This is a genomic window from Azotobacter vinelandii CA, from assembly GCF_000380335.1.
Lineage (GTDB): Bacteria > Pseudomonadota > Gammaproteobacteria > Pseudomonadales > Pseudomonadaceae > Azotobacter > Azotobacter vinelandii.
The window spans coordinates 2,367,795-2,480,380 of record NC_021149.1 but is presented as its reverse complement, the minus strand read 5'-3'; the positions used below and the strand labels follow the sequence as shown (position 1 = coordinate 2,480,380).

The 112,586-nt window shown below is 64.3% G+C and carries 107 protein-coding genes, 1 tRNA gene and 4 pseudogenes (2 of these 112 cut by a window edge); 44 read left to right on the top strand and 68 right to left on the bottom strand.

The genetic code is table 11. The features are described 5' to 3' along the window. The 3 genes in view from AVCA_RS11315 to AVCA_RS11305 are tightly spaced (each overlapping or abutting the next) and all read left to right on the top strand, a layout consistent with a single transcriptional unit that may run on beyond the window. A protein-coding gene (locus AVCA_RS11315) for an endonuclease/exonuclease/phosphatase family protein (protein ID WP_012701060.1) crosses the window boundary here: on the top strand, window positions 1-203 show its 3' end. Its footprint begins 628 nt before the window's first position; 203 of the gene's 831 nt are visible here — the last part of the coding sequence; its start codon lies beyond the left edge, outside the window; the stop codon is at window positions 201-203. After that, entirely contained in the window at window positions 200-1,441 is a 1,242-nt protein-coding gene (gene clsB, locus AVCA_RS11310) for a cardiolipin synthase ClsB (RefSeq protein ID WP_072432682.1), read from the top strand. Before AVCA_RS11315 ends, clsB begins: the two co-directional genes overlap by 4 nt. After that, on the top strand, window positions 1,438-2,388 hold the full coding sequence (locus AVCA_RS11305; protein ID WP_012701058.1) for a lysylphosphatidylglycerol synthase domain-containing protein: 951 nt from the start codon (window positions 1,438-1,440) through the stop codon (window positions 2,386-2,388). The genes clsB and AVCA_RS11305 overlap by 4 nt, the downstream gene beginning before the upstream one ends. Window positions 2,389-2,696: 308 nt before the next feature. Here AVCA_RS11305 and AVCA_RS11300 read toward each other — a convergent pair whose 3' ends face one another. Beyond that, window positions 2,697-3,551 (bottom strand): GNAT family N-acetyltransferase, encoded by an 855-nt coding sequence (locus AVCA_RS11300; RefSeq protein WP_012701056.1) that lies wholly within the window; start codon window positions 3,549-3,551, stop codon window positions 2,697-2,699. A gap of 564 nt (window positions 3,552-4,115) precedes the next feature. On the opposite strand from AVCA_RS11300, the gene acuI reads away from it, so the two are divergent. Next, entirely contained in the window at window positions 4,116-5,102 is a 987-nt protein-coding gene (gene acuI, locus AVCA_RS11295) for an acrylyl-CoA reductase (NADPH) (RefSeq protein ID WP_012701054.1), read from the top strand. Between the two features lie 17 nt (window positions 5,103-5,119). Here acuI and AVCA_RS11290 read toward each other — a convergent pair whose 3' ends face one another. Beyond that, the gene (locus tag AVCA_RS11290; RefSeq protein WP_012701053.1) at window positions 5,120-6,079 is read right to left on the bottom strand and encodes a LysR family transcriptional regulator; all 960 of its coding nucleotides are present in this window, start codon (window positions 6,077-6,079) and stop codon (window positions 5,120-5,122) included. 140 nt (window positions 6,080-6,219) lie between these two features. Here AVCA_RS11290 and nfsB point away from each other — a divergent pair, with 140 nt between their 5' ends. Next, window positions 6,220-6,873, top strand: coding sequence for an oxygen-insensitive NAD(P)H nitroreductase (nfsB, locus tag AVCA_RS11285; protein ID WP_012701052.1), 654 nt, complete (start codon window positions 6,220-6,222; stop codon window positions 6,871-6,873). Window positions 6,874-7,118: 245 nt separating this feature from the next. On the opposite strand, the gene ltrA (AVCA_RS11280) is transcribed toward nfsB, so the two are convergent. Both ltrA (AVCA_RS11280) and AVCA_RS11275 read right to left on the bottom strand, forming a co-directional pair. Next, a complete protein-coding gene (ltrA, locus tag AVCA_RS11280; RefSeq protein ID WP_175555988.1) occupies window positions 7,119-8,384 on the bottom strand; it encodes a group II intron reverse transcriptase/maturase in 1,266 nt (421 codons plus the stop codon). Between the two features lie 625 nt (window positions 8,385-9,009). Continuing rightward, on the bottom strand, window positions 9,010-9,963 hold the full coding sequence (locus AVCA_RS11275; protein WP_012701050.1) for a LysR family transcriptional regulator: 954 nt from the start codon (window positions 9,961-9,963) through the stop codon (window positions 9,010-9,012). Window positions 9,964-10,146: 183 nt separating this feature from the next. On the opposite strand from AVCA_RS11275, the gene AVCA_RS11270 reads away from it, so the two are divergent. After that, window positions 10,147-10,413, top strand: coding sequence for a hypothetical protein (locus tag AVCA_RS11270; RefSeq protein ID WP_236616380.1), 267 nt, complete (start codon window positions 10,147-10,149; stop codon window positions 10,411-10,413). Between the two features lie 189 nt (window positions 10,414-10,602). Here AVCA_RS11270 and AVCA_RS11265 read toward each other — a convergent pair whose 3' ends face one another. From AVCA_RS11265 to AVCA_RS26395, 6 genes are all read right to left on the bottom strand, one after another. Further along, on the bottom strand, window positions 10,603-11,631 hold the full coding sequence (locus AVCA_RS11265; protein ID WP_373878256.1) for an IS5 family transposase: 1,029 nt from the start codon (window positions 11,629-11,631) through the stop codon (window positions 10,603-10,605). 197 nt (window positions 11,632-11,828) lie between these two features. Then, the gene (locus AVCA_RS11260) at window positions 11,829-12,974 is read right to left on the bottom strand and encodes an MFS transporter (protein WP_236616379.1); all 1,146 of its coding nucleotides are present in this window, start codon (window positions 12,972-12,974) and stop codon (window positions 11,829-11,831) included. 67 nt (window positions 12,975-13,041) lie between these two features. Then, on the bottom strand, window positions 13,042-13,647 hold the full coding sequence (cysC, locus tag AVCA_RS24850) for an adenylyl-sulfate kinase (RefSeq protein WP_012701046.1): 606 nt from the start codon (window positions 13,645-13,647) through the stop codon (window positions 13,042-13,044). Then, entirely contained in the window at window positions 13,647-14,327 is a 681-nt protein-coding gene (locus AVCA_RS24005; protein WP_072432933.1) for a class I SAM-dependent methyltransferase family protein, read from the bottom strand. Before AVCA_RS24005 ends, cysC begins: the two co-directional genes overlap by 1 nt. Window positions 14,328-14,356: 29 nt before the next feature. Then, entirely contained in the window at window positions 14,357-15,205 is an 849-nt protein-coding gene (gene kdsA, locus AVCA_RS11250) for a 3-deoxy-8-phosphooctulonate synthase (RefSeq protein ID WP_012701044.1), read from the bottom strand. Beyond that, a complete protein-coding gene (locus tag AVCA_RS26395; protein ID WP_175556054.1) occupies window positions 15,195-15,506 on the bottom strand; it encodes a hypothetical protein in 312 nt (103 codons plus the stop codon). The genes kdsA and AVCA_RS26395 overlap by 11 nt, the downstream gene beginning before the upstream one ends. Before the next feature lie 68 nt (window positions 15,507-15,574). Between AVCA_RS26395 and AVCA_RS11245 the strand changes: the two genes are divergently transcribed. After that, window positions 15,575-16,603, top strand: a complete 1,029-nt coding sequence (locus AVCA_RS11245) for an IS5 family transposase (protein WP_407919052.1) — start codon at window positions 15,575-15,577, stop codon at window positions 16,601-16,603. Between the two features lie 87 nt (window positions 16,604-16,690). On the opposite strand, the gene AVCA_RS24840 is transcribed toward AVCA_RS11245, so the two are convergent. The 7 genes and pseudogenes from AVCA_RS24840 to AVCA_RS11220 form a co-directional block, all read right to left on the bottom strand. Next, window positions 16,691-17,128 carry a hypothetical protein gene (locus AVCA_RS24840; protein ID WP_236616378.1) on the bottom strand — a complete coding sequence of 146 codons (438 nt, stop codon included), beginning with the start codon at window positions 17,126-17,128 and terminating at the stop codon, window positions 16,691-16,693. Beyond that, entirely contained in the window at window positions 17,121-18,092 is a 972-nt protein-coding gene (locus AVCA_RS24835; protein ID WP_231876413.1) for a phosphoenolpyruvate carboxykinase (ATP), read from the bottom strand. Before AVCA_RS24835 ends, AVCA_RS24840 begins: the two co-directional genes overlap by 8 nt. Beyond that, window positions 18,070-18,984 (bottom strand): Rossmann-fold NAD(P)-binding domain-containing protein, encoded by a 915-nt coding sequence (locus AVCA_RS24830; RefSeq protein ID WP_236616377.1) that lies wholly within the window; start codon window positions 18,982-18,984, stop codon window positions 18,070-18,072. Before AVCA_RS24830 ends, AVCA_RS24835 begins: the two co-directional genes overlap by 23 nt. A 46-nt stretch (window positions 18,985-19,030) precedes the next feature. Continuing rightward, on the bottom strand, window positions 19,031-20,134 hold the full coding sequence (locus AVCA_RS11240; RefSeq protein WP_231876411.1) for a nucleotidyltransferase family protein: 1,104 nt from the start codon (window positions 20,132-20,134) through the stop codon (window positions 19,031-19,033). Between the two features lie 535 nt (window positions 20,135-20,669). Further along, window positions 20,670-21,126, bottom strand: a pseudogene (locus AVCA_RS24825) (transposase); the annotation flags it as partial. Window positions 21,127-21,198: 72 nt separating this feature from the next. Further along, complete coding sequence (gene ltrA, locus AVCA_RS11225; protein ID WP_012701037.1) at window positions 21,199-22,716, bottom strand: group II intron reverse transcriptase/maturase; 1,518 nt, start codon at window positions 22,714-22,716, stop codon at window positions 21,199-21,201. A gap of 603 nt (window positions 22,717-23,319) precedes the next feature. After that, window positions 23,320-23,841: pseudogene (locus AVCA_RS11220) on the bottom strand (IS5 family transposase); the annotation flags it as partial. A 436-nt stretch (window positions 23,842-24,277) separates the two neighbouring features. Here AVCA_RS11220 and AVCA_RS26015 point away from each other — a divergent pair. Both AVCA_RS26015 and AVCA_RS11205 read left to right on the top strand, forming a co-directional pair. Then, window positions 24,278-25,409: pseudogene (locus tag AVCA_RS26015) on the top strand (IS630 family transposase). A 385-nt stretch (window positions 25,410-25,794) separates the two neighbouring features. Further along, window positions 25,795-26,688 (top strand): tetratricopeptide repeat protein, encoded by an 894-nt coding sequence (locus AVCA_RS11205; protein WP_012701035.1) that lies wholly within the window; start codon window positions 25,795-25,797, stop codon window positions 26,686-26,688. A gap of 246 nt (window positions 26,689-26,934) precedes the next feature. Here the strand turns inward: AVCA_RS11205 and AVCA_RS11200 are convergent, their stop codons facing one another. The 4 genes from AVCA_RS11200 to AVCA_RS11185 all read right to left on the bottom strand — a co-directional run bounded on the left by AVCA_RS11200 (window position 26,935) and on the right by AVCA_RS11185 (window position 33,051). Further along, a complete protein-coding gene (locus AVCA_RS11200; RefSeq protein ID WP_012701034.1) occupies window positions 26,935-28,833 on the bottom strand; it encodes a potassium transporter Kup in 1,899 nt (632 codons plus the stop codon). Between the two features lie 58 nt (window positions 28,834-28,891). Continuing rightward, window positions 28,892-29,590 carry a response regulator gene (locus AVCA_RS11195; RefSeq protein WP_012701033.1) on the bottom strand — a complete coding sequence of 233 codons (699 nt, stop codon included), beginning with the start codon at window positions 29,588-29,590 and terminating at the stop codon, window positions 28,892-28,894. Then, complete coding sequence (locus AVCA_RS11190) at window positions 29,587-32,211, bottom strand: ATP-binding protein (RefSeq protein WP_012701032.1); 2,625 nt, start codon at window positions 32,209-32,211, stop codon at window positions 29,587-29,589. Before AVCA_RS11190 ends, AVCA_RS11195 begins: the two co-directional genes overlap by 4 nt. Before the next feature lie 201 nt (window positions 32,212-32,412). After that, complete coding sequence (locus AVCA_RS11185) at window positions 32,413-33,051, bottom strand: cation transporter (protein ID WP_012701031.1); 639 nt, start codon at window positions 33,049-33,051, stop codon at window positions 32,413-32,415. 373 nt (window positions 33,052-33,424) lie between these two features. Between AVCA_RS11185 and AVCA_RS11180 the strand changes: the two genes are divergently transcribed. After that, window positions 33,425-34,120 carry a P-loop NTPase family protein gene (locus AVCA_RS11180; protein WP_012701030.1) on the top strand — a complete coding sequence of 232 codons (696 nt, stop codon included), beginning with the start codon at window positions 33,425-33,427 and terminating at the stop codon, window positions 34,118-34,120. Window positions 34,121-34,124: 4 nt separating this feature from the next. Here AVCA_RS11180 and AVCA_RS26595 read toward each other — a convergent pair whose 3' ends face one another. The 3 genes from AVCA_RS26595 to AVCA_RS11170 are packed head-to-tail and all read right to left on the bottom strand — an operon-like array spanning window position 34,125 to window position 37,791. Next, the gene (locus AVCA_RS26595; protein ID WP_050764382.1) at window positions 34,125-34,532 is read right to left on the bottom strand and encodes a hypothetical protein; all 408 of its coding nucleotides are present in this window, start codon (window positions 34,530-34,532) and stop codon (window positions 34,125-34,127) included. After that, a complete protein-coding gene (locus AVCA_RS11175) occupies window positions 34,529-35,761 on the bottom strand; it encodes a DEAD/DEAH box helicase family protein (protein ID WP_050764381.1) in 1,233 nt (410 codons plus the stop codon). Before AVCA_RS11175 ends, AVCA_RS26595 begins: the two co-directional genes overlap by 4 nt. After that, window positions 35,758-37,791, bottom strand: coding sequence for a DNA methyltransferase (locus tag AVCA_RS11170; protein ID WP_012701029.1), 2,034 nt, complete (start codon window positions 37,789-37,791; stop codon window positions 35,758-35,760). The genes AVCA_RS11175 and AVCA_RS11170 overlap by 4 nt, the downstream gene beginning before the upstream one ends. A gap of 94 nt (window positions 37,792-37,885) precedes the next feature. On the opposite strand from AVCA_RS11170, the gene AVCA_RS11165 reads away from it, so the two are divergent. The 5 genes from AVCA_RS11165 to AVCA_RS11145 all read left to right on the top strand — a co-directional run bounded on the left by AVCA_RS11165 (window position 37,886) and on the right by AVCA_RS11145 (window position 44,043). Next, window positions 37,886-38,302, top strand: coding sequence for a hypothetical protein (locus AVCA_RS11165; RefSeq protein ID WP_012701028.1), 417 nt, complete (start codon window positions 37,886-37,888; stop codon window positions 38,300-38,302). 517 nt (window positions 38,303-38,819) lie between these two features. After that, window positions 38,820-40,451 carry an ABC transporter substrate-binding protein gene (locus tag AVCA_RS11160; protein WP_236616376.1) on the top strand — a complete coding sequence of 544 codons (1,632 nt, stop codon included), beginning with the start codon at window positions 38,820-38,822 and terminating at the stop codon, window positions 40,449-40,451. An 11-nt stretch (window positions 40,452-40,462) separates the two neighbouring features. Continuing rightward, window positions 40,463-41,479, top strand: a complete 1,017-nt coding sequence (locus tag AVCA_RS11155; RefSeq protein WP_012701025.1) for an ABC transporter permease — start codon at window positions 40,463-40,465, stop codon at window positions 41,477-41,479. Continuing rightward, window positions 41,479-42,351, top strand: coding sequence for an ABC transporter permease (locus AVCA_RS11150; protein ID WP_012701024.1), 873 nt, complete (start codon window positions 41,479-41,481; stop codon window positions 42,349-42,351). The genes AVCA_RS11155 and AVCA_RS11150 overlap by 1 nt, the downstream gene beginning before the upstream one ends. Before the next feature lie 3 nt (window positions 42,352-42,354). Continuing rightward, the gene (locus AVCA_RS11145; protein ID WP_012701023.1) at window positions 42,355-44,043 is read left to right on the top strand and encodes a dipeptide ABC transporter ATP-binding protein; all 1,689 of its coding nucleotides are present in this window, start codon (window positions 42,355-42,357) and stop codon (window positions 44,041-44,043) included. A 322-nt stretch (window positions 44,044-44,365) separates the two neighbouring features. On the opposite strand, the gene AVCA_RS11140 is transcribed toward AVCA_RS11145, so the two are convergent. From AVCA_RS11140 to fliE, 16 genes are all read right to left on the bottom strand, one after another. Continuing rightward, the gene (locus tag AVCA_RS11140; protein WP_012701021.1) at window positions 44,366-45,229 is read right to left on the bottom strand and encodes a CheR family methyltransferase; all 864 of its coding nucleotides are present in this window, start codon (window positions 45,227-45,229) and stop codon (window positions 44,366-44,368) included. Then, window positions 45,226-46,929, bottom strand: a complete 1,704-nt coding sequence (locus AVCA_RS11135; protein ID WP_012701020.1) for a methyl-accepting chemotaxis protein — start codon at window positions 46,927-46,929, stop codon at window positions 45,226-45,228. The genes AVCA_RS11140 and AVCA_RS11135 overlap by 4 nt, the downstream gene beginning before the upstream one ends. Window positions 46,930-47,161: 232 nt before the next feature. After that, the gene (locus tag AVCA_RS11130; protein WP_236616375.1) at window positions 47,162-48,928 is read right to left on the bottom strand and encodes a methyl-accepting chemotaxis protein; all 1,767 of its coding nucleotides are present in this window, start codon (window positions 48,926-48,928) and stop codon (window positions 47,162-47,164) included. A gap of 51 nt (window positions 48,929-48,979) precedes the next feature. Continuing rightward, window positions 48,980-50,614 carry a methyl-accepting chemotaxis protein gene (locus AVCA_RS11125; RefSeq protein WP_012701018.1) on the bottom strand — a complete coding sequence of 545 codons (1,635 nt, stop codon included), beginning with the start codon at window positions 50,612-50,614 and terminating at the stop codon, window positions 48,980-48,982. A 332-nt stretch (window positions 50,615-50,946) separates the two neighbouring features. Continuing rightward, window positions 50,947-51,447 carry a chemotaxis protein CheW gene (locus AVCA_RS11120; protein ID WP_012701017.1) on the bottom strand — a complete coding sequence of 167 codons (501 nt, stop codon included), beginning with the start codon at window positions 51,445-51,447 and terminating at the stop codon, window positions 50,947-50,949. Next, window positions 51,444-53,537: a chemotaxis protein CheA gene (gene cheA / locus AVCA_RS11115; protein WP_012701016.1), complete on the bottom strand. Its 2,094-nt coding sequence runs from the start codon at window positions 53,535-53,537 to the stop codon at window positions 51,444-51,446. Before cheA ends, AVCA_RS11120 begins: the two co-directional genes overlap by 4 nt. A 28-nt stretch (window positions 53,538-53,565) precedes the next feature. Then, on the bottom strand, window positions 53,566-54,486 hold the full coding sequence (gene motB / locus AVCA_RS11110; RefSeq protein WP_012701015.1) for a flagellar motor protein MotB: 921 nt from the start codon (window positions 54,484-54,486) through the stop codon (window positions 53,566-53,568). Beyond that, window positions 54,483-55,358, bottom strand: coding sequence for a flagellar motor stator protein MotA (gene motA / locus AVCA_RS11105; protein WP_012701014.1), 876 nt, complete (start codon window positions 55,356-55,358; stop codon window positions 54,483-54,485). Before motA ends, motB begins: the two co-directional genes overlap by 4 nt. A 147-nt stretch (window positions 55,359-55,505) precedes the next feature. Then, window positions 55,506-56,087, bottom strand: coding sequence for a flagellar transcriptional regulator FlhC (gene flhC, locus AVCA_RS11100; RefSeq protein ID WP_012701013.1), 582 nt, complete (start codon window positions 56,085-56,087; stop codon window positions 55,506-55,508). Then, entirely contained in the window at window positions 56,084-56,419 is a 336-nt protein-coding gene (flhD, locus tag AVCA_RS11095; protein WP_012701012.1) for a flagellar transcriptional regulator FlhD, read from the bottom strand. Before flhD ends, flhC begins: the two co-directional genes overlap by 4 nt. Before the next feature lie 228 nt (window positions 56,420-56,647). Then, entirely contained in the window at window positions 56,648-56,932 is a 285-nt protein-coding gene (locus tag AVCA_RS11090; RefSeq protein WP_012701011.1) for an EscU/YscU/HrcU family type III secretion system export apparatus switch protein, read from the bottom strand. Further along, window positions 56,925-58,025, bottom strand: coding sequence for a hypothetical protein (locus AVCA_RS11085; protein WP_012701010.1), 1,101 nt, complete (start codon window positions 58,023-58,025; stop codon window positions 56,925-56,927). Before AVCA_RS11085 ends, AVCA_RS11090 begins: the two co-directional genes overlap by 8 nt. Next, a complete protein-coding gene (gene fliT, locus AVCA_RS11080) occupies window positions 58,022-58,405 on the bottom strand; it encodes a flagellar protein FliT (RefSeq protein WP_012701009.1) in 384 nt (127 codons plus the stop codon). The genes AVCA_RS11085 and fliT overlap by 4 nt, the downstream gene beginning before the upstream one ends. A 2-nt stretch (window positions 58,406-58,407) precedes the next feature. Next, window positions 58,408-58,806 (bottom strand): flagellar export chaperone FliS, encoded by a 399-nt coding sequence (gene fliS, locus AVCA_RS11075; RefSeq protein WP_231876321.1) that lies wholly within the window; start codon window positions 58,804-58,806, stop codon window positions 58,408-58,410. A gap of 28 nt (window positions 58,807-58,834) precedes the next feature. Continuing rightward, complete coding sequence (gene fliD / locus AVCA_RS11070; protein WP_012701007.1) at window positions 58,835-60,172, bottom strand: flagellar filament capping protein FliD; 1,338 nt, start codon at window positions 60,170-60,172, stop codon at window positions 58,835-58,837. A 129-nt stretch (window positions 60,173-60,301) separates the two neighbouring features. Further along, the gene (gene fliE, locus AVCA_RS11065) at window positions 60,302-60,628 is read right to left on the bottom strand and encodes a flagellar hook-basal body complex protein FliE (protein WP_012701006.1); all 327 of its coding nucleotides are present in this window, start codon (window positions 60,626-60,628) and stop codon (window positions 60,302-60,304) included. A 262-nt stretch (window positions 60,629-60,890) separates the two neighbouring features. Here fliE and fliF point away from each other — a divergent pair, with 262 nt between their 5' ends. The 13 genes and pseudogenes from fliF to fliR all read left to right on the top strand — a co-directional run bounded on the left by fliF (window position 60,891) and on the right by fliR (window position 72,065). Continuing rightward, entirely contained in the window at window positions 60,891-62,621 is a 1,731-nt protein-coding gene (gene fliF / locus AVCA_RS11060; protein ID WP_012701005.1) for a flagellar basal-body MS-ring/collar protein FliF, read from the top strand. Further along, window positions 62,618-63,613: pseudogene (gene fliG / locus AVCA_RS11055) on the top strand (flagellar motor switch protein FliG). Before fliF ends, fliG begins: the two are co-directional and overlap by 4 nt. Beyond that, window positions 63,606-64,343, top strand: coding sequence for a flagellar assembly protein FliH (gene fliH / locus AVCA_RS11050; protein ID WP_012701003.1), 738 nt, complete (start codon window positions 63,606-63,608; stop codon window positions 64,341-64,343). The pseudogene fliG and the gene fliH overlap by 8 nt, the downstream one beginning before the upstream one ends. After that, window positions 64,340-65,719, top strand: a complete 1,380-nt coding sequence (fliI, locus tag AVCA_RS11045; RefSeq protein WP_012701002.1) for a flagellar protein export ATPase FliI — start codon at window positions 64,340-64,342, stop codon at window positions 65,717-65,719. Before fliH ends, fliI begins: the two co-directional genes overlap by 4 nt. Window positions 65,720-65,748: 29 nt before the next feature. After that, window positions 65,749-66,219: a flagellar export protein FliJ gene (gene fliJ / locus AVCA_RS11040; protein ID WP_012701001.1), complete on the top strand. Its 471-nt coding sequence runs from the start codon at window positions 65,749-65,751 to the stop codon at window positions 66,217-66,219. 9 nt (window positions 66,220-66,228) lie between these two features. After that, entirely contained in the window at window positions 66,229-67,614 is a 1,386-nt protein-coding gene (locus AVCA_RS11035) for a flagellar hook-length control protein FliK (protein ID WP_012701000.1), read from the top strand. Window positions 67,615-67,803: 189 nt separating this feature from the next. Then, a complete protein-coding gene (gene fliL, locus AVCA_RS11030; RefSeq protein ID WP_012700999.1) occupies window positions 67,804-68,292 on the top strand; it encodes a flagellar basal body-associated protein FliL in 489 nt (162 codons plus the stop codon). 6 nt (window positions 68,293-68,298) lie between these two features. Next, window positions 68,299-69,351 carry a flagellar motor switch protein FliM gene (gene fliM / locus AVCA_RS11025; RefSeq protein WP_012700998.1) on the top strand — a complete coding sequence of 351 codons (1,053 nt, stop codon included), beginning with the start codon at window positions 68,299-68,301 and terminating at the stop codon, window positions 69,349-69,351. Further along, the gene (gene fliN, locus AVCA_RS11020) at window positions 69,344-69,811 is read left to right on the top strand and encodes a flagellar motor switch protein FliN (RefSeq protein WP_012700997.1); all 468 of its coding nucleotides are present in this window, start codon (window positions 69,344-69,346) and stop codon (window positions 69,809-69,811) included. The genes fliM and fliN overlap by 8 nt, the downstream gene beginning before the upstream one ends. After that, window positions 69,808-70,230 carry a flagellar biosynthetic protein FliO gene (fliO, locus tag AVCA_RS11015; RefSeq protein ID WP_012700996.1) on the top strand — a complete coding sequence of 141 codons (423 nt, stop codon included), beginning with the start codon at window positions 69,808-69,810 and terminating at the stop codon, window positions 70,228-70,230. Before fliN ends, fliO begins: the two co-directional genes overlap by 4 nt. Beyond that, complete coding sequence (gene fliP, locus AVCA_RS11010; protein WP_012700995.1) at window positions 70,227-70,985, top strand: flagellar type III secretion system pore protein FliP; 759 nt, start codon at window positions 70,227-70,229, stop codon at window positions 70,983-70,985. The genes fliO and fliP overlap by 4 nt, the downstream gene beginning before the upstream one ends. Before the next feature lie 13 nt (window positions 70,986-70,998). Further along, the gene (gene fliQ, locus AVCA_RS11005) at window positions 70,999-71,268 is read left to right on the top strand and encodes a flagellar biosynthesis protein FliQ (protein WP_012700994.1); all 270 of its coding nucleotides are present in this window, start codon (window positions 70,999-71,001) and stop codon (window positions 71,266-71,268) included. 2 nt (window positions 71,269-71,270) lie between these two features. Beyond that, the gene (fliR, locus tag AVCA_RS11000; RefSeq protein WP_012700993.1) at window positions 71,271-72,065 is read left to right on the top strand and encodes a flagellar biosynthetic protein FliR; all 795 of its coding nucleotides are present in this window, start codon (window positions 71,271-71,273) and stop codon (window positions 72,063-72,065) included. A 175-nt stretch (window positions 72,066-72,240) separates the two neighbouring features. Here the strand turns inward: fliR and flgL are convergent, their stop codons facing one another. The 11 genes from flgL to flgB form a co-directional block, all read right to left on the bottom strand. Beyond that, complete coding sequence (gene flgL, locus AVCA_RS10995; protein ID WP_012700992.1) at window positions 72,241-73,446, bottom strand: flagellar hook-associated protein FlgL; 1,206 nt, start codon at window positions 73,444-73,446, stop codon at window positions 72,241-72,243. Between the two features lie 19 nt (window positions 73,447-73,465). Next, a complete protein-coding gene (flgK, locus tag AVCA_RS10990; protein ID WP_012700991.1) occupies window positions 73,466-75,091 on the bottom strand; it encodes a flagellar hook-associated protein FlgK in 1,626 nt (541 codons plus the stop codon). Between the two features lie 92 nt (window positions 75,092-75,183). Further along, window positions 75,184-76,161, bottom strand: coding sequence for a flagellar assembly peptidoglycan hydrolase FlgJ (gene flgJ, locus AVCA_RS10985; RefSeq protein ID WP_012700990.1), 978 nt, complete (start codon window positions 76,159-76,161; stop codon window positions 75,184-75,186). After that, window positions 76,161-77,306 (bottom strand): flagellar basal body P-ring protein FlgI, encoded by a 1,146-nt coding sequence (locus tag AVCA_RS10980; RefSeq protein WP_175555965.1) that lies wholly within the window; start codon window positions 77,304-77,306, stop codon window positions 76,161-76,163. The genes flgJ and AVCA_RS10980 overlap by 1 nt, the downstream gene beginning before the upstream one ends. An 11-nt stretch (window positions 77,307-77,317) precedes the next feature. Next, complete coding sequence (locus tag AVCA_RS10975; RefSeq protein ID WP_231876322.1) at window positions 77,318-77,998, bottom strand: flagellar basal body L-ring protein FlgH; 681 nt, start codon at window positions 77,996-77,998, stop codon at window positions 77,318-77,320. Between the two features lie 26 nt (window positions 77,999-78,024). Further along, on the bottom strand, window positions 78,025-78,807 hold the full coding sequence (gene flgG, locus AVCA_RS10970; RefSeq protein ID WP_012700987.1) for a flagellar basal-body rod protein FlgG: 783 nt from the start codon (window positions 78,805-78,807) through the stop codon (window positions 78,025-78,027). 49 nt (window positions 78,808-78,856) lie between these two features. Then, a complete protein-coding gene (locus tag AVCA_RS10965; RefSeq protein WP_012700986.1) occupies window positions 78,857-79,612 on the bottom strand; it encodes a flagellar basal body rod protein FlgF in 756 nt (251 codons plus the stop codon). Window positions 79,613-79,625: 13 nt separating this feature from the next. Then, window positions 79,626-80,777, bottom strand: coding sequence for a flagellar hook protein FlgE (gene flgE, locus AVCA_RS10960; protein ID WP_012700985.1), 1,152 nt, complete (start codon window positions 80,775-80,777; stop codon window positions 79,626-79,628). Window positions 80,778-80,859: 82 nt separating this feature from the next. Beyond that, window positions 80,860-81,528, bottom strand: a complete 669-nt coding sequence (gene flgD, locus AVCA_RS10955) for a flagellar hook assembly protein FlgD (RefSeq protein WP_012700984.1) — start codon at window positions 81,526-81,528, stop codon at window positions 80,860-80,862. A gap of 8 nt (window positions 81,529-81,536) precedes the next feature. Beyond that, on the bottom strand, window positions 81,537-81,944 hold the full coding sequence (gene flgC / locus AVCA_RS10950; RefSeq protein ID WP_012700983.1) for a flagellar basal body rod protein FlgC: 408 nt from the start codon (window positions 81,942-81,944) through the stop codon (window positions 81,537-81,539). 11 nt (window positions 81,945-81,955) lie between these two features. Next, window positions 81,956-82,366: a flagellar basal body rod protein FlgB gene (gene flgB / locus AVCA_RS10945; RefSeq protein ID WP_012700982.1), complete on the bottom strand. Its 411-nt coding sequence runs from the start codon at window positions 82,364-82,366 to the stop codon at window positions 81,956-81,958. Between the two features lie 159 nt (window positions 82,367-82,525). Between flgB and flgA the strand changes: the two genes are divergently transcribed. The 3 genes from flgA (at window position 82,526) to AVCA_RS10930 (ending at window position 84,083) form a co-directional block, all read left to right on the top strand. Continuing rightward, window positions 82,526-83,221: a flagellar basal body P-ring formation chaperone FlgA gene (gene flgA / locus AVCA_RS10940; protein ID WP_012700981.1), complete on the top strand. Its 696-nt coding sequence runs from the start codon at window positions 82,526-82,528 to the stop codon at window positions 83,219-83,221. 100 nt (window positions 83,222-83,321) lie between these two features. After that, the gene (gene flgM, locus AVCA_RS10935) at window positions 83,322-83,609 is read left to right on the top strand and encodes a flagellar biosynthesis anti-sigma factor FlgM (RefSeq protein ID WP_012700980.1); all 288 of its coding nucleotides are present in this window, start codon (window positions 83,322-83,324) and stop codon (window positions 83,607-83,609) included. Window positions 83,610-83,633: 24 nt separating this feature from the next. Next, window positions 83,634-84,083, top strand: a complete 450-nt coding sequence (locus AVCA_RS10930; RefSeq protein WP_012700979.1) for a flagella synthesis protein FlgN — start codon at window positions 83,634-83,636, stop codon at window positions 84,081-84,083. A 327-nt stretch (window positions 84,084-84,410) separates the two neighbouring features. On the opposite strand, the gene AVCA_RS10925 is transcribed toward AVCA_RS10930, so the two are convergent. Next, window positions 84,411-85,133, bottom strand: a complete 723-nt coding sequence (locus tag AVCA_RS10925; RefSeq protein ID WP_012700978.1) for a polysaccharide lyase family 7 protein — start codon at window positions 85,131-85,133, stop codon at window positions 84,411-84,413. 770 nt (window positions 85,134-85,903) lie between these two features. Between AVCA_RS10925 and AVCA_RS25760 the strand changes: the two genes are divergently transcribed. Then, a protein-coding gene (locus tag AVCA_RS25760; protein WP_144061657.1) for an IS5 family transposase occupies window positions 85,904-86,661 on the top strand; the annotation gives its coding sequence in 2 pieces (ribosomal slippage) (window positions 85,904-86,219 and window positions 86,219-86,661; 759 coding nt in all). Window positions 86,662-86,689: 28 nt separating this feature from the next. Here the strand turns inward: AVCA_RS25760 and AVCA_RS10910 are convergent. The 4 genes from AVCA_RS10910 to AVCA_RS10890 all read right to left on the bottom strand — a co-directional run bounded on the left by AVCA_RS10910 (window position 86,690) and on the right by AVCA_RS10890 (window position 90,525). Next, window positions 86,690-87,636, bottom strand: a protein-coding gene (locus AVCA_RS10910) for an IS630 family transposase (protein WP_085930839.1) whose coding sequence is annotated in 2 segments (ribosomal slippage) — window positions 86,690-87,291 and window positions 87,291-87,636 — 948 coding nt in all. Because the reading frame shifts where the segments join, the coding sequence is not laid out codon by codon here. 90 nt (window positions 87,637-87,726) lie between these two features. Further along, window positions 87,727-87,924 carry a hypothetical protein gene (locus AVCA_RS10900; RefSeq protein ID WP_012700977.1) on the bottom strand — a complete coding sequence of 66 codons (198 nt, stop codon included), beginning with the start codon at window positions 87,922-87,924 and terminating at the stop codon, window positions 87,727-87,729. A 940-nt stretch (window positions 87,925-88,864) separates the two neighbouring features. Next, window positions 88,865-88,954, bottom strand: a tRNA-Ser gene (locus tag AVCA_RS10895). A 680-nt stretch (window positions 88,955-89,634) separates the two neighbouring features. Continuing rightward, the gene (locus AVCA_RS10890) at window positions 89,635-90,525 is read right to left on the bottom strand and encodes an AEC family transporter (RefSeq protein WP_012700973.1); all 891 of its coding nucleotides are present in this window, start codon (window positions 90,523-90,525) and stop codon (window positions 89,635-89,637) included. Between the two features lie 415 nt (window positions 90,526-90,940). Here AVCA_RS10890 and AVCA_RS10885 point away from each other — a divergent pair, with 415 nt between their 5' ends. Further along, window positions 90,941-91,306 carry a hypothetical protein gene (locus tag AVCA_RS10885; RefSeq protein WP_012700972.1) on the top strand — a complete coding sequence of 122 codons (366 nt, stop codon included), beginning with the start codon at window positions 90,941-90,943 and terminating at the stop codon, window positions 91,304-91,306. 65 nt (window positions 91,307-91,371) lie between these two features. Next, window positions 91,372-92,577 (top strand): cell division protein ZapE, encoded by a 1,206-nt coding sequence (zapE, locus tag AVCA_RS10880; RefSeq protein ID WP_012700971.1) that lies wholly within the window; start codon window positions 91,372-91,374, stop codon window positions 92,575-92,577. Window positions 92,578-92,580: 3 nt separating this feature from the next. On the opposite strand, the gene AVCA_RS10875 is transcribed toward zapE, so the two are convergent. Further along, window positions 92,581-94,239, bottom strand: a complete 1,659-nt coding sequence (locus AVCA_RS10875; protein WP_012700970.1) for a VRR-NUC domain-containing protein — start codon at window positions 94,237-94,239, stop codon at window positions 92,581-92,583. A gap of 135 nt (window positions 94,240-94,374) precedes the next feature. Between AVCA_RS10875 and AVCA_RS10870 the strand changes: the two genes are divergently transcribed. After that, window positions 94,375-95,181 carry a c-type cytochrome gene (locus tag AVCA_RS10870; protein ID WP_012700969.1) on the top strand — a complete coding sequence of 269 codons (807 nt, stop codon included), beginning with the start codon at window positions 94,375-94,377 and terminating at the stop codon, window positions 95,179-95,181. A gap of 42 nt (window positions 95,182-95,223) precedes the next feature. On the opposite strand, the gene AVCA_RS10865 is transcribed toward AVCA_RS10870, so the two are convergent. The 8 genes from AVCA_RS10865 to aroC all read right to left on the bottom strand — a co-directional run bounded on the left by AVCA_RS10865 (window position 95,224) and on the right by aroC (window position 101,344). Then, window positions 95,224-95,568 carry a ribonuclease E inhibitor RraB gene (locus AVCA_RS10865; protein ID WP_012700968.1) on the bottom strand — a complete coding sequence of 115 codons (345 nt, stop codon included), beginning with the start codon at window positions 95,566-95,568 and terminating at the stop codon, window positions 95,224-95,226. Window positions 95,569-95,755: 187 nt separating this feature from the next. After that, window positions 95,756-96,616, bottom strand: a complete 861-nt coding sequence (gene speE / locus AVCA_RS10860; RefSeq protein WP_012700967.1) for a polyamine aminopropyltransferase — start codon at window positions 96,614-96,616, stop codon at window positions 95,756-95,758. Between the two features lie 211 nt (window positions 96,617-96,827). Next, window positions 96,828-97,028, bottom strand: coding sequence for a PLDc N-terminal domain-containing protein (locus AVCA_RS10855; protein WP_012700966.1), 201 nt, complete (start codon window positions 97,026-97,028; stop codon window positions 96,828-96,830). 67 nt (window positions 97,029-97,095) lie between these two features. Next, entirely contained in the window at window positions 97,096-97,779 is a 684-nt protein-coding gene (gene mtnC / locus AVCA_RS10850) for an acireductone synthase (protein ID WP_012700965.1), read from the bottom strand. Between the two features lie 2 nt (window positions 97,780-97,781). Then, the gene (locus AVCA_RS10845; RefSeq protein WP_012700964.1) at window positions 97,782-98,327 is read right to left on the bottom strand and encodes a 1,2-dihydroxy-3-keto-5-methylthiopentene dioxygenase; all 546 of its coding nucleotides are present in this window, start codon (window positions 98,325-98,327) and stop codon (window positions 97,782-97,784) included. 60 nt (window positions 98,328-98,387) lie between these two features. Continuing rightward, window positions 98,388-99,008 carry a methylthioribulose 1-phosphate dehydratase gene (locus AVCA_RS10840; protein WP_012700963.1) on the bottom strand — a complete coding sequence of 207 codons (621 nt, stop codon included), beginning with the start codon at window positions 99,006-99,008 and terminating at the stop codon, window positions 98,388-98,390. Continuing rightward, a complete protein-coding gene (locus AVCA_RS10835; RefSeq protein ID WP_072432541.1) occupies window positions 99,005-100,156 on the bottom strand; it encodes an MFS transporter in 1,152 nt (383 codons plus the stop codon). The genes AVCA_RS10840 and AVCA_RS10835 overlap by 4 nt, the downstream gene beginning before the upstream one ends. Window positions 100,157-100,252: 96 nt before the next feature. Then, window positions 100,253-101,344: a chorismate synthase gene (gene aroC, locus AVCA_RS10830; RefSeq protein ID WP_041807175.1), complete on the bottom strand. Its 1,092-nt coding sequence runs from the start codon at window positions 101,342-101,344 to the stop codon at window positions 100,253-100,255. Window positions 101,345-101,456: 112 nt separating this feature from the next. On the opposite strand from aroC, the gene AVCA_RS10825 reads away from it, so the two are divergent. Then, window positions 101,457-102,410, top strand: a complete 954-nt coding sequence (locus AVCA_RS10825) for an alpha/beta hydrolase (protein WP_012700960.1) — start codon at window positions 101,457-101,459, stop codon at window positions 102,408-102,410. A gap of 29 nt (window positions 102,411-102,439) precedes the next feature. Here the strand turns inward: AVCA_RS10825 and prmB are convergent, their stop codons facing one another. Continuing rightward, a complete protein-coding gene (prmB, locus tag AVCA_RS10820; protein WP_012700959.1) occupies window positions 102,440-103,360 on the bottom strand; it encodes a 50S ribosomal protein L3 N(5)-glutamine methyltransferase in 921 nt (306 codons plus the stop codon). Between the two features lie 332 nt (window positions 103,361-103,692). Between prmB and AVCA_RS10815 the strand changes: the two genes are divergently transcribed. The 5 genes from AVCA_RS10815 to phaR all read left to right on the top strand — a co-directional run bounded on the left by AVCA_RS10815 (window position 103,693) and on the right by phaR (window position 106,656). Then, on the top strand, window positions 103,693-104,286 hold the full coding sequence (locus tag AVCA_RS10815) for a cysteine hydrolase family protein (protein WP_012700958.1): 594 nt from the start codon (window positions 103,693-103,695) through the stop codon (window positions 104,284-104,286). 107 nt (window positions 104,287-104,393) lie between these two features. Beyond that, complete coding sequence (locus AVCA_RS24810; protein ID WP_072432542.1) at window positions 104,394-104,720, top strand: hypothetical protein; 327 nt, start codon at window positions 104,394-104,396, stop codon at window positions 104,718-104,720. A gap of 52 nt (window positions 104,721-104,772) precedes the next feature. Next, complete coding sequence (locus AVCA_RS10805; RefSeq protein WP_012700956.1) at window positions 104,773-105,333, top strand: Smr/MutS family protein; 561 nt, start codon at window positions 104,773-104,775, stop codon at window positions 105,331-105,333. A 91-nt stretch (window positions 105,334-105,424) separates the two neighbouring features. Beyond that, window positions 105,425-105,970, top strand: coding sequence for a GTP cyclohydrolase I FolE (folE, locus tag AVCA_RS10800; RefSeq protein ID WP_012700955.1), 546 nt, complete (start codon window positions 105,425-105,427; stop codon window positions 105,968-105,970). 161 nt (window positions 105,971-106,131) lie between these two features. Next, window positions 106,132-106,656: a polyhydroxyalkanoate synthesis repressor PhaR gene (gene phaR, locus AVCA_RS10795; RefSeq protein ID WP_012700954.1), complete on the top strand. Its 525-nt coding sequence runs from the start codon at window positions 106,132-106,134 to the stop codon at window positions 106,654-106,656. A gap of 60 nt (window positions 106,657-106,716) precedes the next feature. Here the strand turns inward: phaR and AVCA_RS10790 are convergent, their stop codons facing one another. Then, window positions 106,717-107,277, bottom strand: a complete 561-nt coding sequence (locus AVCA_RS10790) for a phasin family protein (RefSeq protein ID WP_012700953.1) — start codon at window positions 107,275-107,277, stop codon at window positions 106,717-106,719. Between the two features lie 358 nt (window positions 107,278-107,635). Beyond that, window positions 107,636-108,745 carry an AraC family transcriptional regulator gene (locus AVCA_RS10785; protein ID WP_231876181.1) on the bottom strand — a complete coding sequence of 370 codons (1,110 nt, stop codon included), beginning with the start codon at window positions 108,743-108,745 and terminating at the stop codon, window positions 107,636-107,638. Between the two features lie 449 nt (window positions 108,746-109,194). Between AVCA_RS10785 and phbB the strand changes: the two genes are divergently transcribed. From phbB to phaC, 3 genes are all read left to right on the top strand, one after another. After that, window positions 109,195-109,938 carry an acetoacetyl-CoA reductase gene (phbB, locus tag AVCA_RS10780; RefSeq protein WP_012700951.1) on the top strand — a complete coding sequence of 248 codons (744 nt, stop codon included), beginning with the start codon at window positions 109,195-109,197 and terminating at the stop codon, window positions 109,936-109,938. A gap of 62 nt (window positions 109,939-110,000) precedes the next feature. After that, window positions 110,001-111,179, top strand: coding sequence for an acetyl-CoA C-acetyltransferase (locus AVCA_RS10775; protein WP_012700950.1), 1,179 nt, complete (start codon window positions 110,001-110,003; stop codon window positions 111,177-111,179). Window positions 111,180-111,424: 245 nt separating this feature from the next. Further along, window positions 111,425-112,586, top strand: the 5' portion of a protein-coding gene (phaC, locus tag AVCA_RS10770; RefSeq protein ID WP_012700949.1) for a class I poly(R)-hydroxyalkanoic acid synthase. It continues 542 nt past the right edge of the window; only the first 1,162 of its 1,704 coding nucleotides appear in the window; its start codon is at window positions 111,425-111,427; its stop codon lies beyond the right edge, outside the window.

Here is a 112,586-nt window from a genome sequence, read left to right as displayed (position 1 = left end):
GCCTGCGCGACTGTGGCCTGATCGAGGTCTTCGAGCACAGCCACGGCCGCTGCGCGCGCAGCTTCCCGGCGCGCCTGCCGCTGTTGCGCCTGGACCGCATCTACGTGCGCAATCTCGATCCGCTGCACGCCAGGGTGCTGTCCCATACCCCCTGGCCCCACCTCTCCGACCACCTGCCCCTGGCGGCCGAGGTGCGCCTGTGAACTTTTCCTGGCGCGACGGCAACCGTCTGTGGCTGCTGGAAAACGGCGAGGAGTTCTTTCCGCGGGTGTTCGAGGCCATCCGCCGGGCCCGCCGGGAGATCCTCATCGAGACCTTCATTCTCTTCGAGGACAAGGTCGGCAACGAACTGCACCGGGAGCTGATCGCCGCGGCGCGGCGCGGCGTACATGTCGAAATCACCGTGGACGGCTACGGCTCGGCGGACCTGACGCCCGGCTTCATCGCGGCCATGACCGAAGTGGGCATCTGCCTGCGCATGTTCGATCCACGGGCGAAGCTGTTCGGCATGCGCACCAACCTGTTCCGCCGCCTGCACCGCAAGATCGTGGTGGTCGACGGCGCCCGCGCCTTCCTCGGCGGCATCAACTTCTCCGCCGACCACCTGGGCGATTTCGGGCCGACCGCCAAGCAGGACTACTCGGTCGAGGTGATCGGCCCGGTGACCCGCGACATCCAGCGCTTCGCCCTCGCCAGCATCGCCGCCACCGAACCGTCGCGACTCTGGTGGCGCCGCCGCCATCGGGTCCTGGGCAACGGCCGGCAGCCGACGCAGCCGTCGGCCGAGGGCAGCGCCCGGGTGCTGTTCGTCACCCGCGACAACCGCAGCCACACCAACGACATCGAGGAGCAGTACCTGGAAGCCATCCGCCGGGCGCGTCGCCGGCTGGTGATCGCCAACGCCTATTTCTTCCCAGGCTATCGCCTGCTGCGGGAAATCCGCCGCGCCGCGCGGCGCGGCGTCGAGGTGGAGCTGATCCTGCAGGGCCAGCCGGACATGCCGATCGCCAAATTCGGTGCGCGCCTGTTCTACGAATACCTGCTCAAGGACGGCGTGCTCATCCACGAATACTGCGACCGCCCGCTGCACGGCAAGGTCGCCCTGGCCGACGACGAATGGGCCACGGTCGGCTCGAGCAACCTCGACCCGTTGAGCCTGTCGCTCAACCTGGAGGCCAACCTGATCGTCCGCGACCGGGCCTTCAACCGGGAGCTGAGCGACCGCCTGGAGCGGCTGCGGCGCCACCATTGCCGGCTCATGACCAAGGAGCGGATCGCCCGCGACACCTGGTGGCGCATGCCGCTGGCCTTTCTCGCCTACCATGCCCTCAGCCACTTCCCGGCCTGGGTCGGCTGGCTGCCGGCGCACAGCCCGCGGGTGGAAATCCTGCAATACCCCCGGCCGGACGGCGGCGACAACCTGCACCGGCCCAGCCCATGAAAGCCGGCCTCGGCGCATGGACGCGCGAGCACTGGCCGCCGATCCGCCGTCTCCTCGTCTGGGCCTTCTTCATCCTGATGGCCGGACTGCTGTTCGGCCTGGCGCGCAACATCGAATGGCGCAACGTGTTCGCCACGCTGGCCGACTACCGGCCGGGCACCCTGCTGTCGGCCCTGGCCATCGCCGCCGCCAGCCACCTGCTCTATGCCTGCTTCGATCTGCTCGGGCGGCGCTATGCCCATCACCATCTGCCGACCGGCCAGGTACTGGCGGTGACCTTCGTCTGCTACGCCTTCAACCTCAACCTCGGCGCCTGGATCGGCGGCCTGGCCCTGCGTTACCGCCTCTACTCGCGCCTCGGCCTGTCCGCCGTGCAGATAACCCAGGTCTACAGCCTGAGCCTGACGACCAACTGGATCGCCTACCTGCTGCTCGCCGGCCTGGTCTTCGCCGCCGGCGCCGTGCGCCCTCCCGCGCACTGGGCGCTCGACCATGGCAACCTGCGGCTCCTCGGCGTCCTGCTGCTGGCGCTGGCCGGCCTCTACCTGACGCTCTGCGCCTTCTCCCGCCGCCGCGTGCTGAGCCTGCGCGGACACGCGCTCGGCCTGCCGAGCCTGCGCCTGGCGCTCTGGCAGCTCGTCCTGGGCGCCGGCAACTGGCTGCTGATGGCGCTGGTCATCCATGTCCTGCTGCAGCAGCAGGTCGGTTACGGCACCGTGCTCGGCACCCTGCTGATCGCCAGCATCGCCAGCGTGCTCACGCATATCCCCGCCGGGCTCGGCGTATTGGAAACGGTGTTCGTCGCCCTGCTCCACCAGCAGGCGGAACGCGACAGCGTGCTCGCCGCGCTGCTCGGCTACCGGGCGATCTACTACCTGCTGCCCCTGCTGGTCGCCAGCCTGGTCTACCTGGGACTCGAGGCGCGGGCGAAACGGGCACGGACATAGCCCCTCCGCCCGTCCACGTTCGCGCCATCGCGATTGGTCCAGCGACCGCATCCGGACGCCATCCTGGCCGGATCGATCCGCGGGAAGCCGCCCGGCGCCGTCGCGGCCAGCCGATCAGGGCGATGCCGGCGGCGATCGCCAGTACGCCGCACAGCAGCGCCAGGATGAGAGGTTCGCCGAACGGACCGACGGATATCGGCAGCCCCACCAACGGTTCGCCGAGCATGGCCGTCGACAGGCCATGCCGCCGCCCGTCATGCGCCGAGATCGGCCAGCCCGGCTGGATATAGCCGAATGCGGCACGACACTCAGCCCAGCTCGAAGGTCGTCACCCCGTACAGACGGTCCAGCGACAGCGCCGGATCGGCTCCCGTATACATCCGCGCCGTCTCGAAGACGATGCGCATGCCGTGCCGCTCGGCCAGCCCGAGCGCCGCCCGGTTGACCTCCGGCACGTCCAGATAGAACGGCTCCGCCTCCGCGAGGCCCTCGCGCAGCCCCGCCAGGAGCGTTTGCGCCAGCGCCGGCGTATCGGCGAACAGGGGGCCGATCTTGTGGCCGGCGAGGCACTTGCGGCGAACGCCGTAGCCGGCGAGCCGCCCTTCCCGCAGGACGCCCAGTGCCCTGGCGTCGGGCTGGGCGATCCAGCGTTCGAGAAAGCGGCTCCGCGGCGCCGGGAAGAAGGCCCGGTCATAGGCCTCGACCCGGTCGAAGGGCAAGGTAGTCAGTCCGACGCATTCGCCGGAGTCCGCGGAGGCGCCGCCGGGGCCCCAGCCCTCGTAGCGCACGTTGCGGTAGGCCAGCCGGAAACCGAGCCCGCGGTAGTGCTCCTGCTGGCCCACCACGCCATCGAGCCCGATATTGCATCCGGCGAGACGCGCGGTCGCGGCGCCGAGGATACGCGAACCGTAACCCCGGCCCCGGTATTCCGGCCTGACGATGTAAAGGCCGATGAAACCGAAGGAATCGTCATAGCGGACCGCCGAAACCGTGGCGACCGGCTCGTCGTTCAAGAGCCCGATCAGGAAGCCGTCCGGGTCGGCCGCATGAAAGCACTCCGCATCGTGAATGCCCGGATTCCAGCCCTCGTTGGCCGCCCAGTCGATCGCCAGATCGACTTCGCGGCGACTCATGGTGGCGATTTCATAGGTTTCCTGTTGCATGCCTTCCTCCCGAGCCGCCCGCGACCGGCGCGGGCGACTGCGACAGGGAAAGCGTAGTACAGGGACAACCGCCCCCACCGAAGAGCGTCCCGCGCGTTTTCGCGGCACGGGCCGGTTTCCCTCCCCCAGACAGCAGACTCCGTCCTCTCGACGAATCCGGCCCCGAGCGGCCCGGCTTCCCGTCCCCGCCGCCGCTCCCAGGGGCCGCACACCGGCCCGGAGCCGCCGTTCCTGATGACTTGGTGTTTCATGCACGGTCTTTCCTGGATGAAGCCTTATCCCCCTCTCGATTTCCGATTTCAGTAGAAAAGGGAAAGGCCTCCAAGTTGGCCGGATGCGATTCGCCGGTCCGACCGGCGCCTTCATCGTCATCCTCGCCGGTACGCCTCCAGGCCGCGCCAAGCGGCCCGATTTGCCATTCGAGACGATCGGTCTATAATCTGCTGCCGTAGCGCTCGCAGCGATCCCAAGGAACGACTGCGGGAAAGGGCCAGGCCCGCTCACGCAGGTCCTGGCATATTTTTCGACCAGAAATAGACGACCGGTCTAAAAAGGAGACGGGGCATGTTCGAAGCGATCCTGATCGAGAAGGACGACGCGGCGGGTTACCGCGCGCGCAGCGCCACCCTGGACGAGGCGCAACTGCCCGAGGGCGATGTGACCGTGCGGGTGGACTACAGCACGCTCAACTACAAGGATGCGCTGGCCATCACCGGCAAGGGCCCGGTGGTGCGCAAGTTTCCGATGGTGCCGGGGATCGACCTGGCGGGTACGGTGGAAGCCAGCGCCAATCCGGACTTCGAGGTCGGCGATGCGGTCCTGCTCAACGGCTGGGGCGTCGGCGAGAACCACTGGGGCGGGCTGGCGCAGAAGGCGCGCCTGGACGGCCGCTGGCTGATCCCCCTGCCCCGTGGCTTCACGGCCCGCCAGGCGATGGCCGTCGGCACCGCCGGCTACACCGCGATGTTGTCGGTGCTGGCCCTGGAGCGCCACAGCGTGACGCCCGAGCAGGGCGAGATCCTGGTCACCGGCGCCAACGGCGGGGTCGGCGGCGTCGCCATCGCCCTGCTCGCCCGCCTCGGCTATCGGGTGGTGGCCTCCACCGGCCGCCCGGAACAGGCCGACTACCTGAAGAAGCTCGGCGCCGGCGAGATCATCGACCGCGCCAGCCTCTCCGAGCCCGGCCGGCCGCTGGCCAAGGAGCGCTGGGCCGGGGTGATCGACTCGGTGGGCAGCCATACCCTGGCCAATGCCTGCGCCGCGACCCGTTACGGCGGCACCGTCGCCGCCTGCGGCCTGGCCCAGGGCATGGACTTCCCGGCCACGGTGGCGCCCTTCATCCTGCGCGGCGTCACCCTGGCCGGTATCGACAGCGTGATGCGCCCCCGCGCGGACCGCATCGTCGCCTGGGAACGCCTGGCCCGCGACCTCGACCTGTCGCTGCTGGACGAGATCACCACCGGGATCGGCCTGGGCGAAGCCATCCCCGCGGCCGGCGAACTGCTCGCCGGGAAAGTGCGCGGGCGGGTCGTGGTCGATGTGAATCGCTGAGTCCGAGCGGTGTAGTTTCAGCCCTCTCCCCAGCCCTCTCCCCCGTGGGGAGAGGGAGCCAAGGCTCGCCGCCGCATGCGCTCGCCCAATGCCGCGAAACGGCTTTTGAGCAGGGCGTACAGTTGCTGGACCGCCGGCGAGAACTGCTTGCGATGCGGACAGACCAGATGCAGCGGCGCCGCTTCGCCCGGACAGTCCCCGAGCAACAGCTCCAGGCGCCCGGCGGCCACGTCCTCGCCCACGTCCAGCCAGGACTTGTAGGCGATGCCGTGCCCGGCGATGGCCCAGCGCCGCACCACATCGGCATCGTCGCTCAGCAGCCCGCCGCGAACGGCGATCACCCGCCGGCGCCCCCCCTCTTCGAATCCCCACTTGTCATGGGCCCGCCCGCCCAGCAGGTAGACCAGGCAGACGTGCCCGGCCAGTTCGTCGAGCGTCCGTGGCCGGCCGCAGCGCTGCAGATAATCCGGCGCGGCCACCAGCACCCGGCGGTTGTCCGGCGCCAGCGGCAGGGCGATGAAGCTGGCGTCCTCCATGGGGCCATAGCGGATCGCCACGTCGATCGGATCGCGGAAGATGTCGGCGACCTGATCGGACAGCAGCAGGCGCAGGGTCAGGCGCGGGTGCTCGCGGCAGAACGCCGAGAGCCAGGGCAGCAGCAGGTTGCGCCCCAGGTCGGAAGGCGCGCTGACCTGCAGCAGGCCCTGCAACCCGGCCCGCTCCCGGTGCAGGCGCTCGTGGCCTTCGCGCAGGGTCTCCAGCACCCGTTCGGCATAGGGCAGGTACTGCTCGCCCTCGGCGGTCAGCCGCAGGCTGCGCGTCGAACGGGCGAACAGGCGGATGTCCAGGTCCCGCTCCAGGCGCTTGATCGCCGCGCTGACCTGCCCGGGCAGCAGGTCGACCTCCCGGGCCACGGCGGAAAAGCTGCCGAGGGCGGCGGAACGGACGAACAGGGCGAGGTCCTCCAGACGGATCATTTTCACTCCCGGTGTGAAGGTGTTGGCTGATTTTGCTGCTTTTCACTGAAAGCCGCACGGCCGAACATCCACCCAGCCGCCCGCCGCCCCGGAGCGCGGGTGGAAACAGCCTCGGGAAATCATCGACAGGAGAACAAACCTTGAGCATCGCCAATGCCGCCAGGACCCGCTACACCACCAAGGCCTACGACCCCAGCCGCAAGGTGCCCGCCAACATCATGGAAGAGTTGCAGACCCTGCTGCGCTACAGCCCGTCCTCGGTGAATTCGCAACCCTGGCACCATGTCATCGCCGCCAGCGACGAGGGCAAGGCCCGCATCGCCAAGGCGACCCAGGACGGCTACGCCTACAACGAGGCGAAGATCCTCAACGCCTCGCACGTCGTGGTGCTCTGCGCCCGCACCGACCTGGACGCGGCCCACCTCAAGGCCGTGCTCAACCAGGAAGACCTCGACGGCCGCTACGCCAACCCGGAAGGCAAGGCCGGCCAGGGCAACGTGCGCAGCTCCTACGTCAATTTGCACCGCTACGACCGCAAGGACCTGCAGCACTGGATGGAGAAGCAGGTCTACCTGGCCCTCGGCACCCTGCTGCTCGGCGCCGCCGCCTCGGGCGTGGACGCCACACCCATCGAGGGCTTCGACTTCCACAGGCTCGACGAAGAACTGGGCCTGCGCGAGCGCGGCTTCACCAGCGTGGTGATCGTCAGCCTGGGCTATCGCAGCGAAGACGACTTCAACGCCAAGCTGCCGAAGTCGCGCCTGCCGACCGAAGACATCTTCACCTTCCTTTGATCGGCATAGGGGGCAGCCGTCACTCGCTGTAGCCAGCTCGTGGGAGAACTTTCACCTCCAAGATCGCGCCCATGCTGGGCGCGCACATCCTCCCCGTCCTAAAGGACGGGGAGGATGTCAACGCACGATTCCGAGCGATATGGTTGTCCACAGCTAGGTTCCTATAGGTCGCGGTAGGAATGGCAGTTACCTGCCACCCCCCGCACAGATCCGTACGTGCGGAACTACCGCATACGGCTCCTGCCTCAGGTACGTGACGCGAAGCGCTCCTCAGGGTAAGGATGTGCAGTTCTGGGTCTTGGTATATAGAGGTCTGCAAGGCGTCCATAGCGCGACCACTGGAGCCGGTTACGCTGGCTGCGCCGTTTGAGGGCTTGCCGCCAAAGACGGCAAACCGCCACCCGAAAACCGTCAAGACGGATCAGGTTTCCCGGCACGGCGTGGTAGTTGAAATATCCTCCAACCACACTGCCGAGCCATTGACCTACGACTCGGATCGGCTCATGTCGCCGGCGATTCAGTGCTATCCGGATGGCTTGCAGTGTCGCACGCATCCGCTTCTTGACCGTCAGCCGCAGGATTTGAAATCCCCCGCTTCTGTTGGTACTACAGCAATGAGTGAAGCCCAGGAAATCAAACGTCTCCGGTTTGCCCAGCCCTTGCCGCCTGCGATTCTGTACAGCAAAGCGACCGAACTCGATCAGCCGTGTTTTCGAGGCATTAAGAGATAGACCGAACCTGGCCATGCGTTCCTGCAACTGCACCAGGAAACGCTGCGCCTGCCATTGCGTCCTGAAACCCACCACGCTGTCGTCCGCGTAGCGCACAACAATCATCTCGCCACGGGCATGCCGTTGGCGCCACTGCCTTGCCCACAGATCCAGCACGTAGTGAAGATAGATATTCGCCAGCAACGGCGATATCACTGCGCCTTGGGGAGTCCCCTTGGTCGCAGCCAACCTACGGCCATCCTCCATTACTCCCGCCTGAAGCCATTTGCAGATGAGTCCGAGCATGCGTCGGTCTGCAATTCGGTGCCCCAGAAACATCAGCATCCATTCATGGTCGATCTCGTCAAAGAACGACGTGATGTCCGCGTCCAGTATCCAGTTCACCTTCTGGCTCTTGAGCGCGACCGTCAACGCATCCAGCGCATCGTGCTGGCTTCGTCCCGGCCGAAACCCATACGAGAACCCCTGGAAATCCTCCTCATAGATCGCATTCAGAACGGTGACGACTGCCTGCTGTACGATCTTGTCCTCCAAAGAGGCAATACCCAGTGGCCGCTGCCTGCCATCAGCTTTGGGGATATATACCCGCCGTGACGGCGTTGCCCGATAGGCTCCTCTGTGGAGCCGTGCGTGCAACTTGCCCACCCTCTGGTGGAGGTCTTCTTCGTATTCTCGCCACGACATACCGTCCACTCCCACCGCCGCGTCGCGGCGAAGTGCGTAGAAGCTCTGCGCCAACAGTTGCGGTGTGATGTGGTGCAACAATGCCGTGAACTGCATACCCTTGTCCCTACGGGCTGCTTCACGTACACCTTCAAGTCCCATCGACACGCAACTGCTCCGGCTCAGCGTCCGGGGCGTGGGGTTCTTGTCGGTGTTCCCCTTGGCTACGCCCCTTTCCTCCACCCTCTCCGCAGGGCTAGCCCCTTTGTTCGACGGTTTCTCAGGTACTACGGACGTATCCGACTTCTCAGCGACGTAGACAGCAGGGTTACAGCTTTTGGCCTTGCCTGCTCCGCCCAGTGCATGCGCACCGGGCATCACTGAGATCTCCCAGTTTCTGTGCGAAGGACTTCCCGACGTGCGCAGGGTCTCCGACCGCGCAGGACCAGGGCATGACTGGCGTATAACGCCATGCCCCGTATTGCCTTCTGCTTCGCTTAACAGCATCGGCGTCCCGGATTTCTGATTACGCGGCTCAATGGCTGGCCCATCGGTTTCCCCTGTCAACGCTTCACCCTGCACCTCACGGTGCAACGTGCATGACTCGGGGGCTGGTTGATTCGCCATTTCTTACCAGTATCGAACTTTCATCGACTATCCTCCGCCAGCTTTAACTGGCGCACTAAGCGTTCAAGACACTCGGTCCTTTGGCCCCAGGTGACAAGCGAGCGAGCCTCGTGCATCAACAGCATCCGCAGGTCGACGGCAGGCCGGACAACCGTTCCGTAAGAGCGCGGTCGGTGTATTCGATGCGGGCGATCATCGCCTGGGCCAGCGGCGAGAGCGTGCGCCCGTTGCGGCTGACGATTCCGTAGCGGGTGTGCAGCTCCTCCAGATGCTCGGGCAGATCCCGCGGGGTCAGGAGCCTGAGGTTGCCGCGCAGGATGTAGGGCTCCAGGTTGAGCGCACTGCCGATGCCGATGGCGTCCGAATGCAGCACCACGTTGAGCAGCGCGTAGGAGTGCTCGCACTCCACGGCGGGCTGGAAGTCACGTCGACCGCTGTAATCCACCAATACCTTGCGAATGTTCGGCGGACGGAAGGTGGTGGCCAGCGGGAAGGCGAACAGCTCCCGGCAGGTCGGCGCCCCGGTTTGCGCCAGTGGGTGATCCTCCCGGCAGCAGAACGTCCAGCGCTGCGGTTGCAGGCGTACCACCCGGTAGTCGGGGTCGGCCTCGAAGCGGCGGGTGTCGGCGACGAAGAATTCAATTTCGCCGGCGATCAGGCGCGCATTCAACTCCTGCCAATTATCGACCTGGAAATTCACCTGTGCCCTGGGATAGTCGGCGATGAAGCCGGCCACTGCCTGGGGCACCAGTTGCGCCGCCGGCGCAGGCCCGCAGCCGAAGCGCAACGCACCGCTCTCGGCGCCGTTCAGGCGGCCGATCTCGTTGTCCAGTTCCTGTGCCTGGCGAAGCAGACGCCGGGCATGCTCCAGCAGCACCAGACCCTGCTGGGTCGGCGGCAGATCCTTGCTACCCCGGTCGACCAGTTGGAAGCCGGCGCTGTGTTCCAGGGACTGGATGCTGCGGCTGAAGGCGGACTGGGACAGGTTCACCGCCGCAGCGGCGGCGACGAAGCTGCGGTGCTCGGCGAGAGCCACGAAGTGGCGGAGCTGGCGAAGGTCGATATGCATTTTCTACATGGAAACTTTCGATCAAATGCAATTGCTGCAAGGGGGGACGTTTTTTATAAAGGCACGCACTTATTTCCGGAAAATATAAATTTTCGATATTTATATATTAATAAGTAATAAGTGTGCCGTTTCGATACATTTCCGCCATCGGAAATGCTCGCTGGATCTTTCAAGGAGCATTTCATGGTTTTGCAACCTCGCAGGAGACCCCGCGCCTTCGCCAGGCCGAACCAGCTGTATGCCGTGCTGCTGTTGAGCGGTACCAGCCGCACCCTGCTGATCTACTCAGCGGCGATCGAGCATCTGACGCCACAGCGGCTGACCCGGCCGGTGCTCAGCGAAGTGAAGTACGGCACCCAGGAAGTGCTCAGCGAATTCCGCGTGGTCAGCGACCAGCCAGGCAACGTCGGTTACCGGGTGTTGGCAATCGATTTGGAGCTGGCATTCTAAGCCTACCCGGCTCGCCCCATTCATCGACGAGCCGGCCTTCTTGTTTCCCCTATAGGGCACCTCTAAAAACGCACCTCCAGGTTGAGCCAGAGACCGGCGGTAAGTGCAGCACTTGGCATCGGAGCACAGGGATAAGTTCTCGCAAGGCATTCAGCATCGCCAGCCGCGGTACGCGACCGGCGCTCCAGCTCAAGCCATTTCCAGCAGGCTCGACATCCGCTTAAGGTTGTAGACCGCCGATTTGACCACCAAGCTAAACTCGGCACGAGCCAAGCCAATACTCCGGACCACCTTGCCGCCCATCTGTGTCAGGCTGGCAAAAACATGCTCGACCCGGGCGCGGGGGCTGGCCAGGCGTTTGTTCCTTGCCTTGCTCCGTTCGTGGATGGGCTTGCCCGCCTGGCCCTTGCGCTGGATATGTGGCCGCCAGCCGATCAACTTGAGCCAGCGCTCACGCGGCTTGTCGTGATACCCGCGATCCGCCCAGAAGTCCCGACTGCTGTTGCCCCGGTCGAGCACATCCACCAGATGCAGGGTGTCGGCCTCGCTGGCATCGCTCACCCTCACACAGCGGATCAGCTTGTGCCGGCGATCCACGCTGACCGACAGCTTGTAGCCGAAGTACGACTTGCCGTGCTTCTTCGTCCAGCGTGCCTCGACATCCTTTTGCCGGCGCTTGGCGGGCGACCACTCGACGGGTATCGCCCGTTCTTTCACCACGGCCTGCTCATCGGCGGTGTTGTGCTGGGTCGGTGCGCGAACGATGCTGGCATCGATGATCTGCCCTTCGCGGGCCTGGAATCCTTGCGCCTGCAACTGGAGTTGCACCTCGGCAAAGATCTGATGCTCGACATTGGCCTTCACCAGGCGTTCGCGAAAGCACCAGATCGTGTTGCGGTCCGGGACCCGGCCGGTGTGCTTCACTCCGGCAAAGCGCTGGAAGCTCATGCGGTCGAGCAGTTGGAACTCCATTTGCTCATCGGACAGGTTGAACAACTGCTGAAGCACCAGCAGGCGCGTCATCAGCTCTGTCGGATAAGGCGGCCGACCGCCCTTGGCGCGGCTGGGGCGAGGAACCCTGCGGTCGATTTCGGCTGCCAGGGCGACAAAGTCCACATGCTTGTCCAGTAGAGCCAGTGGGTCGCCCAGGCTATCCAGCTTGGCTTCTCGCTCCTGGTCGGCAAACAGACTGAACATCGGCAAGCTCCGGGGGATCAACAAACCGTTGAGTTTACCTTCGGGACGCGAGGGTTTTTAGAGGTGCCCTATAGACGATGATTGAGGAAGGGCTGGTTGCAACATTTACAGTACCCCTGAGTTCGGATCGGATATCACATAATTACCGGCCGTATTTGGCTGAGGGCTATCTGCTGAAAAACGTCTTGCTGTCGGCCCGATACCGATCGGACACTCATTCACAACGCATTCAAACGATCGAGGTTTTTATAAAAGTAAAAGCTCGGCAACAACGCCAATGTGACAATAATGCAGATTATCGAAAGCGAATGAGGCAGAAAAGACAACTGTGCCGTCAAAAACGCAGCAGCAGCCCCCACAGCCTGGTACCCGACACTCATCGTAGCATTCAATACCCCACGATCAGCATTGCCACAACGAGCATTAGCCCCCGAGAGGATATGCGCAGATAACAACTGACGACAGGCATTGTAAACAAACCATACTCCAGAGGCTGCCCATAAGCCCAGAGCAGAAGCAGGCAGGCTCAAGACAGCGATACCATTGATCCCAAGCAAAGCGTAGAAGGCCCCCACTCGCCTGCCCGTCAGCCTCGCCAAACACCACGCCCCCAACACTGCCCCTATTCCGCCGAAAAGCAGCACGGTGGAAGATTGCCCTCCATCCAATAATCGCTGAAAGTATGATGGCATCCAAAAAATCAACGAAAAATAGGCAAAGCCCTGGAGCCAATATAACAGGGCATAACTTCGTAGCACCGCATCCTCTCGGTAAAGCCTTATAGCACCTTGCCTTACATCCGCGCCCCTCAATCGATTGGGTGCATACCGGCGATAGTAAGAAAAATAGCTGATCACTCCCAAGCAAAAGCAAGCAATGGCAAACGTCAGAAACACGTAATGCCATCTAGACGAAGTAGAGAACCATGCCCCTACCGGAAGAGTAATCAATCCCGCCAATGATGCGGCAGTGCTGACGAGCGCAATGACTCGCATACGAACCTTGTCGGCATAGACGTCGGCAATCACCGCATAGAGGCTCGCACCTACAAGTGGCATACAGATGCCGGTCAGCCCTCGTGACACAATAGCAACGGTGTCGTTCTCTGCAAAAAACATAAGCAGATAACACGCTGCGACCGTACAGAGCCCCATCAGTAAACTCAAGGGTCGGCCGACTCGATCGATAAACCGGCCTACGAACATGTTACTAATGAACGCCATCAACGGAAACGCAGCCAACAACAGGCCTATTGAGTCGACATCCAAAACAAACTCTTCCCGTACGCCCTGAAGCAACACCGGCATGATCAATATATTACTGACCACTAGGAACTGGGTCCAAAACAATACAAACCCGATCATCAAACGTCTGCCCTCTGGCACTCTCGAATGCACATGATCGCGCCGTCCATTGCTATCGCGCTTTAGTTCAACGTGCGGTGATCAACCCGGCCAACCGATCTAGACAGTCAGGGATCGGTGTACGAGAGGTATCCAGGTAAACGTCAGGATGATCAGGCTCTTCATAGGGGGAATCAACACCGGTAAAACCGCTTAACTCACCTATACGCACTTTTTTATAGAGCCCCTTGGGATCCCGACGTTCGCAGACGTAAAGCGGAGCGCTGACATAAATCTCATGAAAGCGATCTGCACCAATAATGCTTCTGGCGAGCTCTCGATCACGCCGGTACGGAGAAATAAAGGCTGCCATGACTACCAGTCCGGCATCATTCATCAGCCGTGCGACTTCCGCAACCCGCCGAATATTTTCAGTTCTGCTATGGTTATCGAAGCCCAAGTCCCGACACAGGCCGTGGCGGATATTGTCGCCATCGAGGACACAGCAATGAATACGGTTAGCGATCAGCAGGCTTTCCAAATTAAAGGCCAGCGTGCTCTTGCCAGCAGCACTCAGACCGGTAAACCACAATGTAAGAGGACGCTGCGCCGATAGTGTAGCCCGCATTTCAGGCGTTACCGCCGTACTATGCCAAGTGAGATTATGTTCAGAAGACACCATCATACCTACCATTAGTGCACATCCCAGAATGCAGAAAACTCAAACATCTGCCCCGTGGATGGCAAGCGTTCCTGTTCCCCCTCGTAAATGAGACTCCCCACGGCAAAAGTACCTTCCGGGGTACGTTTGAAAGCCGCTTCTCGAAAACCGGTATCCTTAAAACAGCACCTTATCCTCTGGGCAGCCGCCTCTCCGTCATCGAACTCATTGAGGCTTCTGGTCCACACAACTCGGGCACCGGGACTACAAAATCCCTTCAGCGAAAATATCAGCCGCTCCACGTGATTGGCCCTTACATTCCCGAATACCCCGCATACCATGACAAGCTCGGCTTTGGGCAAGTCCTGATAACTGGAAAACAACGTGGCGTCAGCACAACGAAACTGCACGAAATCGCTGAACCCATGCTCAGCGAATGCCTCTCGGCCCTGCTCAACCAAAATCGGATCAAGTTCGATTAATGTGGCATCCACGGCTTTATTTGTATTCCCTGACAGTAATACTTTCAGTAAATCACGACCGTCACCTGAGCAGAGGCTCAGTACATGAACACGAGGTGACTCTATCGCATTAATCGCGTCTGTGACCTGCTGACTGACCTCTTCAAGTCGAGCCCGCAACGGTAAAGAATTCCGGTAGTTCTCATGCCAACTTTGCCAACCCACAGCATATTCCTTTTTGTTGATGCTCATAAGATTGATCAGTCCAGATCAGACCTGGATCAGATATAGGTAGATTGCTCCTTGACCATCTGATGGAGATCCTTCAACTCTCGAAGCAATTGCTTGACGAGCGCCAAAGGAATCATGTTGGGTCCATCGCTCAGCGCCAAGGCAGGATCTGGGTGGGTTTCCAGAAAGATCCCATCCACGCCTAAGGCCACTGCTGCTTTGGCAAGCCTTGGGGCATACCTAGCGTCACCTCCAGAGCTATCGCCCAAGGCGCCAGGACGTTGAACTGAGTGTGTCGCATCGAATACTAATGGCTGCCCCATCTGCATCAACTGCTGCATCCCACGAAAATCGTTGATCAGGTAATTGTAGCCAAATGAACTTCCGCGCTCGCACACCAGCAAGTCGCTATTGCCAAAGGACAGAACTTTGTCGACGACGCTGATCATTTCCGTCGGACTCAAGAACTGGCCCTTCTTGATGTTTATTGGTTTGCCGACCGCGGCGACCTTTTTCAAGAACTCTGTCTGTCTCACGAGAAAGGCAGGGGTCTGCAATACATCGATGACATCGGCGATTTCATCGAGATTGGTGTATTCGTGTACGTCACTCAGGACCTTCAATCCAAACTGGGTTTTGACCTTTTGCAGAATATACAGTGACTGATCCAGAGGAAGCCCGGTAAAGCTGCTTTTAGACGTTCGATTTGCCTTCATGAAACTTGCCTTGAATACGATGTCGATCCCACAGGCTTGGTGAATATCGGCAAGTGCTTCGGCGATCTGCAGCGTGATCGATTCATTTTCGACAACACAGGGGCCGGCAAAAATAAAGAGTTCATCCTTATGATTACCGTTACGGCGCTCAGGAAAAATCTTATACAACACTTCAAAACTCATGATGGCTCCCGTTTGGGTTGTTCAGGCTATGCTTAGCTGCACTATAGCATTGCAGTGCCACGGCTATCCGGGAGATGTCCACAGTCGCTGTATCTCTCGAAACATACGCGGCGTTGTAGTCTTTGCCTTTCAATGCTTTGTCTAACAAACCATGAACCTCATAACGGGGTGGATCCCTAGGCTTCACATAATCGCGATAGCGCTGGGCAACATCTATCCCCCCGAGCCGGATCCTGATCTCGTCAAGCGTACGGGTGAAGTGCTGTTCCTGCCCCAGAATCAAAGTTTCAACATCGAGCACCGTGGCATATTTTTGCTGAAGGGCACCTCTAAAAACCAGCCCGGCCGCTGGGTAAGATCATCCGCCTGTTGATCACCCGGAGCCTACTGATGTTCAGTCTTTTTGCCGACCAGGAGCGTGAAGCCAAGCTGGACAGCTTGGGCGACCCACTGGCCCTACTGAACAAGCATGTGGACTTTGCATCCTTGGCCGCCGAGATCGACCACTGGGCTCCCAGGCCCAGTAGGGCCAAGGGCGGCCGGCCGCCTTATCCAACGGAGCAGATGACGCGACTGCTGGTACTCCAGCAACTGTTCAACCTGTCCGACGAGCAGATGGAGTTTCAACTGCTCGACCGTATGAGTTTCCAGCGTTTTGCCGGGTTGAAAAACTCCGGCCGAGTGCCGGACCGCAACACGATTTGGGTCTTTCGCGAGCGCCTGGTACAGGCCAACGTCGAGCATCGGATCTTTGCCGAGGTGCAGCGTCAGTTGCAGGCACACGGCTTCCGGGCTCGCGAAGGGCAGATCATCGATGCCAGCATCGTTCGCGCGCCCATCCAGCACAACACGGCCGATGAGCAGGCCGTGGTGAAGGAGCAGGCTGTGCCGGTCGAATGGTCGCCCGCCAAGCGCCGGCAAAAGGATGTCGAGGCGCGCTGGACGAAGAAGCACGGCAAGTCGTACTTCGGCTACAAGCTGTCGGTCAGCGTGGATCGCCGGCACAAGCTGATCCGCTGCGTGAAGGTGAGCGATGCCAGCGAGGCCGACACCCTGCATCTGGTGGATGTGCTCGACCGGGGCAACAGCAGCCGGGACTTCTGGGCGGATCGCGGGTATCACGACAGACCCCGGGAGCGCTGGCTCCAACTGATCGGCTGGAGGCCATCTATCCAGCGCAAGGGCCAGGCCGGCAAGCCGATCGGTGAACGGGACAAGGCACGAAACAAACGCATAGCCAGTCCCCGAGCCCGGGTCGAACATGTCTTTGCCAGCCTGGCCCAGATGGGCGGCAAGATGGTCCGAAGCATTGGCTTGGTCCGGGCGGAGTTCGGTTTGGTGGTCAAATCGGCGGTCTACAACCTCAAGCGGATGTCGAGACTACTGGAAATGGCCTGAGTCAGGTCGCTGGTTGCATACCGCGACCGGCAGCAGGAACTTCTGCGAGACATCAACCCGGTCAACGGATGCCAAGCGCTGGGTTCGTCACTGCTCGACCCAGCTCAGGTGGGTGTTTTTAGAGGTGCCCTGAAGTCGTAGAGTATTCAGATAGGCTTGGTTGAACACTCGATCATTGACCGGACGATCGGAATAAAAAGCCTTTTCCCATGATGCCAGACATTCTGTGGGCGAACGTAGCACAAGTACGAGCAAAATTTTTTCAGCCTGGAAAATATCGACTGCCTTTTGAACCGGATCGTAACCAGCCTCTTCCAGACTATATGGTCCAAATGCCTCTTTGATAACAATGCGATTCCCTACATAATGCTCAAATTTCATCTCGCTAGAGGTGCCGCTCAGCTCACACCGGATTTGATGTTTTAACGGCTGGAAAACACCAATGAAGTCACTATGCGATAAGGCGTTGAAAACAAAAGTAGTCCCGCTTCTACAGGGACCAGCGATCAGTACAAGGTCATACACTATCCACCACCTCCTTGATTTTGCCCAGTAACTCATCTCGCTCTTGGAACTGCCATTGAAGGCGTCTCGTAGGAAGTTGATCCAGTAAGGCATCACGGTCAAAATCCAGCGATTTCGAATAACCTAGCCACTTCGGGCGTTGCGGATCAACCGGTGTCAATAGCTGCCCTTCGATCACTTCCCGTGCATTATTTTCGTTTCCCACCTTACCTAGGCAGTCGGGTAACACGATGAGTTTAGGGGGTACCGGTCGTGTCTCTATTCGTAGAGGCTCACAAAGCTCCAATACCCTTAGCTTTTTTTTCTTTCCACCGGATGGCTGAACAAGTCGTAACTCCTCAAACCATCCCAGAACATGGAACTTTCCGGAAATCGGTATGATCGGAAGACGGTCGTTAGTAATGAATTTTGCACCATTAGCCTTCAGGGACTCCAACAAGCAAGTAGTCTTCCCCTGCCCCTTCTCCCCAACATAACAAATAGCTCGACCATCCAACGAAAACGCTGAGGCATGCAGTACAGCACCACCGGCATTTTCTATTTTGGTGATGAGCAATTGTTTGATCACCCGCTGAATATCCTTGACCAAGGCATTTTTGGTCACATAAATAATTTCAACCTCTGTACCGGAAATACTAAATAGCGTTCCGTTTAGAGGATTGAAGATGTCCCGCCTTGTCGGCGAGTAATGTTTTTCCACGCCGAAACGAAAGTCCGAGACGGCATCGTCCAACAAAAAAGTCATGGGGGTCCAATCAGATCCAACCAGATCAAAATCGCCCTGACGCAACAAGATTGTGTAATGAGGTTGCCCCGTCGGTGCTTTCACTTGCAGAAATGGCATCAGATATTCACGAAGAATACTATTGAACAATTCGGCATCTCGCTCGTTTATGCAATATATTCTGAGGTCGACCAAGCCATAATAACTCAAACTAATCTCACGACAATCTGTACTTTTCAAAATACTCCTCCTTGGCCTTTAAAAATAACTCAAGCGATTGAGGCGTACAGTAAAGCTTGTCATTACAAATAGGTACGCCGACAAAGACACTCTCACCGGAGGTGAGGGTTACTCTGACTTCCCCATGAATCTTTCTTTCACGCGCCCCACCAATATAGTTAAGCGCCTGAATAATTGCGCGCCCACAGGAGTAGCTTGAATAATTTGCGACCGAATGGTAACGCTGCATTTTCCACCATTTGAAATACTCATCTTGACGCAGATTTTTTCTGAGCAGATCAAATAGCCGGTCACTCACATATCTGTCTTGCGTTTCACGATGTGACTTATAAATTTCAGCATTAGAGAAACCGTCAAATACGCACATCTCTTGAGCATCGTAGAAAACCTGCTCCTGTATATTATGTGCACCCAAAATATAATCGACATCTGGGTTTTGATAGGACAGTCGATTGTAGTCATTCTGTACGCCGACACCAATGGTAAATGCATCGATAGTGGATTCAATATACCACCCTAACTGGGTGCATGGATTGGTGACCAGAATAATGTTCTTTCCACTCATCAGTTGAAGGTAGTGACCAATAATTTTTTTATTACTGGTAAACAGGTCGTTTTTGCTACCTTGTGCGGCTGTTTTGGTACCGGCAATGAAGAGAATAGTGTCGCTATTAATAATTGAGGCCTGATCGAAGGATACCCGCCATTTCTGGACTAAGTGATCTTGAAAGCTACATTCCAGCCGGCAAGCTTGCTCATGGCTTTCAACATAGAACACCACCCCCCATCCTTCACAGGCTCCCAACAATGACATTAACGACTGCCCGACATGCCCAGTACCACCGATCACGCAAAGAGTACTGGTACTTTTTCTCGGCGTGCTAATCCGCATTTCAACCTCATCCTTATTGTTGAGTACACATTTCTTGAACCATCAATTACAGGATACCCTTGATAACGCTCAGCCACTCCAATAGCGTTGGTTTACTCGATGCCCCATGGATTATCAGGTTTTTTTGGCATCGACTGAATACCTCAGCAGGTATGGCTGATCCCGCGATAGCAACCAACTCGATCAGACATTGAGAGATCGGTACAACGAGATAATATCTGTCGGCCATTACCCATAAATAATCCCAGTCAATGCCTCCAGCGACCAATACCCTCAGAGCATCCACAAAGGGATAAACACTTGGGGCATCGAAAACATCCGAGACCGTACACACTCGGCAAAACAATGAGCAAAGATAGAGCTCCGGACAAAGCCCCGAGCAAACCTCATCGGCAATCTTTGTGACTCGTGTTCGATGCCAAACATCTCTCTCATCGATTCCCGGCATTACGGAAAATTCTAGATCGATGTAGGCAATCACCATCGGCTGCCCTGACTGATAAATCATCGTGTACTCAGAAAGTATCTCTTGATAAGGCTGTAACACCTCAGCTTTGCCAACCTTCACATAGGGTCGAACAGACTGTTCATTCCAGGCCACACCCATCGCATCGCTCAACACCCATGGCAGCATATGTAGGGATTGGCCATCAACCGATAATTGCCCCTTGCTGACCTGCGCCTGAACAAACCCCATGCCTTCGAACACTGAAGCAGCACAAGACAGTTGATTGCGTCTGATGATCAGATCGACATCGGAGATAAAACGATGAGCCGAAGCACTCTGATAGTTGTAAATGAAATCTATGCCTTTGTAAGGCATGACATCAATACGACTCTCATTGAGTGCTGTGAATACAGGCTCCAGCATGGATCGCCTGATCGCAGTCACTTCCACCAGAGCATTATAAAGCTCTACGAGCTTAAAGAGCTGACACTCTTGGACAAAAGGAAAGAGGCTGTCAGCGAATGACATCATTTTCGTCTTGTGCATGAACTGCACGACTGTATTTTGATTTTTATTCAACCATGTCTTGTCGATTGCTCGAACAAGATTATCAGCATAAACTACCGATTCACCTTCATCGATTGACATCATGCCGGCCGACAGTGCCAACATCAGCAGATTTATTCGCGTATCGACAATCACACGCGCCTCACACATGGAAATGTAAAGCTTGCTGGAGCCTTGAATCGATCGGGGAGTAGCACTATAAAAAATGCGAGAGTCACTATTAGCCGCACAGCATCTCTCCATGTTAGTTCCGGAATACCACCTCCCACCGCACGCATATTTACTTGTGAAAGCATACACTTCAGATCCTTCTGAATCGTTAAATTATTGTTATTTAAGTTTTCACAAAAAAGAATGAAGATCCAATGCATTTAACAAATACCTTAATGCATTAAACGCATATGATCCGCATCAAGTTACAGGCCATTCTCATTTGAAGTAATTTGAGTAGCTTGATATTCTCGAAATTTTTTTGAAATAGGATGAGGCTCTACTGGTGCGCGATGATAAATGGGAGCGCTCAAGGAAAGTCTGAATTAGCCCCGACATTTCCTGCCCGAGCGCTAGACTGCTCAAAAAAACGGCAGCTCCGCGGCAATTCAGGCCGATATTTCTTTGCAAATCCATGTCTTGCCCTTGACGAGGCGCTTTGCCGGGATGATTCCCCGCATTACGGACGCACCTCTCCTGCCACCAGCAGATGTTTTCGCGCCATCCACAGGTTCGACAGGGCGAACAGCGTCACCAGTTGCGCCGTGTTCTTCGCCAGGCCGCGGAAGCGGACCTTGACGTAGCCGAACTGCCGCTTGATCACCCGTGAACGGATGCTCGACCTTCGCCCGCATCTGCGCCTTGGCTTTCTCGATCCGGCGTTTGACGCGATACAGGACACTGCGCTTGCCATGCCTCTGGTAGGTGCTGCGGCGAGCCGCGATCTGCCAGACGACTTTCCGTCCGGCATGCTCCGGACGTTTCTCGACACCGACATAGGCCGCATCGAGACTGACCAGGTTTTCCTCGCCATGCAGCACCTTGTCGACCTGGGTGACATCCGCCACGTTGGCCGCCGTGCCCACCACGTGATGCACCAGGCCCGACTCGGCATCGACGCCGATATGCGCCTTCAGTCGGGTAAGGCAGGAGTGTTACCACTCCTGCCTCCCCTGAGAACCGTACATGAGAGTCACCCCTCATACGGCTCAAGCCTTCCAGCAGCCGGGTGACCGGGCTACCTGACGCTGTGCTCTCCTGCGCTCCAGGTAAAGCGTCCATGCAGGGTCGAACGGGTTCGCCGCGCTGCATATCCTGACGTGCCGTATGATCGGAACACTGGCTGCAGCGAACAGCCAGACGGGCTGGCTCATGCCATGCTTTCTTTCCTTGCAAGCAAACACCCAGTGTCGTCGCCCCACCACGCGGAAGTATCGTTGCTTTACCCAGTGAGCACTTTTCATGGCATGCCGGCGCACAGCCCAGCGCCATAGGATTCGCCAAATCTGGTGGTCGATCCATGCGAAGCGGGCGGCAGCAACGACATGGCGATGATACATGGCCCACCCCCGGATGATCGGGTTCAGGGTCAGGGTCAGGATCAGGATCAGGTTCGCCTGTGTGGCTGCCTTGTTCCCGTTTACGACTTCCCGGACTTTCTCCAGGAGCACTTTCACACTCTTGCGAGCTGGAGTGATCAGCAGCTTGCCGGCGTACTTGCGTACGTTCTGGCCAAGAAAGTCGAAGCCTTCGGAGATATGCGTTATGTGAGTCTTCTTTGCCGAGAGCTCCAGGCCCCGCTCTTTCAGGAACGCCTCGATCGCCGGTCGTACCTGATGTTCCAGGAGAGATTTCGAAGCCCCCGTGACGATGAAGTCATCGGCATACCTTACGGCATGGACCTTGAAGGGCCTTCGCCGGCGTTCTGTCGAAGCCACGCTGGTGAGAGCGGCCTGCTCCAGTCCATCCAGGGTCCAGTTCGCGAGTATCGGGGAGATGATTCCCCCTTGCGGGGTTCCCGCCTCCGTTGCGAACAAGGTTCCCTGCTCGACATACCCTGCCTGCAGCCATTTACGCAGAATGGTCTTGTCCATGGGGACATTGGTGAGCAGCCAATCATGACTGATATTGTCAAAGCAGCCACGGATGTCTCCTTCAAGTATCCACTCTGCCGAGCTACGCTTTGCCAGCACGGTGAAGCCGTGTGCGATGGCATCGGCCGTTGAACGTTCTGGCCGGAAACCATACGAGTTGGGATCGGCACGCGTCTCTGCCACCGGCTCGAGCGCCAGTTTCCACAGCGCTTGCATGGCCCTGTCCCGCATCGTTGGAATCCCCAGTGGGCGTTCCTTGCCGTCGCTCTTGGGTATGTAGAGGCGCCTCAGCGGCTGTGGTCGATAACCACGCTGCTTCAGCGCCGATGCTCCCTTCGATTTGGCGACCGGAGTCGACCAGATCTTGCCGTCGATTCCCGGTGTTTTCTTCCCTCGATTTTCCGTCACTCGTTTCACGGCGAGCATCTTGCCGCTGTACGAGCGAGTCAGCAGCCTCTGCAAGGCTTGCACCTTGCCCCACCTGCCTTCTCGTGTTGCCTTGGCAATACGCACCTGGAGTCGTTTCACGTCCGATTCGATCCGGCACCAGGATTGGGGCCAGTTCGATTTGGCATGCGAAGGTGCACCAGAACGTGGCGTCGCTGCTTGCGCATGGCGAGCTGGTTCTGTCATCTGCTTTCCTCCGTCCAACGATTGGCAAGGTTATTTCGCCATGGAAGACCTTGTGGAAGTCTGCTCGCTTTCGCGCCAGGCCATGTCTTAGCCCGTATCCACCCCGTTACAGGGCGGCCTTCGCTTTCTCCACATTCCTTTACCCGCAGCACCCTCAGCGTTCCTCGCGGTCCGCCTGCCGTGTCCGGCGATGCTACGGGCTTACCCTGTTCCGCATGGATTTCCGAATGGGTCGGACCCCTCGATTTCGCCGGCGGCACTTCGTCCACGAGGGGCTATCGGTAAGAGCCCCTGCCTGACCGCATACCTTTTGGTTCAAGCCTGTCAGCATCTTTGGCTTGGCTGTCATGACGACGTTTATAGGAGGTTCACGTGTGTTGGTCGTACCCATTCATCCCTAGCGCCTCTCCGCCTTGATGCTGGCAGATTCGGCCTTGCCTCACGGCTCGACCTACCGACGACGTCGGTGGCTACATTGTCCCTAGAGCTTCAGACCAAGCTGTTGCCGGCTTCGCCTGTCCGGGTAGGGAACGGTTGGTGGAACAATCGGTTTCGTCGGACGCGGCCGCGAAACAGAAACCCATGCGACTTTCAGGTCGCACCGCCGAAGTAGTACTGGTTGCCCTTCTTCGTCGAGTGCATTTGCGGGTCGCGCTTGCCGTCCTTGTTCTTCGTCGAGCTCGGCGCATGGATCAGGGTGGCGTCGACAATGGTGCCCTGGCGCAGCGACAGTCCGCGCTCGCCCAGATAGCCGTTGATCACCTCCAGTATTCCCCCGGCCAGTTCGTGCTTCTCCAGTAGGCGACGGAAGTTGAGGAGGGTCGTTTCGTCCGGGATGCGCTCCAGGCTCAGGCCGGCGAACTGGCGCAGGAGAGTGGTTTCGTACAGCGCTTCCTCCATCGCCGGATCGCTGTAGCCGAACCAGTTCTGCATCAGGTGCACGCGCAGCATGGCTGCCAGCGGGTAGGCGGGCCGACCGCCTTCGCCCTTGGGATAGTAGGGCTCGATCAGGGCGATCAGCCCCTGCCACGGCACCACCTGGTCCATCTCGAGCAGGAAGCGCTCGCGGCGGGTCTGCTTGCGCTTGCCGGCATACTCGGCATCGGCGAAGGACAGTTGCTTCATCGGGAAACTCGGACAAGGGAGCGGGTGTATTTCACCAGAATCGGGAAGTCTTTTTCAGGATTTCCTCAAGGATCTGCTACCGGGCAAAGACTGCGCCCGAGGTGTCACAGCCCATGATAACCGCCTGTTTGTTAAGTTGATCGGCATAGGGGGCAGCCGTCAGGCTGTGCCCCTGCCACACCACCCGGCATGCGGGTCCGCACCGGGCGATTCGAGAAGTTAAGGTTATGTGAGTCGGGGTATAATACCGAGCTTGTTTCACTCCACACTTCCTCCCCACGCTCGCTCACCCTCACGCAGTTGTGCTTCACTTCGCTCGCTGTGGTCAGCTCGCGAGAGGACTTTCACCTCCAAGATCGCGCCCATGCTGGGCGCACACATCCTTCCCGCCCTAGTGTTATGACACAGCTAAATCTGCGTCATGCATAATGTCGGCATGGAACATTACAGAATCATCCTCAGTCCTCAAGAAAGAGCGCGGTTGCAAGAGCTGACAAGCAAAGGCAGGACCGCGGCAAGCCAAGTCATCAACGCCCTGATCCTGCTGGCCTGCGACCGCTCGCAAGACCAGGGGCCGCGCAAGACCAGTGCACAGATCGCCCAGATGCTGGGCGTGAGCCAACGCAAGATCGACAACCTCAAGCGGCGTTGCGTGCAGGAAGGTCTGGAGTCGGTGCTGGTGAGAAAGAAACCCCGGCGCGAATACGCCCGCAAGATCGACGGCGAACTCGAGGCACGCCTGATCGCCCTGAGCTGCGGACCTGCTCCCGAAGGTCATGCGCGCTGGACGCTCAAACTGCTGGCCGAGCGTGCGGTGGAGTTGGAATATGTAGACTCGCTGTCGTCGGAGACGGTGCGACGTGCCCTAAAAAAAACGAACTCAAGCCGTGGCGCAAGGTTGGCTGGGTGATCCCGCCGAAGGCCAGCGGGGAATTCGTGGCGGCCATGGAGCAGGTGCTGGATGTCTACAGTCGACCCTATGACGAAGGCCATCCGGTGGTCTGCATGGACGAAACGCCGCGGCAACTGATCCGCCAGGTGCGCGAGCCCCTCGAGGCGGTACCGGGGCATCCCGGGCGCGATACGAGTACGAGCGCGCTGGCACCTGCAACGTCTTCGTAGCCTGTGAGCCGCTGGCCGGGCGGCGCATCGCCAAGGTCACCGAGTACAAGAAAAGGCAGGACTGGGCGCTGTTCCTGCAGGACATCGCCCAAGCCTGGTCCGGGGCCGAGCGCATCACGCTGGTGATGGACAACCTCAACACCCACAGTGCCGCCTCGTTGTACGAGACCTTTATGCCCGAGCAGGCCAAGGCCCTGAGAGATCGCTTCGAGTTCGTCTACACCCCCAAGCATGGCAGTTGGCTGAACATGGCCGAAATCGAGATCAACGTACTCGCCGGCCAGTGCCTGGACAGGCGCATCGACTCCCTCGAGCGGATGCGCAAGGAGGTCGCCGCATGGCAGCAATGCCGCAACCAGCTCGATGCCAAGATCAACTGGCAGTTCACCACCCAGGATGCGAGGGTCAAGCTACGCAGCCTATATCCGCAGATTGAAGTGTGTTGAGATACTAGAAGTACGGGGCTTTCCGCGCATTTCGGTAAGCTCCTCCCCTGGCCGTCGCGACCGCACTCGCCGGGCGCGACGGCCGGCATCCGAGCGGAAACCGGGGCTGGCGCCACCCCATTCCGGGACTAAACACCTAGAGCCGCTCCGGTTTCGTCTATGCTCGAAGGAGCGGAAAGATCGGGCAAGGAAGCCGATGCCTTTCCCCAATGGAACCTTCCGGCCATGGCCATCCCCCGGCGCGCCACGCCGCCACATCCCGGGCCGGACAGCAAGGAAACGCCGCGCGCGGTCAGGGCAACCCCTCATCCGGGGCGCTTGACGGCGGGAAACCGAGCGACTCAAATCGCGAACCATTCTTAATTGGGGCAACAAGGAGCTGTTCATGAAAGCCCGCTCTCCAACCATTCTTCTCCTCGCCGGCATGGCGGCCGCCAATCCCTCCCCGGCGGCCGACGGCAGCCTGGAGTCGCTGGCCGATATCGCCCGGCGCCAGGGCTTTGGCAGGGCCTGCCCGCAGATCGGGCCCCGCCTGGAGGCGCTCGAAGAACCCGGGGACGCCACCGGCAAGGACTGGCGCGCCTATGTGACACTCAAGGCCGGTTGCCTGCTGGAGGCACGCCGCGACGCCGAAGCCATCGCCTTTCTCGAAGCCAGGCTGGCGCGAGGCGGGCGCGCGCCCCAGTTGCTGGAAATCCTCGGCACCGGCCAGTTCCGCAGCGGCCTGGACGCACAAGCCATCGCCAGCTTCGAGGAGGCCCTGGCCAAGGGCCTGCCCGAGCGGACCAGACCGAACGTCTACAGCAAGCTGGCGACCGCCTACCTGAAACAGGCCTCCGCGAACGGCCAGCCGGCCGATCCGGCGGCCCTGGCCCAGGCCGAGCGCTACGCCAGGCTGGCCCTGGACAGCACCCGGGAGCCGGCGCCCGCGGTCTATAGCCAGCTCGCCCTGGTGAAGAGCGCCCAGCAGAAGCATGACGAGGCGATCGAGCTGCTGGAGGAAGCGCTGGAGAAGAACGCCACCTACGAAGGCTGGCCCTCTCCCGGCGTGCGCAAGGTGATGGACGCGCAGTTCCTCATGAGCCTGGGTCAGGTTCATTACCGGAAAGGGGAAAAGGAGCGCGGCCGGCTCCTGATGGACGCCGCGGTGGAAACGGCCCCCAGCGAATCCCAGAAGAACGTGCTGGACAGCATCCGCGACAGCACCCTCGATCCGCGTCCCGCCGAGCAGTTGCAGAAGGCCATGCCACCGTTCGTTCCGCTCGACAAGGGCGTCTGAGACGTTCCCCTCCCTGCCAGGCGCTCCGCCCGAGCGGACGCGGCCTGCCTGAAGCTTGCCGATCAGCGGGCTTTCGGTTCCCTCTTCCCCTTTGCGGAGAGGGGGCGATCCGTGCATACCGTCCGCCCCAAAAGGCGGGCGAGAATTCGGCGAAATCCGGGGATCGCCAATGAATTCGCGCCCCCTCGAATCGCCATCGACCTCGCTCCTCCGGACAAGCCCTTGAAAGGGCCGGGTGAAAACGCTCTAAATCTCCACCTGCGTCCCCAGCTCGATCACCCGGTTCGCCGGCAGTTGGAAGTAGCGCATGCTGCTGTTGGCGTTCTTCTGCATGAACACGAACAGGGCCTCGCGCCAGTAGACCATGCCGATGCCCCGGGTCGGGATGAGGGTTTCCCGGCTGAGGAAGTAGGTGGTGCGCATGGGGCTGAAGTCGAGGTTTTCCAGATGGCTCAGGCGCAGGGCGTCGGGAATGTCCGGCTCCTCCATGAAGCCGAAGTGCAGTGCCACGCGGTAGAAGCCCTCACCGTAGCTGTAGACCTGGAAGCGCTTTTCTTCCGGCACGCGCGGCGTGTCCTCGGAAACCACCGTGAGCAGCACCACCCGCTCGTGCAGCACCTGGTTGTGCAGCAGGTTGTGCAGCAACGCATGGGGCACCACGTCGGCTCGGGCGGCGAGGAACACCGCGGTGCCCTGTACCCGATGGGGCGGCTGCAGGCGCACGCTGTCGATGAAGGCCGGCAACGGCAAGGCACTTTCCCCCAGGCGTTCGATCAGGGTTTCCTTGCCGCGTTTCCAGGTGGTCATCAGGATGAACAGGCCGATCCCGGCGATCACCGGGAAGGCCCCGCCCTGGAAGATCTTCGGCACGTTGGCGGCGAAGAACAGGCTGTCGACCAGCAGGAAGCCCAGCAACAGCGGGACCGCCAGCCAGCGCGGCATCTTCCACAAAAGCAGCATCACCGCCGCCACCAGCAGGGTGGTGATCAGCATGGTGCCGGTCACCGCCACGCCGTAGGCCGAGGCCAGCGCCCCGGACGAGCCGAAGCCGAGCACCAGCAGCACCACGCCGACCATCAGCGCCCAGTTGACCACGCCGATGTAGACCTGCCCCTCCTCCGCGCTGGAAGTGTGCTGGACCTGCATGCGCGGCACGTAGCCGAGCTGGATCGCCTGGCGGGTCAGGGAAAAAGCGCCGGAAATCACTGCCTGGGAGGCGATGATGGTGGCCAAGGTGGCGAGCGCGATCATCGGCAGCAGGGCCCAGCCGGGCGCCAGCAGATAGAAGGGGTTGCGCGCCGCCTCCGGGTCCGCCAGCAGCAGCGCGCCCTGGCCGAAATAGTTGAGCACCAGTCCCGGCAGCACCAGCAGGAACCAGGCACGGGCGATGGGCCGGCGGCCGAAGTGGCCCATGTCGGCATACAGCGCCTCGGCGCCGGTCAGCGCCAGCACCACCGCGCCGAGGATGGCCACGCCGAGCCCCGGATGGACGATGAAGAAGTTCGCCGCCCACCAGGGATTGAGCGCCAGCAACACTTCGGGCCGCTGCAGGATGCCGTACAGGCCGAGCAGGCCGAGCACGACGAACCAGGCGACCATCACCGGGCCGAAAAGGGTGCCGATGCGCGCCGTGCCGTGCCGCTGGATCAGGAACAGGGCGATCAGCACCGCGAGCGCCAGGGGAATCACCCACTGCTCCAGCCCCGCGAAGGCGAGCTCCAGGCCCTCGACCGCCGACAGCACGGAGATCGCCGGCGTGATCACGCTGTCGCCATAGAACAGCGCGACGCCGAACAGACCGAGCAGCACCAGCGCCCGGCTCAGGCGCGGGTGAGCGGCGGTGGCGCCGCGGGCCAGGGCGGTCAGCGCCATCGCGCCGCCCTCGCCGTCGTTGTCGGCGCGCAGGATGAACGACACGTACTTGAGCGACACCACCCAGATCAGCGACCAGAAAATCAGCGACAGAACGCCGAGCACCCCGTCGTGGTCGGCCCGCACCCCGTAATGACCGGCGAACACTTCCTTCAGGGTATACAACGGGCTGGTACCGATATCGCCGTAGACCACACCGGTGGCGGCGACCAGCAGGCCCAGCGCGGATGAGGCCTGGGGCCGGTGGTTCGACTGCAGCGCGAGTTCGCTCATGAATGCACTCCTGGACAATGACTGCCTGCCCGGCCCGGACAGGAAAACAGGCGGCGGCTCACGGGGCCTGCTCGCGCAGGCGGTAACCGATGCCCGCCTCGGTGACGATGAAACGGGGATCGGCGGGATCGTCGCCGAGCTTCTGGCGCAGGTGACCGACCACCACCCGCAGGTAATGGCTGTCCTCGACATGGGTCGGCCCCCAGATATCCCTGAGCAACTGCTGCTGGGTGACGATGCGCCCCGGATGGCGGGCGAGCATGGCCAGCACGTCGTACTCCTTGCGCGTCAGGGCGATTTCCCGGCCGTCGAGGTCGACCCGCCGGTTGTCCAGATCCACCGCCAGCGGGCCGCAGTTCAGCGTGCCCGGCCCCTGTCCGGGCGAAGCCGGCCGGCGCAGCAGCACGCGCACCCGGGCGAGCAGCTCACGGATGCTGAAGGGCTTGGTCACGTAGTCGTTGGCGCCGCCGTCCAGCGCCAGTACCTTCTCGCCGTCGCCGGCACGTACCGAAAGCACCAGCACCGGCACCTGGGAGTCGCGCCGCAGTTCGGCGAGCAGTTCCTTGCCGTCCATGTCCGGCAGCCCCAGATCGAGCACCAGCAGATCGGGCCGCGCCTCGGCCGCCAGCGTCAGCCCCTCGCGACCGCAGCCGGCCTCCAGTACCCGGTAACCGTGGGCGACGAGGCTGATGCGCAGGAACTTGCGGATCTGCGCCTCGTCGTCGATCACCAGGATGCTTTGCTGCACGCCGCTCATGGCAGGACCGGCGCCTCGTCGTCGCGCTCGCTCTCGCCCGGCGGCTGCGGCTGCAACGGCAGGTGCAGGGTCAGGGTGGCGCCCTGCCCGTCCAGCCCCTCGCCCACCGTCACCCGCCCGCCGTGGGCGCCGAGAATGCCCTGGCAGATCGCCAGGCCCAGGCCGGTGCCGGGGCCGCCGCGGTCGCCACGGGCCGCGGTGTAGAACATGTCGAAGATCTTTTCCCGTTCCGCCGGCGGGATGCCGGGTCCCTGGTCGCTCACCGACAGGCGCAGTTCGCCGCCGTCGCTGTCGACCGCCACCCGCAGCCGGCCACCGGGCGGCGAGAAGCGCGCGGCGTTTTCCAGGACGTTGACCAGCGCCTGTTCGATCAGCGCCGCGTGCACATGCAGCAGCGGCAGTTCCCCGGCGATGCGCGTCTCCAGACGGAAGGACGCCAGCACCGGGCGCAGGCGCTGCAGGGAGCTGGCGACGATGTCCGCCGGCGCCACCCAGTCGCGCTCCAGCTTGAGACCGCCGTGGCCGAGGCGGGTCATGTCCAGCAGGTTCTGGATGTAGCGGTCGAGCCGCTCGGCCTCGTCGCGGGTACTTTCCAGCAGTTCGCGGCGGTCGGCGGCGGCGATCTGCCCGTCCAGGGTCAGCAGGCTGTCGATGGCGCCGTGCATGACGGTGAGCGGCGTGCGCAGGTCGTGGGACACCGAAGCCAGCAGGGCGCTGCGCAACTGCTCGGTCTCCCCGCGCAGCCGGGCGGCCTGCAGTTCCTCGGCCAGTTGCGCGCGCGCCAGGGCCTGGGCCAGCGGCTGACAGAGGGCGACCAGCCGGTGGCGGCGGGACGCCGGCAGCGGCCGGCCGTCCCGCGGGGCGATGCCGAGCAGGGCCAGGGGGCCGCGCTCGCCGGACAGCGGCCACCACCACCAGCGGCCGTCGGGCAGGGTGTCGGTACCGAGGCCGGCCGGCAGTTCGTGCTGCCAGACCCATTCGGCGGCGGCCCGCTCGCTTTTGCCGAGATCGCCGGCGACGCCCGCCTCGACCCGCAGAGCACCGGCGCCATCGGGGCCGAGCAGGCGGACGTCGAGATCGCGCCAGGCGGCGAACTGCTCCACGGCGGCGGCCAGCACCGCGCGCCGGTCGGTGGCGGCGCTCAGCTTGCGGGTCAGATCGAGCAATGCCGCGGTTTCCGCCTGGGTCTCGCGCAGCGCCTGCATCTGCCGGCGCTGGCGGGTCGCCAGGTTGCCGGTCAGCGCGGCCATGAGCAGGAAGAACAACAGGCCCAGTACATCCACCCGATGCGCCACGATCAGCGAAAAGGTCGGTGCGATGAACAGCAGGTCGTAGGCGAAGAAGGACAGCAGCGCGCAGCACAGCGCGGGGCCGAAGCCGCTGCGCACGGCGACCAGCAGGACAGCGGCGAGAAACACCAGGGAAATGTTCTGTAGCGCCAGCATCCGCGAGAAGCCCCAGGCCACGGCGCTGGCCAGCAGCGTGGCGAGCAGCGCCAGAGCATAGTCGAGCGGACCGGCGACGAAGCCGCGCACGGCGAAAGACGGCACGGAAACCGCCTCTTCGGCGGCCAGCACGCCGATCTCCAGGCCACGCGCCCGGCGTAGCAGGCGCTCGACCACGCCCCTGCCGAACCAGCGGCGGCGGTGGCCACCGACCAGCAACACGCTGGCGCGGCGCTCGCGGGCGTGGCGTAGCAGGGTATCGGCGACCTCATCGCCGAGCAGGCCGACCACTTCGCCGCCCAGGCGCTCGGCCAGCCGCTGGGCCGCCTGCAGCAGGCGGCGGGACTCCTCGCCGCGCGCGCGGCCGTCGTCCACGTGGACCAGCGTCCAGGGCAACTGGCGTCGGCGCGCCACCTGGCTGGCATGGCGCACCAACTGTTCGGACTGCTCGTCGCCGTCCACCGCCACCAGTAGGCGACCGAGCACGGCCGGCGCCTCGCGCCCGGAAGGCCGGTAGCGGCGCTGCACCTCGCTGTCGGCGCGCCCGGCCACCACCTGCAGGGCCAGGGCGCGCAGCGCGGCCAGGGTGGTCGGCGCGAAGTCGCGCAGCTCGCCCGGCAGGCAGTCGATCAGCAGCACCTCGTGAGCCTCCTCCAGCAGCCAGTCGGGCAACGTTTCCGTCACCGGCTGGCCGGTCAGGGCTTCGACCCGGTTCTTCAGGCTTTCCAGGTGCGACACGTCGAGGGTGGCGTGGACATCGATACCGGCGGCCAGCAGTTCCTGCACATCCTGCCAGCGCTGGGCATGGCGGCTGCCGGGCGGATTGGCGCGCGCCAGGCGGTCGACCAGCAGCAGGGCCGGCGGACGGGCCAGCAGCGCATCGAGGTCCAGTTCGCCGGCCGCCTCCCGGCCGCCCGGCAGCGCGGCGAGCCGCATCCGCAGCTCGCCGCGGGCGGCATCGTCGGCGCAGTCGAGGCTGCCGACCCGCAGATCGACGCCCTGGCGCAGCAGCTCCGTGGCGGCCTGGAGCATGGCCAGGGTCTTGCCCACCCCGGGCGCCGCGCCGAGATAGATCCTCAGCCGGCCGCGCCTGAGCCGGCCGCCCCCTTCGCCGTGGCTGGATTGCGCGGCCGTCCGCTCGGGAACATCGCGGGCTTCGTTCATGGCATGGGTCATATGCAGGCAAGGGTAGATCGGATTGGCCGCCAGTATTGCCAGTCCGCCGGGGCGCTGCCGTAAAGAAGCCGTAAAAACCGGCGTGACCGTTTTCCCCGGCGCCCGTCAGCCTGGCCGAGCCGCGCCGGCGGAGCGCCCGTTGCCGGCTTTCCGCCAGCGTCCCGGATCGCTTGGGGCATGCTCATGCACGACAGGGGCGCTTCAGAGGATCTGCGTCGGCACCTGGACGACCGCCGGCGTCAGTTCCTGGCGCGCCTGGCGTACCACGGCGACGCCCGCGCTGAGCGCCAAGGCGCCCATCAGCAATGCCACCAGTAGGTCCGGCCAGCCCGAGCCGGTGCCGAACACGCCAGCGGCGGCGAACATCACCGCCAGGTTGCCGATGGCGTCGTTGCGGCTGCACAGCCAGACCGAACGCATGTTGGCGTCGCCGTCGCGAAAGGCGTAAAGCATCAGCGCCACGCCGGCGTTGGCGAGCAACGCCAAGACGGCGACCACGCCCATGGTCAGCGGCTCGGGCGGAATGCCGGCGAAGGCCTCCCAGCCGGCCTTGGCCACCACGAAGACACCGAATGCCGCCATGCTGAGCCCCTTGACCAGCGCCGCCCGCGCCCGCCAGGTCAAGCCCATGGCCAGCACGGCCAGGGAAATACCGTAGTTGGCCGCATCGCCGGCGAAATCCACGGCATCCGCCAGCAGCGACACCGAGCCGGCCTTGATTCCGGCACCGATCTCCAGGGCGAACATCGCCACGTTGATGAACAGGGCCAGCCACAGGGCCCGGCGAAAACGCGGGTCGGCCGAGGGCGTGGACGAGCAGGAAGTGCAGCAACCGGGCATGGGTTTCTTCTCCGAATGAATGTTCCCGGGATTGCACACCCTGTAGCGGCTTCAGGGTCAAGGGGCTGCCATCCCGGCCGGCGGCGACGGCATCCCGCGCGAACGATACGCCGCCGTCGCGAAGACAGGTGCCAGCAGCCCTCGCCCTTTTCAAGGTCTTGCCGGGAAAACGGGATCGCCGGGAGCGAACCCGTTCGCGATGCTTCTGCCTGGCGCCGCTCCGATCGCGGCTAAATCCGCTCCGTTCCGGCGAACAGCCGAGCCCCTGGAAAGGCCGGGCCCGAACACCGGAACCGGAGCGTTATCCATTGGTCATGAAAAGGCGTCAGACTCTGCAGACATTTTCTCGGTGCGACCGATTCAGGAGGAATACATGGCGACCATTCATCTGGTGGGCGGCGAAAAGGGTGGCGTGGGCAAATCGGTGGTGGCCCGATTGTTGGCCCAGTACATGATCGACCGCGACCTGCCGTTCATCGGCTTCGATACCGACCGTTCCCACGGCGCCCTGCTGCGCTACTACGGCGACTACGCCTCCCCCACCGTCATCGACAGCTACCAGAGCCTGGACGCCATTCTCGAAACCGCCAGCGCGCAGCCGGAACGGCGCATCCTCGTCGACCTCGCCGCGCAGACCCACCAGCCGCTCAGCCAGTGGATGGAGGAGTCGGGCGTGCTGGAACTGGCCGCCGAGTTGGGCATCGCCATCCGCTACTGGAACGTCATGGACTCGGGCCAGGACTCGGTGGATCTGCTCGAGCGGCTGCTCGACCAGTTCGGCGCCCGCCTCGACTACGTGCTGGTGCGCAACCAGGTGCGCGACGGCGAATTCGTGGCCCTGGACAACTCCGAGGCGCAGCAGCGCGCACAGGACCTGAACGCCACCGTCGTCGGCCTGAAGCGCCTGCATCCGCCGCTGATGAACAAGATCGACCGCAACGGCTACAGCTTCTGGGCGGCGCGGAACCGCACCGATGCCGGTTCCGATACCCTGAACCTGCTGGAACGGCAGCGGCTGAAGGTCTGGCTGGAGCACGCCTACCGGGAGATCGACGCGGCGCAGGTCTGAACCCTCAGAACAGACGACTCTGCCGCTCGACGGCGGCAACGGGCCGGCTCCTGCCGAAGCGCAACAGCTCCGCCAGGCTGGCCCCCTTGCCGCGCCAGTCGTGGAACAGGCTTTCGCCCAGCAGCACGTAATGCCAGGACAGCGCCTGGCGCTGTTCGGGCGGCAAGACATTGATCCGCTCGCACCAGGTCTGCGCGGCCTTCAGCTTGCTGCCCGAGTCGATGCTCATCACCTCGTCCCCGGCCAGCCCCTCGTCCATCAAAAACCGCACCACCTGCGGCGATACGCCGGTGTCCTCGCAGACCACCAGCATCTTCGGATACCGCGTCGGATCGATGGCGGCGAAATCGGCTTCCAGCCTGCGCAGTTTCTGCAGGCCGGCGCGCAACATCACCCGCTGGCCTTCGCTCAAGGACCGGATTGCCGTCGACGTCGCGCTCGGCCTTGAACTCCAGCGGCAACGCGCCGATCTCCTTGCGCCGGTCGAGTACCAGCGATTTCACCAGTCCCGCAGCCATGGCCGTCTTCAGGTCGAAGTCGGCGATGATGTGCGGGAAGTACAGCTTCTTCCTGTTCCTGCCGTTGCCCACGTCGTTGTAAGGCGTGGCCGAGAAGTCCACCTGCGCGAAGCGCCGCCCCTTGCCCTCGGCGATCAGCATCAGGCTTTTCTGCCACTCCACCTCGGTGACTTCGCCCTCGCGCCTGACCGCATGGATATGATGCGCTTCGTCGTTGAACACCAGCAGATCGGGCAGACCGGCCAGATAGTCCAGCACGCTGCCGCGTGCGTGGCGACGGTCGAGCGCGTCCAGGCCGTTGCCGGCGGCCCTGCCCGGTTGCAACGGCAGCAGGGCGGCGATCACCTCCCGGGGATCGGCCGGACCGCCCGGCGGCGTCGCCGAGCAGATGCCAGTTGCACAGGGCGATCAGCCCATTGCCGGCGACCTTCAGGCCGATCTCGTCCCGGGTGCAGGTGTTGCCACGCACGAAACCGAACACCCGCTCGCGGTGTGCCTCGGGAATGAACAGTTCGGCATAACGTGCCACGTCGGAGCTGGCGAAATCGCGCCGGCCATCGATCTCCTTGCCGAGGAAGGCGTCCAGCAGGCGTTCGTAGACAATCAGTCCCGGCGCGACGATCAGGAAGTTGCGGGTGAAGCGCGGATCGTCCACCCCGGCCTCCAGTGCCGCCGTCCTGTTCAGCAACTGCCAGACCAGCAACGCCTGCAGCACCCAGGTCTTGCCGGTACCGGTGGCCATCTTCAGGCAGTACTTGGGATGGGTGTGCTTGGCCTGGCCGACCTCGGCCAGACGCTTGCCGGCCAGCAGCGCATCCGGCGCGACCCGCTGGTACAGCTCCTGCAGCGTGGCGCTGCCCAGCACTTCGTGGGCGACGATGGCATTGAGGATCGCCTGGCGCTGTCCCGCATGGAAATCCGGCCCGCCCCGTGCCGTGCCGTGCCGTGCCGTGCGCGTATCCGCGCCGAACCACCAGGCGAGCAGCTCGGCGGTGGTCGGCGTGACCAGCGCGAAGATCTCCGCCATGCCCTCTTCCAGACCGATGCACAGCGCATCGGTACGGGCGCTCAGGGCGTCGGCCAGTCGCAGTCGCTCGCGGCTGTCGTTGTCGAATCCGCTCATCGCCCGCCCTCCACGCCGACCTCGACGCTCACCTCGGCCTCGAAGCCGAACACGTCCACCGCGCGCACGCAGACCCGCCGCGGGCCGGGCCTGGCCGGTACGCTGAACACCGCCTCGGTCGTCACCCGCAGCGGATCGCCGTCGCCGTCCAGGTTGCCGCGATAGTCCTGCCAGACCGAGCGGAACACTTCGCCGTCGTAGTCCGGGTCCACCGCCCAGTACTCGATCAGCGCCAGCGGTTCCCTGTTCATCACCGCCTGCAGCCTGGCGCGGTTGGCATCGTCGAGATTGATCGCCTCGGGCGACAGCAACACATAGTTGGCCAGCGCGACGCGCAGGGTTTCCGCCTGCGCATCGGCGCCGCGCAGGCGCTGCACCGGCCCGATCTTCAGATATTGCAGGCTGGAAAAGCGCACATGGCCGCGTAGCCGTTCCAGGCTGCCTTTCTTTTTCAGACGATCGAGCAGATCGGGCGGAACCACCAGGACCTCCAGAGCCGGATCGTTCAGCCCGTCGATGCTTTCGCCGATATTCGGCTCGAAGTTCCAGCCCAGCACCACCACCCGGTCCCAGCCGCCCAGGAGGCTGTCGCGCTGCGCCAGCGCCTTTTTCAGGGTGGCGGCCCCCGTCAGCTTGTTCGGCGAGTCGGCATATACCAGCGTGCGCACGCCGCCGGCGACGACGCTGCCCAGATTGCGCGCCGGATTGTCCTCCTCCGGCAAGGGCCGTGCGCCGAACAGCGACAACAGGATCTGCGCCAGATCGCCGATGCGGAAACTGCGCCCCAGGGTGTTCTTCGCCGACTCCAGCTGATAGTCGCCGATGGCCTGATAGAGGAACGGCCGGGCGTTCCGGTCGATCAGCCGCTTGCGCATGATCATGCAGGCCGGCTTGCCCAGGTCGCTGGTGATCCAGCGGCGGCCGAGCCGTTCCGCGACGGCGGCGGTGGTGCCCGAACCGCCGAAGAAATCGGCGACCAGGCCGTTTTCGGGACAGGCCGAGTTGATCACCCGCTCGAGGAGGGCCTCGGGTTTCTGCGTGTCGTAGCCGGTCTCCTCGTTTTTCCGCTTGATGTAGTGATGGGCATAAAGCTGCTTGACGTCCGTCCACACCGTGGAAAGCGGAACGCCCTTGCTCTCGTCCAGATACTGGCGTTCGAAGCAACCTTTCTCCCGCTCCCTGGTCCGATACCTCCTGCCATGCCCATCGACCTCGGTGAAGCGGTCTTCGATGTATTTTTCCGAATAGGGCAGGTACTCCTTGCGATGGAAATGCTCCCCATAGTTTTTCGCGTACCACAGCAGGTATTCGTGCGCCTTCACCATCTTGTTCCCGGCGGCCCTGCCGCCGCTCGGGGTTCCGTAGGACCACACGATTTCGGTGTTGAAATTGGCTTTGCCGAAAATCTCGTCGGCCACGGCTTTCACGTAGTGGCTCACCTGCATGCCGATGTGGATGCAGATCGAGCCGCTCTTGCTCAGCAGTTCGCGCATCAGGATCAGCCTGGGGACGAGCATTTCCAGGTAGGAGGCGGTGCCGTCGCTCCAGGTGTCGCAGTAGGCGAACTGTTCCAGCACCGTCGGCCGCTGTTCCAGTTCCACGCCGGGCAAGCTGACCCTGGTGCGGTAGTCGGCCCTGGAGTCGAACGGCGGGTCGATATAGATCAGGTCGATCCCGCCGCGCAGAGCGGGCATGCCGCTCGGCGGGTCGCCGGCCAGCAGCGCGGCCATGGCCAGCAGGTTGTCGCCGTAGATCAGGCGGTTGCGCCAGGGCGTCCGATCCGGCGCGGCGGCATCGCCGAACGACGGCCGCACCTCGCCGAACAGACCGCCCTGCACCGAGGCCAGGGCGTCCTGGCGCAGATCGGCGCGAATCCAGTCGGCCTCCCTGGCATCCTTCGACGGCAGCACCCATTCGCGGCTCTGCAGGCCGACGCGGTGGCGGCTTTCGAGGCTTTCCAGGATTCTTTCGGCGACCTGTCGCCCGCGGGCGACGATTTCGGGGAGCTGTTCGAGCAGGGATCTGGACATGGCAGTTCGGTTCAATCGGTTTGAACCAACAATTCAACACAACCGAAAACCACTGTTCAACCGAGAATTGAACTGAAGCTTCAAATTCAGGCGTATGAACGAAAAAGCCCTGTTCGCTGAACGCCTGAAAACCGCCATGCTCGCCGCGGGTTACGAGCCCCGCCCCTCCGTGCTGGAGCGCGAGTTCAACCTGCGCTATCTGGGCCGTCCCCTCACCTTCCAGGCCGTGCGCCGCTGGCTGCGCGGCGACTCGCTGCCGGAACAGGACAAGTTGCAGGTATTGGCCGACTGGCTGGGCGTCGAGCCGCAGGTGCTGCGTTTCGGCGAGCAGGCGGTGCAGAAAATCCAGGAAAATCGCGGCCGCTGGGAAACCGCCCTCAAGGGCGAGGAACGCGAGGTACTGCAGGCCTATCTGAGCCTGCCCGTCGAACAGCGCAAGGTCGTGCGCGAAGTCATCCTCACCTTCGCCAAGGCCTGCAGCAAGCCGCCCGGCGAGGAAACCCCCGGCTGAAAAGCCGGCGAGCACGGGTCGATCCGCTCCCAGCGAACGCGGGCCGGCCGCCGCCGACAGCCGAAAGCCCTCCGCCGCGCCAGCCCGCCCATGCGGCGCTGCAGCGGCCGAATCCACCGCCCATGAACGGAACCGCCCACCCGGCACGCGCCACCTGAAACCCGGCAAATGCGCACAGGGCGAACCTCTGCCTGCCGGTAGCCTGTGGAGCCCCACAAGTTTATTCAATAAATGCATATAATTATTATTTTAGATGCTTTGACGGAATAAAAACCTGCATTTAAAACTAGCGGCGCCTGTACCGCGAAGACGCCGGAACGGGCTTGCGCAACGGCGGACAGCCATGCGCGGGTGGCCGAACGCATCGCGCGATACGCGACGGGCCGGGTATCTCCCTATTCATTTTTCCGATTATCCCGACCCGGAAAAGCGCCCATCCGCTTCGCCGGGCGGCCATCCCCGCCCGGAGCAGGCCGAGGAGCCTGGATTTCCCGGTGGGCGAGCGCTAAGGAGCAACATGAGCATTTTGCGTAAGCTGGTCGCCGGTGGCGCGGCGACCCTGGCCTTGCTGGGAACCGCCGCGGTGCAGGCCGGTGCGGCCAAGGACGAGAAAGACAGCCTGATCTACCTGCACTCGATCGAGCCGAAGACCTTCTACCAATGGTGGACGCAGGCGGAATACCCGCGCCGCCAGCTTCTCGACGGCCTGATTTTCCTCGACGGGGAAGGCAAGCTGCACCCCTGGCTGGCCAAGAGCTGGAAACAGGACGGCACGGTATGGACCTTCGACCTGCGCGACGACGTGGTGTTTTCCGACGGCTCGAAATTCAACGCCGAGACCGTGGTGAAGAACGTCGAGTTCTGGCTCAAGGTTTCCACCTCGGTGCCGGACTCCTTCTTCAAGGAAGCCAAAGCCGTCGACGAATACAAGGTGGAAATCCACACCACCATTGCGCAGCCCTGGCTGGCCAACCTCTTGTCGAGCGGCGGCTTCGCCATCAACTCCAGCCCCTCGCTGGCCCGCGATCTCAAGGAAATCGGCGAAAACCCGATAGGCAGCGGCCCCTTCGTGCTCAAGGAATGGAAGCGCGGCGAAGAGATCGTCCTGGTTCGCAACGAAAACTACCGCTGGGGCCCGGAAACGACGCATGGCGGCCCGGCCCATCTGAAGACCATCCACTGGAAGTTCGTGCCGGACGCCAATGCGCGCTGGCTGGCGCTGGAAAAGGGCGAGGCCGACCTGATCTACGACCCGCCTTCGGTCAAGTGGAAGGAAGCGACCGGTAAATACCCGACTTCGACCCGATACGCGCCGGGCCGGGGTCAGACGCTCTCGCTCAATACCGAGTTCGGCCCCTTCGCGGACAAGCGCGTGCGCCAGGCCTTCGCCTACGCCAGCAACCGCAAGAAAATCGTCGAGACCCTGTTCCGTGGCTCGGCCCTCTACGAAGGCAACGGCGCCTATTCGCGAACCACGCCCGATTACGTCGACCTGGACGATGCTTATCCCTACGACCCGGACAAGGCCGTCGGGCTGCTGGAGGAAGCGGGCTACACCCGGGTCAACGGCGACGGCTTCCGCGTCGGGAAGGACGGCAAGGTGCTGGAGGTCCTGTTCCCCGTGTACCCGACCATCGTCAGCCCGGAAGGCTATACCTCGCTGCAGGCGTTGCAGGCTGAAGCGAAGAAGGTCGGCTTCAAGATCGACCTGATCGCCCTGACCCCCACCGACCTGGCCGCCGGCCGCTATACCAAGCCGGACGAATACCACGTCTACCTGGGCTACTGGACCATGTATGCGCCGACGGTGCTTTCCGTCAATTATCGCCCCGATGACGGTTCGGCTTCGGGGACCATCTTCGGCCGGCAGAACCTCAACCAGATCCAGACCACGGGGGGCTCGCCCAACCCGCACAACCGCGTGCGTTCGAAGGACTGGAAACTGCAGGAAGCCATCGTCGAGGCGCACCGCGAGCCGGACCCGCAGGCACGCCACGCGAAACTGGCCGCCATCCAGCAGCACATCAGCGACGAGGCGCTGGCGCTGGGTTTCTACACCTCCACCTATAACCTGGTGGGCCAGAAATACCTGAGCGGCCTGATCCACAACATCCATGGCCCGATTTTCTACGCGTTGAAGAAAGACTAGGAGTGGATGAGATGAGCGCACGCCAGGCGACGATATCGGATGTTGAAACCTCGGGGAAAAGGCAGGCGCTGCTCGGCGCCGGCCATGTCCTGCTCGGCAAGCTGGGACAGGCCTTGCTCACCCTGTGGGCGACGGTGACGCTGCTGTTCGTGGCGCAGGCCGTGCTGCCCGGCGACCGGGCGACCATTTACCTGAACGTACTCGAGGGTTACAGCGTCACCCGCACGCCCGAAGAACTGGCGCCGATCAACAGGGAATTCGGCTTCGACCGGCCCCTGCTGGTGCAGTACGCCGATTATGTTGGCGGGGTGCTGCAGGGCGATCTGGGCACCGCCCTGCAGAGCCGGCGCCCGGTGACCGATCTGATCCTGGAGCAGATCGGCGCCACGGCCCTGCTGGCGGTGTCGGCGATCGTCCTGGCCTGGCTGATCGCCCTGGCCTGGACGCTGGCGACCGCCGGCCGGCATCCGGCGCTCTCGCGGATCGGCGCGACCGTCGAGGCGCTGGCGGCGGGCATGCCGCACTATTGGCTGGGCCTGCTGCTGTTGCTGGCCTTCGCGGTGCATCTGGACTGGTTTCCGGTGGTCGGCGGGGATTCCTGGCGCGGCCTGTGGCTGCCGGCCCTGACCCTGGCGATTCCCCTGGCCGGCTTCCTCGGGCAGGCCATCCGCGGCGAATACGAGCACGCCCTAGGCCAGCCGCACGTGCTGTCGTCCAGGGCGCGCGGAACCGACGAGTGGCGGGTACGGGTGGTGCATGCCCTGCGCCCCGCCCTGATTCCCGGTATCACCCTGACCGGCTGGGCGCTGGGCGCCCTGGTGTCCGGCGCGGTCATCGTCGAGAACGTGTTTTCCCGTCCCGGCATAGGCGCCCTGCTGGTATCGGCGGTGGAACTCAAGGAGTTCGAACTGATCTCCGGCATCATCCTGATCGTGAGCCTGGTCTACGTGCTGATCACTTTCCTGACCGACTGGCTGTATACGCTGGTGGACCCGCGCGTCAGTTTCGAGCGCAAGGGGGAAGCCTGATGCCGGCGCTGAAACTGTCGCTGCCGGCCGGACTGGCGCAAGGCCGGCTGGGCCAGACGTGGGCGAGCCTGTCCCGCGTGCCGCCGCTGGTCTGGCTGTCGGCGCTGCTGATCGCCTTCACCCTCTGGGCATCGATCGCGCCCGCCACGCTGGTGGCGTACGACCCGCTGGAGACCGATCTCGCCAATGTGCTGATGCCCTTCACGACGGAGCACTGGCTGGGCACCGACGAAATCGGCCGGGATCTGTACTCGCGCCTGGTGCATGGCGCGCGCGAGTCGTTCCTGATCGGCCTGCTGGCGATGCTCGTCGCCATCGTCCTGGCCCTGCCGCTGGGCTTTCTGGGCGCGCTGGCGCCCAGGCCGGTCCGCCACGGGGTGGACCGCCTCATCGAAATCCTGCTGGGCTTTCCCACCCTGCTGGTCGCCCTGCTGTTCGTCACCCTTCTCGGCCAGGACCCGCTGAACGTGGCCATTGCGGTGGGCATCGGCTCGGCACCGGGCTATGCGCGCCTGATACGCGGACAGACGCTCCTGGTGCGCAACAGCGCCTACGTCGAAGCCGCCGTGGCGCTGGGGCATACGCGGGCCGCCATCCTGTTCAGGCACATCGTTCCCAATGCCATCCGCCCGCTGGTGCCGATCACCGGGCTGGGCGTGGGCAAGGCGATCGTCTGGTCGTCCAGCCTGTCCTTCCTGGGCCTCGGGGTGAAACCGCCCTCCTCGGAATGGGGCGCGCTGCTCGCCGCCGGCAAGGGGCAACTGCTGGAGGCCCCCTGGCTGCTGGTGGTGCCGGGCACGGCGGTGGTGCTGGTGGCCCTGAGTTTCTCGACGCTGTTCCATTACCTGCAGGCCAGGTCGGAAGGAGCATGACGGATGACGCATGAACGACATTCGGCCGGCGAAACGCTGTTCCAGGTGAAGAACCTGAACGTGGGCTTCCGGACGCCGCATGGCTACAAACGGGTCGTCCGCGATTTCGAGCTGACGCTGCGTCGCGGCGAAACCCTGGCCATCGTCGGCGAGTCCGGCTCGGGCAAGACGGTGGCGACCCGCGCCCTGATCGGGCTGGCCGGAGATAACGCGGTCGTCGCGGCGGACGTCTTGCGCTACAAGGACACCGATCTGCGCCAGGCCGGCCGGCAGACCCTGAAAAAACTGCGCGGCGCGCAGGTGGGCTACGTGCTGCAAGACGCCCTGGTGTCGCTCGATCCCCTGCAGCCCATCCGCAACGAGATCGCCGAACCGCTCGACGCGCATGCCCGGCTGTCGAAAGCGGAAATCCGCGAGCGGACCATCCAACTGCTGACCGAAGTGGGGGTGCCGCAGCCCGAGATCCGCAAGGACCAGTATCCGGGCGAGCTGTCCGGCGGTTTGCGCCAGCGCGCCCTGATCGCGACGGCGCTGGCGCTGCATCCGCCGGTCATCATCGCCGACGAGCCCACCACGGCGCTCGACGTGGTGGTGCAGGCCCAGGTGCTGGGCGTGCTGGCGCAACTGATCGCGCGCGGCACCAGCCTGATCCTGATCAGCCACGACCTGGCGGTGGTGGCCAGGCTGGCCGACCGCATCCTGGTCATGAAGTCCGGGATAATCGTCGAAAGCGGCACGCGGGACGAGGTGCTCGGCAACCCGCAGCATGCCTACACCAAGGCGCTGATCCAGGCGGTGCCCAGCGGCGATACGCGGGGCCGCCGGCTGAGCCCCGCCGCTCCGGCGCGGATCGGGCGCCCCCGGCGGCACGGCGAGGCGGCCGAAAACGACAGCGCCACGCCGATCCTGGAGGCGAAGCACCTGAGCAAGTCCTTCCATGGGCCGGACGGGCGCCTGCGCGAGGCGGTCGCCGACGTCTCCTTCGAACTGTTCAAGGGCGAGGTGCTGGGAATCGTCGGCGCGTCGGGCTCCGGCAAGAGCACGCTGGCCAGGCTGCTGCTGGCCTTGACCGACTACGACGCGGGTGCGGTGCTCTACCGTGGCCTGGAGTGGCCCAGAGCGGACGACAGAACCAAGCGCCGGGTGCGCGGGAAGATTTCCGTCGTCTATCAGGACCCCTACAGCTCCTTCGATCCGCGCTGGAACGTCGGGCGGATACTGGAGGACGCCCTGCGCCTGCATGCCGAAGACGGCCATGCGCCGCAACGAGCCGACCTGCTGGAGTTGCTGGAAGCCGTGGGCCTGAACGAAAGCCACCTGCGTGCCCGCCCCCGCCATCTTTCCGGCGGCCAGCGCCAGCGGGTGGCGATCGCCCGGGCCCTGGCCGTGCACCCGGAAATCCTCATCCTGGACGAAGCGGTATCCGCGCTGGACGTCAGCATACAGGCGCAGATCCTCGACCTGCTGGAAGACCTGAAGGCGCGGTATTCCCTGAGCATCCTGTTCATCTCCCACGACCTGGGCGTCATCCACCACATCGCCGACCGCGTGCTGGTGATGAAAGACGGCGCCGTGGTGGAAGAAGGAGATGCGGACGCCGTGTTCCATGCCCCCCGGCATCGCTACACGCAGGAACTGGTGGCCGCCCTGCCGCATTTCGACAACTCGCGCGGCGCGGGACGGCATCCCTGAAACGGGCCCCCATGGGCACCGCCAGTTGTCGCCCCCGGCAGGCGCCAGGGTCCCTCCTTCCGAGGGCGCCGGCCGCTGCCCGGAAAGGAGCGCGGAGCGGCTCGGCCCCAACGCCGCTGCCCGCGCGACGACGGACTCGCGGAACATCCCCGCTTTCGGCGCAACCGGGCCAGCGACGAAATCCCCGGAAACGGCGACGCCCCGGCAACGTTTCGAGCATGCGCCGCCCGACACGCTCCGGCGGATGGACTTTTCCTGCGATCACCCGGCCCCTCTCCCGTGCCCGGCAGAAAGAGATCGACATCGCTTCCGAGAAACGCCGTCAACGTCCAGGCTTGTGGGCGAGGGTGTAGACCGTCTGCCCGCGCAACTTGAAGTCGTCGCAGAGGTAGGTGAAGTTTTCCGAGTGCCCGGTGAACAGCAGACCGTCTTCCTTCAGGTAGGGGACGAAGCGCTTGAGGATGCGCGCCTGACTCGTCTTGTCGAAGTAGATCATGATGTTCCGGCAGAAGATCGCATCGAAGGGGCCGCCGAGGTCCCAGTGCGGCGCGTGCAGGTTGATCTGCCGGAAGTCGATCATGTTCACCAGTTCCGGGCGCACCCGGGCCAGTCCTTCCCGCCCGCCGCTGCCCCGCAGGAAAAAGCGCTTGACGCGCTGCTCGTCGAGCTCCAGGACCTGCTTGAGTGGATAGACGCCGGTGCGCGCCTTGGCCAGCGCGTCGGTGTCGATGTCGCTGGCGACGATCCGCGCCTGGCTGGCCTGCTGCGGCCCGAGCGCCTCGACCAGGGTCATCGCGATCGAATACGGCTCCTCGCCGGTGGAAGCCGCGGCGCACCAGACCCTCACCGGTTCGCGGCGGCCGGCCACATGCTCGGCGAGCAGCGGGAAATGGTGCGGCTCGCGGAAGAAGGCCGTGAGGTTGGTGGTCAGCGCATTGGTGAAGGCCTCCCACTCCCGCGCCGCGGGCTGCCGGGCCAGACGCTCCAGGTACTCCGAGAAATGGCTGATGCCGTGCAGGCGCAGGCGCTTGGCCAGGCGACCGTAGACCATTTCGCGCTTGTTGGCGGCCAGGACGATCCCGGCACGCTGATAGATCAACTGGCAGATGCGTTCGAAGTCCGCATCGGTCAGCACCAGATCGCGCCCCAAAGGATCGTTCGGGGATGCTGATGCGGGGATGTTCAAGATGTCTCCCTCTTCCGGCCCGCAGCCAACCTTCGCTTGCCAGGCCGCTCTTCGCCCTCGCCGGACCCGGCCGGCAAGCGCGGATCGAACGCCGCCCCGGAAGCCGAACCCGAGCCGGTCACACGGAACACGGAAATCGCACGCTGCACCTGCACCGCCTGGGTCTCCAGATGGGCGGCCTGCTGCGCCACCGACTCAACCAGGCGGGCATTGTGCCGGGTCACCTCGTCCATCCGCGCCACGGCCTGGCCAGCCTGGGCGATGCCGCCGTTCTGCTCGGCGGAGGCCGTGGCGATCGACCCGATGATGTCGTTGACCCGGGCGACCGCCGTCACGACCTCTCCGCTGGTCCGTTCGGCCTGTCGTACCAGGCGCTCGCCCTGCACGATCTGCTGCGAGGAGTCGTCGATCAGGGTACGGATCTGCCGGGCGGCCTCCGCCGAACGGCTGGCCAGGTTGCGTACCTCGCCGGCCACCACCGCGAAACCGCGGCCCTGCTCGCCGGCGCGCGCCGCCTCCACCGAGGCGTTCAGCGCGAGGATGTTGGTCTGGAAGGCGATCGAGTCGATCACGTCGATGATCTCGGTCATCCTGTGCGAGGTGGCGGTGATGGTGCCCATGGTATCCACCACCTGCCCCATCACCTGGCCGCTTTCGCGCACCGCCCCGGCCGCGTCCTCGACCAGTCGGCTGGCTTGGCGGGCGTTGGCGGCGTTCTGCTCCACGGTGACGGTGAGTTGCTCCATGCCGGCCGCGGTTTCCTGCAGGGAAGCCGCCTGTTGCTCGGTGCGCAGATGCAGGTCCAGGTTGTCCCTGGCGATCGTCTGCGCGGACTGGGTGAAGGTATCGACGCTGCCGCTCACATCCGCCGAGATGCTGACCAGGCTCTTGCGCATGGTCTCCAGCATCTGCGTCATCTGGCCCATTTCGCCATTGCCGTAGTCGGCTATGCGCACCATGAGGTTACCGGCCGCCAGTTGGGCGATGAAGCCGATGGCGGCCTGCAGCGGCCGGTCCAGCGTGCGGACGGTCATCCGCGCCAGCAGGACCAGCCACAGCATCCCCGCGGCGACCAGCCCCAACTGGAACCGCAACAGCGTCTCCGCCAGGGCCATGTCCCCGCTCTGCAGACCGAAATAGCCGAGCATGCCGCTGGCCAGCAGCAGCATTCCGCCGGTCGAGACGATCAGTTCCAGTTGCATGGACAGGGAGCCCAGTTGCAGACGTTCGAGCAGACCGCGCCAGCCGCGCCGCACCAGCTTTCCGCGCAGCAGGCCGAGGTGCCTGCCGCGCCCCTCGCGGATGCTCCGGTAGGCCTGCTCGGCGATCTCCACTTCCCTGCGCGAGGCCCTGGTGCGCACCGAGGTGTAACCGACCAGCCGATCGCCTTCGTAATAGGGAGTGACATTGGCCCGGACCCAGTAGTGATCGCCGTTCTTGCGGCGGTTCTTGACGATGCCGTTCCAGCCCAGCCCCTTGCCGATCGTTTCCCACAGGTTGGCGAAGGCGATGGCCGGCATGTCCGGATGCCGGACCAGGTTGTGCGGAGCCCCCATCAGTTCTTCATGGCGAAACCCGCTGACCTTGACGAATGCCGGATTGGCATAGGTGATTCGTCCCTGCAGGTCCGTCCGCGAAATCAGGAAATCGTCTTCCTGCAGTTCGTACTCGCGTCCACTGACGCCGCCGTTGTTGCGCATGAATTCTTCCCGGTGTCGTGAGGCTTTCAATTACCCGTTGTGGCGAACCGTCCATGAACCTGCGGGAACCGGGGGACACCGAACCCCTGCCGACGATCGATGCGCCCGGCAGGGCATCGCTCGCCAGCGAGCAGGCGCCCACGGGGCAGACGCGGCCCGTGGAAGCGAGCTTGCCCGCGATACCTCCGTCCTCCGCCGCCCGTCGCGGACGAATCCGCTCCCGCAGGTCGCATCAGAAGGTCTGCCAGTCGTCGTCGGCCTCGGAAGAGGTCCGCTCCTGTCGCACGGTAGCCGGCAGCTCCTTCTGAGCCACTTCACGCTCGGCATGCTTGAATTGACGCTGCGCCCAGGAGCCGTCCTTCTGCCGCGACGCGGAGAAACCCGGCGCCGTGTCGATGCGAAAGCCATCCACGACTTCGCGCAGGCGGTGGGCCTCGCCGACCAACTCGTCCGCCGCCTGATTGGTCTCCTTGACCAGATTGGCGTTCTGCTGGGTCACGGCATCCATTTCCAGCACCGCCTTGTCGACCAGGGAGATGCCGTTGCTCTGCTCGCGGGACGCGGCGGAAATCTCGTCCATGATGTCGGCCACCTTCTGCACCGACTCGACGATCTCCTGCATGGCGCCGCCGGCCTGTTCGACCAGCTTGCTGCCGGCATCCACCTGGTCGACCGAGGCGGTGATCAGGTCGCGGATCTCCTTCGAGGCCTGCGCGCTGCGGCTGGCCAGATTGCGCACCTCGCCGGCCACCACCGCGAAGCCGCGGCCCTGCTCGCCGGCGCGCGCCGCCTCCACCGAGGCGTTCAGCGCGAGGATGTTGGTCTGGAAGGCGATCGAATCGATCAGCTTGATGATTTCCGCCACCTTGTGCGAGCTGTCGCTGATCCCGCCCATGGTGCTGACCACCTCGGCGACCAGGGTGCCGCCGCGCCTGGCCACCTCGGCGGCGCTGTCGGCCAGGGCATTGGCCTGGTGGGCGTTGTCGGCGTTCTGGCTGACCGTGGAGGTCAGTTGCTCCATGCTGGAGGCGGTGTTCTCCAGCGAGGCGGACTGCTGCACCGTGCAGGTCGAGAGGCTGCGGCTGCCTTCGGCGATCGCCTGGGCCCCCTCGTGGATCAGGCGACTGCTGCGGCGCACGGTGCTCACGGTCTGCGCCAGGCGCTGCTGGATGTCGGCCAGGGCCGCGAACAGCTTGCCGATCTCGTTGGTGCTGTGCACCTCGACATGGCTGGCCAGATCGCCGGCGGCGATCTGCTCGCAGTGCTCCACCACTCGCTGCAGCGGACGCAGCACATTGGCCGTGACGCCCCAGAGCACGATGGCGACGGTCAGCACGGAGACGAACAGGGCCGCATAGATGGCCCACTCGATCGCCGCCTCGATCCAGGCGCCCTCGCCCTGGGTCATCCGCTCGCCGCCGGCCAGCGCCTGCCCCAGCTTCTCCAGCTCGGCCAGGAAGGCCGCGCCGTACATCCCGGCCGCCTTGCCATGTTCGGCGGCGACTGCCGGGTTGCGCCGGACCAGCTCCTGCAACTGCGGGCGCAGGCCATTGTCGAGCAGGCCGGCGAAGCGCTCCTGCAAAGCCTTCAGTCGCGCCTCGTGGCCGGCGGCGTGCGGCGGGGCGACGAAGGCCGCGAAAGCCGCCTGCAGCCTGTTCAGGCGCTCGTCCAACAGGGCCTTGTCCACCTGATGGGCCGGCGGAGCCTGGGTGTCGCCGAGCTGCGCCTGCTCGCGCTGCAGCGCCTGCCCCAGACGGCTCTGCTCGTCGCCCAGTGCCTGCAGCAGTTCCTGCAGCCGGAAGGCGATGCCCTGCAAGCCGACGATCCGGCGCAGATCCTCCTGTTGCTGCCGACCGAGGTCGAGCAACTGCTCCTGGCTGCGCTCGGCATAGTGAACCGAGTAGAGGCCCAGCGCGCTCAGGGCCACCACCACCGTACTGAAAAATGCCAGTACCAGCATCCAACTGAGACGTACCGTCATGTTGTTCAGTAGTTTCAACTCATCCTTCCTTTGCGGCCTGTCCGCATTGAGAGTGTCTCGTCCGGACGATCAGCTCCAAGCCGTTTCGGCCTTCGCCCTGTCCTGTTGGTGATGTTCGCCGGCGGAGCGTTTCCGCCCCCGCGGATCGCCCTGGGAGGCCTCGATGACGAAGCGCACCACATGCCGGTTGAGCTGAACGCTCTGGCGGGCCAGACGCTGCGTCGCCTGGGCGCTGTCCTGGACCATGCCGGCGTTGCGCTGGGTCATCTGGTCCATCTGCGCCACGGCCAGGTTGACCTGCTCGATGCCGCTGCTCTGTTCGGCGGAGGCCGAGGAAATCTCGCCGATCAGCCTGTTGAGCTGGCCGATGTCGGCGACCATGGCCTGGATGAGCTCGCCGGTCCGGCGCACCTGCTGGTTGCCCGCCTGCACCTGGCCACCGGCGCCGTCGATCAGGCCCTTGATCTCGCGGGCCGCCTCGGCGCTGCGGCTGGCCAGATTGCGCACCTCGCCGGCCACCACCGCGAAGCCGCGGCCCTGCTCGCCGGCGCGCGCCGCCTCCACCGAGGCGTTCAGCGCCAGGATGTTGGTCTGGAAAGCGATCGAATCGATGGTGTCGACGATGCCCGACATCCGCTCGGCGCTGACCTGGATGGCGGCCATGATGTCGACCACCGACTGCATGGCCCCGCCGCCCTTGTGCGCGCTCGCCGCGCAGTTCTCCGCCAGGGCGCTGGCCCGGCCGGCGTTCTCGGCGTTCTGCCGCACGGTGGCGGTCAGTTGCTCCATGGTCGAAGCGGTTTCGGCCAGGGCCGCCGCCTGCTGCTCGGTGCGTGCGGCCAGTTCGGCGTTGCCGGCGCCGATCGCTTCGGCCTCGGCCTCGACCTGGCGGGCGCTGCCGCCTATGTCGCCGATGACGCCGGCGAGGGCTTCGCGCATGCGGTTGGTGTGGGCCAGCACGCTGTCGCTGTCGCCGGGACGCAGCACGGGGGCGTGGGTCAGATCGCCGTCGGCGATGTGGCCCACGACCTCGACCGCGTAGCGCGGATCGCCGCCGAGATTGCGCATGAGATCGCGGATGACCCAGCCCATCGCCAGCGACAGCGCGGCGCCGGCCAGCAGCAGGCCGACCAGCGACTGGATCAGGCGCTTGACGAACATCTCGTCGATATCGGCGATGTAGATGCCGCTTCCGACATACCAGCCCCAGGGCTCGAAGAGGCGGATGAACGAGCTTTTGCTCTCCAGCTCGCCGGTACCGCCGTGGCGCCAGGGGTAGTCGAAATAGGCGCGCCCCCGCCCCTGGTCCACCGCGTTGGCGAAACCGACGAACAGGTTGCGCCCGCCGGCATCCTTGAACTCCGACAGCCGGGCGCCCGCCTCGATGGTCGGATGGGCGATGTTGCGCATGTCGGCATCGAACACGAAGAAATAGCCGCGCCCGTCGTCGTAACGCATGCTCTTGACCAGTTCGGCCGCACGCGCCTGCCCTTCCTCGCGGCTCATGGCCCCGCGCTCGACCTGCGCGACGACATCCCCCAGCGCCGAAAGCGCGATCTCGACCTGGCTCTCGACCTTGGCCCGGCGCTCCTCGAACATCATGCCGCGCATGATCCAGGCCGCCAGGATCACCAGTACCAGCATCGCCAGCCAGGCGGCCACCAGGGTCCCCCAGAGCTTCTGACTCGTCGTCGGACTGCCCATTCATCTCTCCTTGTACTGCGTTCTTATGGTTATCGAGTTTCGAGATGCCATTGCCAGCCCTCCCCGCCAAGGGAGCCTTTTCCAGTCTTATCGGCAAATGGTGGACGAACTTGAGATGAGACCTTCGCAGCCGGTCCTGGCAAGGGCTTGCACGCGTCCCTGGCCGGGAAGCCGGGAAAGCGGGGTCGACAGCGCGCGGGGAACGAATTCATTCGCGATAGTCCGGACTTCGCCGATGAGCGCGGATGAATCCGCGCTCCCCTTGCCGGCAAACTCGCAGGGCGGGCCCCACGGGCGACGCCGACGCGCCACCGCGAGCCCGTGCGTCCGCGTCAGGCCACGGTCTTCTCCACCAGGGCCATTTCCTCGCTGGTCAGCAGCTTGTCGATGTCGACCAGCACCAGCATGCGCTCGCCGATGCTCGCCAGGCCGCTGAGATAATCGGAGGACAGCGACAGGCTGAATTCGGGCGCCGGCTTGATCTGCTCGGGGGACAGGCTGATCACGTCGGACACGCCGTCGACCACCACGCCGACCACGCGCCCCTCGACGTTGACCACGATGACCACCGTCTGCCCGCCGTACTCGACGCGCTCGAGGTGGAACTTGATGCGCAGGTCGACGATCGGCACGATCACGCCGCGCAGGTTGGTCACCCCCTTGATGAAGTCCGGGGTGTTGGCGATCCGCGTGACGTTCTCGTAGCTGCGGATTTCCTGGGCCTTGAGGATGTCGATGGCGTATTCCTCGCTGCCCAGCGAGAACACCAGGAATTCGCGGGTATGGGTATCGGCCACGGTGGCCGCCAAATCGGCTTGCTTGAGGGAAGTCATGACGGCATCGGCTCCTGTTCGGTCACGGCCGCACGCTCCTGGCGGGCGGCGCTCTGTCTGCGGTTGAGGCGTTGCAAATCGGCGATGTCGAGAATCAGCGAGACGCTGCCATCGCCGAGGATGGTCGCGGCGGAGACGCCCGGCACCTTGCGGTAATTGGTTTCCAGGTTCTTCACCACCACCTGCTGCTGGCCGACCAGTTCGTCCACCAGCAGGGCGCAGCGGCTGCCCTCGCCCTGCACGATCACGGCGATGCATTCGCTGGGCCGGGTGCGCGCGCCGGGAATGCCGAAGACCTGGTGCAGCGGCAGCAGCGACAGGTACTCGTCGCGCACCTTGAGCAACTGGTCGGTGCCGGCCATCGCATAGATGTCCTCGCTGCGCGGTTGCAACGACTCGATCACGGCGTTCAGCGGCAGGATGAAGATCTCCTCGCCGGCGCGGATCGACATGCCGTCGAGGATCGCCAGGGTCAGCGGCAGCACGATGCGGGTGGTGGTGCCCTGGCCCTGGCGCGAGAGGATCTGCACGTGCCCGCCGAGCGACTGGATGTTGCGCTTGACCACGTCCATGCCGACGCCCCGTCCGGATACGTCGCTGACCACCTCGGCGGTGGAAAAGCCGGGGGCGAAGATCAGTTGCCAGACCTCGTCGTCGCTCATGCCGTCGGAAACCGCCAGACCGTTGCTGCGCGCCTTGGCCAGCAGCTTGTCGCGGTTGAGGCCGGCGCCGTCGTCGATGACGTCGATCAGGATGTTGCCGCCCTGATGCTGCGCCGACAGGGTCAGGCGCCCGCTGCGCGGCTTGCCCGCGGCTTCGCGTACGTCCGGCGGCTCGATGCCGTGGTCGAGGCTGTTGCGCACCAGGTGGTTCAAGGGGTCGACGATGCGTTCCACCAGGCTCTTGTCCAGTTCGGTGGACTTGCCCACGGTGACCAGCTCGACCTCCTTGCCCAGCTTGGCCGCCAGGTCGTGGACCTGGCGCGGAAAACGGCTGAACACGAAATCCATCGGCACCATGCGGATGGACATCACCGCCTCCTGCAGGTCGCGGGCGTTGCGCTGCAGGAGGGCGATACCGTTGACCAGCTCGCTGTGCATGGCGCCGTCCAGCCGGCCGAGCATCTGGTCGAGCATCGACTGGGTGATCACCAGTTCGCCCACCAGGTTGATGATCTGGTCGACCTTGGCCACCGGCACGCGCAGGGAGGTGGACTCGCCGTTGTTGCCGGCCGGCGCCCTGGCGGCAGGCGCCGGCTGCGCCGGGGAAACGGCCGGAGCCGGCGCGGGTGCGGCCTGCGCCTTCTTTTCCCCGACGGGCGGGGACGGCGCTACGGCCTCGCTCTTGGGGACACCGACCGCTGCCTGCGGCGGCGCCTCGGGAGCGGCGGCGAGCGCCTGGATCTCCAGTTGTTCGGGCTCGACCACGAAGCACAGCACCGCCTCGATATCGTCGGCGCTCTCGCCGGTGGCCAGTTCCACCTCGTAGCGCCGGACATCGCCGTTCTGGCCGAGGATACTGCCGAAATGCTTGAGCTCCTCGATCAGCAGTTCGCGGTCCTTCTCGGCGACGCCGAGCAGCGTCACGCGCAGGCCCCCCGTACCCTCGCCCGCCGGGGCTTGCGCCGCTTCCGGCTCGGGCTCGGCTGGCGGCGCCGGCGCGGCGACCGGGGCCGGCGCCGCCACTTCCGGCCCCGGCTTGCCGAGTTCCTCCAGGGCCATCTGCTGCAGGGTCTGACAGATGCGCGCGAATGCCTCGGGGTCGGGCTCGCTGCCATTGCGATAGGCGGCCAGCTGGTCTTGCAGCATGTCCTTGGTTTCCAGGAAGGTGTCGACGATATCGCGGCGCAGCTTCAGCTCGCCACGGCGCAGGTGATCGAGGATGTTCTCGAAGATGTGGGTGGTCCGTTGCAGGACGTCGAAGCCGAAGGTGCCGGCGCCGCCCTTGATGGAGTGGGCGGCGCGGAAGATGGCGTTGAGCTGCTCGGGATCGGGGGCATCGATGTCCAGTTCGAGCAGATGACGTTCCATATCCTCCAGCAGTTCTGCGGCCTCCTCGAAGAAGGTGTCGTAGAAATCGGTGATATCCATGCAAGCACCCTGGCTATATGGTGGTTGGTCAAGGTTTGGCGGCTTCCGGGCCGGTACCGACCCGGGCCGCGCCATCCGTCGCCTGCCGGTCGCCGGTGCCCGGCAGGGGGCCGTATTCCCGCTGGTCGAGAATCGAATCGGCGAAGCGGCTGTCCAGGACGATCACCGCGATGCGCCGGTTGGCCGCATCGTTCGGCGCGACGCCTTCGAAGGGAATGCGGTCGGACATCCCCGAGGTGCGCAGCAGTTTTTCCAGGGCCAGGCCGCCGGCGATCAGCTCGCGGCGCGAGGCATTGGCGCGGTCGGCCGACAGCTCCCAGTTGCTGTAGCCCGCCTCGCCGCCGGCATAGGGCAGGCTGTCGGTATGCCCGCTGATCTGGATGCGGTTCGGCAGTTCGTTGAGCATCGGCGCCAGGGTGCGCAGCAGGGTGCGCATGTAGGGAGCCACCCTGGCGCTGCCGATCTCGAACATCGGCCGCTGCTCGGTATCCACGAGTTGGATGCGCAGGCCTTCGGGGGTGAGGTCGATCAGGATCTGGTCCTTGAGTTCCTTGAGGATCGGATTGATCGACAGGGCCTCCCTGATGCGCCGCTCCAGTTGCCGGAGGCGCGCGCGCTCCTGTTCGTCGACGAGGCGCGACGCCAGTTGCGGGTCGATGCGAAAGCGCTCGCCCTCGGCGAAGGTCGGGTCGGGACCGCCGCCGGGGATGACGTTCTCGCTGGCCCCCTCGCGGTCCCCGCCCATCAGCGCCACCACGAGCGGCGTGCGGAAATATTCGGCGACCGCGGCCTTTTGCGCCTCACCGGAGTTGGCGAGCATCCAGAGCACCAGGAACAGCGCCATCAGCGCCGTCATGAAATCGGCGAAGGCGATCTTCCAGGCGCCGCCGTGGTGGCCTTCTCCGCCGCGCTTCTTGCGACGGATGATGATGACGGGACGTTCGCTCATGCGTTGCCGGCTCCGGCGCCCTTGCCGTTGCGCACATGCTCCTCGAGTTCGCCGGCCGAGGGCCGCTCGGCGCTATGCAGGGCCTTGCGACCGAACTCCACGGCCAGTTGCGGGGCATAGCCGTTGAGGCTGGCGAGCAGGGTGACGCGCATGCACTGGAGCATCTTCACCGCCTCGCCGACCTGGCGGTCGATGCGGCTGGCGGCCGGCGCGACGACCCCGTAGGCGAGCAGGATGCCGAGGAAGGTGCCGACCAGCGCGTGGGCGATCATCAGTCCCATTTCATCGGGGCCGGCGTCGGCCATGCTCAGCGCCTTCACCACGCCCATCACCGCGGCGACGATGCCGAAGGCCGGCAGGGCATCGCTGACCTTGGTCAGCGCGTCCACCGGCAGGTGCGCCTCGTGCTCGAACTCCTCGATCTCGTGGACCATCAGTTCGTCGAGTTCGTGGGCGGCCATGTTGCCGCTGATCATCAGGCGCAGATAGTCGGTGAGGAAAGTGACGATCATCGGGTCCTGGACGACCTTGGGGCATTCGCCGAACAGCGCGCTTTCGGCCGGATTCTCGATCTCTTTCTCGATGGCCAGCATGCCTTCGCGCCGGGCCTTGCTCAGCAGGTTGTAGAGCAGCGACATCAGCTCCAGGTAAAGCGCCTTGTCGTAGCTGTTGGTGCGCCGCAGGCGGGAGAAGGCCCCCAGGGTCGCCTTGATGATCTTGCCGTTGTTGGCGGCGATGAAGGCGCCGAGCGCGGCGCCGCCGATGATCAGCAGTTCGAGCGGCTGGTACAGCGGCCCCAGGCTGCCGCCGGACAGCGCATAGCCGCCGAAGACCGAGAGCATGACAACGATGAGACCCAGAGCGATCAGCACAGGCGCGTCCTTCCAGAATAAAGCGGTATCCGGGATATCGGCAGGAATGAACTCGGCTTGAGGGCGATCGAAAAACTTTGCCGGCCCCGGTGATCCGGGACCGGCGGAAGCGGGAGGCTTCGAGTGGCGGGAAGGAGGCTGCCGCGCTCAGCCCTCGGCGCAGGCTCCCGGCAGCATGGGACCGGCGGCCGCCGCCAGCAACTCGATCTCCCGCCGCTTGCGCGTCTTGCCGGCGCGCGACGGCGGCTGGCAGATGCCGCAGACGAAGTCCCGGGCCGGCGCATGGGCATGGGCCACGAACTCTCCGCCGCAACAGGTGCAGCGGACCATCTCGAGCATGCCGCTCTCGAAGAAACGCACCAGCGTCCAGGCCCGGGTCAGGCCGAGGACGAATTCGGCGTCATCCAGGCCCACCTGCTCCAGATAGAGCCGGAAAGCCTTGACGAAGGCCTCCATCCGCTCGCAGCCGCATCGCTCCTTCAGGTTGCGATAGATCCCGTAGAACAGCGAGGAATGGATGTTCGGCAGCCAGGTCACGAACCAATCGGTGGAAAAGGGCAGCATGCCCTTCGGCGGCGATACGCCTCGCAACTCCTTGTACAGACGGATCAGCCGGCCCCGGCTGAGATCGGTCTCGGTTTCCAGCACCTGCAGGCGGGCGCCCAGCTCGATCAATTCGATGGCCAGTTGCACCTGCATCATTTCGTTCAGCAGACTCTTTTCCGTCATGGCTCGACAGTCCTCGCCCGTCCCGCCGCATGATCGACGGAAACCATCAGCAAGGAGGCGTGCAGCCGCGCCAGCCCCGGCTCGCGTGAATTGTTCAAGACCTTCGTCAACTGCCCGGCATCCTCGAAGCCCGGCCTGCAGATCAATTGATTGATGCGCGCCAGCTGCGCCAGTTGCTTACTCGATAACCCCGCCAGCAGGTCGGCCATCTCGTCGCTCAGCTTCAAGCGGAAAATGGCGGTAGCGCGATCCTTGCGTAGTAACCGCTGCACCAGCAGCAGATAGGTGAGATTCAAATCCTGAATCTCTTCGATGAGGGTATCGACAACCATTGGTACTCCTGTAACTCCAACGACAAGCACCCCGGACCCGGAACGCCCATGAAGATTTCCTAAAAAAACGTCATGTTAGAAATGGTTGGCACGTAAATCGTGAACAGCGTCAAAAAAAATGAGCTTTTCGAGCATCATTTTTTGAACTTTATCATGGGATCGTTGTATCCGCTCTGGCGGACTCGCGGAAAGTCGTAGGAGCAGCGGGGACGAGAGGCTTCCGCTCCCTCAGTCGATGGGCGCGCGGCGATTCGCCTCGAGGCCGTAGGCCCAGACCAGCAGTTCGGCCACCACCTGGTAGAGCTGCGGCGGAATCTGCGCATCCAGATCCACCTGCATGAGCAGGCCCACCAGTTCCGGCGCGGCATGCACCGGAACGCCCTGGCGGTGCGCCTCGGCGACGATGCGCTCGGCCAGCCGGCCATATCCCTTGGCCACCACCCGCGGCGCCGCGTCGCCTTCCGCGTAGCTCAGCGCCAGCGCCTGGCGGCGTTCGCCGCGCGCCTCATCCATCGGCTGCCTCCGCGCTCCGGCGCGCATCGACGCAGCGCAGGGCGATCTCGCCTGGGAAGCATTCCGCGATGCGCTCGCGCAAGCGCTCGCCATCGCGCGCGAAATATTCCAGCACGGCCGGCGAGTCGCTGCTCAGGGTCAGCGACAGGGACCGCGCGTCCAGCCAGGCCTCCACCTGCAGATCGCCCTGGTCGGGCAAGCGCAGGTCGAGCCGCAGGCTCCAGCGCTCCTCTTCCACGCCGCCCTCGCCGCCCGCACCGCCCTCGCCCGGACGCGACGAACCCCGCCGCTGCGCCTCCGGCGCCTGCAGGGACAGGGACATGAACAGGCCTGGCCAGACCTCGCCCTGCCAGCGCAGCGACGGATTGGCCAGCAGCTCCAGTTGCTGCCGGACCAGACCCTGCGCCTGCTCGGGCTCCAGTGCCGGCCCGTGGCGCGTAGCCTCCCCGGACGCGGCGGGCGGCGCCGTGGCGGGTGGCTGTTCGTCGGCGGCCGCGGCATCCGCCGCGGCGGGCGCCGGCAGTACGGCAGGCGCCGCCTCGACGCCGGGGCGCGGTGGGGACGGCGGGGCTTCCGTCGGCGGCTGCCAGCCAGCCATCTGCGGCTCGCGCGCCAGCGCCTGCAGCGGCAATTCGCCGCGATACCAGCGCGCCAAGTGCGCCTCGTAAAACAGCCCGCTTTCGCCGATGCTCTGCCGGAGCAGGCCGGCGAGCAGCGCGGCGGCCGGAGCGGAAGTGCCGGCGGGCAGCAAGGGCGCGGCCGGGGCGATCGCCGCCGGCCGCTCCGGCTGCCGAAGCAGCGCGTCGGCGATGGCACGCGCCGCCGGACTGAGGCGGATCGCGGCGGAATCCGGCCCCGCCGCGGGCGCCCGGCGCGCGGCCGCCCGTTCGTCCTGGCGCGGCGTTTCGAGCGGCGCCGCCGGCGAACGGGCGACCCGCGCATCCAGGCGCGCATCCTCGTCCAGCGCGCGCACCGCCTCGCCGGGCACTACCGGCTCCACCGGTCGATTCGCCGGTTTCTCCACCGGCAGATCGACCGGCTTGCCCAGCACCTGGTGCAGCAGGGTGTCGAGCAGCGGCGTGATTCCGCTCACGGCGAACCTTTGTCGGAGCGGTCGGCGATCCTGTACACGATCGACGAGTCCACGGCGGGACGGTAGGCGCGGTTCAGCTCGCGCTGGCGGCGCGAGTTGCGCATCAGCAGGACGAGTTCATCGCGGCGCGCCAGCAGATGCGTGCGGATCTCCGCATCCAGCGCCAGGATCTGCTTCAGCAGCTCGGCCTTGCGCAGTCGCTCCTGTCGCCCGAGCGAAACTCCGGCCTCCAGTTGCTGCAGCCGCTCGGCATCGATCAGGCCGCAGGATTTCTCCTGCAGCAGGGTCGTCCAGTCGCCGCGGCGGGCCAGTTCCAGCATGCTTTGCGACTGCAGCAGAAGCTGCTCGTAGGAGTCGATGAGTTGCCGCCCCTCGCCCATGCTCAGCCTCCCCCCGCCTGGGGGCCGATCTCGCGCCAGGCGGAACCGATCTCCTCCAGCAGGGCGGCGGCCTCGTCCAGGCTGCGCTCGTCGTCGTGCAGGTTGGCGCGCAGCAGCAGCCGCGACACGTAGGCGTAGAGCTGCTCCAGGCGTCCGGCCAGTTCGCCGCCGCGCTCGTGGTCCAGCGCGGCGGAGAGGCCCATGTTGACGATATCGAGCGCCTTGGAAATGGCCTTGCCCTTCTCCGCGACGTTGCCTGCCTGCATGTGCAACCGGGCCGTACGGATCGCCGCCTGGACACCATCGAACAGCATCACGATCAACTGGTGGGGAGAGGCCGACATGACCCCGCTCTCCACCCCCACCCTGGCATAGGCACTGGCCCCGCGCATGACGGTCATGTCCACCTCCCCTTCATTTCTTATGGATCTATGAATCGCTCAGCATGGCGTTCAGGGCGTCGAACTGCTGGGTCAGATAGCTGCTGGTCGAGTTCATCTGGGCGATCAGCGTATCGAGCGCCGAGAACTGCTCGGTATAGCGCGCCATGAGCGTCTCGATGCTGCTTTCCATGCGCGTGTAGCGCTCGCCGAGCGCCTCGTTGCGCGACTCCAGGCCCTCGATGGCCGAGCTGAGCGCGCCGTCCTCGTCGAGAATGGCGTCCAGCGAATCGCCCAGCCCGGCGGCCAGCCCCGGCTGTTCGTCGGTACCGACGAACAGCGCCTGGATATCCGTCAGGTCGCCTTCGAGCGCCTCGCTCAGCTTGCTGTCGTCGACCTTCAGGGTACCGTCGAGCTGCAGCGAGATCCCCAGGTCCGACAGGTAGCGATAGGTGCCCTCGTCGAGTCCGCCGGTGATCGCCTGGCGCAACTTGCTCTGCACGCCGCGCAGGGTCGAGTCGCCGAGCAGGACACCGGCGTCGCCGCTGTCGGAATCGTAGGAGGTGAGGCTGTCGGCGACGCTGTCCAGGGCGTTATAGGCGCTGACGAAGCTGTTGATGGCCGTCTTGATCGAGCCGGTGTCGCGCTTGACGGTCAGGGTCTGCGCGTCGCCGGTGGCGGAAAGGGTCAGGGTCACCCCCTGCAGGGCGCCCTCGACGGTATTGCCCTGGCTGGTGATGGCGATGCCGTTGACGGTCAGTTGGGCATCCTTGGCCTCCGTGGTCGTGGTGAAGCCCAGCGCGGCGGCCGCGGAACCGCCGACCGAGATCTCCGCCTCGGTGCCGGTGGCCTTGGCGGTCAGCACCAGGCGCCAGGGCGTGCCGCTGCCGTCGTTGACCAGCGAGGCGGTGACGCCGCCATCCCCGGCATTGATGGCGTCGCGGATGTCCTCCAGGGAATTGCTGCCCTCGCTCAGTTCGATCTCCAGGGTCTCGTCGCCGCTCTGGATGGTCAGGGTGCCGGTCGCCGCGGCGGCGGTCTTGTCGGCCACACCGCTGCTGGCCAGGCTGTGCGCCTGGGCGAGCTGGCTCACCTGCACCTGGTAGCTGCCCGGCACGGCATCGGCGGTCACCGCCACGGCCACGCCGCTGCCGCTGATGCTGCTGGTCTGGCCCTGGTAGGTGGAGGCCGTGGCCAGCGTCTCGACCGTGCCCTGCAGGCTGGTCAGGACGCTCTGCAGGCTGCCGAAAGCGGAAATCTTGCTGGAAATGACGCTTTGCTGGTTGGTGATGACGGTGAGTTTCTGGCGCTCGGCGGATTCGAGCTGATCGAGCAGCCCGGTGAGGTCGAGTCCCGAGCCGACGCCCAGTGACGAGATGGTAGCCATGTCAGTGTCAGTCCTTATGAAACGGCGCGGTGGTCCGCGGAGTGGACGGTCGCGCGATTGCCGATGTCGTTTTCTGCTCTAGGTATATCGGCCTCGCCGACCAGGACTTTAGCGACCACCGGCAGCGTTTCAGATCTGCATGTTCATCACTTCCTTGTAGGCGCTGACCAGCCGGTTGCGCACCTGCACGCCCATCTGGAAGGCCACGCTGGCCTTCTGCATGTCCACCATCACGTCGTTCAGGGCAACCCCCGGCTCGCCGGCCTGGAAGGCGTCGGAGCTGTCGCTGGCGGTCTGCTGCAGGTGGTTGATCCGGTGGATCGCCGCGCGCAGCTCGCCGGCGAAACTCCCCGGCGCGAGCTCGGCCGGCTGCGGGCCCGGAGCGGAAGCGCCGGCGGCCTGGCCGGCGAGGATCTGCATCTGCTGCAGGGCGGACTGGATGGCGGGCGAACTCATGGACAAGCCTGCAAGAAAAATGGACGGGCGTTCGACGATTGCAAGCCTATCAACGCGGACCGACCGGGCAAGCAGCCAATTGGCCCTAAAAGCCATGGCTTTTTGAACCTTTAGGCACAGGGCCGCCCCGGATAATGACCTTCGTCCCAAATCAGCCGCGCGCACTTGCGCTGCCGGCCGATCCGGATGCGTGCAACCTATCCCCAGGAACCGGATTTCCCCATGCTTTTCCTATCGCCCCAGCCTTTTGCCGGAGACGCTTGTGAGTAACGCGGTTGCCGGACCGGGCACCGCGCTCGCCACTCCCGCCCCGCCCCTCGTCGAACGCCTGGTCGCACCGATGCGCAGCCAGCCGCTGCTGCCGCTGATGCTGGCCGGCGCGGCGGTGGTGGCGGTCGTCGCCGCCCTGCTGCTCTGGGCCCGCGAGCCCGAGTACCGGGTCTTGTTCGCCAACCTCGACGAGGCCGACGGCGGAAGGATCATCGGCGAGCTGGACAGGCGCGCCATTCCCTATCGCCTGAGCGAAGGCGGCCACAGCCTGCTGGTGCCGGCCGACCAGTTGCACACCCTGCGTCTGCAACTGGCCGAGCAGGGCCTGCCGCAGGGCGGCAACGTCGGTTTCGAGCTGCTCGACAAACAGGCCTTCGGCGTCAGCCAGTTCGCCGAACAGATCAACTTCCAGCGCGGCCTGGAAGGCGAACTGGCACGCTCCATCGAATCGCTCGGCCCGGTTTCGCGGGCCCGCGTGCACCTGGCCATGGCCAAGCAGTCGGTGTTCGTCCGCGAGCGCGAGCCGGCGCGCGCCTCGGTGGTGCTCAACCTGCAACCGGGCCGCGAACTGGGCGAGAGTCAGGTCAACGCCATCGCCCACCTGGTCTCCTCCAGTGTACCGGGGCTTTCCATCGACGCGGTCACCGTGGTCGACCAGAACGGCCGCCTGCTCTCCCGGCAGGGCGGCGCCCGCGACCTCGACGGCACCCAACTGGACTATATCGACGAGGTGGAACGCTCCTACCAGCGGCGCATCGAGAACATCCTCGCGCCGATCCTCGGCGCGCAGAACGTCCGCGCCCAGGTGGTCGCGCAGATCGACTTCGCCAGCCGCGAACAGACCGCCGAGCGCTACGCCCCCAACCAGCAGCCCGGCGAAGCGGCGGTGCGCAGCCAGCAGCTCTCCGAGAACCTGTCCGGCGGTACCGAGCTGGCCCGCGGGGTGCCCGGCGCGCTGACCAACAGCCCGCCGAACCCACCGCCGCCGCCCGCTCCCGCCGCGAACGAAACGACACAGACCGGCAATGCCGCCGGCACCGGGGGAACCGGCCAGGCCGCCGCCGCGGCCGCGGAAAAGGCGCCCACCACGCTGAGCCGCGACAACACGACCAACTACGAGGTCGACCACAGCGTCGAGCACGTGCAGTACCGGCGCGGCAGCGTGCAACGCCTGTCCGCCGCAGTGGTGGTCAACTACCGCGACGCGATCAAGGACGGCCAGACCAGCCGCGAGCCGCTGAGCCAGGAGGAACTGGCGCGGATCGACCGTCTGGTCCGCCAGGCCATGGGCTTCACGGACTCCCGCGGCGACCAGCTGGAAATCATGAACAGCCCCTTCGCCGACAGCCTGGTCGTCGACCAGCAGGAATGGTGGAAGACGCCGGAGTTCTACAACCTGGCGACCAGCCTGTCGCGCTACCTGCTGGTGGCCTTCATCGCCCTGCTGCTCTGGCTGATGGTGCTGCGCCCGCTGAAGCGCCGCCACCGGGAGAAGCTGGCCGCCGAAGCCAGCGCCAGGGCCGAGGCCGCCGAAGCCGCGCAACTCGCCCTCGAAGCCTCCCGGGTACCGGCCCTGGCCGCCGAGGAGAGCCAGCGGCGCGACCTGCGGCGCAAGTCGCCGATCTATGAACAGAACCTGCAGAGCCTGCGCGAGATGGCCAAGGAAGACCCACGCCTGGTAGCCATGATCGTCCGCGGCTGGATGAAGAAAGAAGAGAAATGACTGAAATGACCGGCGCACGGCGCAGCGCGATCCTCCTGCTGTCCCTCGACGAGGACAGCGCGGCCGAAGTCTTCAAGTACCTGCCCAACCAGGATGTGCAGGCGATCGGCACGGAGATGGCCCGCCTCAGCTAGGTGTCGCACGAGGAGATGCGCCAGGTGCTCGAAGAGTTCATGGACGAGACCGAGCAGTACGCGGCAATCAGCATCCAGTCCAGCGAACACATCCGCGCCGTGCTGACCAAGGCCCTGGGCAGCGAGCGGGCGGCCAGCCTGATCGACGACATCCTGGAAAGCACCAACACCGGCAGCGGCATCGACAAGCTGAACCTGATGGAGGCCTCGGCGGTCGCCGAGATGATCCGCGACGAACACCCGCAGATCATCGCCACCATCCTGGTGCACCTGGAGCGCCACCAGGCCGCCGACGTGCTGGAGCTGTTCGACGAGCGCCTGCGCAACGACATCATCCTGCGCATCGCCACCTTCAGCGGCGTGCAGCCAATCGCCCTGCACGAGCTGACCGAAGTGCTCGGCGGCATGCTCGACGGCCAGAACCTCAAGCGCAGCAAGATGGGCGGCGTGAGGACCGCGGCGGAAATCCTCAACCTGATGAACTCGACCTTCGAGGAAATCGCCATCCAGACCGTGCGCGCCCACAACGAAGACCTGGCGCAGAAGATCCTCGACGAGATGTTCCTGTTCGAGAACCTGCTGGAACTGGACGACCGCAGCATCCAGTTGATCCTCAACCAGGTGGAGAGCAACTCCCTGGTCATCGCCCTCAAGGGCGCCCCGCCGGCGCTGCTCGACAAGTTCCTGGCGAACATGTCGAACCGGGCCGCCCAACTGCTGCGGGAAGACATGGAGGCGCGCGGGCCGATCCGCATCTCCCAGGTCGAGGCCGAGCAGAAGGCGATCCTGCAGATCGTCCGCCGCCTGGCCGACAGCGGCGAGATAGTGCTCGGCGGCGGAGACGACGCCTATGTCTGATCAACCGTCCTGGTCGCGCGACGGCGCCCCCTGGCGTCCCTGGCGGATGGACGAGTTGGGCCGTCCGCACGACGCCCGGCCCGACCCCGAACGGCAGCGTCGCGAGGTCCAGCGCCAGCAGGCCTTCAAGCGCGACGCCGAACTCAAGGCGCTGCGCGAACAGGTCCGCGAGGAGGCCCGTCGCCAGGGGTACGAGGAGGGTTTCGCCGCCGGCCGGACGGACGGTCACGCGCAGGGCCTGGAAGAAGGCCGCCAGGCCGGCGAGCGGGCCCTGCAGGAGAAGATCCGCGAAGCCGCGGAACCGCTGCGCGCCCTGGCGCAGAGCTTCGAGCAGGCGCTCGCCCAGCTCGACGGAGAGATCGCCGAGCAACTGGTCGAGCTGGCCCTGGCCGGCGCCCGGCAACTGGCCGGCGAGGCGCTGCGGGTCGAGCCCGAGCACATCCTGCCGACCGTCCGCGCCCTGCTGCACAGCGAACCGCCGCTTGCCGGCAGGCCGCGCCTGTGGCTGCATCCGGCCGACCTGCAAGTGGTCCGCGAGCAGCTCGGCGCCGAACTGGAGGCCGCCGGCTGGCAGCTCCAGCCGGACGCCCTGATCACCCGCGGCGGCTGCCGGGCGACCAGCCAGAGCGGCGATCTCGACGCCACCTGGGAAAGCCGCTGGGCGGCGATCGTCCGCCAGGTGCGCAAGCGTCCCGCCGTGCCGGCGGCCGGCGAGGAATTCGCGACGTGACCGCCAATCCCCATCGACAGCACTGGGCGCAGGCTCTCGACGGCCTGCAGCGGCGCCTCGACGAGCTGCCGCCGTACCGGCGCAGCGGGCGCATCGTGCGGGCCACCGGCATGGTCCTCGAAGCCGTCGGCCTGGACATCCCGCTGGGCGGCGTGTGCCGCATCGAACTGGCCGCCCAGCCCGGCGGCGAGGCGCGCCAGGCCGAGGCCGAAGTGGTCGGCTTCGCCGGCGAGCGCCTGTTCCTCATGCCGCTGGAGGAGATCGCCGGCCTGCGTCCGGGCGCCCGGGTGTTCCCGCTCGGCGAAGGCGGCGACGCCCTCGGCGCGCGGCGCTTTCCGCTCGGCGAACGCCTGCTCGGCCGGGTCGTCGACAGCAGCGGCCAGCCGCTCGACGGCCTGGGCCCGCTGGACGGGGTGCACCACGCCAGCCTGCACACCCCGCCGCTGAACCCGCTGCACCGGGCGCCCATCGACCGCCAGATCGACGTCGGCATCCGCGCCATCAACGGCCTGCTCAGCGTCGGCCGCGGCCAGCGCATGGGCCTGTTCGCCGGTTCCGGGGTCGGCAAGTCGGTGCTGCTCGGCATGATGGCGCGCTACACCCGCGCCGACGTCATCGTGGTCGGGCTGATCGGCGAGCGCGGCCGCGAGGTGCAGGACTTCATCGACAACATCCTCGGCGCGGAAGGCCTGCGCCGCTCGGTGGTGGTCGCCGCCCCGGCCGACAATTCGCCACTGCAGCGCCTGCAGGGCGCCGCCTACGCCACCCGGCTGGCCGAGGACTTTCGCGATGCCGGCCGCGACGTGCTGCTGATCATGGACTCGCTGACCCGCTACGCCATGGCCCAGCGCGAGATCGCCCTGGCCATCGGCGAGCCGCCGGCCACCAAGGGCTATCCGCCGTCGGTGTTCGCCAAGCTGCCCAGGCTGGTCGAGCGCACCGGCAACGGACCGCGCGGCGGCGGCTCGATCACCGCCTTCTACACCGTGCTCAGCGAAGGCGACGACCAGCAGGACCCGATCGCCGACTCGGCGCGGGCGATCCTCGACGGCCACATCGTGCTCTCGAGGGCCCTGGCGGAAAGCGGCCACTACCCGGCCATCGACATCGAGGCCTCGATCAGCCGGGCGATGACCGCCATCGTCGACGACGCGCAGCAGCGCAAAGCCCAGCAGTTCAAGCAATCGCTCTCCCGCTACCAGCGCAACCGCGACCTGATCAGCGTCGGCGCCTACGCTCCCGGCCACGACCCGCAACTGGACCGCGCGGTGAACCTCTATCCGCAGCTCGAACGCTTCCTCCAGCAGCGCATCGACGAGCGCGCCGGCATCGAGGAGACGCTCAAGGCGCTCAACGCCGTGATTCCCACCCCATGACGCCGTGCAGGCAAGGCAGGTGACCCGCTATGTCCACGACCAGCGCGCTCGACACCCTCATCGATCTGACCCGCGAAGCCCTGGAGGCCGCCGGCCGCACCCTGGCCGACCAGCGCCGTACCCAGCGGCAGGCCCAGGAACAGATGAACACCCTCGAACATTACCGCCAGGAGTATCGCCAGCGCTTGCAGCAGGCCATGCAGCAAGGCATCGCCCCGGCCAGCCTGCACAACTACCGGGCCTTCCTGGGCTCGCTGGACGACGCCATCCAGCGCGCCGTGCAGACCCTCGACGCGCAGCGCCGGCAGGTCGACCACAGCCAGCGGCACTGGCAGGAGCAGCGTCGCAAGCTGAACTCCTACGACACCCTGGTCGAGCGCCGCGCCCGGCTCGGTCAGTTGCGCGAGAACCGCGCCGAACAGCGCCGCAGCGACGAAACCAGCGCCCAGTTGCGCCTGCGCCAAGGTGCTTCCAGCTTCCCGACCGACAGCAGCCTGTAAGAGGTCCCCATGGATATCATCGCCCTGACGGCCATGTCCGGCGCCGCGACAAGCGCGCCACCAAGCCCTTCGCCTGCCGCCAACGGCGGCGACTTCGCCCGCAGCCTCGAACAGGCGGCCGGCCGCCAGGCGCCCAGCGCGGCCGCCGCCCAGCCCACTTCCCCGCGCGCCGCTGACGCGCAAACGCCGGCCGCAACGCTCCTCGCCGCACCGATGCCCCTCGCCATATCGGCGTCCGTCTTGCCGAGCCTGTCCCTGGCAGGTTCGGCCGCTGTGCCCGAGGCACAGGAAGAGGCCCCGGTGCACGCGGACGAACTCCCTGAAGATACCGTTGCCGAGCAGGTGGCCATGCTCCTGCAAGCCCCGCTCCCGTCGACTCCGGCACTACCGGCCGCCGCCGCCCCGAGCCTCGCGCAAAGCGACAGTTCCGACGACCTGCAGCGCATCCGCTCGCGCCTGCAGGCGATCGAGAGCGCCGGACAACTGCCGCTCCCCGGCGCCGCCGGAGCGGCCCCGGCCGGCCAGCCGGCGCAAGTCACCCAGTCTCCGCCGACGGCCGGCGCTACGGCCGCCACGGTAACCATGGGCGTCCCGGCGAACATCGCGCACGCCCCCGGCCAGCCGGCGCAGTTCACCTCGTCTCCGCTGCCGGCTGGCGCGACAACCCCGGGCACCCCGGCGAATGCCGCGCAATCCTCCGGCCAGGCGGCTTCCGCCGCTGTCGAGCAGGACGGGCCGGCACTGCCCGACGCGCCGGTCGCCGCCAGCCAGGGCCGGCCCGAATCCGCCGCCGGGCAGAGCGGTCCCGCACCGACGCCCGCCGAAGGCGCCTGGGCGGGCGAAAACCTCGCTCCCAGCCTGGCAAGCACGGCCGATGGCGCCACCTTCCCGCTCGCCGGCGCCAGCCTGTCCGCCGGCGGCACGGCGACAAGCAGTCCCGCCACGGCTGGCGCCTCCACAGCCGCCAGCCTGACGGCGCCGCTGGCCAGCCCCGAATGGCAGCGCGGCCTTGGCCAGCACCTGCTCGGCCTGCAACAGCGCGGCGAGCGGGAAATCGAACTGCACCTGCATCCGGCCGAACTCGGCCCGCTGTCGATCAGCCTCAAGATCGGCGAGTCGGGCGCCCAGGCGCAGTTCCTCTCCGCCCACCCGCAGGTCCGCGCGGCGGTCGAGCAGGCCATTCCGCAACTGCGCGAAGCCCTCGCCGAGCAGGGCATCGCCCTGGGCGAAACCTCGGTCGGCGAGCGCCAGCAACAGCAGCGGGACGAGCGCCCGGCGAGCTGGAGCGGCGGCACGAGCCCGGCGGGCGGAGGTAACGAGGAAGCCGTGCCCGGATCGCCCGAAACCGTCGCGCCGAGGCCGCTCCGCCTCGAAGGTATCGACCTGTACGCCTGACGGGAACGAAACGGCCGGACGGAACCGCGCTCCGCCACCGGCCGTCCGCTACACGCCATCCACCGGCCGCCAGGCAAAACAACAAGATGCGTGCGATAGCAGGGTCTTATCGCCCCATCGGAGCCGAGCCCCCATCGGCATACTTTTTTTCCTCTCCGAACGAGTCGACCTCCCTCAAGGGCACACGCAATGAGCAAAACCCCTCCTGCACGCGGCAGCGGCAAGGTCAACTGGCTGCTGGCGATCCTTCTGGTGCTGATCGCCGCCGGCGGCAGCGCCGCGGGCGTGTACTTCCTCATGAACAAGGGCGCGCACGCCGGGGCCGACAGCGATGCCGAGGCGGCCGCCGAGCCGCTCCCGGCGCCGATCTTCGTGCCCATCAGCCCCTTCACCGTCAACCTGCGCGGCGAGCAGCGCGAGGAGCGCCTGCTCTATGTCGGCCTTTCCCTGCAGGTGACGGACAAGGCCAGCGAGGAATTCCTCAAGCGCTACATGCCGCAACTGCGCAGCCGCCTGCTCAAGCTGTTCACCGCGCAGACCGCCGCCGAGCTGATGACCCCCAACGGCAAGGACCAGCTCTCGGCGAAGATCCTCGAGATGCTCCAGCAGCCCATGGCCACGCCGCAGCCGACCCTGCGGGTGACCGACGTCCTCTACACCGATTTCATCGTGCAGTAGCCGCCCATGGCCCAAGACGATCTGCTCTCCCAGGAAGAGATCGACGCGCTGCTCAAGGGAGTCAGCGGCGAGGAAGACAGCTCGCCCAGCGAACCCGCCGACACCCAGCGCATCCGTCCCTACAATCCGGCCACCCAGCACCGGGTGATCCGCGAGCGCCTGCATGCGCTGGACATCATCAACGAGCGTTTCGCCCGCTACTTCCGCATGAGCCTGTTCAACCTGATCCGCCGCAGCGCCGACATCACCGTCGACAGCGTGCGCTATCAGAGCTACAGCGACTTCGCGCGCAACGTGCCGGTACCGACCAACATCAACCTGCTGGCCATGAAGCCCCTGCGCGGCACGGCGCTGGTGGTCTTTCCGCCGAGCCTGGTGTTCATGGTGGTGGACAACCTGTTCGGTGGCGATGGCCGCTTCCTCACCAAGTCCGAGGGGCGCGAATTCACCCACACCGAGCAGCGCATCATCCGCCGCCTGCTGGGGCTGGCCCTGGAGGCCTACCAGAGCGCCTGGAAGTCGGTGTACCCGCTGGAGATCGACTACCTGCGCTCGGAGATGCAGGCCAAGTTCGCCAACATCACCAGCTCACCCAACGAGATCGTCATCAACAGCACCTTCCACCTGGAAGTGGGCAACCTGGCCAGCGACTTCAACATCGTCATGCCTTACCTGATGATCGAGCCGTTGCGCAGCCTGCTCAACGGGCCGCTCAACGACAGCCACCCGGACGAGGAGCGCCAGTGGGGCAAGCGCATGGCCAGCGAGATCAAGCAGTCGCAGATCGAGCTGATCGCCGACTTCGCCGGCATCGACCTGTGCATCGGCCAGGTCATGGCGCTCAAGGTCGGCGACGTGTTGCCCATCGAACTGCCGGAGACGGTCGTCGCCCGGGTCGACGGCGTACCGGTGATGCGCTGCGAGTACGGCAGCCGGAACGGCCAGCGCGCCCTGCAGGTAAAGGAACTGATCGACCATTCATCCGCCAACGCCGGCGCGACGACCGAGCGGTTCATCAAGGGCAGCCTGCCCGCCGCCAAGGAACCCCACCATGACTGACGCGAAAAAACCCGACCTGAACACCCTGGAGGACGACTGGGCCAGCGCCATGGCCGAACAGGCCGCCACACCGGCCGAGGACGATCCCTGGGCAGCCGCCCTCGCCGAGCAGGCCGCCACGCTCCCGGAGCCGGCCACGCAGAACGCCGGCCAGAACGTGTTCAAGCCGCTCGGCAAGAGCGCCACTGCCGAAGGCATGCGCGACCTGGACATGATCATGGACATTCCGGTCAAGCTCAGCGTCGAACTCGGCCGCACGCGGATCACCATCAAGCAGTTGCTGGAGCTGGCCCAGGGCTCGGTGGTCGAACTGGACGGCCTGGCCGGCGAGCCGATGGACATCCTCATCAACGGCTACCTGATCGCCCAGGGCGAGGTGGTGGTGGTCGACGACAAGTACGGCATCCGCATCACCGAGATCATCACCCCCTCCGAGCGGGTGCAGAAGCTCAACCGATGAGCGCCGCCGCAACGAGCGCCCTGGAGAAGGGCGGCGCCGACAACCTGCTGGGCCTCGCCGCCCTGGGCAAGACCGCCCTGGCCCTGGCCCTGGTGGTCGGTTTGATCTTCCTCTGCAGTTGGCTGCTGCGCCGTTTCGGCCCCGGCCGCCACTGGCCCGGCCAGCACCTGCGGGTGATCGGCAGCAGTCTGCTAGGCTCCCGCGAGCGGGTGGTGATCGTCGAGGTGCAGGGTACCTGGCTGGTGCTCGGCGTGACCGCCCAGCAGATCAGCAAGCTCCACGAACTGCCGGCGCCGCCCGTCGAGGCGCGGGGCGGGGCTGGCGCAGTCCGTCCGGCCGGCGACTTCGCCAGCGCGCTGAGCGAGCGACTCAAGCAGCACCTGTCCGGCCGCGAGACCGGCAACCCGGAGCGACCATGAATCCGACCGTCCTGCGCCCCGGCCTGTGGCCGGCCGCCGCCCTGGGCCTCATCCTGTGCCTGCCAGCGTCCGCCCTGGCCGCCCTGCCCGCCCTCACCAGCAAGCCGCTGGCCGGCGGCGGCCAGCAATGGTCGCTGAGCCTGCAGACCCTGCTGCTGCTCAGCTCGATGGCCTTCCTGCCGGCCCTGCTGCTGATGATGACCGCCTTCACCCGGATCATCATCGTTCTCGGCCTGCTGCGCACCGCCATCGGCACCCCGGCCGCACCGCCCAACCAGGTCCTGCTGGGCCTGGCGCTGTTCCTCACCCTGTTCATCATGTCGCCGGTACTCGACCGCACCTACCAGAGCGCCTGGCTGCCCTTCTCCCGCGACGAGATCGGCTTCGAGCAGTTCCTCGAAACCGGTAGCCAGCCGTTCCGCGAGTTCATGCTGGCGCAGACCCGCGAGAGCGACCTGGCGCTGTTCGCCCGCCTGGCCAGGCTGGGCGAACTCGAAGGCCCCGAGCAGGTACCGCTGCGCGTGCTGATGCCGGCCTTCGTCACCAGCGAGCTGAAGACCGCCTTCCAGATCGGCTTCACCATCTTCATCCCCTTCCTGATCATCGATCTGGTGGTGGCCAGCGTGCTGATGGCGCTGGGCATGATGATGGTTCCGCCGGCGACCATTTCCCTGCCCTTCAAGCTGATGCTTTTCGTGCTGGTCGATGGCTGGCAGTTGCTGATCGGCTCGCTGGCGCAAAGCTTTTACATATAGAGAGACGATCCCGATGACGCCAGAAATGGTCATGGACCTGGCCCACCAGGGCATGCGTGTCACCCTGTTCCTCGCTGCCCCGCTGCTGCTCACCGCGCTGCTGGTCGGCCTGCTGGTCAGCCTGTTCCAGGCGGCCACCCAGATCAACGAGATGACCCTGTCGTTCATCCCGAAGATTCTCGCGGTGTTCGCCGTGCTGGTACTGGCCGGCCCGTTGATGATCCAGTTGATCGTCGACTTCACCCGGGAACTGTTCGCCAACCTCCCCGGCATGCTCGGCTGACCGTGGTCGAGGTCGACTACGCGCAACTGCAGCAATGGCTGCTCGCCTTCTTCTGGCCGTTCTGCCGGATCACCGCCTTCCTGCTGGCCACCCCGCTGTTCGGCCACAGCGGCGTACCGGCCCGCGTGAAGATCGCCCTGGCGGTACTTTTGAGCGTGCTGCTGGGGCCCAACCTGCCGCCGCTGCCGGAGGTCGCGCTGTTCTCCTGGCCGGGCCTGGGCATCACGGTCGAACAGATGCTGATCGGTCTGGCCATCGGCATGGTCATGCGCGTCACCTTCGCCGCGGCACAGACGGCCGGCGACATCATCGGCCTGCAGATGGGCCTGGGTTTCGCCACCTTCTTCTCGCCGGACACCGGCACCAACAGCATGGTCCTCTCGCGCCTGCTGTACACGATCGCGCTGCTGCTGTTCCTGGCCTTCGATGGCCACCTGTTGGAACTCGAACTGCTCGCCGGCACCTTCGCCAGCCTGCCGATCGGCTTGCCGCGCCTCGATCCCTCGGCCTGGGAAATGCTCGCCCGCTACGGCGGCACCCTGTTCGTCTCGGGCCTGCTGCTGGCCCTGCCGCTGGTGGCCTCGCTGCTGATCGTCAACCTGGCGATGGGCATCCTCAACCGCTCGGCACCGCAACTGACGGTGTTCTCGGTGGGCTTCCCGCTGTCCCTGAGCCTGGGCCTGCTCCTGCTGACGGTGCTGATGGGGAATCTGGGAGGCTTTATCCAGGGACTGCTGCGTGCCGGCTTGGACTTCATCATGCAACTGACCGCCAGCCTGTCGCTGACACCGGTCTGAACGGCAGCCCTTCAAGGTCGTGCGCGTTTCCCCGAGCGGGGCCATGGGAGCGAGGCCGATGGCGTCTGAGCAGGAGCGGGCTCGTCCGCGATACTCGGAATTTCGCCGATGATCGCGGACGGATCGGCCCCGCTCCTCGCCGAAAAGCAGCCGAAGGGCTCGACAGGACTCGCCTTCAGAGCAGGTCGAACAGCGACAGCGAACTGATGTCGACGAAAGCCTTCTGCGCCGCCTGCAGGCCGACCTGGCGCAGGCTGTATTCGGAAATGGCCTCGTTGTAGTCGAGGTCGATCAGGTCGGAGAGGGTCTGCTTGTAGTTCAGGGCGCGGTTGTCGCCCACCGCGTCGAGCACGTCCAGTTCGTTGAGCCGCGCGCCCACCGAGGCGCGCACGGTCAGCACGCTGTCCAGCGCGTTGTCCAGTTCGCGGCTGGAGGTGGACAGGGTGTTCTGCAGGCGCGCCAGGTCGGCGTCGGTCTCGACCGGCGTATCGAGGGCGGCGATCATGTTCTCGAGAGTGCGGAACAGGTCGGGGTCGGCGTTCTGGGCCTTCTCCACGACGATCGAATCGCCGTCGGCCGGGGTGCCTTCCAGGGTCAGGCTCAGGCCGTTGATCTCGATGCTCTGCCCGTCCGCGTAGGGCACCTGGGTGGTGCCGCCGTCGCTGCTATAGGTGACGCTGCCGTCGGTGGCCACCGCGAAGTCCAGGGTGAAGCCGCTGCCGAAACCGGCGGCCGTGGAGTCGCTGACGTAGGGGCCGGTGAAGGTGACGGTGCCGGCGTTGCCGGCGTCGGCCTGGGCCAGATAGCCGGCGGAGCCGTGCACGCTCTGGAAGATCTGCTTGCCGTTGTCGCTGCTCGGCATCTGCCGCGAGGCATCGACCTGCTGGAGTATCAAGCCCTCGTCGCCCTGATAGGCGACCGCGCCGCTGGTGTTGTCCTTGACGAAGGGCGGGCTGCTGTCCTGATAGCCGCCGAACAGGTAGCGACCGCTGCCGTCGGTGGCATTGGCCTGGCCGAGCAGGGACTCGTAGATGCCCTTGATCTCGCTGGCCAGGGAGGAGCGGTCGGCGTCGCTGAGGGTGCCGTTGCCGGCCTGGACCAAGCGGGTCTTGGCGCTAGCGATGGCGTCGGCGATGCTGTTCAACACGCTCTCTTCCTGGGACAGGGCGTTACGGGTGCTGACCCGCGCGTCGTCGTATTGCTGGTTGACGGCCTGGGACTGGGACACGCTGATCGCCCGCGAGGCGGCCTGGGGATCGTCGGAGGGATTGACCACCCGCTTGCCGCTGGCGATCTGCTGGCCGACCTTCAGGTACTCGCTCTGCTGGCGGACCAGCGAACTCAGACCCTGTTCGAACATGGTGACGGTGCTGATACGCATGCTTGGCTGTCCTCCGGGATCAGGCATCGAGGCCGAGCAGGGTGTCGAGCACGGTCGCCCCCACCTCGATGATTTTGGCGCTGGCCTGGTAATACTGCTGAAAACGGATCAGGTTGGCCGCCTCCTCGTCCAGGTTGACCCCGGACTCCGACTGCTGCAGGGCGCGCAGTTGCTCGGTGAGTCCCTGCTGCGCGGCCAGGTTGACCTGCACCACGTTGGCCCGATTGCCGACGTCGCCGACGATCGAGGCGTAGGCCTGGCTCAGCGTGGCGACACCGCCGACCAGCGCGCTGTTCTGCAGGTTCTGCAGGGCCAGGGCGTTGCGGTTGTCGCCGCTGCCGGTGCCGCTGCCGTCGTCCTGGCCGGCGGCGATCAGCGAGGTATCCTGGATCAGGTTTTCGAGCCCGCCGGCGGCGCGCTTGGTCGGCTGGACGAGGAAGCGGTCGCCCTCGGCCGGGGTGCCGTTGACCGTCACGCTCATGCCGCCGAACTCCAGGCTGCTGGCGCCGGCCGCGAAGGTTTCAACGACTTCCCCGGTGTCGTTGCGGGTCACCATATAGCCGTCGGCGGCGGTGTACTTCACCGTGTAGTCGCTGGCGGTCAGGCCGCTGACGTCGGCGAGGAACTCCGCCTCCAGGTAGGCGTTGCTGGTGTTGTTGGCGTTGCTGTAGACGGTCGGCTGGGTGGTGGCGAAGAATGCCTGTCCGGGGTTGCCCTCGTAGTCGACGCCGGCCATGTGCTGCGCATTGAAGCCTTGCGCCAGGGACACGGCGAGCTGGCCGAGCTGGTTCTGGGTCTTGTCCAGAGTCTCCCGGCGGAAGGTCATCAGTCCGCCCAGTTCGCCGCCCTCGAAGGCGGTTTCGGAGAATTCGCGCAGGTTGCCGGCGCCGTCGCGGTAGCCGACCACGGTGCGCGTCGGGTCCGCCGACGAGGCCATGGCCTCCAGGGCGAAGCTCTTGGTACCGGAGACCAGGGCCTGGCCGTTGCCGATGCTGATGTTGTAGCTGCCGCCGTCCTGGATGGTCAGATCCACATCGACCATGCCGCTCAGTTCGGCGACCAGTTGGTCGCGCTGATCCAGCAGACTGTTGGGCACCGTGCCGGTCTTGGCCTTGGCCAGGCCGATCTCGCGGTTGAGCATGGCGATCTGCTCGGCGGTGTTGTTAATCTGGAAGACCACGTCCTCGATCTGCCCGTTGACGCCCTGCTGCATGTCGTTCAGGTAATCGTCGAAAGCGCGGAACTGCGCGGTCAGGGTATCGGCGGTGCCGATCAGCCCCTGGCGGGCGGCCGGATCGGAAGGCGCCGAGGCCAGGTCCTGCAGGGAGGAGAAGAAGCTTTGCAGCAAGGGGGACAGGCCCGCCTCGCTGTCCGCCAGCAGATTGTCGATCTGGGTGATCTGCGTCTCGTAGGCCTGCAGCGCGCTGGAATTGCTGGTCGACTGGTTGAGCTGGGTGGCGACGAACAGGCTGAACTGGCGCTGCACGCCGTTGCTCTGCACGCCGTTGCCCAGGTTGTTCTCGCCGAGCAGGGTGACCTGGCGGTTGTAGCCGTCCGTGTAGACGTTGGTGATGTTGTTGGAGGTGGTGCTCAAGGCCACCTGGGCGGCATTCAGGCCGCTGACGCCGATGGAGAAAATACTCATGAAACCTTCCCTTTCGCAGCTTGCTTCAGGTTATCGGCCGCGGCGGCCGGGACTTGAGGCGCCTGGCCGTATCTTTCCGCCGGACTGCGCATTCAGTCGGCCGTCCGCGGCGAGTTGTCCACATCCAGGCGGGCGACTTCCTGCGTCTGGCCGAGCGGTCCGAAGCTGGCCATGACCGCGATGAGCTTGTCGGCATAGGCCGGGTCGGTGGCATAGCCGGCCTGTTGCAGCTCGCGCGCCGCCTGGGCCGCGTCCGGCGCGGCGACCACCCCGGCGTAACGGGGATTGCCGCCGATCAGCCGGGCATAGTCGGACAGCGCGGCATCCAGGGTCGGATAGGCACGGAAACGCTCCACCCGTTTCTGTGCCTGACCGTCGACGTATTCGGTGGTCAGCACGTCGGCCGTCGCGCCGCGCCAGCGGCTGCCGGCCTTGATGCCGAACAGGTTGTAACTGTCGCCGCCGTCGGCCGTGGCGATCTGCCGGCGTCCCCAGCCGGTTTCCAGGGCCGCCTGGGCGAGGATCAGTTCGGCGGGCACGCCGCTGGCGCGGCTGGCGCGCTGCGCCGGCTCGCGCAGCCGGGCGAGGAAGTCCGTGACATGGGCCGGACGCTCCACCACGGCCCCCAGCGAATCCTCCGGCGAGCGAGCGCTCCGCCCGCTCCCGGGGGACGACGGCGCCAGCGCGCCGTACAGCGCCTTCGGCGTGGCGCGCGGAATCCCGGCCAGCAGGTTTTCCTCCCTGGCGCTCTCCACGGCAGCCGCGGCCTGGACGGTGCCGCGCAACTGGCCGGCCAACTGTTCGGCCAGTCCCAGGCCACGGCCGGCCAGATGCTGCGCCCACTGCTGGTCCAGCAGTTCGGTGTAGAGACGGGTCTGCTCGCTGTCGAACAGGCCCGACTGCGGGCTGGCCTTGCGCATGCTTTTCAGCATGGCCTGCAGGAACAGCGCCTCGAACTGCTTGCTCGCCTCGCGCAGCGCGGCCGGCGAGTCCTCGCGAGCCGTGTGCTTGAGGTGCTGCAGCCCCTGCAGGTCGAGGGCGAAACGCTCGCCGAGCGCCGCCGTGGCCATCAGATGATCTCCAGTTCGGCGCGCAGGGAGCCGGCGGCCTTCAGGGCTTCGAGGATCGACATCAGGTCCTGGGGCGTGGCGCCCAGGGCGTTGAGCGCCTTGACCACGTCCATCAGGTCGGCACTGCCCTCGACCAAGTGCAGGGCGCCGCCCTCCTGCTCGATGGAGATATCGCTGTTCGGCGCCACCACCGTCTGCCCCCGGCTGAAGGGCTCCGGCTGGGAGACGCGGTTGTCGGTGTCGATGACGATCGACAGGTTACCGTGCGCCACGGCGGCCCGGTGCAGCTTGACCGCGCCGTTGAGCACCACGGCGCCGGTGCGCGAGTTGACGATCACCTTGGGCCGCTCCGCCATCGGCGTGACCTGGACGCCCTCCACCCGCGCCATGAAATTGACCCGCTCGTTCGGCGACGAAGGGCCCTGCAGGCGGACCAGGCCGCCGTCCTGGGCGGAGGCCACGGTGCGGCCGAACTCGTTGTTGATGGCCAGCACCACCCGCCGGGCGGTGGCGAAGTCGGGACTGCGCAGGTAGAGATCGAGTTCGCCCCTGGAGCCACCGAGCATGAGCGGCACCTCGCGCTCCACCAGCGCGCCGCGGGCGATCCGGCCGCCGGCCTGCTGGTTGATCTGCACGCTGCTGCCATTGGCCTGGGCGCCGACCCCGCCGACCAGCAGGTTGCCTTGGGCCAGCGCGTAGGTCTCCCCGTCCATGCCCTTGAGCGGCGTCATCAGCAGGGTGCCGCCGCGCAGGCTGCGGGCATTGCCGATGGAGGACACGACGACGTCGACCTGCTGGCCGGGACGGGCGAACGGCGGCAGGCTGGTGGTCACCATCACCGCCGCGACGTTGCGCATCTGCATGTTGCTGCCGGACGGCACGGTGATGCCCAGTTGCGACAGCATGTTGGTCAGGCCCTGTTCGGTGAAGGGCGTCTGGGTGGTCTGGTCGCCGGTTCCGTCCAGGCCGACCACCAGGCCATAGCCGACCAGCACGTTGTTGCGCACACCGGCGAAGTCGGCGATGTCGCGTACCTGCTCGGCCGGCGCCGCGGCCGGGAGCAGCAGGCAGACGAGGCAGAGCAGCCGGCGCAGCGTCCGGCACGCCGTACCGGCGGAGGGGACACGGGAAACGGAATCGGGCATGGCGGAAGGCATCAGAAGGGAGAGACGTTGAGGAAGAAGCGCTGCAGCCAGCCCATGTGCTGGGCCTCGTTGATGTAGCCGTCGCCCACGTATTCGATGCGGGCCATGGACACCAGGGTCGAGGACACCGTGTTCTGTACGGTGATGGTGCGCGGATTGACCAGGCCGGAGAAGCGGATGTACTCGGTTCCCTGATTGATGGCGATCTGTTTTTCGCCGACCACGCGCAGGTTGCCGTTGGGCATCACCTGCTGCACGGTCACGGTGATGGTGCCGGTGAAGGAGTTGTTCGCCCGCGAGCCGCCGCTGCCGGAAAAGTCGTTGTCGCCCGAGGCCTCGGCGCCGAACTCGCCGACCTTCTCCGGCTTGTCCGAGGTCGTGGAGAAGCCCAGCGACATGCCCGAGGAACGGTTGGCGTTGGAGGCCGAGTTCTTGCTGGCGCTGACCTGCTCGTTGAGCACTATGGTCAGGATGTCGCCGATCATCCGCGGCCGGCGGTCCTCGAACAGCGGCTGGTAGATGTGACCGACCTGGAAGATGGAGCCGTTGGCCTGCCTGAGCGGCATCTGCGGCACCTCCAGCGGCTGGTCCTTGACCACCGAGGTCCGCGGCAGTTGCGCGCAGCCGGCCGCCAGGAGCAGCGCGGCCAGCGGCAGGGCGCGGGCCGGGAGAAGCCGCCATGCACGAAGCACTCGATTATTCCTTGCCATGCGCTTGCTTATAGCTGGGTCAGACGCGCGAGCATCTCGTCCGAGGTTTCCACGGCCTTGCTGTTGATCTCGTAGGCGCGCTGGGTCTGGATCATGCTGACCATCTCTTCCACCACGTTGACGTTGGAGGTTTCCACGTAACCCTGGTAGAGACGGCCGGCCCCGTTGGTTCCGGGGATATTCTCGTTGGGCGCACCCGAGCTGGCGGTTTCCAGGTAGAGGTTCTCGCCGACGCTCTGCAGGCCGGCCGGGTTGATGAACAGCGCCAGGTTGAGCTGGCCGACCTGGTTGGCCTGGGCGTTGCCCGGCTGGGTCACCGAGACGATGCCGTCCTGGCTGACGGTCACCGACAGGGCATTCTCGGGAATGGTGATTCCGCCCATCAGCAGGTAGCCGCTGGAAGTGACCATCTGGCCGTTCTCGTCGAGCTGGAAGCTGCCGTCGCGAGTGTAGGCGGTGGTGCCGTCGGGCAGCTCGACCTGGAAGAAGCCCTTGCCGTTGATCGCCAGGTCGTTCGAGTTCTCGGTGCCCTGCAGGTTGCCCTGGGAGTGCAGGCGCTCGGTGGCCACCGGACGCACGCCGGTGCCGATCTGCAGGCCGGACGGCAGCTTGGTCTGGGTGGTGTTGTCGGCACCGGGCTGGCGCAGGTTCTGATACAGCAGGTCCTCGAAAACCGCCCGCGTGCGCTTGAAACCGTTGGTCGCGACGTTCGCCAGGTTGTTGGCGATCACGTCCATCTGCACCTGCTGGGACTCCAGGCCGGTCTTGGCCGTCCACAACGATCTGATCATCGGTGAATCTTCCTCCGTTCACGGCCGCCGCGACGGCCGCGTATGCCCGTCAGCCCTGCAGGGACAGCAGGGCGTTGGCGCGCTGGGCGTTGTCGTCGGCGCTGTCGATGGCCTTCATCTGCATCTCGTAGCGCCGCGCGTTGTCGATCATCGCCACCATGGCTTCGGTGGCGCTGACGTTGCTCCCCTCCAGGGCTCCGGTGACCAGCCGGGCGGTCTCGTCGACCGCCAGCGGCTGGGAGACGCCGGTATCGTCCGGAGGCGCGCGGAACAGGCCGTCCTCGCCGCGCTCCAGCTCTCCGGGAGCGGCGCTGACCAGCTTCAGGCGGGCCACCACGGCACTGGTGTCGGGGTCCTGCCCCTCCTCCACCACGCTGACGGTACCGTCGGCGCCGATGCTCACCTGGCTGCCCAGGGGCACCGTCAGGGGGCCGCCGTCGCCGATCAGCGGATGGCCGGCCACCGTCATCAGGCCGTTGCCGTCGATCTGCACGTCGCCACGCCGGGTATAGGCCTCGCTGCCGTCGGCGGCCTGTATCGCCAGCCAGGCATTGCCGTCGAGCGCCACGTCCAAGGGACGGCCGGTGCGGGTGACCGGCCCCTGGCTGAAATCGACGCCGGAGGTGGTGGCACGCACCGAGACGCGGGTCGGCAGCCCCTCGCCGTCGACCGGAACGGCCTGCAGCTCCATCAACTGGGCGCGGAAACCCGGAGTCACCGCGTTGGCCAGGTTGTGCGCGACCACCGCCTGCTGGTCGAGACTCTGCTTGGCGCCGCTCATGGCGGTGAACAACATGCGATCCATGGATCAGGCTCCGTCAGCGGCCGAGGTTGACCGCCTGTTCGAGCACTTCGCTCTGGGTCGAAACCGACTGGGCGTTGGCCTGGAAGTTGCGCTGGGCGATGATCAGGTTCACCAATTCCTTGGTCAGATCGACGTTGGAAGCCTCCACCACGCCGCTCTCCAGGGAGCCGAACTGGCCGTTGCCGGCCGTACCCACCAGCGGTTGCCCGGAGGCCGCGGTTTCCACCCAGGCGTTGTCGCCCACCGGCTGCAGGCCCTCCGGGCTGCGGAAGGTGGCCAGTTGGATCTGCCCGACCACCAGCGACTGTTCGTTGGAATAGTTGCCGACGACGTTGCCGTTCTCCTCGATGGTGAAACCCACCAGGCTGCCGGCGGTGTAGCCGTCCTGGTCAAGGCTGGACACCTCGAAGTCGTTGCCGAACTGGGTGCTGCCGGTCAGGTCGAGTTCGAAGCTGATGTCCGCGGCGCCATTGGTCATGGCGAAGTCGAAGCTGGTCGGCGTATAGCCGTCGAGCAGGCCGCTGGTGGTGAACTCGAGCGCCTGCGCGGCACTGGCGGAAACCGCGCCATCGAGGGCGGCATTGACCGCCCACTCGTTGGTCCCGGTCTTGGTGAAGTAGAGGGTCAGTTCGTGGGAGTTGCCCAGCGAGTCGAACACCGTGGCGGTATTCGCATAGGAATAGGTGTTCTCGTCGGTCGCATCGAAGGCGGCGGTGATCACGTCCGAGCCGGAATCCAGGTTGAGCGTCGCGTCGAATTCCGTGGTCGGCTGGGCCTGCAGGCCGTCGGCGGGAATCTGGATGGCCCCGTTGGAGCCCAGCAGGCGTGCGCCCTGGGCGTTCTGCAGGTAACCCTCGGGAGTCAGGGTCAGTTGCCCGTTGCGCGAATAGACCACCTGGCCGGCCTGTTCGAAACGGAAGAAGCCCGAGCCGCTGATCGCCAGGTCCAGACTGCGGTCGGTGGTTTCCAGGTTGCCCGAGGTGAAGTTCTGCACCACCCCGGCGACCTGGACGCCCAGGCCGACCCTGGAGCTGGCGTAGACATCGGCGAACTGGGTGGTGGAACTCTTGAACCCGACGGTCTGCGAGTTGGCGATGTTGTTGCTGACCACGTTGAGGTTGCTGGAGGCGGCGTTGAGGCCGCTGAGTGCCTGGGAAAAGCCCATGATCTGCTCCGTGATGGTTGAGGCGGCCGAGCACCCGGCGGGCGGCGGCGAACGTGAAAAACGTCGAGAAATTGGCGGCGGCTCAGAGAATCTGGCGGACGTCCTGCAGGCTGACCTGCCCCTGGAGAGCGCCCAGATCCAGCAACGGACCGCTGTCGGTACGGGTCACGCCGCCGACCAGGGCATAGCTCAGGGTGGTGGCGGACAGCGTCTCGCCGTCGGCAAGGGCCTCGACCGTCACCTTGTAGGCGCCGTCCGGAGCCGCGCTGCCATCCTCCAGGAGGGCGTCCCAGTTGAAGGAGTGCACGCCGGCATCGAGAGCGCCCAGGTCGAACTGGCGCACCACGGTGCCGCTGCTGTCGGTCAGGGTCACCTTGACCGAATCGGCGGCCTGATCCAGCTCGATGCCGAACGGCGTGGCCTCCTCGCTGCCGACCAGCACCTGGCTGCCCGACACCAGCACGCCGTGACCGACCAGCGCCGCGGCCTGCAGGGCCTGGGTCTCGTCGATCTGGCCGGTGATGCCTTCCAGCGTGGCGTTCAGTTCCTCGATGCCGTTCAGGGTGTTGATCTGCGCCAGCTGCGAGGTCAGCTCGGCGTTCTCCATGGGCTTCAGCGGGTCCTGGTTCTGCAGTTGCGCGATCAGCAGGGTCATGAAGTTTTCCCGCAGTTCGTCGGAGGTGCTGGCGCTCTGCGTCGTGCTTGTGGTGCCGTTGATGGCGCTGACGACCGAAGTGTCGATGGTGCTCATGGAAGAATTCAGCCCTCGCCGAGAGTCAGGGTTTTCAGCAGCATCTGCTTGCTGGTGTTCATCACCTCCACGTTGGCCTGGTAGGAACGCGAGGCGGCGATCATGTTGACCATTTCGTGCACGGGCTCGACGTTGGGCAGGCTCACGTAGCCCTCTTCGTTGGCCAGCGGGTGTTCGGGACGATATTCCTGGCGCAACGGCGAGGGGTCCTCCACGACCTGCACCACCCGCACCCCACCGGTGTCGGAACGCCCGCGGGCCATGCTTTCGAACAGCACCTGCTTGGCGCGATAGGCCTGGCCATCCTCGCTGCCGACACTGTCCACGTTGGCCAGGTTGCTGGCGGTCACGTTCATGCGCTGCGACTGCGCGCTCAATGCCGAACCGGCGATATCGAAGATGTTGAACATCGACATGCTGTCCTACCTCACTCCGGCTGCATGGCCGTCTTGAGCCCTTGCAGGCGACTGTCCAGGAAGGTCAGGCTGGCCTGGTAGCGCACCGTGTTGTCGACGAACTGGGCCCGCTCGCGATCCATGTCCACGGTGTTGCCGTCCAGGCTGGGCTGGTCGGGAACCCGGTACAGCAGCTCGCGCACCGCGAAGGTCGTCGAGGTGCCCTGCAGATGCCGCGACGAGGTGGTCGCCAGGCTCATGGAGGAAGCACCCCGCCCGTCCTTGACGGCCTTGGCCAGCTCGCGGGAAAAGTCGAAGTCACGCGCCCGGAACTCCGGCGTATCGGCATTGGCGACGTTGGCGGCCAGCACCTGATGGCGCTCGCTGCGCAGATTCAAGGCTTCCTGTTGAAAGCGCAACGTGGCGTCGAGCTTGTCGAACATGCTGCGATTCCCCTGACGATCATTCGATTGATGGCAAAGTAACAGCATGCCTTTCGGGGCAAAGGCGGAAACAGGCTCGCATTTACCAAGCAATTCCACCCTTTTGTCCCGGCGCCGGACTCCCTAGAATTCCCGTCCCGCCGCCGACGGAACAACCGCATGTCGAGCCTCCCTCCGCTCCGCTTCCTTCTGACGGGAGCCCTGCCATGCCTGCTGGCCTGGCAACCGGCCTGGGCCGCGCCGGACCTGCTGGAAACCCGCGTCCGCGAGTTGATCGTGCAGCGCCTGCCGCCCGGCGAGCGGCAGGAACTGCGCATCGAACTCGAACGCCCGGCCGCCGCCCTTCCCGACTGCGAGGACCCGCGGCCGTTCCTGCCGCAACCGAACCAGCGCCTGTCGGGGCGGCTGGCGATAGGCGTCCAGTGCGCCGGCACGAACCAGCCCGCCCGCTACCTGCAGGCCAGCGTCGGCATCCTCGGAGAATATGCGATCGCCCGGCGCGCGATAGAACCCGGCGAAACCGTCGAGGCGGACATGCTCGCGATGCGCCGGGGACGCCTGGAGCGCCTGCCACGCAACGCGGCCATTACCACCGACGAGATCCTCGGCATGCAGGCCACCCGCGCCATCGCCGAAGGCAGCACCTTCCAGCGCAGCGCCCTGCGCGCGCCCGAACTGATCGAGCGCAATGCCCAGGTCGTCCTCGAAGCCCGGGGACCCGGCTTCGTCATCAGCCGGAAAGCCACCGCGCTCGACAGCGGCGCTCTGGACAGCCTGGTGCGAGTGCGCACCGAAGCGGGGGAAATACTGCGTGGCAGGGTCGTCGGCCGCAACCGGCTGCAGGCCGCCCAGTGAATTCCGGCGCTCAGCCTTTGCATTTCCGCGAAGCGACGACTCAAGTTTGTCCATGGAGGGCCGATAGTTCATTTCGGAAACACTGCGAGAGAAATCCACCGTGAAAATCGACAACTCCTCCACTCCGCCGGGAGCCGCACGACCGACCGACAACCGGGAAGCCGGCCCGCGCATCCAGCGTGACGCTCCCGCCAGCCGGACGGAATCGCCTGCCGTCGTCGCTCATATCGGCCAGTCCGCCGAAACGGACGCCACACGGGACATCGATATGGCCCGCGTCGTGGAAATCCGTCAGGCGATCGGCGAAGGACGTTTGCAGATCCGCGCCGAACGTATCGCCGGAGGACTGATCGACAGCGTCCGCGAACTGCTCGGCGATGGAGCCTGAGCATTTTCACCCGGAAGGATTTCCATGAGCCTGAGCAAGCACCTCGCAACCCAGCGCCAGACTCTGCAGCGTTTCGTCGAACTACTCGAGGAAGAGCGCCAGGCCCTCACCGAGGCGGCCGTCGACGGCCAGCGCCTGGCCGACCTGGCCGCCGCCAAGCGGACCCTGTTGGGCGAACTCGAACATCTGGAAAAGCAGCGCGGCAACGCGCAGGCCAGGCTGGGCTATAGCGCGGGACGCCGTGGCGCCGAACAGGCGGCCAGCGACGCCGGCTGCCTTCCCGCCTGGCAACAGTTACTCGAACTGGCCGGCCACGCCCAACTGCTGAACCGTCTCAACGGTGACACCATCCGCACACGCCTGGGACACAACCAGCGCATCCTGAACTTTCTGCACGAAGCGGCCGGGCACTCGCTCTACGGCCCAGACGGCCGCACCCGACGCGGCGGCAACCTCGGCGGCCTGTCCGGCTGAGAAACGGACCACGCCGACAGCGCCACGAACCATCGGGGAAGCAACGCCCGTAAACAGCCTGAAACTTTCAGGCCGGAAACGAAGAAGCCTCGTATGGGCCGGGGGCTTCCTCCATTCGATCTTGCGCTGGAGGAGGGATTCTGCCCCCCATGCGGCCTCCAGTCCGCTCCAGGCCGCCAAACGCCTAGGTCATACATTCAATAGATGGCGTTACAACGGCGTATGCCGGCGGGCTTTCCGCCCTAAAAATGTCCCGAGCTCTTTTTCGCCATCCCCCATCTCGCCCGTCCGGGGACCGCCCTCCTCCGTTCGGTACGGCGATCCGCTCTAGCGCTGGAGTTCGCGCCTCGATTGCTCTGGCCTATCCCCAGCCTTGTCGCCATGCGTCATGTCTATCGCATAGAAGGTGGCCCGCCCGGCCCCCTTCCCGCTGACCATCTCTTGGCTGTATATGCCGGCCTTGGCGTACCATTTGTCATTCTTGTAACTGCGGATATCGAACTGGCCACTTACCGTCTCATCATCGATGGTCACAGATAACTTGCCAGTTGAAGTGACCTGCACATCGTAGGAGAACTCCTCGCCCAGCTTGAACGGCCTGGAAAAGGACGGCCTCAGTTCTTTGCCGTTCAGCTTCGGCCGGTGCTGCACGTTGATCTTGAATGTGTCGGCCGAGCCGGCCAGCCGCGCGACTTGGAGCTTGAAGGGAGGATGATTGGACTCGCCGTGGAATTGGCCGATGATTGCCTTGCCAGAGGCAGGCAGCGAGTCGACCGTCAAGGTTGCACTCAGTTGGTGAACCGGAGCGCTATCGAGGCTCCAGTTGGCCTCGTCGTCGTCGCCGTTGGGCAAGGTTTCCCTGAGTTCAGAGCGCGGGTACGTGCTGTTTTTGGTCGACTTGATCCCGTCACCTGACGACGGAGCGAAGAAGGTAATGGAACCGTCGGCATTGCGGATAAACCATGGCGATGCATAGGTCTGCAGATCTTCGGTCTGGATGATCTCCGCATCGACGGGAATAGTGAGGTTCCAGTGGGAAAGGTCGATCATGTCGTGTCCTATAGGGTTGGTTTGCGGTTACATCTGGGGAATTATTGATCCACTTCGCCGCGTCTAGCTCTTGAAAGCTCCCCTTTGCCTCAGCCTGAGCAGTTCGACCTGCGCTTCGGCCTTCTGTTCGGGGCAGGATCGACCTATCCGCCACAGTCGGAATGCCCCGGCTCGCGCCGGCCGCCGCCAGGCTTCGACCCGTCACACCGGACTCGGCCGGCACGTCCCCCAGCAGCACCTCCCGGATACGCGGCCACTCGGTCACCGGCAGTCGGGCCGTCTGGTCGATGTCCAGCCTACCCACGCCTGCCGATCCCTTCCGTTTGAACGCTTGCCGCAGACTCTCTCGCGTCAGCATCGCCTCCAGCAGCGCCGCCCCTGTGTCGTCCGTGTCATGCCGCGTGCCCCGGGCTCCGCCACGGCATACCCCGCCCGAGACTTCACCCCCGGCCTACGGCATCCCGCTCCGCTCGTGCGGATTTCCGGCGCAGGCCCCGGCATCGACATGACTTTGGGCACGCCCTCTCGTTCGGCCCTCCGCCGCAGATTCCAGCCTTCCCGGCCCAGCCTGCGAGCACTACGGTCTCCGCCGACTCCTCCCTTTCAGGAGGGGCCTACTTAACGGCAGAACTCTCATCCACAGAGTGCGCCCATGCTGGGCGCACAAGAAGAAAAAGCCCGCACGGGGCGGGCTCCCATGGAAAGTGTCGGCTAGGGTCTGTTAACTCTATTTACTAGAATGCAGCAAAACAGTGTTGAGACCGAGTGCCATGCAACTGACCGCCGAGCAATTCAAACAAATCGAAGGCTTGTTGCCGCGCCAACGCGGCAATGTACGCCTGGGCAACCTGCAAGTACTCAACGCCATCCTGTATGTGGCAGCCAACGGCTGCAAATGGCGCGCGCTGCCCGAACGCTATGGCAACTGGCACACCGTCTACACCCGCATGATGCGCTGGAGCAAAGCCGGCGTGCTCGATCGTGTTTTCGAACAGTTGCAGCGCCAGCGACTTATGCAGATACGCATCGAGGCCATCAGCCTCGACTCCAGTATCGTGAAGGTGCATCCGGATGGTACGGGCGCGCGAAAAAAAACGGTCCTCAAGCCCTCGGTCGCAGCCGCGGCGGCTGGAGCACCAAACTGCATCTGGTTGCCGCGGATGATCGCAATGTCGTGACCTGGAGCCTGACGGCGGGGCAGGCTGGCGATGCCCCCGAAGGCAGGCGCTTGATTCAGGCGTTGGGACCTCACCACGGGCTCGTGGCTCTGTTGATGGACAGTGCATACCAAGACAATGCCACGCGCGAGCTGGCTTGCGGCCTGGGTTTCGTGCCGGTGGTGCCACCCAACCCCCGGCGGCGCCAGCCGTGGGAGTATGACAAACCGCTCTATCGCCGACGCAACGGTATCGAGCGGCTGTTTCGACGACTCAAGGCCTGGCGCCGCGTGTTCACGCGCTACGACAAGCTTGACCTCATGTACGCCGCCTTCGTCACTGTGGCTCTTATCGCTGAGGCCCTACGGTAGTGTTAACAGGCCCTAGAGCATTTTTACCTTATCCCGATTCATATCCGGCTGCCTCGAAGTAGTGCCTGCAGTCCTGTGCAGAGAACTGCGCAATCGCCTCGCCAATGCTCTGCCACAGCTGCGGCACGGTCCGCGCCGCCGCCTTTCTCAGCAGTGCCTTGAGCTTGGAGAAGGCCATCTCGATCGGGTTCAGGTCGGGGCTATAGGGTGGCAAGTAGCGCAGTGTGGCTCCTGCGCCTTCGATGGCCTGGCGTACTCCCGCCACCTTGTGGGCCGGCAGGTTGTCCATCACCACGATATCGCCGGGCGTCAGCTCGGGTACCAGAACCTGCCCGACATAGGCCAGGAAGACCGGGCCGTTCATGGCGCCATCGAGCACCAGCGGCGCGCTCAGGCCATCCACCCGCAGGCCGGCGGTAAAGGTCGTGGTTTTCCAGTGGCCGTGGGGGATCGCGGCCCGGCAGCGCTCGCCGCGAGGGGCCCAGCCCCGCAGGCGGGCCAGGTTCGTCGAAGCGGCGGTTTCGTCGACGAAGATCAGCTTGCGCCAATCGAAACCGGACTGCTCCTCGATCCATCCCTGTCGGGCTGCCTGGACGTCCGGCCGTTGCTGCTCGGCTGCATGCGCGGTCTTTTTTTGAACGTCATGGCGTGCCGGTCGAGAAACGTCCACACCGTCGCCAGGCTGACACGGACGCCACGCTCCCGTTCGAGGGTCGCGGCGAGTTCGGCCAGCGTCAGGTCGGGGGTCTGCTCGAGCAGGCCGAGCAGGTAGTCCGCATGGGGATCGAGCCGCAAGCCCCGGGGCTTGCCCTGTCGGCGGGCGACGAGTTCCCCGCCTTCCCGGAAGCGCCGCACCCAGACGATCGCTGTTGCCGTCCCGACGTCGAATCGCTCGGCGGCCTGCCGAGCCGATAGCCCACCCATGGCCGCGTCGACGACGCGCCGGCGAAGGTCCGCACTGTATGCCCGAGCCATTCTGGTCTCCTTGTCCGAGCGGGAGAGGAGAACCGAAATGACCAGGAAGAGCAACCCCTGCTTGTCGAATTCGTGTTTTCAAAAAATGCTCTAGAGGTCATCCCAGCTTTCGATATCCTCATCCCAGCCGTCTTCATCTTCTGGCTCCAGCTCTACCAGGTTTTCCAAGACTTCGTCCTCGAACGAATAGTCGAGGCCATCATCTTCAAGGTCTCTCAGGGACTTGTCAGCCTCGCGATCAAGCAGCCCCTGATGCTCGAGGTCGAATTTGTCTTCGTCTGTCCACATGGCCGCTCCTATACAACAGTGCTCATCCAACGGACACGTTGTATTCGAGGCAAGCAGCCGACCCGAAGTTCTATCAAGCAATGTCGGCCCGGTAGATGCGGACTTCACGAGCCGGCCTGTAGGTCGCTGCCGTCACAGAGCCGGTAGCGCTCCTTGAGCCGGCGAATCATGTCCGGGGTGTCGTAGACGTTCATCACCTCGTACACCGGAATTCGGTAGCGGAGGTGTGCCTACTTCCTGGGCTTTGCAGCCGTCCGCTTTTCCGCCACATCTTGAATCAAACCCGCGTGGTTACTGGGCTTCGTACTACCCGCAGACACACCTGGCACCGTTGGCAACCCGCGAGGACGGCAATGGAGACTGGCACGATCAGGCGTGCCAGGATGGAGGTTCCGAAGGAGAAAGGGGCCGGGGCCTGGGCCGCAAGGTTACGGCCGATCGCACCAGCGCTGGAACAGTTGCGCAGCAGCGTGCGGTAACAAGCACCCTGCCAATTGTTACCGCCGATAGGTTCAGCGTGACAACGTGCCCCTGAAACGTGACAACGCGCGTTTTGTGTTTCGGAGTCAGCGGTGAATCTTGACGTGCCTCCAGCGTACCGCTCCGGTTCACGAGGCATTTAAAGCGGGCCGGCGTTCGCCAGCGCGGACCGAACCGATGTCGGCACGCATTCGCCAACCGGGCACTGTCGAGCCGGTTGCCCGCCAGCTTGGCCACAGCGATACAACGATGGTGAAGAAACTTTACGGCCGCCGGATACCCTGACACCAAGAGCATGGCCAGCATGGTTTCGCCAACGATGGGGCCGGAAGCAAGCCAGAGCGGCATATAACGGCGTGGATGACGCCATTTTTGCCCTAGACTTGTCCCAAATATAGGACGCGAAAGAAAAAGCCCCTGAAATCTACTCGATCATCAGGGGCTTGCGTTCTTTCTGACCTGGCGGTGGAGGAGGGATTCGAACCCTCGATACGGTTTCCCGTATACACACTTTCCAGGCGTGCTCCTTCAACCACTCGGACACCCCACCGGACAAAACCAACGGGCCCTGTAGCCCGTCGACGGCGCGCAATTTATCCGAACGAACCCCAGAAAGCAAAGCTTTTTTCAAAAAATTCATGCGTTTAGCCGGAGACACCGATTCACGGCAAACGCCCCCATGACGAAATGGCATCATCGTGGGCAAGGCCAACACCAAGGAAACGAAGAGGCTGCTGAAGAACAGTTGATCCACGCCCCACGAGTGTTGGCTCAGCGGGGCAATGCCAAGCCAGTCAAAGCCACAAGTGCCAGGCTGGCCAGGCAGGCTGCCTGCGTGGACGCACGGGAAAGTCTGCATCGGATCATCGGCATGCCTCCTTCCACCCAGGAATGCTCACCGTACTGTGCGAGCGGCCTCCTTAAAAGCGGCTATTACTGAAAAATGATATAAAAAACATAAAAATCATGAAAAATATTTCTAAGCTCCTGTACGGAATCCCTTAGAGTTTTCAGGCATCCGCACACTTCGCCCCCGCCCGAAGGCAATTTCGGGCATGAAACATGCAAAAAACAAGATGTCATATCAACAATAAGAAAGGCAGAGCATGTTCAGACCTCCTCAAAAAATCAGGCAAGTCGGTCTCATCGTTTTTGTCATCATGATGCTTCTGATCCTGCCCAATCTGGGGCATCTGATGGGCTAGAACATGTGCCTGGAACCTCTTTGGGTCAGGGCATCGCCGAAAGCCGCCACCACGCCAGCAGCAACGGAAGAAAACCGAATGCCAGGAAGGTCGAGCACAGAACCAGGCTCGCCACCTGCTCCGGCGAACGCCCGGCGCGCACGGCGAACAGATAGTTGAGCACGGCGACCGGCATGGCCGATTGCATGACCAATACGCCCAGCGCCAGGGGCGACAGTCCCAGCACCAGGCCGATGCCCCAGGCCACGCCGGCCCCGCAGAGAAGCCGCAGCGCGCCGAGCAGCATGCCCAGGCCAAGCTGCCGGGTGCGGATGCTCGCCAGCGACACGCCGAGCGTGATCAGCATCAGCGGAATGGTCATGCCACCGAGCAGTTGCACGGTATTGCTCAGCCAGCGCGGCAATCCGAGGTCGAGCAGCAGGATCGGCAAGGCCAGTGCGAGGCTGATGATGATCGGATTGGCCAGGAGCTTCCTGAAGGACTGCTCGGCGCCGGAAAGCACCATGCCCACGGTGAAGTGCCCCAGCGACAACACCAGGAAAAAGGCCACGGCCAGCGCCAACCCCTCCTCGCCGAAGGCGTAGAGGCTGATCGGCAATCCCATGTTGCCGGAGTTGGGGAACAGGTAGGCCGGTACCAGTACCCTCCAGTCATAGTGCAGCGAGCGGCTGAGCAGCAGGCCGATCAGCCCCATGCAGCAGGTCACCGCCACGCAGGCGACCGCCATCTGGCCGAAGGCCCGCGGATCGATTTCCGAGCTGCTCAGACTGGACAGCACCAGGCAAGGCGTGCCGATGTTGAGAATCAGGCGGGTGACGAAGTCGGTGGGATAGACATGGCCGAAACGCACCCAGCCATAACCGACGCCCGACACGATGAAAATGGGCGCCATCACAGCGAACAACTCAGCCAGCATTGGGCCTTTTCCTTAACGGATCGATGGAGGGGCGCACATCCTAGCCTCTCCGCCAGGGCCCGGGTCAATCCGGCCGGCCACCATGCGAATCGGAAGGCCTACAACCTTTAGCGAGTGGTTTTCTGTAATGTGACTGTTGATTATCTGCCTAACAATCGGTTATCCATTCACATGAGGACTGCGACGAACGGCCGCAGTTCCATGAAAGGTTCGACGAAGAGCATTCCCGGCGCCGATCCGCCGGAGCATCAGCGATCTGGGCGAACCCCGCCCGCCGGTTCAAGACCTGTCCGGCAGGGCGGCCAGCCCTTGAAGAGGAGGCTGCAGCATGAACGATTGGGGAGTCATTTCGGCCAGAGAAGGGTCACGGACGGATTCGCATCCCGCGGCGAGGCCGCTGAACGGATGGGGCGCGATGGAGCGTACCCATGTCGCCGATCTGCAATTCATTCCGCTGTACCGGGAGTTGCGCGAGAAAGTGAGACTGCTGGCCCAGCGCGCCGAAAGCTGCATCTGCGGGGGCCCGGAGCGGAACTTTCACCTCGATGTCGCCAAGGCGATCGACTCGGTGATGGGCTTCGCCAACGGCCGCCCCGCCATCCTGACCGGCGAGCAGCGCCGGCTGTTGGCCGACCTGCAAACCGAGTTCAGCGGTACCCTGCGGCAAAGCCTGAACGCCGGAGAACGGCATCGTCAAGCGGTGGAAAAAGCCAAGCGGGCCGCCCTCGACTTCCTCGAGCGCGCCGGTCGGCCTCTGGCCATGGACCCGGTAGCGGCCTGAGCCTCGCGACAAGCACCGGCAGAACCTCCCAGGGCCACAGGCAGGAAAGCCCCATTCGAGCAAGGATGCCTCGCCCTCCCGCCGTTAGCAGACCATCGCACCGCTCCTCGCCGCACCGCAATCCCCTGGAGTCCTTCACCATCGATACCCATTCACTCGCTCCCTCTCCCCTGGCGGCCTACCTCCAGGCCATCGAGAAGAACGGCTTTCGGCCGGACGAAGCACAGCGCCAGGCGGCCCTGCTGTTGGACGACTGCCATCGGGCCCTGCACCAGGCCGAGTATCGGCAGCCGATAACCGGCGTCTACCTCTGGGGACCGGTCGGGCGCGGCAAGACCTGGCTGATGGACAGTTTCCACCGCAGCCTGCGCGTTCCCGCCCGCCGTCAGCACTTCCACCATTTCATGCGCTGGGTGCACCGGCGGCTGTTCCAGTTGACCGGCTCGGCCGATCCCCTGCGGCTGCTGGCCGCCGAACTGGCCGGGGAGCTGCGGGTACTGTGCTTCGACGAACTGTTCGTCAACGATATCGGCGATGCCATGCTGCTGGGTCCGCTGCTGCAGGCGGTGTTCGAACAGGGCCTGGTGGTGGTCGCCACCTCCAACCAGCCAGCGGCGCAACTGTATGCGGACGGTTTCAATCGCCAGCGCTTCCAGCCGGCCATCGCCGCCATCGAACGGCACATGCAAGTCGCCTGCGTGGATGGCGGCCAGGACCATCGCCTGCATCCGGGCGCGCGCCAGCAGCGCTACTGGGTAACCATGCCGGGCCAGGCGAGCGCGCTCGGCGAGGTCTTCGCTCGACTCAATCGGGGCGCGCCGACAGCCAGCACGCCCGTCCAACTGGAGCACCGCCGCCTGTCCGCGGTGTGCCACGGCCCGGCAGCGGTCTGGTGCACCTATGCCGAACTCTGCGAGCAACCCTTCTCCGCCTTCGACTTCATCGCCCTGTGCGATCGCTTTCCGGCCATTCTGCTGGGCGCGGTACCCAGCCTGAGCGGCCGCCAGCGCGAGGGCCGCATCGCCCGCGGCACCGAAGACGGGATCGAGCGGGTGGTGGCCGGCGACCGCCAGTTGCCGATGCTCTCCGTGCACGACGACGGGGTACGGCGCTTCATCGCCCTGGTGGACGAATGCTACGACCGCCGGATACCGCTCTACCTGGAGGCCGAAGTGGCGCTGGAAGCCCTCTACACCGAGGGTTACCTGTCCTTTTCGTTCCGCCGCACCCTGAGCCGCCTGCAGGAGATGCAGTTGCAACGCTTCGGTTAGAGCCTAGCCGGGCCCTTCCTCCGACCAGCGCACATGACACACCGCCACCGGCAGGCCATGGGCCACGACATAATCCAGCCAGCGGCGCTGGTTGTCCTGCAGGCGATCGCCCGGCCCCTTCACCTCGATCATCCGGTAGCGCCGTTCGGCCGGCCAAAACTGAATGAGATCCGGCAGCCCCGAGCGATTCGCCGGGATGTCGCGCAGGATGCGTTCGAAGAACAACCGTAGGTGCGCTCCGGGAATACAGGCCAGGGCCCGGGTCAGCAAGGCCTCGTCGAGCAGTTCCCAGGCGACGAAGGGCGAGCGCAGGCCATGCTTCTCCCGAAAGGCATGATGGATCGCCCGGACATGCCCGTCGCGGTCCAGAAGCCCCAGACAACGCTCGAATAGATCGGCACGGCGAGCCAGGAAGTCCGCCCGGCCGAGATCGGCGGGAGCGCCATGAAAAGGATGGAAGAACGCTCCCGGCAATGGAGCGAAGAGCGCCTCCCAGCAGAGCAGGCCGAACAGCGAACCGATCAGCGCGTTTTCCACGTAGTGCACGGGCGCATCCGGCCGGCTCAATTGCCGGAGGACCGCCAGTTCGACGGGGTCCTCCGATCTCGGCAGGAGCAGATCGAGCCGCTCGAACGCGGCGGCTTTCCGGCGCGCTGGCGCCTCCAGCCCAAGCGTGCGGCGCAGGCGCGGCAGGATGCGCTCCAGTTGCTGGCTCTCCTCCTCGCTTTCGGCCGCATCGGCGGCGGACATCGCCAGCTCGAATGCCGCCTCCGGCTGTCCACAACGCTCCAGTACTCGGATTACCCGCTCCCGCGCGCCGGGATGGCGATTGCCGGCATACAGGCGCAGCGCTTCGGACAGCTTCCCCTCGCGCTCGAACTGCCGGGCGAGTCGTAGCAACAACTGGCCGCGCCGGCTCTCCAGCCAGGCGTTGGCATAAGGGGCGGTCGGTATGTCGACCAGCACATCGCTGACCGTCTCGCCGGCCTCGAAACGCTCGCGGCAACCGTGTAGGTGCAGGTAGGCGTCCACCTCCCAGCGACTGTGGAACGCCTTCGACTCCCGGGAGAACGCCACTCGCTCGTAACGGTGGATGCCCAGGTCGGCGAGGACGAACTCGCTCCAGTCCTGCCGGAGATTGCCGAAGAACATCAAACGCAACCGCTCGCACATTCCATCGACATGCAAGAGCAATGCCCGCTCACCCAGTTGCGGGCACCAGTCGGCCAGGCAGCGCGCCTCTTCATGACCTGGGCGCAGGTGCGCCAGCAATGCCCTCTTGGTCAGGCTGGCCGGAAGGCCGAAGGCCTGGGTGATCTCGATCCTGGTCAACAGATCGAACAGTTCCTCGAGCACGAGCCGGGGAGCATCGTCGACCCAGCCCAGCTCGATCAATGGCGTGGCCGCCCGCAACGGACAACCGATTTCCCCGTAACTCAACCTGCCCGAGCGGAACAGCGAGCCCTTGCGCATCACCATGCGCACCAGCAGGGCGCGCGAAGCCCTGGGCAGCAGCGAAAAGCGTTCGAGGAAAGCCCGCTCGGCCGCATCGAGCAGATCGCCATGGGAGGCTCCAACCCAGTCGAGGACCTGCTGGAAATTCGCCAGATAATAGAAAGGGTCGGCGAGGGATCGGGGCGAGACGGAACGGGTATCGGTCATGCGCTTTGAACGGTTCCGAAATTCCTGTATCTATCCGGCCACCGGGGCCGCGGGCAAGGGGATGCCATCATCGGCTGCCTGCGGGCCCATGAAAACCGCTGCCACGCCTCCGGCCACCACTTCAAGGATGCGCCCATGCGCCGCTCGATCACCCTCGCCCTCCTGCTGCTCGCCAGCCTGCCGCTGGCCGCCGCCGAACTGCTCCTCGAACTGCCCGAAGGCTCGCGCCGCTGGTCCAGCAGCGAGCTGCTCGCCCATCCGCAGACGCGCAGCTTGTCGATTCCCGACGATCCGACCTACCGGCGGGAGATGCATTACCGTGCCCTGCCCCTGGCCGCGCTGCTCGAAGGCGTGCGTCCCGGCGATCATCTGCAGGCTCTGGCGCTGGACGGCTTCGCCGCCGAGCTGCCCGCGGCCCCCCTGCTGCACGAAGATGGCGCCCGCGCCTGGCTGGCCATCGAAGACCCTGCCGCGCCCTGGCCGGCGCTGGGCAGGAACAAGGCCAGCGCCGGTCCCTTCTATCTGGTCTGGAGCGATCCGCAGGCGGGCGACATAGGCCCCGAACAGTGGCCCTTCCAGATCGCCCGGCTCCGCCTGCTCGCTTCGGTCGCCGAGCGCTTGCCGGCCCTACGGCCGGCCACCGACGCCAACGTCTCCATCCAGGCCGGCTTCGCGCTGTTCCAGAAACATTGCCTGGCCTGCCACCGCCTGAACGGCCAGGGCGACGCCCGGTTCGGGCCGGACCTGAACCTGCCGTACAATCCCACCGAATATTTCCACGAGGCCTTCCTGCGCCGCTACATCCGCGATCCGCAGGCCTTGCGCCAGTGGTCGCAGGGACGGATGCCGGGCTTTGGCGTGGAGGTTCTGGGCGAACGGGAGCTGGACCACCTGCTCGCCTATCTGCGCCACATGGCCGGACGCAAGGCCGAGCTTCCCTGAAGGGCGTGGAGCACCGGCCGGATACCGGCCGGCGCGAAGGACTCAGGGCCCCGAATGGGCCGCCTCCTGGGTGACTCCCCAACCATCGAGCACGCCGCCCAGAGGCAGCACCACGGACTCGAGATCATGCTCGAAGGTGTCGATGCCGGCATGGGTGGCATACATCACCTTGCTCACCTGCAGGTGCCAGGCACCGTCATCACGGGCGGACACCTCCGTGCGCAGGGACTCGCCACGAAAGTTTCTGGCCGCCATGCGGGCCCGCTCCTCGTCGGGAAAGATGGCGTAGAAGTCGATGGGATGAATACGGGTGAAGTCGAACCCGCCCTCCTTCATGCGGCGCAACACGACGCCGCTGACATCATCCGGGAAGGTGTTGTTATTCATGAAACGACCCCCTCTCAATGATGAATCGATTGATGGAACTGCTGCGGGGAGAAGCGGCCGGGAGCATGGCAAGCACGATCCGGCCATCCCAAACGCGAAAAGACGCGGCAGTGGGAAACTGCTGCCACCCTCCTAGGATAGCTCCATCCCGGACTGCCGGTGAAACACTGGGGCAGATTTGCCAGCATCAATTGTTGCCGGGCTTGCCGATGGCCTGCAGCACGTACTGCGGCAGGGCAAAGGCACCCTGATGAATTTCCGGGTTGTAATAGCGCGCCACGATACCGCTGCCGACGAAGCGCTGACGCAAGATGTCCGGCGGCAGGCGACGCGAGGCGGCGTCGCAGGCCCCCCAGGCGAAGGTCATGGCCCCGCCGATATAGGTCGGCACCGCAGCCTGATAGAAGTGCCAGTCGGCGAACAGTCCGTTCATTCGCTGCGCGGTGGTCTGCACTTCGCCCAGTTGCATGAACGGCGTACCGTTCTGGGTGACCAGGATGCCGCCGTCGTTCAGGCAGCGCCGGCAGGCCTGGTAGAAGTTCTCGGAGAACAGCACCTCGCCCGGCCCGATGGGGTCGGTGGAGTCGGAAATGATGACGTCGAACCTGTCCTCGGTGGTGGCGACGAAGCGCATGCCGTCGTCGATCACCAGGTTCAGGCGAGGGTCTTCGAAGGCTCCTCTGGAGTGTTCGGGCAGGAACTCCTTGCACATCTCCACCACGGTGGCATCGATCTCGACCATGGTGATCCGTTCGACGCTCCGGTGCCGACACACCTCGCGCAGGATACCGCCATCGCCGCCGCCGACGATCAGCACGCGCCGTGCCGCGCCATGGGCGAGAATCGGCACATGGGTGAGCATTTCGTGGTAGATGAACTCATCGGCCTCGGTAGTCTGGATCACTCCGTCCAGGGCCATCACCCGCCCCATGCGGGCATTCTCGAAGATCACCAGATGCTGGTGCCCGGTACGCACTTCATGGAGCAGCCTGTCCATGCGAAAACGCTGGCCGTAGCCTTCGTAGAGAGTTTCCTGATAGTCGCTCATGGCTCGCTTTTCCCCTGAAGCTGGCTGATCTGGCGCGGCTGCCCGATCTTCCGGCCGGGCCCCGTGCGAAGGGGCGCATTCTACGTTGCCAGGGATGACGGTTGAAACCTCGCCGCCCCGGAAACCAGGCCAGGGACGGACCAGCCCGCCGGCAGATCGCGCTCCGCAGCACTTTTCGCCGCGCTGAACGCGGGCCGCAGCCGGCGCCGGCTCAGCGCAGTCCGGCGCTGGAACCGGCACTGCGCGGCCCCATCAGCACCCAGACGATCAGGCCGAGGACCGGCAGGACGGCGATCAGCAATACCCAGAGCACTTTTCGGGTGGTTTCCGTCCGGCTGCGTACGACATGGACGATGGCCCAGATGTCCAGCGCCACGATGATCAGGCTCGAAAGGCCGCGGAGGAGATCCATCGAATACACTCGTCTTCAGAATCGAGTACTCAAGAATGACACAACCGGCCAATGCTTCGGCAACCTTTCAGCAGGCTGCCGGCTCGATCGCCGTAAAGCTGGACACGGTCGGATGGCCGTCCAGCTCCCCTCCCTCGCGCGCCAGGCCACAGGTGCACATGCCCGCCGCGCGGGCGGCGTCGAGCTCCTGCAGCACATCGGAAAGGAACAGGATCTCCGCCGGCGGCCGGCCGATGGCTTCGGCGATGCGCACATAGGACGCCGCTTCGCGCTTGGGCCCGCTGGTGGTGTCGAAGTAGCCGGAAAACAGCGGCGACAGGTCGCCGGCTTCCGAGCAGCCGAAGATCAGGCGCTGCGCCTGGATCGAGCCGGAGGAATACACGTAGAGCTGGTATCCCTCGTGCTTCCAACGCCGCATGGTGGCCACGGCATCCGGATAGACATGCCCCTTGAGTGCGCTGGCACGGTAGCCCTGCTCCCAGACCATGCCCTGCAACGCCTTGAGCGGCGTGGCCTTGCGATCCTCGGCGATCCAACCGAGGAGGATTTCGATGACCCGCTCGATATCGGCGTCCGCTTCGCCGCTCTCGGCACGCACGGCTTCGAGCTGGGTCGCGACCTCCGCCTCGGCGGCGTGCCGGCGGACGAACGCCGGCAGATGCTCACGGGCATAGGGGAAGAGTACGTCGAAGACGAAACTGACCGCGCTGGTGGTGCCTTCGATGTCGGTGAGAATGGCCCGGACCGGCATGATCAGTCTTCCAGTTCGGGAAAGCGATGGGAGATGGGGTCGCCGGTGAACTGGGCGACCCAGCCTTCCGGGTTGTTGAACAGCCGGATGCAGACGAAATGCGGATGCTCGCCCATGTCGAACCAGTGGGGCGTGCCGGCGGGCACCGAAATCAGGTCGTTGCGCTCGCAGAGCACCGCATACACTTCGCCGCCGACATGCAGCGAGAATAACCCGCGTCCGGCGACGAAGAAACGTACCTCGTCTTCGCCATGGGTGTGTTCGTCGAGGAACTTGGCGCGCAATTGGTCCTTCTGCGGATGCCTGTCGTTCAGGCTGACGACATCGACGGAGACATAGCCGCCCTCCGCCCTCAGTCGCTCGATCTGCGCCTGGTAGGCCGCGAGCACCTCGTCCTGGCTGGCGCCGGGAGCGATCGGCGCCTCGGCCTGCCAGCGTTCGAAGCGCACACCGATCTTGGCCAGGGTGGCGGCGATGTCCTCGCCATGGTTGAGGACCTTGTAGGGCTGGACGGGATGGTCGTCGCGATAGACGCTCAGGAAACTCATGGGCAGATCTCCTTGTTCGTGAAATCCGGAAACCGCGGGTCGCTCCGGCGGCCTTCCGGCTCAGCGGCCCTGCAGGGCACGCATTTTCAGTTCGCAGTCGAAGAGAAACTCGAAGGCCTCCACCTGGCGCAGCGCGTCGTTCATGGCGGCGCCCCAGGTATACAGGCCGTGGCCACGGATCAGGTAGCCGACGCAGTCGGGATGCTCGTCCAGCCAAGGCCGCACCCGGCTGGCCAGGCGGGCGATGTCCTGATCGTTGTCGAAGATCGGCACGCAGATCTGGCACTCGTGGGTACCGATGCCGGCGAAGGCCTTCTGCAACTCGTAGTCGGCGAATACCAAAGAATCGCTCAGGATCAGCCGGGAGAGCACGGTGGCGTTCACCGAATGCGTGTGCAGCACCGCACCGATTTCGGTCTTCCAAGTGTACAACTGGGTGTGCAGCAGGGTCTCGGCCGAAGGTTTCTTGCCCGGCTCGAGGCTGTTGCCGGCCATGTCGGTGGCCAGCACGTCGTCCTCGCCGAGCTGGCCCTTGTGCTTGCCGGAAACGGTGAGCAGCGCTTCGCCGGGCGACAGCCGTGCCGAATAGTTGCTGCTGGTCGCCGGCGACCAGCCGCGGCCGTACAGGAAGCGTCCGGCTTCGATGATCTGCCGGGTCAGTTGTGCGCGGGTCGGGCTCATGGCCCCTCCTCTCTCGAACGGGTGGCGATGATGATGGCGGCCGCCAGCGCCGCCAGACTGGCCAGGGCGAAGGTCCGGGCCGGGCCGAGACTCGTCCAGCAATAGCCGGAATACAACGCCCCCAGGGCCCCCCCGACGCCGGACAGGGTCGCATACAGGGCCTGCCCCTGTCCTTGCTGGCGAACGCCGAAACTGCGCTGCACGAAATGGATGGCCGAGGCATGGAAGCAGCCGAAAGTCGCCGCATGCATCATCTGCGCCAGTAGCAGAGCGGGCAGATGATCGGCCAGATTGCCCAGCAGCAGCCAGCGCAGCGCGGCCAGCAGGAAACTGGCCATGAGTAGCCGGCGCAGGGAGAAACGCCGCAACAGCCCGGCCATCGCCAGAAACAGCAGGATTTCCGCCAGCACGCCGAGGGCCCAGAGCTGGCCGATCAGCCCGCGACCGTAACCCAGGGTCTCCAGATGAATGCTGAGGAAGGTGTAGTAAGGACCGTGGCTCAGTTGCATCAACGCCACACAGGCATAGAAAGCCAGCACACCGGGGCGGCGCAGTTGGGACAGGAAACCACCCTGCACCTCCAGGCCGGCCCGCGATTCCGGCTGGGCATTGGGCACCCAGAAGCTGCCGAGGACGATCCCGCCCATGATCAGCACGATCACCCGTGGGAAGACGCCCAGACCGAGCCACTCGAACAGTTGACCGAGCCCGACCACGGCGGCGATGAAACCGATGCTGCCCCACAGGCGCAACTGGCTGTAACGTGCCGACTGCTCGCGCAGATGGGCCAGGGTGATCACCTCGAACTGCGGCAGCACGGCATGCCAGAAGAAGGCGTGCAGGGCCATGACCAGCACCAGCCAGGCATAACTCTTCCCGACGAAGATCAGCGCGAAGGAGCCCAGGGTACAGAGCGCGCCGAGCCGCACGATGGCCAGCCGCCGCCCACTCGCATCGCCCAGCCACCCCCACAGATTCGGCGCCAGGCAGCGCATCAGCATGGGGATCGCCAGCAGTTCGCCGATGCGCGCGGCGGAAAAGCCCAGATGATCGAAATACAGCGGGAAGAACGGTGCCGTCGCACCGAGCAGGGCGAAATAGAAGAAGTAGAAGCCGGAAAGGCGCCAATAGGGCAATGCGGACGACATGGCTTGATCAAAGCGCGAGCCGAACCGGGGTTCCGGACGACATCCAGCAGGATGGCCGTCGGGAATCGAGGAGCCCTGAGCGGCCCGCGCCCAGGCTCACAGTTGCGGCAGCACCGGGGTGAGTACTCGAACCCCGGCATTCTGCGCCCGATGACGCAGCAGATGATCCATCAGCACCAGCGCCATCATGGCCTCGGCGATCGGAGTGGCGCGGATGCCGACACAGGGGTCGTGGCGCCCCTTGGTGACCACCTCCACCGGGTTGCCGTGGATGTCGATGGAACGGCCCGGAGTGGTGATGCTGGGAGTCGGCTTGAGCGCCAGGTGGGCGACGATCGGCTGACCCGAGGAGATTCCACCGAAAATACCGCCGGCATTGTTGGACAGGAAGCCATCCGGGGTGAGTTCGTCGCGGTGCTCGGTGCCGCGCTGGGCGACGCTGGCGAAGCCGGCGCCGATCTCCACGCCCTTGACCGCATTGATGCTCATCAGCGCATGGGCCAGTTCGGCATCCAGACGATCGAAGATCGGCTCGCCGAGCCCCGGCGGCACGCCTTCGGCGATCACGCTGATCCTGGCCCCGACCGAATCCTGATCGCGACGCAACTGGTCCATGTAGGCCTCCAACTCGGGCACCTTGTCCGGATCGGGACAGAAGAAGGCGTTCCGCTCCACCGAGTCCCAATCCTTGAAAGAGATTTCGATCGGACCGAGCTGGCTCATGTAACCGCGCACGGACACACCCTGGGTCGCCAGATACTTCTTGGCGATGGCGCCGGCCGCCACGCGCATGGCGGTCTCGCGCGCCGAACTGCGGCCGCCGCCCCGGTAGTCGCGGATGCCGTACTTGTGATGATAGGTGTAGTCGGCATGGGCCGGGCGGAAGAGGTCCTTGATCGCCGAATAGTCCTTGGATTTCTGGTCGGTATTGCGGATCAGCAGGGCGATCGGGCAGCCGGTGGTCCTGCCCTCGAACACGCCGGAGAGGATCTCCACCGCATCGTCTTCCTGACGCTGGGTGGTGTGGCGGCTGGTGCCCGGCTTGCGCCGGTCGAGGTCGCGCTGCAGGTCGGCGGCCGACAGTTCCAGCCCGGGCGGGCAGCCGTCGACGATGGCAACCAGGGCCGGGCCATGGCTCTCGCCGGCCGTGGTGACAGTGAACAGCTTGCCGTAAGTATTGCCGGACATACAGGGCTCCGCGAACAATCAGCCAGATCGAAGGTGTGCGAGTATACCCAGGGGGCACTGCCAGTTCATCCTCCGCCCTGCGCCAGCCGGCGCGCAGCCATGGCCGTCCACGATGTCGCGAATATTCCTGCTGTTTCTGCTCCTGGTGGCAGGTTTCGTCCATGCCAGGACCGTTCAGCACCAGCCCATCGAGCTGGCGACCCCGAGCGGAGTACTGTATGGATCGCTGCTGCTGCCGCAGGACGCCAACCCGGTGCCCGTGGCCCTGCTGATCGCCGGCTCCGGCCCCACCGACCGCAACGGCAACAATCCGGCCGGCCGCAACGACAGTCTCAAGCGGTTGGCCGAAGCCCTGGCCCGGCGCGGCATCGCCAGCGTGCGCTACGACAAGCGCGGTGTCGCCGCCAGCCTGGCCGCCGCCCCGGACGAGCGGATGCTGAGCGTGGAAGGCTACGTCGCCGATGCGGCCGCCTGGGGCCGCGAGCTGGGTGCCGACCCGCGCTTTTCCCGTCTGGTGCTGATCGGTCACAGCGAAGGCGCGCTGATCGCCAGCCTGGCCGCCGAACAGGCCGGCGCCGACGCGCTGGTCGTCATCGCCGGCAGCGGCCGTCCGATCGACCAGGTACTGCTGGAACAACTCAGCACGCGCCTGCCACCACCCTTGCTGGCCTTCAGCGCGGCGCTGATCGACGAACTCAAGGCGGGACGCACTCACGAGCAGATCCCCGAGCCGCTCGAGGTGCTGTTTCGCCCGAGCGTACAACCCTATCTGATCTCGCTGTTCCGCCAGGATCCGGCAGGGGCCTTCGCCCAGGTGCGCATTCCGGCGCTGATCGTCCAGGGACGCCACGACATCCAGGTCGGGATGAAGGACGCCGAAGCCCTGAAGGCCGCCAAACCCGACGCCGAGCTGCTACCGGTCGACGGCATGAATCATGTGCTGCGTATCGTCCCGGCGGATGTGCAGCACCAGTTGCCCTCCTACAACAATCCGGAGTTGCCGCTGGCCAGCGTCCTGGGACAAGCGATCGGCGACTTCATCCTGCGGGGCGAAACGACTCGGTAGCGTCCAACCGAGCGCATCCGACTCACGGCTCAGGGCCGAAGCCGAATGCAAAACAGATCCCGATACTCCCGGCACTGGGCGGCGTTCAGCAGGAAGACGCCATGCCCGCCCCGGGTGAACTCCAGCCAGGTGAAATCCACTTCCGGGTAGAGTGTCTCAACATGCACCTGGCTGTTCCCCACCTCGACAATCAGTACGCCCCGCTCGGTCAGGTGGTCGGCCGCCTCCGCCAGCATGCGCCGGACCAGATCCAGGCCATCTTCGCCACAGGCCAGCCCCATGGCCGGTTCATGGCGGTATTCTTCCGGCATGTCGGCGAAATCCTCGGCGTCCACATAGGGCGGATTGGAAACGATCAGGTCGAACCGCTGCCCCGGCAGACCGGCGAAGCCATCTCCCTGCACGGTATAGACACGCTCGTCGAGAGCGTGGCGCTCGATGTTCCGATTGGCCACTTCGAGCGCGTCGAAAGACAGATCGGCCAGCACCACCTCTGCCCCGGGAAACTCATGGGCACAAGCGATGCCGATGCAACCGGAGCCGGTACAGAGATCGAGAATCCGCGTCGGCTCGTGTGGCAGCCAGGGAGCGAAACGCTGGCCAATCAGCTCGGCAATCGGCGAGCGCGGCACCAGCACCCGTTCGTCGACCAGGAAAGGCAGCCCGCAGAACCAAGCCTCGCCGAGCAGATAGGCCGCCGGGATACGCTCTTCGATGCGGCGCTGGAGCAAAGCGCCCAGATGCATGCATTCGTCTTCTTCGAGACGGCAGTCCAGATAACCGTCGGCCGTTTCCCAAGGCAGATGCAGGGCGCCGAGTACCAGTTGGCGAGCCTCGTCCCAAGCGTTGTCGGTACCGTGACCGAAATACAGCCCCTCGGCATGGAAACGACTGACCGCCCAACGGATATAATCGCGCGGGGTACGCAGGCGGGTCGGAATGGCTGCCATGTATATCTCCCAACCAAAAGCGGGCATTCTAGCAGGCAGCGGGAATCCCCCGGCTGGAAACAAGCCGCGCCTGTAGGGTAATGCGAGCAATCCGGCTGCTTGACTCCATGGCGAAAGACTGGCACTCCATGGGCCGAATCAGGCTTGTCGCAAAGCATGCGAGGCATCGCACAAGGGTGGAGAGCGGCCAACCCGGAGCCCCGGCGATTGTCGGCTCGATAGGCATCTCCAAGCCCGGCGGTCGCCCCGTCTCATAGACTTAAGGTGATGTTTGTTCACTTCTGAAGACAGGAAGGAGACAATCCGCGCCGTTTTTCCATGGAGGAGCCACCATGCCCCAACCACAAACCGTGATGCAGATCACAGGCCGCAGCTTTACACCGGCCCACCTGAAGAATGCCACCCTGCTCGTCATCGATGCGCAGGAAGAGTACCGCAGTGGCATCCTGCGCTTGCCTGGGCTCGAGTCTGCAATCGTGGAGATCGCCGGCCTGCTGGCCGCCGCTCGCGCCGCAGGCACCCCGGTGGTGCATGTGAAACACCTCGGTATTCCCGGAGGCTTCCTCGATCCGCAGGGTACGCGTGGCCAGCTCATCCCGGAAGTCGCACCGCAGCCGGGAGAAATCGTCGTGGAGAAGCGCCTGCCGAACGCCTTCTCCGGCACCGACCTGCATGACCGGTTGCAGGCGATCGGCCGTCTGGACCTGATCGTCTGCGGCTTCATGACCCACTCCAGCATCAGCAGCACCGTGCGTGCAACCAAGGATTATGGATATCGCTGCACCCTGGTGGATCGCGCCTGTGCTACCCGTGACCTGCCGAGCCCGAATGGAACCCTCAGTGCGGAGCAGGTCCACCGCGTCGAGATCGCCAGCCTCGCCGACAACTTCGCGGCCATAGTGCCCGACGCGCAGGCACTACTCTAACCGAGCCCCGAACACAGCGCGTATATAAAACATTCGATGCTCGGCGACAGACTGTACTACCAGTTGCCGAGCGCCAAGGGCCAAGACCTCGGCGGGAGGAGCCCTCAATGAAGCCGACTGACGAGTCCACCTCATCATCCGCCCACAAGCTGCAGATCAACCGCTGGCGTTTTGGGGCGGGACTTGCAACCTTATCCGCCTCTCTGGGCATATTGCTCGCCATGGCAGGTACCGCCTCCCTGCTTGGCCAAGCTCCGACTCCCGGAGCGGGCCGGGATCTTCCCGAACTCTCCGTCGGCGCCGCCGTACTTCTCCTGATCCTCGGTCTCCTGCTGCTCTGGGCGGGCATTCACGCCTGGCGTGTCTGTCGGCGTGGCCTGCGCGCCATACGGCATTCCGGCAGCGCTTTCACCCCTACTAAAAAGCACGACTGACGCCGGAAGGCATCCATTGGTTAAACTAGGTGCCTCTCATGGAGGTCAGCCCATGTCCGATAACGATTTCGCCCTGTTCCAATCCGCCACTCTCGGCGTCAAACCGCTGCGTCGGGATGATCGCGCCGACACCGGCGTGCGCCAGCGCGACCGGCGACAGATCACCAGCCGCCGCCAGGCAGCCATGCAGCAGGTCGAAACGCAGCAAATCGACGGTCTGTCCGATCAATTCGTCATCGATGTGGCTGCCGAGGACGACCTCCATTGGGCGCGTGATGGCGTCCAGGAGGGCCAGATGCGCAAACTCCGGGCCGGGCAGATCGCCTTCGAGGGCAGTCTGGATCTGCATGGCATGAGTGTGGAGAAAGCCCGCGAAACCCTCTGGGCCTTTCTTGCCGAAGCCATCAGACTGGAAGTGCGCTGCGTGCGCATCACCCATGGCAAGGCTGCCCGACTGGATGGCAAGCGCCCCATGGTCAAGAGTCACGTCAACACCTGGCTGCGTCAGCATCCACAGGTACTCGGCTTTACCTCCTGCCTACCCCGCCATGGCGGCACGGGAGCCGTCTATGTGCTGCTCAAACGCACCATGCTCGAGGGGCGCGACGAATAGCCGAATCACCTTGGCATGCTTGCAACCCTCATTACGCCCCCCTAACCTGCACGCTCGTGTATCTCATCAAAAAGCTCTCGCAGGAATATCCATGTCCCTGGAACAGCAGTACACCGCGATTCTCGCCCAGCTCGGCGAGGACGTTTCCCGTGAAGGTTTGGTCGACACGCCCAAGCGTGCGGCCAAGGCCATGCAGTATCTCTGCCGCGGCTATCAGCAGACCCTTGAGGAGGTCGTCAACGGCGCCCTGTTCAGCTCGGACAACAGCGAAATGGTGATGGTGAAGAACATCGAGCTGTATTCGCTCTGCGAGCATCACATGCTGCCGTTCATTGGCAAGGCGCATGTGGCTTATCTACCCAATGGCAAGGTTCTGGGCCTGTCGAAGGTCGCCCGAATCGTCGACATGTTCGCGCGACGTCTGCAGATCCAGGAGAACCTTACCCGTCAGATCGCCGAGGCAGTGGAACAAGTCACGGGAGCCTCGGGAGTGGGCGTGGTGATCGAAGCGCAACATATGTGCATGATGATGCGTGGCGTGGAAAAGCAGAACTCCACCCTGGTCACTTCGGTAATGCTCGGCCACTTCCGCAGCAATACAGCCACCCGCAGTGAATTTCTCAGTCTGATCAAGTGATACGACGAGCCTGCCCTGACCTGGCAGCACCCAAGGCGTACTCTTGGAAGCAAAGCGCGCCCACGCTGCAGGGTCTCGCGCCTTGGATGTTGTCTTCGGCCGGCCAGACGACTGCCATTCGGGTTACCATGATAGGCCCCGTCATACAATGAGATATACGCATGTCAGCCAATGGCCGAAACGATGTTCGTCTGATCAAAAAGTATCCGAATCGCCGTTTGTATGACACTCGCACCAGCAGCCACATCACGCTTGCCGATATCCGCCAGTTGGTGGTCAGCGAAGAACCCTTTCAAGTAATCGACGCGAAAACCGGGGAAGATCTGACCCGCAACATCCTCTTGCAAATCATCCAGGAGGCCGAAAGCGATGGTGAGCCGATTTTTTCCAGCGAAATGCTCAAAGGGATCATTCGCTTCTACGGCCCCTTCCAGGGCGTACTCACCAGCTATCTGGAAAAAAGCATCCAAAGCGTCATAGAGGTACAGACTCAGGCTGGAGTGCAATCCACTCAGGCCTGGACAGATTTCATGCAGAGCCAGGCCCCCATGATGCAGGACCTGATGCGCCAGTACGTCGAACAATCCAAGAAGCTTTACCTGAATACTCAGAACATGTTCGGCATTTTTTCCGGTTTTACCGGCAAAACAGGCGGAAAGAAAGATGGCGATGAAGGCCAAAGCTGACCTTCATCGCCAAAGGACTCAAGGAAGGTAAAACCATGGCGCAGCGGTCACCAGCTACTGTCAGGCAGTCTTCTTGCCAGCGGCTTGGGCAGTCGCCTGACCTGCGGCGTTGGCGGCCGCTTCGATGCCACTCGCGGTGATTTCGGATGCCTGCTTGGCTGCTCTCTGCGCGCTCTCGTAGACGTTGCCGGCCCCTTCGACGGCAGATTTGAATACGGATACGACCGGCTCGGCGCTAGCCGGAGCGTTCTTGCAGATCTCTTCGACGATTTCCTGAGCCTGCTGAGTGCCGATTTCGATTTGGCGCTCGGTCAGCCTGGTGACTTCTGCCTGAAAACGGGAAATGAGGTCATAAGTCTGGCGGCTGAACTCCACGAGACGCTCAGCCTGCTCGTTGGGCTTGAAGAAAGAAGCCTGCAGCTCCAGGAAGGCCTGCGGGTCACGCACCGATATTATCTTGCGCAAATTTTCGAAATTGTCGTCGGTCGCGGCTCGTATGGTCTTGAACTGCAGCTTGGCAAGCTCTTCGGCACCCTCGAAAAGCTTGCTGCTCAGTTGCTGAACAGCATCCAGGTTGGACTTAGAGGCACTTTCCACTTTTTCCAGATCAAAAAAAGACATGACGGTATCTCCTGCATAGTGACGGCCGGACTGGCCTGGCAACGCCGCTGCTGACGGCTTCTTGGATTCAACGGACGATTTCATTGTTGCACTGCAAAATTTTTTGTGCAAGTATTTTCTTGCACCGCAAAAATCACCCAAGAGGAAATTTGATGGAACTTCAAGGCTTCGGGCTGGATTAGGCCGTACACATCGGACTCCTCCTGCTGCCGGAGCACCAGGAATCAGTTGAGTAGCCCTAACAAAGGTTTTTTGCATCGCAGCATGCAGGGAACTACAAGCGACGAGCCCTGCACACCACGGATACCAGCCAACCCGCTCCAGGCTTGCTGGTTTTACGCTTTTTCCTACGGGCCGATCATCCGTATGCGACAACGGCATGCCCCTTCCGGGAGTCGGCTCGGAAAAAACTTCTATGAGCCCGGTATTGCCCCGGAGTCATACCGAACCAACGCGAACAGGCACGGAAAAAACTGCTGTGCTCGTGAAACCCCAGCAGGTAGGCGACCTCCTGCAGGCTGAAATGTGAATGGCACAGATACAGATGAGCCTGCTCACGACGAGTTTCATTCAGCAAATCCTTGTATTGGGTACCCTCCTTCTTCAGACAACGCTGCAAGGTGCGTTTGCTCACGCAAAGTGTTCCCGCTATCTCTTCTATGGTTGGCTCGCCGTCGCTCAGCCGCTCCATGATCAACTGCTGGACTCGCCAAGTACTCAATTGGGAGTTCTGCTCATGCAGTCGCTGCTCGGCAAAACGCTCGTGCATGCTTGCCAAGGCCGCATCGGCGGTGCTCAAAGGAGAGTCCAGTTGGGTCGCATCGAAAAAAATGGAAAAATGAGAAGAATTGAATCGGATAGGACAGTTCAGGATGCGAGCATATTCTTCCGTATCAATCGGCTCCGCATGCACGAACTCGATACACAAAGGCGTGAACCGTGCGTTCCCGCATAACCAACGCAGGTAGGCAATCAACGCCGCCATACCGACATCGTAGAACTGCCGTGGTATGGCCTTGCTACCGCCATGGCGGCGGCCACACAGACGATAGGTGCGCCCCTCCCGATGCAGGGAAAAATCGACGCCATTATCGATCAATGAGCAATAACGGACAAAATGCTGAAGAGCACTTTTGAGATCGGGGCTCGACATCATCGCATAGCCCACGACATCGTAAATCCCGGGCTTGACCAGCCCATAGGCCTTGAGCCCTATATCCGGATTGCCGCTCTGCACCACGGCTCGACTCAGGATCCTCGAAAGATTCTTGACACGACATCCTTCTATATCATTGAAAATATTAGGGTTTAAGCCCAACTCCTTAAGTAGACTTTCAATTTCCAAACCCTCTGCCCTAAGCGTCTCCTCGACGAGCCGTGCATAATTCACACTGACTGTAAACATATTCCTTTTCGCGCTCTCTTCCATGGGCCAAGAAACCAAACGCATGTGGAAAAACCAATGCATCGAGCATTCTAGCTCCTACGGCAAATCCCGCCTCGCCAAGCGACCGGGCCCATGCCGCGTACATCACATGCCAGAAAGTCGATATCAAAACACAGGATTCTGGCGCCAGGACGACCATTCATCGCTCTCGGCATTCTCCATCCATCATCAATTCGGCTCGTGCCCTTCAGAAGTCGCGCCAAGTGGATGTCCCCTTCCACACATCTGCGGCAATAGCTACAGCTACGCCCCATCACCGCCATATCAGCCCGATAGCAAAAAGCCACTGGAAAACCTTGCAAAGGGTGTCACCAATCGCCAGTACGATGTCACCAACGGGCACTATCCTTAAAGCGTGACCCAATCGAGAATGAGCCTCGCGAGTCACGACACAAACGACGCTGCGCAGCTACACGCCATTCAGCAGTCGTGGGCAGCCAGGGTCTCCGACAAAAAAGGAAGGGAAATCTATGAGCAATCAACGAATTGCATTCGTCACGGGCGGCATGGGCGGAATCGGGACAGCAATCAGCCGGCGCCTCTACAAGGAAAACTTCACCGTGATCGTCGGGTGCACTCCGCAATCCAAACGCAAAGATGGATGGCTCGCGGCCCAGCGCGATAGCGGCTTCACTTTTGAAGTCTGCGAACACGACGTAACCGATTGGGAGAGCACTCAGCGTGCCTTCGCCGAGTTGCGCGAACGTGTGGGGACCATTGACGTATTGGTGAACAATGCCGGTATCACCCGGGATGCCAGCTTTCGCAAGCTCACTCCGGAAAACTGGCAAGCAGTGATCAACACCAACCTCAATGGCTTGTTCAATACCACCAAGCAAGTCATCGAAGACATGCTCGGCAAGGGCTGGGGCCGCGTTATCAATATTTCGTCGATCAACGGGCAGCGTGGCCAGTTCGGTCAGACCAACTACTCTGCCGCCAAAGCGGGCATCCACGGCTTCACCATGGCCCTGGCTCGCGAAGTGGCCAGCAAGGGCATAACCGTCAACACCATCTCTCCCGGCTACATCCTCACCGAAATGACCGGCGCCATGCGGCCGGAAGTTCTCGAGCAGATCACTGCCGGCATTCCGGTCGGCCGCCTCGGCCAGCCCGAGGAAATCGCCAGCACGGTCGCCTGGTTGGCCTCCGAGGAAGCGGCCTATGCCACCGGCGCCGACTTTTCCATCAACGGCGGTCTGAACATGCAATGACGGCATTCGGAAAGCTGCTAGGCTTTCCGGTCAAGCCCCCATTCATATGAGGTAATTCCTTCATGAAAGAGGTTGTAATCGTCGCTGCAACCCGGACTGCAGTAGGTAGCTTCCAAGGGTCCTTGGCAAGTATTCCTGCCGCAGAACTGGGCGCCGCCGTGATTCGTCGGCTGCTCGAACAAACCAAGCTGGATGGGGCCCAAGTCGATGAAGTGATTCTGGGTCAGGTACTCACTGCTGGCGTAGGCCAGAACCCGGCTCGCCAGGCCGTGATCAAGGCGGGTTTGCCCCATACCGTTCCCGCCATGACCTTGAACAAGGTCTGCGGCTCCGGCCTCAAGGCTCTGCACTTGGCCACTCAAGCCATTCGCTGTGGAGACGCCGATGTGATCATCGCGGGCGGCCAGGAGAACATGAGCCTTTCGCCCTATGTTCTTCCGGGCGCGCGCACCGGTCTGCGCATGGGACATGCCAACCTGATCGACAGCATGATCCAAGACGGCCTATGGGATGTCTTCAACAACTACCACATGGGTATCACCGCAGAGAACCTGGTCGAGAAATTCGGTATTTCCCGAGAAGAACAGGATACCTTTGCCGCTGCCTCACAGCAGAAGGCTGTGGCCGCCATCGAGGCTGGTCATTTCCGCAGTCAGATCACGCCGATATCAATCCCGCAGCGCAAGGGGGATCCGATCATCTTCGACACCGATGAACAACCACGTGCCGAGACCACCCTCGAAGCGCTGAGCAAACTCAAGCCAGCCTTCAAGAAAGACGGAAGCGTCACCGCCGGTAATGCTTCCAGCATCAACGACGGTGCTGCCGCGGTACTGCTGATGAGTGCGGAAAAGGCTCGTTCGCTCGGCTTGCCAGCCCTGGCACGAATCAAAGCCTATGCCAATGCGGCTGTAGACCCGGCCATCATGGGCATCGGTCCGGTTTCGGCTACCCGTCGCTGTCTGGAAAAAGCTGGCTGGAATCTGGACGAGTTGGATTTGATCGAGGCCAATGAGGCCTTCGCAGCTCAATCCCTGAGTGTGAGCAAAGAACTGGGATGGGATGCCAGCAAAGTCAATGTAAATGGCGGCGCTATTGCGATTGGCCACCCGATCGGAGCCTCCGGTTGTCGCATTCTGGTCACTCTGGTGCATGAAATGATCAGGCGCGACGCCAAAAAAGGCTTGGCAACTCTCTGCATCGGTGGTGGACAAGGCGTAGCCCTCGCAGTGGAGCGTTGAATCCTGACAAATTGAACCTGCTCGACCAGTGACACGATACGGATGAGTCCTCAGGAATCATCCGTATACGTGTGTGCCCACCAGACATCCTGAATCGACGATTCGCTTCAAGAGAGCAAATAGCTATGCAGCGAGCGCCCGGACTGAGGCAGCCAAAGTCTTCATCAGGATGTCAGTCCGCCATCAATGACGGATCAGGACCTTCCAGTCCGTGATGAATTTGTATGTTTTTCAGGAAAAATGTCATGGATCAAGCCCCCTCTTTCACAAGTTTCTGGTCAGCTCAGACGCCCTTCGTAGCCAATTTTGCTCTGCAGCAACTGCGCCTCTGGGTGAATACTTCACCTTGGTTCGTCGATACGGATAATGCAAAATGGTTCGATATTCCAGCAGAACGCTTGCACCAGATACAGAGCGATTACCAGCGCGAGTGGTACCAACTTGGCTTGCAGCTTCTTTCGAGGAAACCATTCAGTTTCACGGATAAGCGATTCGCAAGCGATAACTGGAGCTCTCCCCTGTTCGGCTCGCTGGCTGCATATTATCTACTCAACTCCAGATATATGATGGAGTTGCTCGAAGAATTGAAAATAGAGGATGAAAAACCTCGCCAGCGTCTCTACTACCTAGTGGAACAGGCTATTGCTGCCAGTGCACCAAGCAACTTTTTTGCCAGCAACCCCGACGCTTTGGAAGCCTTGGTAAAAAGCAACGGCGTCAGCCTATTCAACGGCATGTTGCATTTAGCGAGTGATTTGAAGGAAGGTAAACTACGCCAATGCGATAGTGGTGACTTCCAGGTTGGACGTGACGTAGCCACGACACCAGGCGACATTGTATTCGAAAATGAACTGTTCCAGCTCATCCAGTATCGGCCACTCAGTGAAAAGCAGTATCAGCGCCCGCTGCTCATCGTTCCCCCCTCGATCAACAAATATTATATTCTCGACTTACGTCCCGAAAACTCACTGGTTCGCTATGCCCTTGAACAAGGCCACCAAGTATTTCTGGTCTCCTGGCGCAATTTCGACGCAAGCTGCGCTGGTAAAACTTGGGACAATTTCATTCAGGACGCCGCGATCAAGGCCATCAAGGTTACCCGAGCCATCAGTGGCGGACAGCCGCTCAACTGTGTCGGCTTCTGCATTGGCGGAACCCTGTTGAGCACCGCTCTTGCTGTACTTGAAGCTCAAGGCAGCAAGGACCATATCAGTAGCCTGACCTTGCTGGCTACCTTCCTCGATTACTCCGATACAGGAGTTATCAACGTTTTCGTCGACGAACAGTTCGTCACTCAGCGAGAACGAACCATTGGCGGCAAAGGAGGTCCCGTTGGCCTGTTCCGTGGCCAAGACATGGGCAACACGTTCTCTCTGCTACGCCCGAATGAATTGTGGTGGAACTACA

Coding starts and splice junctions, on each gene's coding strand:
- AVCA_RS11305 (WP_012701058.1), top strand. CDS start 1,438: ATGAAAGCCGGCCTCGGCGCATGGACGCGCGAGCACTGGCCGCCGATC.
- AVCA_RS11300 (WP_012701056.1), bottom strand. CDS start 3,551: ATGCAACAGGAAACCTATGAAATCGCCACCATGAGTCGCCGCGAAGTC.
- acuI (WP_012701054.1), top strand. CDS start 4,116: ATGTTCGAAGCGATCCTGATCGAGAAGGACGACGCGGCGGGTTACCGC.
- AVCA_RS11290 (WP_012701053.1), bottom strand. CDS start 6,079: ATGATCCGTCTGGAGGACCTCGCCCTGTTCGTCCGTTCCGCCGCCCTC.
- ltrA (WP_175555988.1), bottom strand. CDS start 8,384: ATGCAGTTCACGGCATTGTTGCACCACATCACACCGCAACTGTTGGCG.
- AVCA_RS11275 (WP_012701050.1), bottom strand. CDS start 9,963: ATGCATATCGACCTTCGCCAGCTCCGCCACTTCGTGGCTCTCGCCGAG.
- AVCA_RS11270 (WP_236616380.1), top strand. CDS start 10,147: ATGGTTTTGCAACCTCGCAGGAGACCCCGCGCCTTCGCCAGGCCGAAC.
- AVCA_RS11260 (WP_236616379.1), bottom strand. CDS start 12,974: ATGATCGGGTTTGTATTGTTTTGGACCCAGTTCCTAGTGGTCAGTAAT.
- cysC (WP_012701046.1), bottom strand. CDS start 13,647: ATGGTAGGTATGATGGTGTCTTCTGAACATAATCTCACTTGGCATAGT.
- AVCA_RS24005 (WP_072432933.1), bottom strand. CDS start 14,327: ATGAGCATCAACAAAAAGGAATATGCTGTGGGTTGGCAAAGTTGGCAT.
- kdsA (WP_012701044.1), bottom strand. CDS start 15,205: ATGAGTTTTGAAGTGTTGTATAAGATTTTTCCTGAGCGCCGTAACGGT.
- AVCA_RS24830 (WP_236616377.1), bottom strand. CDS start 18,984: ATGCGGATTAGCACGCCGAGAAAAAGTACCAGTACTCTTTGCGTGATC.
- ltrA (WP_012701037.1), bottom strand. CDS start 22,716: ATGACAGAACCAGCTCGCCATGCGCAAGCAGCGACGCCACGTTCTGGT.
- AVCA_RS11205 (WP_012701035.1), top strand. CDS start 25,795: ATGAAAGCCCGCTCTCCAACCATTCTTCTCCTCGCCGGCATGGCGGCC.
- AVCA_RS11200 (WP_012701034.1), bottom strand. CDS start 28,833: ATGAGCGAACTCGCGCTGCAGTCGAACCACCGGCCCCAGGCCTCATCC.
- AVCA_RS11195 (WP_012701033.1), bottom strand. CDS start 29,590: ATGAGCGGCGTGCAGCAAAGCATCCTGGTGATCGACGACGAGGCGCAG.
- AVCA_RS11190 (WP_012701032.1), bottom strand. CDS start 32,211: ATGACCCATGCCATGAACGAAGCCCGCGATGTTCCCGAGCGGACGGCC.
- AVCA_RS11185 (WP_012701031.1), bottom strand. CDS start 33,051: ATGCCCGGTTGCTGCACTTCCTGCTCGTCCACGCCCTCGGCCGACCCG.
- AVCA_RS11180 (WP_012701030.1), top strand. CDS start 33,425: ATGGCGACCATTCATCTGGTGGGCGGCGAAAAGGGTGGCGTGGGCAAA.
- AVCA_RS11175 (WP_050764381.1), bottom strand. CDS start 35,761: ATGAGCGGATTCGACAACGACAGCCGCGAGCGACTGCGACTGGCCGAC.
- AVCA_RS11170 (WP_012701029.1), bottom strand. CDS start 37,791: ATGTCCAGATCCCTGCTCGAACAGCTCCCCGAAATCGTCGCCCGCGGG.
- AVCA_RS11165 (WP_012701028.1), top strand. CDS start 37,886: ATGAACGAAAAAGCCCTGTTCGCTGAACGCCTGAAAACCGCCATGCTC.
- AVCA_RS11160 (WP_236616376.1), top strand. CDS start 38,820: ATGAGCATTTTGCGTAAGCTGGTCGCCGGTGGCGCGGCGACCCTGGCC.
- AVCA_RS11155 (WP_012701025.1), top strand. CDS start 40,463: ATGAGCGCACGCCAGGCGACGATATCGGATGTTGAAACCTCGGGGAAA.
- AVCA_RS11150 (WP_012701024.1), top strand. CDS start 41,479: ATGCCGGCGCTGAAACTGTCGCTGCCGGCCGGACTGGCGCAAGGCCGG.
- AVCA_RS11145 (WP_012701023.1), top strand. CDS start 42,355: ATGACGCATGAACGACATTCGGCCGGCGAAACGCTGTTCCAGGTGAAG.
- AVCA_RS11135 (WP_012701020.1), bottom strand. CDS start 46,929: ATGCGCAACAACGGCGGCGTCAGTGGACGCGAGTACGAACTGCAGGAA.
- AVCA_RS11125 (WP_012701018.1), bottom strand. CDS start 50,614: ATGGGCAGTCCGACGACGAGTCAGAAGCTCTGGGGGACCCTGGTGGCC.
- AVCA_RS11120 (WP_012701017.1), bottom strand. CDS start 51,447: ATGACTTCCCTCAAGCAAGCCGATTTGGCGGCCACCGTGGCCGATACC.
- cheA (WP_012701016.1), bottom strand. CDS start 53,537: ATGGATATCACCGATTTCTACGACACCTTCTTCGAGGAGGCCGCAGAA.
- motB (WP_012701015.1), bottom strand. CDS start 54,486: ATGAGCGAACGTCCCGTCATCATCATCCGTCGCAAGAAGCGCGGCGGA.
- flhC (WP_012701013.1), bottom strand. CDS start 56,087: ATGACGGAAAAGAGTCTGCTGAACGAAATGATGCAGGTGCAACTGGCC.
- flhD (WP_012701012.1), bottom strand. CDS start 56,419: ATGGTTGTCGATACCCTCATCGAAGAGATTCAGGATTTGAATCTCACC.
- AVCA_RS11090 (WP_012701011.1), bottom strand. CDS start 56,932: ATGGATGAGGCGCGCGGCGAACGCCGCCAGGCGCTGGCGCTGAGCTAC.
- fliT (WP_012701009.1), bottom strand. CDS start 58,405: ATGGGCGAGGGGCGGCAACTCATCGACTCCTACGAGCAGCTTCTGCTG.
- fliS (WP_231876321.1), bottom strand. CDS start 58,806: ATGACCGTCATGCGCGGGGCCAGTGCCTATGCCAGGGTGGGGGTGGAG.
- fliD (WP_012701007.1), bottom strand. CDS start 60,172: ATGGCTACCATCTCGTCACTGGGCGTCGGCTCGGGACTCGACCTCACC.
- fliE (WP_012701006.1), bottom strand. CDS start 60,628: ATGAGTTCGCCCGCCATCCAGTCCGCCCTGCAGCAGATGCAGATCCTC.
- fliH (WP_012701003.1), top strand. CDS start 63,606: ATGTCTGATCAACCGTCCTGGTCGCGCGACGGCGCCCCCTGGCGTCCC.
- fliJ (WP_012701001.1), top strand. CDS start 65,749: ATGTCCACGACCAGCGCGCTCGACACCCTCATCGATCTGACCCGCGAA.
- AVCA_RS11035 (WP_012701000.1), top strand. CDS start 66,229: ATGGATATCATCGCCCTGACGGCCATGTCCGGCGCCGCGACAAGCGCG.
- fliL (WP_012700999.1), top strand. CDS start 67,804: ATGAGCAAAACCCCTCCTGCACGCGGCAGCGGCAAGGTCAACTGGCTG.
- fliM (WP_012700998.1), top strand. CDS start 68,299: ATGGCCCAAGACGATCTGCTCTCCCAGGAAGAGATCGACGCGCTGCTC.
- fliN (WP_012700997.1), top strand. CDS start 69,344: ATGACTGACGCGAAAAAACCCGACCTGAACACCCTGGAGGACGACTGG.
- fliO (WP_012700996.1), top strand. CDS start 69,808: ATGAGCGCCGCCGCAACGAGCGCCCTGGAGAAGGGCGGCGCCGACAAC.
- fliP (WP_012700995.1), top strand. CDS start 70,227: ATGAATCCGACCGTCCTGCGCCCCGGCCTGTGGCCGGCCGCCGCCCTG.
- fliQ (WP_012700994.1), top strand. CDS start 70,999: ATGACGCCAGAAATGGTCATGGACCTGGCCCACCAGGGCATGCGTGTC.
- flgL (WP_012700992.1), bottom strand. CDS start 73,446: ATGCGTATCAGCACCGTCACCATGTTCGAACAGGGTCTGAGTTCGCTG.
- flgK (WP_012700991.1), bottom strand. CDS start 75,091: ATGAGTATTTTCTCCATCGGCGTCAGCGGCCTGAATGCCGCCCAGGTG.
- flgJ (WP_012700990.1), bottom strand. CDS start 76,161: ATGGCCACGGCGGCGCTCGGCGAGCGTTTCGCCCTCGACCTGCAGGGG.
- AVCA_RS10980 (WP_175555965.1), bottom strand. CDS start 77,306: ATGCCCGATTCCGTTTCCCGTGTCCCCTCCGCCGGTACGGCGTGCCGG.
- flgG (WP_012700987.1), bottom strand. CDS start 78,807: ATGATCAGATCGTTGTGGACGGCCAAGACCGGCCTGGAGTCCCAGCAG.
- AVCA_RS10965 (WP_012700986.1), bottom strand. CDS start 79,612: ATGGATCGCATGTTGTTCACCGCCATGAGCGGCGCCAAGCAGAGTCTC.
- flgE (WP_012700985.1), bottom strand. CDS start 80,777: ATGGGCTTTTCCCAGGCACTCAGCGGCCTCAACGCCGCCTCCAGCAAC.
- flgD (WP_012700984.1), bottom strand. CDS start 81,528: ATGAGCACCATCGACACTTCGGTCGTCAGCGCCATCAACGGCACCACA.
- flgC (WP_012700983.1), bottom strand. CDS start 81,944: ATGTCGATGTTCAACATCTTCGATATCGCCGGTTCGGCATTGAGCGCG.
- flgB (WP_012700982.1), bottom strand. CDS start 82,366: ATGTTCGACAAGCTCGACGCCACGTTGCGCTTTCAACAGGAAGCCTTG.
- flgA (WP_012700981.1), top strand. CDS start 82,526: ATGTCGAGCCTCCCTCCGCTCCGCTTCCTTCTGACGGGAGCCCTGCCA.
- AVCA_RS10930 (WP_012700979.1), top strand. CDS start 83,634: ATGAGCCTGAGCAAGCACCTCGCAACCCAGCGCCAGACTCTGCAGCGT.
- AVCA_RS10925 (WP_012700978.1), bottom strand. CDS start 85,133: ATGATCGACCTTTCCCACTGGAACCTCACTATTCCCGTCGATGCGGAG.
- AVCA_RS10900 (WP_012700977.1), bottom strand. CDS start 87,924: ATGTGGACAGACGAAGACAAATTCGACCTCGAGCATCAGGGGCTGCTT.
- AVCA_RS10890 (WP_012700973.1), bottom strand. CDS start 90,525: ATGCTGGCTGAGTTGTTCGCTGTGATGGCGCCCATTTTCATCGTGTCG.
- AVCA_RS10885 (WP_012700972.1), top strand. CDS start 90,941: ATGGAGCGTACCCATGTCGCCGATCTGCAATTCATTCCGCTGTACCGG.
- zapE (WP_012700971.1), top strand. CDS start 91,372: ATGCCTCGCCCTCCCGCCGTTAGCAGACCATCGCACCGCTCCTCGCCG.
- AVCA_RS10875 (WP_012700970.1), bottom strand. CDS start 94,239: ATGACCGATACCCGTTCCGTCTCGCCCCGATCCCTCGCCGACCCTTTC.
- AVCA_RS10870 (WP_012700969.1), top strand. CDS start 94,375: ATGCGCCGCTCGATCACCCTCGCCCTCCTGCTGCTCGCCAGCCTGCCG.
- AVCA_RS10865 (WP_012700968.1), bottom strand. CDS start 95,568: ATGAATAACAACACCTTCCCGGATGATGTCAGCGGCGTCGTGTTGCGC.
- speE (WP_012700967.1), bottom strand. CDS start 96,616: ATGAGCGACTATCAGGAAACTCTCTACGAAGGCTACGGCCAGCGTTTT.
- AVCA_RS10855 (WP_012700966.1), bottom strand. CDS start 97,028: ATGGATCTCCTCCGCGGCCTTTCGAGCCTGATCATCGTGGCGCTGGAC.
- mtnC (WP_012700965.1), bottom strand. CDS start 97,779: ATGCCGGTCCGGGCCATTCTCACCGACATCGAAGGCACCACCAGCGCG.
- AVCA_RS10845 (WP_012700964.1), bottom strand. CDS start 98,327: ATGAGTTTCCTGAGCGTCTATCGCGACGACCATCCCGTCCAGCCCTAC.
- AVCA_RS10840 (WP_012700963.1), bottom strand. CDS start 99,008: ATGAGCCCGACCCGCGCACAACTGACCCGGCAGATCATCGAAGCCGGA.
- AVCA_RS10835 (WP_072432541.1), bottom strand. CDS start 100,156: ATGTCGTCCGCATTGCCCTATTGGCGCCTTTCCGGCTTCTACTTCTTC.
- aroC (WP_041807175.1), bottom strand. CDS start 101,344: ATGTCCGGCAATACTTACGGCAAGCTGTTCACTGTCACCACGGCCGGC.
- AVCA_RS10825 (WP_012700960.1), top strand. CDS start 101,457: ATGTCGCGAATATTCCTGCTGTTTCTGCTCCTGGTGGCAGGTTTCGTC.
- prmB (WP_012700959.1), bottom strand. CDS start 103,360: ATGGCAGCCATTCCGACCCGCCTGCGTACCCCGCGCGATTATATCCGT.
- AVCA_RS10815 (WP_012700958.1), top strand. CDS start 103,693: ATGCCCCAACCACAAACCGTGATGCAGATCACAGGCCGCAGCTTTACA.
- AVCA_RS24810 (WP_072432542.1), top strand. CDS start 104,394: ATGAAGCCGACTGACGAGTCCACCTCATCATCCGCCCACAAGCTGCAG.
- AVCA_RS10805 (WP_012700956.1), top strand. CDS start 104,773: ATGTCCGATAACGATTTCGCCCTGTTCCAATCCGCCACTCTCGGCGTC.
- folE (WP_012700955.1), top strand. CDS start 105,425: ATGTCCCTGGAACAGCAGTACACCGCGATTCTCGCCCAGCTCGGCGAG.
- phaR (WP_012700954.1), top strand. CDS start 106,132: ATGTCAGCCAATGGCCGAAACGATGTTCGTCTGATCAAAAAGTATCCG.
- AVCA_RS10790 (WP_012700953.1), bottom strand. CDS start 107,277: ATGTCTTTTTTTGATCTGGAAAAAGTGGAAAGTGCCTCTAAGTCCAAC.
- AVCA_RS10785 (WP_231876181.1), bottom strand. CDS start 108,745: ATGCATTGGTTTTTCCACATGCGTTTGGTTTCTTGGCCCATGGAAGAG.
- phbB (WP_012700951.1), top strand. CDS start 109,195: ATGAGCAATCAACGAATTGCATTCGTCACGGGCGGCATGGGCGGAATC.
- AVCA_RS10775 (WP_012700950.1), top strand. CDS start 110,001: ATGAAAGAGGTTGTAATCGTCGCTGCAACCCGGACTGCAGTAGGTAGC.